The organism is Nonomuraea sp. NPDC004702 (assembly GCF_053601695.1).
In genome coordinates this window covers 1-111186 of record NZ_JBSGCE010000031.1, presented here as the reverse complement: position 1 = coordinate 111186, position 111186 = coordinate 1, and the positions used below count along the sequence as shown (strand labels likewise).

The 111186-nt window shown below is 71.8% G+C and carries 107 protein-coding genes, 2 tRNA genes and 1 riboswitch (1 of these 110 only partly in view); of the genes, 64 read left to right on the top strand and 45 right to left on the bottom strand.

The genetic code is table 11. The features are described from left to right. The 3 genes in view from ACWEJ6_RS32350 to ACWEJ6_RS32340 are tightly spaced (each overlapping or abutting the next) and all read left to right on the top strand, a layout consistent with a single transcriptional unit that may run on beyond the window. Window positions 1-596 carry the 3' portion of a (Fe-S)-binding protein gene (locus ACWEJ6_RS32350; RefSeq protein ID WP_352322455.1) on the top strand. The gene continues 136 nt to the left of window position 1, outside the view, so 596 of the gene's 732 nt are visible here — the last part of the coding sequence; the start codon falls outside the window, past its left edge; its stop codon occupies window positions 594-596. Further along, window positions 593-1990 (top strand): lactate utilization protein B, encoded by a 1398-nt coding sequence (locus tag ACWEJ6_RS32345; protein ID WP_452428715.1) that lies wholly within the window; start codon window positions 593-595, stop codon window positions 1988-1990. The genes ACWEJ6_RS32350 and ACWEJ6_RS32345 overlap by 4 nt, the downstream gene beginning before the upstream one ends. Beyond that, complete coding sequence (locus tag ACWEJ6_RS32340) at window positions 1977-2564, top strand: LutC/YkgG family protein (protein WP_449925111.1); 588 nt, start codon at window positions 1977-1979, stop codon at window positions 2562-2564. Before ACWEJ6_RS32345 ends, ACWEJ6_RS32340 begins: the two co-directional genes overlap by 14 nt. A 58-nt stretch (window positions 2565-2622) precedes the next feature. Here the strand turns inward: ACWEJ6_RS32340 and ACWEJ6_RS32335 are convergent, their stop codons facing one another. Both ACWEJ6_RS32335 and ACWEJ6_RS32330 read right to left on the bottom strand, forming a co-directional pair. After that, complete coding sequence (locus ACWEJ6_RS32335; protein WP_387678927.1) at window positions 2623-3633, bottom strand: baeRF2 domain-containing protein; 1011 nt, start codon at window positions 3631-3633, stop codon at window positions 2623-2625. Between the two features lie 3 nt (window positions 3634-3636). After that, window positions 3637-4044, bottom strand: a complete 408-nt coding sequence (locus ACWEJ6_RS32330; RefSeq protein ID WP_358294801.1) for a DUF2795 domain-containing protein — start codon at window positions 4042-4044, stop codon at window positions 3637-3639. Between the two features lie 76 nt (window positions 4045-4120). On the opposite strand from ACWEJ6_RS32330, the gene ACWEJ6_RS32325 reads away from it, so the two are divergent. The 10 genes from ACWEJ6_RS32325 to ACWEJ6_RS32280 all read left to right on the top strand — a co-directional run bounded on the left by ACWEJ6_RS32325 (window position 4121) and on the right by ACWEJ6_RS32280 (window position 19123). Continuing rightward, complete coding sequence (locus ACWEJ6_RS32325; protein WP_452428712.1) at window positions 4121-5209, top strand: GNAT family N-acetyltransferase; 1089 nt, start codon at window positions 4121-4123, stop codon at window positions 5207-5209. Between the two features lie 81 nt (window positions 5210-5290). Then, window positions 5291-6466 carry a bifunctional cobalt-precorrin-7 (C(5))-methyltransferase/cobalt-precorrin-6B (C(15))-methyltransferase gene (locus tag ACWEJ6_RS32320; RefSeq protein ID WP_452428710.1) on the top strand — a complete coding sequence of 392 codons (1176 nt, stop codon included), beginning with the start codon at window positions 5291-5293 and terminating at the stop codon, window positions 6464-6466. Between the two features lie 66 nt (window positions 6467-6532). Beyond that, the gene (locus ACWEJ6_RS32315) at window positions 6533-7378 is read left to right on the top strand and encodes a sirohydrochlorin chelatase (RefSeq protein ID WP_452428708.1); all 846 of its coding nucleotides are present in this window, start codon (window positions 6533-6535) and stop codon (window positions 7376-7378) included. A gap of 42 nt (window positions 7379-7420) precedes the next feature. Further along, window positions 7421-8488 (top strand): nicotinate-nucleotide--dimethylbenzimidazole phosphoribosyltransferase, encoded by a 1068-nt coding sequence (cobT, locus tag ACWEJ6_RS32310; RefSeq protein ID WP_452428706.1) that lies wholly within the window; start codon window positions 7421-7423, stop codon window positions 8486-8488. A 55-nt stretch (window positions 8489-8543) separates the two neighbouring features. After that, window positions 8544-9539 carry an agmatinase gene (gene speB, locus ACWEJ6_RS32305; RefSeq protein ID WP_352360597.1) on the top strand — a complete coding sequence of 332 codons (996 nt, stop codon included), beginning with the start codon at window positions 8544-8546 and terminating at the stop codon, window positions 9537-9539. A gap of 79 nt (window positions 9540-9618) precedes the next feature. Next, window positions 9619-10851, top strand: a complete 1233-nt coding sequence (gene cobA / locus ACWEJ6_RS32300; RefSeq protein WP_387678946.1) for a uroporphyrinogen-III C-methyltransferase — start codon at window positions 9619-9621, stop codon at window positions 10849-10851. Window positions 10852-11735: 884 nt separating this feature from the next. Next, window positions 11736-14207, top strand: a complete 2472-nt coding sequence (locus tag ACWEJ6_RS32295; RefSeq protein ID WP_452428703.1) for a dynamin family protein — start codon at window positions 11736-11738, stop codon at window positions 14205-14207. Then, window positions 14204-15829 (top strand): YfjP family GTPase, encoded by a 1626-nt coding sequence (locus ACWEJ6_RS32290; protein ID WP_358294787.1) that lies wholly within the window; start codon window positions 14204-14206, stop codon window positions 15827-15829. Before ACWEJ6_RS32295 ends, ACWEJ6_RS32290 begins: the two co-directional genes overlap by 4 nt. A gap of 165 nt (window positions 15830-15994) precedes the next feature. After that, window positions 15995-16783, top strand: a complete 789-nt coding sequence (locus ACWEJ6_RS32285) for a single-stranded DNA-binding protein (protein WP_452428701.1) — start codon at window positions 15995-15997, stop codon at window positions 16781-16783. 1047 nt (window positions 16784-17830) lie between these two features. After that, the gene (locus ACWEJ6_RS32280) at window positions 17831-19123 is read left to right on the top strand and encodes a GGDEF domain-containing protein (protein WP_397210377.1); all 1293 of its coding nucleotides are present in this window, start codon (window positions 17831-17833) and stop codon (window positions 19121-19123) included. Window positions 19124-19241: 118 nt separating this feature from the next. Here the strand turns inward: ACWEJ6_RS32280 and ACWEJ6_RS32275 are convergent, their stop codons facing one another. Both ACWEJ6_RS32275 and ACWEJ6_RS32270 read right to left on the bottom strand, forming a co-directional pair. After that, window positions 19242-19454 (bottom strand): hypothetical protein, encoded by a 213-nt coding sequence (locus tag ACWEJ6_RS32275; protein ID WP_397161766.1) that lies wholly within the window; start codon window positions 19452-19454, stop codon window positions 19242-19244. Next, window positions 19451-19969, bottom strand: coding sequence for a carboxymuconolactone decarboxylase family protein (locus tag ACWEJ6_RS32270; protein ID WP_452428698.1), 519 nt, complete (start codon window positions 19967-19969; stop codon window positions 19451-19453). Before ACWEJ6_RS32270 ends, ACWEJ6_RS32275 begins: the two co-directional genes overlap by 4 nt. 90 nt (window positions 19970-20059) lie before the next feature. On the opposite strand from ACWEJ6_RS32270, the gene ACWEJ6_RS32265 reads away from it, so the two are divergent. Beyond that, complete coding sequence (locus tag ACWEJ6_RS32265; protein WP_452428696.1) at window positions 20060-20659, top strand: TetR/AcrR family transcriptional regulator; 600 nt, start codon at window positions 20060-20062, stop codon at window positions 20657-20659. A 403-nt stretch (window positions 20660-21062) separates the two neighbouring features. Continuing rightward, window positions 21063-22727 (top strand): energy-dependent translational throttle protein EttA, encoded by a 1665-nt coding sequence (ettA, locus tag ACWEJ6_RS32260; RefSeq protein ID WP_358294775.1) that lies wholly within the window; start codon window positions 21063-21065, stop codon window positions 22725-22727. A 297-nt stretch (window positions 22728-23024) separates the two neighbouring features. Here the strand turns inward: ettA and ACWEJ6_RS32255 are convergent, their stop codons facing one another. Beyond that, on the bottom strand, window positions 23025-24341 hold the full coding sequence (locus tag ACWEJ6_RS32255) for an MFS transporter (RefSeq protein ID WP_387678967.1): 1317 nt from the start codon (window positions 24339-24341) through the stop codon (window positions 23025-23027). 168 nt (window positions 24342-24509) lie between these two features. Between ACWEJ6_RS32255 and ACWEJ6_RS32250 the strand changes: the two genes are divergently transcribed. The 5 genes from ACWEJ6_RS32250 (at window position 24510) to ACWEJ6_RS32230 (ending at window position 27698) form a co-directional block, all read left to right on the top strand. Then, window positions 24510-25022, top strand: a complete 513-nt coding sequence (locus ACWEJ6_RS32250; RefSeq protein WP_387678970.1) for a VOC family protein — start codon at window positions 24510-24512, stop codon at window positions 25020-25022. A gap of 69 nt (window positions 25023-25091) precedes the next feature. Beyond that, window positions 25092-25499, top strand: a complete 408-nt coding sequence (locus ACWEJ6_RS32245) for a Zn-ribbon domain-containing OB-fold protein (RefSeq protein WP_449918129.1) — start codon at window positions 25092-25094, stop codon at window positions 25497-25499. Continuing rightward, entirely contained in the window at window positions 25496-26623 is a 1128-nt protein-coding gene (locus ACWEJ6_RS32240) for a thiolase C-terminal domain-containing protein (RefSeq protein WP_358294767.1), read from the top strand. The genes ACWEJ6_RS32245 and ACWEJ6_RS32240 overlap by 4 nt, the downstream gene beginning before the upstream one ends. Window positions 26624-26737: 114 nt before the next feature. Next, the gene (locus tag ACWEJ6_RS32235; protein WP_452428693.1) at window positions 26738-26989 is read left to right on the top strand and encodes an SCO4226 family nickel-binding protein; all 252 of its coding nucleotides are present in this window, start codon (window positions 26738-26740) and stop codon (window positions 26987-26989) included. Window positions 26990-27218: 229 nt separating this feature from the next. After that, the gene (locus ACWEJ6_RS32230; protein WP_387678979.1) at window positions 27219-27698 is read left to right on the top strand and encodes a hypothetical protein; all 480 of its coding nucleotides are present in this window, start codon (window positions 27219-27221) and stop codon (window positions 27696-27698) included. 23 nt (window positions 27699-27721) lie between these two features. Here the strand turns inward: ACWEJ6_RS32230 and ACWEJ6_RS32225 are convergent, their stop codons facing one another. After that, a complete protein-coding gene (locus ACWEJ6_RS32225) occupies window positions 27722-29866 on the bottom strand; it encodes an acetate--CoA ligase family protein (RefSeq protein ID WP_452428691.1) in 2145 nt (714 codons plus the stop codon). A gap of 3 nt (window positions 29867-29869) precedes the next feature. Continuing rightward, on the bottom strand, window positions 29870-31051 hold the full coding sequence (locus tag ACWEJ6_RS32220) for an acyl-CoA dehydrogenase family protein (RefSeq protein WP_358294759.1): 1182 nt from the start codon (window positions 31049-31051) through the stop codon (window positions 29870-29872). Between the two features lie 80 nt (window positions 31052-31131). Between ACWEJ6_RS32220 and ACWEJ6_RS32215 the strand changes: the two genes are divergently transcribed. After that, on the top strand, window positions 31132-31743 hold the full coding sequence (locus ACWEJ6_RS32215) for a TetR/AcrR family transcriptional regulator (protein WP_352322431.1): 612 nt from the start codon (window positions 31132-31134) through the stop codon (window positions 31741-31743). Here ACWEJ6_RS32215 and ACWEJ6_RS32210 read toward each other — a convergent pair. Continuing rightward, complete coding sequence (locus ACWEJ6_RS32210) at window positions 31730-32554, bottom strand: MaoC/PaaZ C-terminal domain-containing protein (RefSeq protein WP_452428688.1); 825 nt, start codon at window positions 32552-32554, stop codon at window positions 31730-31732. The genes ACWEJ6_RS32215 and ACWEJ6_RS32210 overlap by 14 nt on opposite strands. 1 nt (window position 32555) lies before the next feature. After that, the gene (locus tag ACWEJ6_RS32205; RefSeq protein ID WP_452428686.1) at window positions 32556-33455 is read right to left on the bottom strand and encodes an SDR family oxidoreductase; all 900 of its coding nucleotides are present in this window, start codon (window positions 33453-33455) and stop codon (window positions 32556-32558) included. A 76-nt stretch (window positions 33456-33531) separates the two neighbouring features. Between ACWEJ6_RS32205 and ACWEJ6_RS32200 the strand changes: the two genes are divergently transcribed. From ACWEJ6_RS32200 to ACWEJ6_RS32190, 3 genes are all read left to right on the top strand, one after another. Beyond that, window positions 33532-34962 carry an MFS transporter gene (locus tag ACWEJ6_RS32200; protein ID WP_452428684.1) on the top strand — a complete coding sequence of 477 codons (1431 nt, stop codon included), beginning with the start codon at window positions 33532-33534 and terminating at the stop codon, window positions 34960-34962. Window positions 34963-35039: 77 nt separating this feature from the next. Next, window positions 35040-35423 carry an acyl-CoA thioesterase gene (locus ACWEJ6_RS32195; RefSeq protein ID WP_452428744.1) on the top strand — a complete coding sequence of 128 codons (384 nt, stop codon included), beginning with the start codon at window positions 35040-35042 and terminating at the stop codon, window positions 35421-35423. Window positions 35424-35473: 50 nt separating this feature from the next. After that, window positions 35474-36628 carry an MFS transporter gene (locus ACWEJ6_RS32190; protein WP_452428682.1) on the top strand — a complete coding sequence of 385 codons (1155 nt, stop codon included), beginning with the start codon at window positions 35474-35476 and terminating at the stop codon, window positions 36626-36628. On the opposite strand, the gene ACWEJ6_RS32185 is transcribed toward ACWEJ6_RS32190, so the two are convergent. The 4 genes from ACWEJ6_RS32185 to ACWEJ6_RS32170 form a co-directional block, all read right to left on the bottom strand. After that, entirely contained in the window at window positions 36623-38131 is a 1509-nt protein-coding gene (locus ACWEJ6_RS32185) for a glycoside hydrolase family 13 protein (protein WP_452428680.1), read from the bottom strand. The two genes, ACWEJ6_RS32190 and ACWEJ6_RS32185, sit on opposite strands and share 6 nt — an antisense overlap. A gap of 16 nt (window positions 38132-38147) precedes the next feature. Beyond that, on the bottom strand, window positions 38148-38528 hold the full coding sequence (locus tag ACWEJ6_RS32180; RefSeq protein WP_387678998.1) for a globin: 381 nt from the start codon (window positions 38526-38528) through the stop codon (window positions 38148-38150). Window positions 38529-38537: 9 nt separating this feature from the next. Then, the gene (locus tag ACWEJ6_RS32175) at window positions 38538-39425 is read right to left on the bottom strand and encodes a mechanosensitive ion channel family protein (RefSeq protein ID WP_452428677.1); all 888 of its coding nucleotides are present in this window, start codon (window positions 39423-39425) and stop codon (window positions 38538-38540) included. Between the two features lie 544 nt (window positions 39426-39969). Beyond that, window positions 39970-40254: a hypothetical protein gene (locus ACWEJ6_RS32170; protein ID WP_352360547.1), complete on the bottom strand. Its 285-nt coding sequence runs from the start codon at window positions 40252-40254 to the stop codon at window positions 39970-39972. Between the two features lie 272 nt (window positions 40255-40526). On the opposite strand from ACWEJ6_RS32170, the gene ACWEJ6_RS32165 reads away from it, so the two are divergent. The 5 genes from ACWEJ6_RS32165 (at window position 40527) to ACWEJ6_RS32145 (ending at window position 46594) form a co-directional block, all read left to right on the top strand. Continuing rightward, window positions 40527-42083: an XRE family transcriptional regulator gene (locus ACWEJ6_RS32165; protein WP_452428675.1), complete on the top strand. Its 1557-nt coding sequence runs from the start codon at window positions 40527-40529 to the stop codon at window positions 42081-42083. Then, window positions 42080-42568 (top strand): GNAT family N-acetyltransferase, encoded by a 489-nt coding sequence (locus ACWEJ6_RS32160; RefSeq protein ID WP_358294741.1) that lies wholly within the window; start codon window positions 42080-42082, stop codon window positions 42566-42568. The genes ACWEJ6_RS32165 and ACWEJ6_RS32160 overlap by 4 nt, the downstream gene beginning before the upstream one ends. 437 nt (window positions 42569-43005) lie before the next feature. Then, window positions 43006-44226: a DMT family transporter gene (locus ACWEJ6_RS32155; protein WP_452428673.1), complete on the top strand. Its 1221-nt coding sequence runs from the start codon at window positions 43006-43008 to the stop codon at window positions 44224-44226. Between the two features lie 196 nt (window positions 44227-44422). Next, window positions 44423-46123, top strand: a complete 1701-nt coding sequence (locus ACWEJ6_RS32150; protein WP_452428671.1) for a tetratricopeptide repeat protein — start codon at window positions 44423-44425, stop codon at window positions 46121-46123. Between the two features lie 18 nt (window positions 46124-46141). Further along, window positions 46142-46594, top strand: a complete 453-nt coding sequence (locus tag ACWEJ6_RS32145) for a hypothetical protein (protein WP_449919767.1) — start codon at window positions 46142-46144, stop codon at window positions 46592-46594. Between the two features lie 28 nt (window positions 46595-46622). Here the strand turns inward: ACWEJ6_RS32145 and ACWEJ6_RS32140 are convergent, their stop codons facing one another. From ACWEJ6_RS32140 to ACWEJ6_RS32125, 4 genes are read right to left on the bottom strand one after another with little or no spacing between them, the layout of a single operon-like run. Then, window positions 46623-47642, bottom strand: coding sequence for an ABC transporter ATP-binding protein (locus ACWEJ6_RS32140; protein WP_452428669.1), 1020 nt, complete (start codon window positions 47640-47642; stop codon window positions 46623-46625). Then, window positions 47639-48463 carry an ABC transporter permease gene (locus tag ACWEJ6_RS32135; RefSeq protein ID WP_357980614.1) on the bottom strand — a complete coding sequence of 275 codons (825 nt, stop codon included), beginning with the start codon at window positions 48461-48463 and terminating at the stop codon, window positions 47639-47641. The genes ACWEJ6_RS32140 and ACWEJ6_RS32135 overlap by 4 nt, the downstream gene beginning before the upstream one ends. Then, window positions 48460-49362, bottom strand: a complete 903-nt coding sequence (locus tag ACWEJ6_RS32130) for an ABC transporter permease (RefSeq protein ID WP_452428666.1) — start codon at window positions 49360-49362, stop codon at window positions 48460-48462. Before ACWEJ6_RS32130 ends, ACWEJ6_RS32135 begins: the two co-directional genes overlap by 4 nt. Then, window positions 49359-50444 carry an ABC transporter substrate-binding protein gene (locus ACWEJ6_RS32125; protein ID WP_452428664.1) on the bottom strand — a complete coding sequence of 362 codons (1086 nt, stop codon included), beginning with the start codon at window positions 50442-50444 and terminating at the stop codon, window positions 49359-49361. The genes ACWEJ6_RS32130 and ACWEJ6_RS32125 overlap by 4 nt, the downstream gene beginning before the upstream one ends. 230 nt (window positions 50445-50674) lie before the next feature. Here ACWEJ6_RS32125 and ACWEJ6_RS32120 point away from each other — a divergent pair, with 230 nt between their 5' ends. The 5 genes from ACWEJ6_RS32120 (at window position 50675) to ACWEJ6_RS32100 (ending at window position 55892) form a co-directional block, all read left to right on the top strand. Next, a complete protein-coding gene (locus ACWEJ6_RS32120) occupies window positions 50675-52132 on the top strand; it encodes an aldehyde dehydrogenase family protein (protein ID WP_452428662.1) in 1458 nt (485 codons plus the stop codon). Next, window positions 52117-53013 (top strand): CoA transferase subunit A, encoded by an 897-nt coding sequence (locus ACWEJ6_RS32115; RefSeq protein WP_452428660.1) that lies wholly within the window; start codon window positions 52117-52119, stop codon window positions 53011-53013. Before ACWEJ6_RS32120 ends, ACWEJ6_RS32115 begins: the two co-directional genes overlap by 16 nt. Further along, window positions 53010-53789, top strand: coding sequence for a CoA-transferase subunit beta (locus ACWEJ6_RS32110; protein ID WP_452428658.1), 780 nt, complete (start codon window positions 53010-53012; stop codon window positions 53787-53789). Before ACWEJ6_RS32115 ends, ACWEJ6_RS32110 begins: the two co-directional genes overlap by 4 nt. Next, the gene (locus tag ACWEJ6_RS32105) at window positions 53786-54604 is read left to right on the top strand and encodes a citrate/2-methylcitrate synthase (protein WP_452428656.1); all 819 of its coding nucleotides are present in this window, start codon (window positions 53786-53788) and stop codon (window positions 54602-54604) included. The genes ACWEJ6_RS32110 and ACWEJ6_RS32105 overlap by 4 nt, the downstream gene beginning before the upstream one ends. Window positions 54605-54740: 136 nt before the next feature. Continuing rightward, complete coding sequence (locus ACWEJ6_RS32100; RefSeq protein WP_397161746.1) at window positions 54741-55892, top strand: pyridoxal phosphate-dependent aminotransferase; 1152 nt, start codon at window positions 54741-54743, stop codon at window positions 55890-55892. A 7-nt stretch (window positions 55893-55899) separates the two neighbouring features. Here ACWEJ6_RS32100 and ACWEJ6_RS32095 read toward each other — a convergent pair whose 3' ends face one another. After that, the gene (locus tag ACWEJ6_RS32095) at window positions 55900-57645 is read right to left on the bottom strand and encodes an NmrA family NAD(P)-binding protein (RefSeq protein WP_452428654.1); all 1746 of its coding nucleotides are present in this window, start codon (window positions 57643-57645) and stop codon (window positions 55900-55902) included. Window positions 57646-57725: 80 nt separating this feature from the next. On the opposite strand from ACWEJ6_RS32095, the gene ACWEJ6_RS32090 reads away from it, so the two are divergent. The 3 genes from ACWEJ6_RS32090 to ACWEJ6_RS32080 are packed head-to-tail and all read left to right on the top strand — an operon-like array spanning window position 57726 to window position 59898. Beyond that, on the top strand, window positions 57726-58352 hold the full coding sequence (locus ACWEJ6_RS32090) for a TetR/AcrR family transcriptional regulator (RefSeq protein ID WP_452428652.1): 627 nt from the start codon (window positions 57726-57728) through the stop codon (window positions 58350-58352). Window positions 58353-58367: 15 nt separating this feature from the next. Then, complete coding sequence (locus ACWEJ6_RS32085) at window positions 58368-59147, top strand: hypothetical protein (RefSeq protein ID WP_387679037.1); 780 nt, start codon at window positions 58368-58370, stop codon at window positions 59145-59147. 10 nt (window positions 59148-59157) lie between these two features. Then, window positions 59158-59898, top strand: coding sequence for an MBL fold metallo-hydrolase (locus ACWEJ6_RS32080; RefSeq protein WP_452428650.1), 741 nt, complete (start codon window positions 59158-59160; stop codon window positions 59896-59898). An 87-nt stretch (window positions 59899-59985) separates the two neighbouring features. On the opposite strand, the gene ACWEJ6_RS32075 is transcribed toward ACWEJ6_RS32080, so the two are convergent. Next, entirely contained in the window at window positions 59986-60429 is a 444-nt protein-coding gene (locus ACWEJ6_RS32075; protein ID WP_452428648.1) for an NUDIX hydrolase, read from the bottom strand. Window positions 60430-60542: 113 nt separating this feature from the next. Between ACWEJ6_RS32075 and ACWEJ6_RS32070 the strand changes: the two genes are divergently transcribed. Beyond that, window positions 60543-62120, top strand: coding sequence for an alkaline phosphatase family protein (locus ACWEJ6_RS32070; RefSeq protein WP_452428646.1), 1578 nt, complete (start codon window positions 60543-60545; stop codon window positions 62118-62120). Window positions 62121-62158: 38 nt separating this feature from the next. Here ACWEJ6_RS32070 and ACWEJ6_RS32065 read toward each other — a convergent pair whose 3' ends face one another. Then, on the bottom strand, window positions 62159-62629 hold the full coding sequence (locus ACWEJ6_RS32065; protein WP_358294706.1) for a TspO/MBR family protein: 471 nt from the start codon (window positions 62627-62629) through the stop codon (window positions 62159-62161). Window positions 62630-62664: 35 nt separating this feature from the next. Next, window positions 62665-63021 (bottom strand): ArsR/SmtB family transcription factor, encoded by a 357-nt coding sequence (locus ACWEJ6_RS32060; protein WP_364414283.1) that lies wholly within the window; start codon window positions 63019-63021, stop codon window positions 62665-62667. Window positions 63022-63053: 32 nt separating this feature from the next. Between ACWEJ6_RS32060 and ACWEJ6_RS32055 the strand changes: the two genes are divergently transcribed. Together ACWEJ6_RS32055 and ACWEJ6_RS32050 are read left to right on the top strand one after the other, a co-directional pair. Beyond that, window positions 63054-63935 (top strand): TIGR03620 family F420-dependent LLM class oxidoreductase, encoded by an 882-nt coding sequence (locus tag ACWEJ6_RS32055; protein WP_452428643.1) that lies wholly within the window; start codon window positions 63054-63056, stop codon window positions 63933-63935. Window positions 63936-63999: 64 nt separating this feature from the next. After that, complete coding sequence (locus ACWEJ6_RS32050; protein WP_452428641.1) at window positions 64000-64962, top strand: SDR family NAD(P)-dependent oxidoreductase; 963 nt, start codon at window positions 64000-64002, stop codon at window positions 64960-64962. Between the two features lie 3 nt (window positions 64963-64965). On the opposite strand, the gene ACWEJ6_RS32045 is transcribed toward ACWEJ6_RS32050, so the two are convergent. Then, the gene (locus tag ACWEJ6_RS32045; RefSeq protein ID WP_352360497.1) at window positions 64966-65598 is read right to left on the bottom strand and encodes a DUF47 domain-containing protein; all 633 of its coding nucleotides are present in this window, start codon (window positions 65596-65598) and stop codon (window positions 64966-64968) included. Then, on the bottom strand, window positions 65595-66545 hold the full coding sequence (locus ACWEJ6_RS32040; protein WP_452428638.1) for an inorganic phosphate transporter: 951 nt from the start codon (window positions 66543-66545) through the stop codon (window positions 65595-65597). The genes ACWEJ6_RS32045 and ACWEJ6_RS32040 overlap by 4 nt, the downstream gene beginning before the upstream one ends. 143 nt (window positions 66546-66688) lie before the next feature. Here ACWEJ6_RS32040 and ACWEJ6_RS32035 point away from each other — a divergent pair, with 143 nt between their 5' ends. The 4 genes from ACWEJ6_RS32035 to purU are packed head-to-tail and all read left to right on the top strand — an operon-like array spanning window position 66689 to window position 71952. Further along, a complete protein-coding gene (locus ACWEJ6_RS32035; RefSeq protein ID WP_452428636.1) occupies window positions 66689-67786 on the top strand; it encodes a pyridoxal-phosphate-dependent aminotransferase family protein in 1098 nt (365 codons plus the stop codon). 7 nt (window positions 67787-67793) lie between these two features. Next, window positions 67794-68717, top strand: coding sequence for a LysR family transcriptional regulator (locus ACWEJ6_RS32030; RefSeq protein WP_452428634.1), 924 nt, complete (start codon window positions 67794-67796; stop codon window positions 68715-68717). Further along, complete coding sequence (locus ACWEJ6_RS32025; protein WP_452428632.1) at window positions 68714-71101, top strand: GcvT family protein; 2388 nt, start codon at window positions 68714-68716, stop codon at window positions 71099-71101. The genes ACWEJ6_RS32030 and ACWEJ6_RS32025 overlap by 4 nt, the downstream gene beginning before the upstream one ends. Beyond that, window positions 71098-71952: a formyltetrahydrofolate deformylase gene (gene purU / locus ACWEJ6_RS32020; protein ID WP_352322831.1), complete on the top strand. Its 855-nt coding sequence runs from the start codon at window positions 71098-71100 to the stop codon at window positions 71950-71952. Before ACWEJ6_RS32025 ends, purU begins: the two co-directional genes overlap by 4 nt. Before the next feature lie 15 nt (window positions 71953-71967). On the opposite strand, the gene ACWEJ6_RS32015 is transcribed toward purU, so the two are convergent. The 3 genes from ACWEJ6_RS32015 to ACWEJ6_RS32005 are packed head-to-tail and all read right to left on the bottom strand — an operon-like array spanning window position 71968 to window position 75183. Next, the gene (locus ACWEJ6_RS32015; RefSeq protein WP_452428630.1) at window positions 71968-72318 is read right to left on the bottom strand and encodes a VOC family protein; all 351 of its coding nucleotides are present in this window, start codon (window positions 72316-72318) and stop codon (window positions 71968-71970) included. Beyond that, window positions 72315-73115: a helix-turn-helix domain-containing protein gene (locus tag ACWEJ6_RS32010; protein ID WP_452428628.1), complete on the bottom strand. Its 801-nt coding sequence runs from the start codon at window positions 73113-73115 to the stop codon at window positions 72315-72317. The genes ACWEJ6_RS32015 and ACWEJ6_RS32010 overlap by 4 nt, the downstream gene beginning before the upstream one ends. A gap of 10 nt (window positions 73116-73125) precedes the next feature. Beyond that, entirely contained in the window at window positions 73126-75183 is a 2058-nt protein-coding gene (locus ACWEJ6_RS32005) for a prolyl oligopeptidase family serine peptidase (RefSeq protein WP_452428626.1), read from the bottom strand. A 280-nt stretch (window positions 75184-75463) separates the two neighbouring features. Between ACWEJ6_RS32005 and ACWEJ6_RS32000 the strand changes: the two genes are divergently transcribed. The 3 genes from ACWEJ6_RS32000 to ACWEJ6_RS31990 are packed head-to-tail and all read left to right on the top strand — an operon-like array spanning window position 75464 to window position 77065. Further along, on the top strand, window positions 75464-75973 hold the full coding sequence (locus ACWEJ6_RS32000) for an HNH endonuclease (RefSeq protein WP_352322827.1): 510 nt from the start codon (window positions 75464-75466) through the stop codon (window positions 75971-75973). Window positions 75974-76018: 45 nt separating this feature from the next. Continuing rightward, window positions 76019-76846, top strand: a complete 828-nt coding sequence (locus tag ACWEJ6_RS31995; protein WP_452428623.1) for a GNAT family N-acetyltransferase — start codon at window positions 76019-76021, stop codon at window positions 76844-76846. Between the two features lie 9 nt (window positions 76847-76855). After that, entirely contained in the window at window positions 76856-77065 is a 210-nt protein-coding gene (locus ACWEJ6_RS31990; RefSeq protein ID WP_452428621.1) for a zinc ribbon domain-containing protein, read from the top strand. 947 nt (window positions 77066-78012) lie between these two features. On the opposite strand, the gene ACWEJ6_RS31985 is transcribed toward ACWEJ6_RS31990, so the two are convergent. From ACWEJ6_RS31985 to ACWEJ6_RS31975, 3 genes are all read right to left on the bottom strand, one after another. Next, complete coding sequence (locus ACWEJ6_RS31985; protein ID WP_357980526.1) at window positions 78013-78510, bottom strand: helix-turn-helix transcriptional regulator; 498 nt, start codon at window positions 78508-78510, stop codon at window positions 78013-78015. 74 nt (window positions 78511-78584) lie between these two features. Then, the gene (ilvD, locus tag ACWEJ6_RS31980; RefSeq protein WP_387679081.1) at window positions 78585-80423 is read right to left on the bottom strand and encodes a dihydroxy-acid dehydratase; all 1839 of its coding nucleotides are present in this window, start codon (window positions 80421-80423) and stop codon (window positions 78585-78587) included. A gap of 85 nt (window positions 80424-80508) precedes the next feature. Further along, window positions 80509-81318 (bottom strand): thioesterase family protein, encoded by an 810-nt coding sequence (locus tag ACWEJ6_RS31975; protein ID WP_452428619.1) that lies wholly within the window; start codon window positions 81316-81318, stop codon window positions 80509-80511. An 81-nt stretch (window positions 81319-81399) separates the two neighbouring features. Between ACWEJ6_RS31975 and ACWEJ6_RS31970 the strand changes: the two genes are divergently transcribed. Then, complete coding sequence (locus ACWEJ6_RS31970) at window positions 81400-82125, top strand: TetR/AcrR family transcriptional regulator (protein ID WP_352360468.1); 726 nt, start codon at window positions 81400-81402, stop codon at window positions 82123-82125. A 23-nt stretch (window positions 82126-82148) separates the two neighbouring features. Here ACWEJ6_RS31970 and ACWEJ6_RS31965 read toward each other — a convergent pair whose 3' ends face one another. Continuing rightward, a complete protein-coding gene (locus ACWEJ6_RS31965) occupies window positions 82149-82976 on the bottom strand; it encodes a nuclease-related domain-containing protein (protein WP_364336232.1) in 828 nt (275 codons plus the stop codon). A 139-nt stretch (window positions 82977-83115) separates the two neighbouring features. Here ACWEJ6_RS31965 and ACWEJ6_RS31960 point away from each other — a divergent pair, with 139 nt between their 5' ends. The 3 genes from ACWEJ6_RS31960 to ACWEJ6_RS31950 all read left to right on the top strand — a co-directional run bounded on the left by ACWEJ6_RS31960 (window position 83116) and on the right by ACWEJ6_RS31950 (window position 85380). Further along, window positions 83116-84522: an amidase gene (locus ACWEJ6_RS31960; protein WP_452428616.1), complete on the top strand. Its 1407-nt coding sequence runs from the start codon at window positions 83116-83118 to the stop codon at window positions 84520-84522. 53 nt (window positions 84523-84575) lie between these two features. Further along, window positions 84576-84866, top strand: a complete 291-nt coding sequence (locus ACWEJ6_RS31955) for a hypothetical protein (RefSeq protein ID WP_452428614.1) — start codon at window positions 84576-84578, stop codon at window positions 84864-84866. Between the two features lie 127 nt (window positions 84867-84993). Next, window positions 84994-85380, top strand: a complete 387-nt coding sequence (locus ACWEJ6_RS31950) for a DUF5130 family protein (RefSeq protein ID WP_452428612.1) — start codon at window positions 84994-84996, stop codon at window positions 85378-85380. 469 nt (window positions 85381-85849) lie between these two features. On the opposite strand, the gene ACWEJ6_RS31945 is transcribed toward ACWEJ6_RS31950, so the two are convergent. From ACWEJ6_RS31945 to pepN, 3 genes are all read right to left on the bottom strand, one after another. Beyond that, window positions 85850-86800 carry a hypothetical protein gene (locus ACWEJ6_RS31945; RefSeq protein WP_452428610.1) on the bottom strand — a complete coding sequence of 317 codons (951 nt, stop codon included), beginning with the start codon at window positions 86798-86800 and terminating at the stop codon, window positions 85850-85852. A 299-nt stretch (window positions 86801-87099) separates the two neighbouring features. After that, entirely contained in the window at window positions 87100-88578 is a 1479-nt protein-coding gene (locus ACWEJ6_RS31940) for a protein kinase domain-containing protein (protein ID WP_452428608.1), read from the bottom strand. A gap of 94 nt (window positions 88579-88672) precedes the next feature. After that, a complete protein-coding gene (gene pepN, locus ACWEJ6_RS31935; protein WP_452428606.1) occupies window positions 88673-91237 on the bottom strand; it encodes an aminopeptidase N in 2565 nt (854 codons plus the stop codon). Window positions 91238-91327: 90 nt separating this feature from the next. Here pepN and ACWEJ6_RS31930 point away from each other — a divergent pair, with 90 nt between their 5' ends. Together ACWEJ6_RS31930 and ACWEJ6_RS31925 are read left to right on the top strand one after the other, a co-directional pair. Then, on the top strand, window positions 91328-91948 hold the full coding sequence (locus ACWEJ6_RS31930; RefSeq protein WP_387679107.1) for a mycothiol-dependent nitroreductase Rv2466c family protein: 621 nt from the start codon (window positions 91328-91330) through the stop codon (window positions 91946-91948). A gap of 130 nt (window positions 91949-92078) precedes the next feature. Next, window positions 92079-93482, top strand: a complete 1404-nt coding sequence (locus ACWEJ6_RS31925) for an aldehyde dehydrogenase family protein (RefSeq protein ID WP_387679110.1) — start codon at window positions 92079-92081, stop codon at window positions 93480-93482. Window positions 93483-93500: 18 nt separating this feature from the next. Here ACWEJ6_RS31925 and def read toward each other — a convergent pair whose 3' ends face one another. Continuing rightward, window positions 93501-93986 carry a peptide deformylase gene (gene def, locus ACWEJ6_RS31920; protein ID WP_352360448.1) on the bottom strand — a complete coding sequence of 162 codons (486 nt, stop codon included), beginning with the start codon at window positions 93984-93986 and terminating at the stop codon, window positions 93501-93503. Window positions 93987-94076: 90 nt separating this feature from the next. On the opposite strand from def, the gene ACWEJ6_RS31915 reads away from it, so the two are divergent. Then, the gene (locus tag ACWEJ6_RS31915; protein WP_352323623.1) at window positions 94077-94544 is read left to right on the top strand and encodes a ribose-5-phosphate isomerase; all 468 of its coding nucleotides are present in this window, start codon (window positions 94077-94079) and stop codon (window positions 94542-94544) included. On the opposite strand, the gene ACWEJ6_RS31910 is transcribed toward ACWEJ6_RS31915, so the two are convergent. Together ACWEJ6_RS31910 and ACWEJ6_RS31905 are read right to left on the bottom strand one after the other, a co-directional pair. Next, window positions 94541-94687 carry a hypothetical protein gene (locus tag ACWEJ6_RS31910; RefSeq protein WP_352360444.1) on the bottom strand — a complete coding sequence of 49 codons (147 nt, stop codon included), beginning with the start codon at window positions 94685-94687 and terminating at the stop codon, window positions 94541-94543. The two genes, ACWEJ6_RS31915 and ACWEJ6_RS31910, sit on opposite strands and share 4 nt — an antisense overlap. Before the next feature lie 24 nt (window positions 94688-94711). Next, window positions 94712-95944, bottom strand: a complete 1233-nt coding sequence (locus ACWEJ6_RS31905) for a GNAT family N-acetyltransferase (RefSeq protein WP_387679117.1) — start codon at window positions 95942-95944, stop codon at window positions 94712-94714. A gap of 118 nt (window positions 95945-96062) precedes the next feature. On the opposite strand from ACWEJ6_RS31905, the gene ACWEJ6_RS31900 reads away from it, so the two are divergent. Beyond that, complete coding sequence (locus ACWEJ6_RS31900; RefSeq protein ID WP_352323620.1) at window positions 96063-97178, top strand: PP2C family protein-serine/threonine phosphatase; 1116 nt, start codon at window positions 96063-96065, stop codon at window positions 97176-97178. Window positions 97179-97333: 155 nt separating this feature from the next. Here the strand turns inward: ACWEJ6_RS31900 and ACWEJ6_RS31895 are convergent, their stop codons facing one another. After that, window positions 97334-97930: a response regulator transcription factor gene (locus tag ACWEJ6_RS31895; protein ID WP_352360440.1), complete on the bottom strand. Its 597-nt coding sequence runs from the start codon at window positions 97928-97930 to the stop codon at window positions 97334-97336. Window positions 97931-98085: 155 nt separating this feature from the next. Here ACWEJ6_RS31895 and ACWEJ6_RS31890 point away from each other — a divergent pair, with 155 nt between their 5' ends. Continuing rightward, window positions 98086-99387, top strand: coding sequence for a M50 family metallopeptidase (locus ACWEJ6_RS31890; protein ID WP_364336208.1), 1302 nt, complete (start codon window positions 98086-98088; stop codon window positions 99385-99387). Between the two features lie 26 nt (window positions 99388-99413). Here the strand turns inward: ACWEJ6_RS31890 and ACWEJ6_RS31885 are convergent, their stop codons facing one another. Further along, the gene (locus ACWEJ6_RS31885; protein WP_452428601.1) at window positions 99414-100559 is read right to left on the bottom strand and encodes an amidohydrolase family protein; all 1146 of its coding nucleotides are present in this window, start codon (window positions 100557-100559) and stop codon (window positions 99414-99416) included. A gap of 151 nt (window positions 100560-100710) precedes the next feature. Between ACWEJ6_RS31885 and sigJ the strand changes: the two genes are divergently transcribed. Further along, window positions 100711-101619, top strand: a complete 909-nt coding sequence (gene sigJ, locus ACWEJ6_RS31880) for an RNA polymerase sigma factor SigJ (protein ID WP_452428599.1) — start codon at window positions 100711-100713, stop codon at window positions 101617-101619. Window positions 101620-101634: 15 nt separating this feature from the next. Here sigJ and ACWEJ6_RS31875 read toward each other — a convergent pair whose 3' ends face one another. From ACWEJ6_RS31875 to ACWEJ6_RS31865, 3 genes are all read right to left on the bottom strand, one after another. Continuing rightward, on the bottom strand, window positions 101635-102612 hold the full coding sequence (locus ACWEJ6_RS31875) for a coiled-coil domain-containing protein (RefSeq protein ID WP_452428597.1): 978 nt from the start codon (window positions 102610-102612) through the stop codon (window positions 101635-101637). A 5-nt stretch (window positions 102613-102617) separates the two neighbouring features. Next, window positions 102618-102756: riboswitch (cyclic di-AMP (ydaO/yuaA leader) on the bottom strand. A gap of 68 nt (window positions 102757-102824) precedes the next feature. Continuing rightward, window positions 102825-103895, bottom strand: a complete 1071-nt coding sequence (galT, locus tag ACWEJ6_RS31870; RefSeq protein WP_364336200.1) for a galactose-1-phosphate uridylyltransferase — start codon at window positions 103893-103895, stop codon at window positions 102825-102827. Continuing rightward, window positions 103892-104671 carry a DeoR/GlpR family DNA-binding transcription regulator gene (locus tag ACWEJ6_RS31865; RefSeq protein WP_387679129.1) on the bottom strand — a complete coding sequence of 260 codons (780 nt, stop codon included), beginning with the start codon at window positions 104669-104671 and terminating at the stop codon, window positions 103892-103894. The genes galT and ACWEJ6_RS31865 overlap by 4 nt, the downstream gene beginning before the upstream one ends. A 137-nt stretch (window positions 104672-104808) precedes the next feature. On the opposite strand from ACWEJ6_RS31865, the gene ACWEJ6_RS31860 reads away from it, so the two are divergent. Further along, window positions 104809-104886 (top strand): 50S ribosomal protein bL37, encoded by a 78-nt coding sequence (locus ACWEJ6_RS31860; RefSeq protein ID WP_387679150.1) that lies wholly within the window; start codon window positions 104809-104811, stop codon window positions 104884-104886. Window positions 104887-104925: 39 nt separating this feature from the next. Here ACWEJ6_RS31860 and ACWEJ6_RS31855 read toward each other — a convergent pair whose 3' ends face one another. Next, a complete protein-coding gene (locus tag ACWEJ6_RS31855) occupies window positions 104926-106257 on the bottom strand; it encodes a TrpB-like pyridoxal phosphate-dependent enzyme (RefSeq protein WP_452428595.1) in 1332 nt (443 codons plus the stop codon). Window positions 106258-106331: 74 nt separating this feature from the next. On the opposite strand from ACWEJ6_RS31855, the gene ACWEJ6_RS31850 reads away from it, so the two are divergent. Then, window positions 106332-106970, top strand: a complete 639-nt coding sequence (locus ACWEJ6_RS31850; RefSeq protein WP_452428593.1) for an HAD family hydrolase — start codon at window positions 106332-106334, stop codon at window positions 106968-106970. On the opposite strand, the gene ACWEJ6_RS31845 is transcribed toward ACWEJ6_RS31850, so the two are convergent. Then, complete coding sequence (locus ACWEJ6_RS31845) at window positions 106924-107553, bottom strand: uridine kinase (RefSeq protein WP_452428591.1); 630 nt, start codon at window positions 107551-107553, stop codon at window positions 106924-106926. The genes ACWEJ6_RS31850 and ACWEJ6_RS31845 overlap by 47 nt on opposite strands. 131 nt (window positions 107554-107684) lie before the next feature. Between ACWEJ6_RS31845 and ACWEJ6_RS31840 the strand changes: the two genes are divergently transcribed. Further along, entirely contained in the window at window positions 107685-108050 is a 366-nt protein-coding gene (locus tag ACWEJ6_RS31840) for a hypothetical protein (protein WP_452428589.1), read from the top strand. Between the two features lie 96 nt (window positions 108051-108146). Here ACWEJ6_RS31840 and ACWEJ6_RS31835 read toward each other — a convergent pair. Next, window positions 108147-108220 (bottom strand) — tRNA-Gly (locus tag ACWEJ6_RS31835). An 89-nt stretch (window positions 108221-108309) separates the two neighbouring features. On the opposite strand from ACWEJ6_RS31835, the gene ACWEJ6_RS31830 reads away from it, so the two are divergent. Together ACWEJ6_RS31830 and ACWEJ6_RS31825 are read left to right on the top strand one after the other, a co-directional pair. Next, window positions 108310-108386: transfer RNA gene (locus ACWEJ6_RS31830), tRNA-Pro, on the top strand. A 76-nt stretch (window positions 108387-108462) separates the two neighbouring features. Continuing rightward, complete coding sequence (locus ACWEJ6_RS31825) at window positions 108463-108963, top strand: DinB family protein (protein ID WP_358294638.1); 501 nt, start codon at window positions 108463-108465, stop codon at window positions 108961-108963. Window positions 108964-108979: 16 nt separating this feature from the next. On the opposite strand, the gene ACWEJ6_RS31820 is transcribed toward ACWEJ6_RS31825, so the two are convergent. Beyond that, window positions 108980-109471, bottom strand: a complete 492-nt coding sequence (locus tag ACWEJ6_RS31820) for an ATP-binding protein (protein ID WP_358294636.1) — start codon at window positions 109469-109471, stop codon at window positions 108980-108982. 232 nt (window positions 109472-109703) lie between these two features. On the opposite strand from ACWEJ6_RS31820, the gene ACWEJ6_RS31815 reads away from it, so the two are divergent. Both ACWEJ6_RS31815 and ACWEJ6_RS31810 read left to right on the top strand, forming a co-directional pair. Next, complete coding sequence (locus ACWEJ6_RS31815; RefSeq protein WP_352360394.1) at window positions 109704-110570, top strand: helix-turn-helix domain-containing protein; 867 nt, start codon at window positions 109704-109706, stop codon at window positions 110568-110570. A gap of 166 nt (window positions 110571-110736) precedes the next feature. Further along, window positions 110737-111186: trigger factor (locus tag ACWEJ6_RS31810; RefSeq protein WP_452428586.1), on the top strand; the 450-nt coding region annotated here is incomplete at its 3' end.

The window sequence follows — 111186 nt, the reverse complement described above, 5'->3', positions numbered from 1 at the left end:
ACGTCAACACCGGTTACCGGGCGGAGGGCGTGCGGCTGGCCAGGAAGTTCACCGAGGTGTTCGCCGGGTACGACGCCGTCGTGGCGCCGTCCGGGTCGTGCGCGGCCATGGTGCGCGAGCAGTACCCGAAGCTGGTGCGGCCGGGCAGCAGGGGCGCGGCGGCCGTGGCCGAGGTCGTGCCCAAGGTGTACGAGCTGAGCGAGTTCCTGCTGGACGTCCTGAAAGTCGACGACGTTGGCGCATATTTCCCGCACCGGGTGACATATCACCCGACGTGCCATTCGCTGCGCGGGCTGCACCTGGGCGACCGGCCCACCCGGCTGCTGCGGAAGGTCCGAGGTCTGGAGCTCGTGCCGCTGCCCGGCGCGGAGGAGTGCTGCGGCTTCGGCGGCACGTTCGCGGTCAAGAACCCGGCGGTGTCGGCCGCCATGGGGGCCGACAAGGTGCGCGGCATCCTCGACACGGGCGCCGAGGTGATCTGCGCGGCCGACAACTCGTGCCTGATGCACATCGGCGGCACCCTGAGCCGGCAGAAGACGGGGGTCAGGACGATGCACCTGGCGGAGATCCTCGCAGCCACGGAGGAGACCCGATGAGCGCGACATTCCTCGGCATGCCCGGAAATTTCCCGAAAAATGCGGCGAAGGCCGTGGAGGACTCGCAACTGCGGTTCAACCTCCGGAAAGCCACGCACACCATTCGCGGCAAGCGCGCCGGCGTCGTCGGCGAGCTGCCCGACTGGGCCGAGCTGCGCGCGGCCGGCAAGGCCGTCAAGGACCACACGCTCCGCCACCTCGACCGCTACCTGCTCCAGCTGGAGGACGCCGTCCGGCGGGCGGGCGGCACCGTCCACTGGGCCAGGGACGCCGAGGAGGCCAACCGCATCGTCGGCGACCTGGTCGCGGCCACCGGCGAGACCGAGGTGGTCAAGGTCAAGTCGATGGCCACCCAGGAGATCGGGCTCAACGAGGCGCTGGCCCGGCGCGGCATCACCGCGTACGAGACGGACCTGGCCGAGCTGATCGTGCAGCTCGGGGACGACTTCCCCAGCCACATCCTGGTCCCCGCGATCCACCGCAACCGCTCGGAGATCCGCGAGATCTTCCTCGACCGCATGCCCGGCGTGCCCGACGGCCTCACCGACGAGCCGCCCGCCCTGGCCGAGGCCGCCCGGCTCCACCTGCGCGAACGTTTTCTCCGGAGCAAGGTCGCCGTCTCCGGGGCGAACTTCATGATCGCCGAGACCGGCACGCTGGTCGTGCTGGAGTCGGAGGGCAACGGCCGCATGTGCCTGACCCTCCCCGAGACGCTCATCAGCGTCGTCGGCATCGAGAAGCTCCTGCCGACCTGGCGGGATCTGGAGGTCTTCCTCCAGCTTCTTCCGCGCAGCTCCACAGGTGAGCGGATGAATCCGTACACCAGCACGTGGACCGGCGCCACCGAGGGCCAGGACTTCCACCTGGTGCTGCTCGACAACGGCCGCACCGACGTGCTCGCCGACGAGGTGGGCCGCCAGGCGCTGCGCTGCATCCGCTGCTCGGCCTGCCTGAACGTGTGCCCGGTCTACGAACGCGCGGGCGGCCACGCGTACGGCTCGGTCTACCCCGGGCCGATCGGGGCCATCCTCACCCCGCAGCTCAGGGGCATGTCCTCGGACCTGGACGCCTCGTTGCCGTTCGCCTCCAGCCTGTGCGGGGCCTGCCTGGAGGTCTGCCCGGTGGCCATCGACATCCCCGAGGTGCTGGTGGACCTGCGGGCCAGGGCGCCGCACGCGGCGGCCGAGCGCGCGGGCATGAAGGCCGCCGGCTGGGTGCTGGACGACCAGGCCCGGCTGGCCAGGGCGCAGCGGCTGGCCGCCCGGCTGCGCAGGCTGGTGCCCAGGCGGCGGTTGCCCGGCCCGCTGGCGGCCTGGACCGACACCCGGGACGTGCCCGACATCCCGGAAGAATCCTTCAGAGACTGGTGGGAGCGGAACGATGGGCGCGCGTGAGGAGATCCTGGCCAAGGTCAGGAAGGCGGTCGCGGACGCGCCCGAGACGGAGGTCGCCCGGCACTACCGCACCCGCCCCGACGTGGACGACGTGGTGGGCCTGTTCGCCGAGCGGGTGCGCGACTACCGGGCCGTCGTGCACGTGCTGCCCGACGCGGACGTGCCCGGCAAGCTGGCCGAGCTGGCCGCCGGCCGCCGCGTGATCGTCCCGGACGGCTTCGCCTGGGCGGCCCCGAGCAGCCCGGACGCCGGGACCGACCGGCGCTGGGACACCCTCGACGCCGCCGACGGCGTGATCACCGCCTGCGCGGTGGCCATAGCCGAGACCGGGACCATCGTCCTCGACCACGGGCCCGGCCAGGGCGCCAGGGCGCAGACACTGATCCCCGACCACCACGTGTGCGTGGTGCGCGCCGACCAGATCGTGGCGGGCGTGCCCGAGGCGGTGGCCAGGCTCGACCCGGCCCGCCCGCTCACCTGGATCAGCGGCCCGTCGGCGACCAGCGACATCGAGCTGAACCGGGTCGAGGGCGTGCACGGCCCCCGGACCCTCGAAGTGATCATCAGCACCTGAGCGCCGGCGCCGCGCGGCGGATCGCCGGCACCCGGCACCGCGGCGACGGCGCGGGTCGTCAGTACCTGAGCACGGCCGCCACGTCCTGCACGTCGTCGGTGAACCACAGTTCGGCGTCCGTCATGGCGGCGGCCCTGACCACGGCCGAGTCCGCGCGCTCCTCGACGGGCTGCTCGACGCCCCAGCGCCGCAGCTCGCCCTGGTCGGTGGAGAGCTGGGTGCCGCCCTCGCCGGTCCACACGGTCCGGTCGAGCTGGGCGGGCATGAGCACCGCGTGCACCCTGCCCTCGCGCAGGGCGTGCGCGACCTGGGACAGGCCGGCCGGGCCCGAGGACTCGCGGTGGCGGTCGAGCAGCTCGGCGCGGCGGCGTTCGAGCCAGTCGTCCAGCGCGCGCTCGACGTCGGCCTCGAACTGGCCGTGGTCGGAGCGGCTGCCGTGCTCGACCATCATCACCCGGTCGGCGGACTTGGTGCTGAGGTGTTGCAGCAGGTAGGAGCGTGACTTCGGCTCGCCGGCCACGATGATCAGCTCGGCGCCGATCCTGCGCACCTGTTCGTCGATCTCGCGGGCGACGGCGACCGCGTTCTTCTCCCACGTCTCCTCGGCGCCCCGCTCGTACCGCTTCTGCGACCAGCCGCCCTGGGCGGTCTTCTGCAGCGGCCAGTCGGCCGCCGCCACGGTGGTCGTGCGCGGCGCGCCGCCGCCGAACACCGACAGCTCGGCCCCGGCGTGGTCCACGATGACGCGCAGGTGCGGCACGTTCTCGCCGCGCTGCCTCAGCATCGGCGTGACGTGCGGCAGCGGCGACACGGTCGCCATCTCGTACGGCGCCCGCGCCAGCGGCTCGGCCAGCACCACCGCGCCGTGCGTGGCGAACAGCGCCTGGCCGGGTGACGGCCGGTTGGCGGCCACCTCCAGGGCGTCGATGGTCTCGGGGTCGGTCCCGTCGAGCTGGTCACGGACGCTGTGCCAGTGCGTCTCCCGCTGCGGCTCGGTGAGCGCGCCCAGATAGACCGACGCGTACGGGCCCCGCCGCTCGTACAGCGGCCTGATGAAGTCGAGACGCACAGGTCACCACCTCCGCTCTTCGATGCCGAGGCCGAGCGCCTTGGCCACGTCGGCGATGTTCACAAAACGGCGGTCGGGAAGGGATCGCACCATGTCGGCCACCTGGTCGGGGGCGTCCACGTCCTCGGCGTGCTGGAGCAGGTCGTCCTTGGAGGCGGGCCAAGGGGTGTCGCTGAGCCATTTGGCCAGGTCGCTGCGGATGTCGACGCCGCGCTGGGTGATGCCTTGGGGGGTGCCGGGCTCGTGTCCCGGGGGGTACGACTGCCCTGACTCCTCGCCGGGCCCGGGCATGGACTCGGTCTCCTTCCACTCCTCGGCGTGCGTGCTGCCGCCGCCGCGGACCATGCCCTCGGTCTCGTGCTTCTGCTGATCGTCCAGGCGCGGACCGTGCTTGTCGCTCCCACGTTCCATAGTTCCCTCACTCCTCTCGAATCGGCCCCTACCCCCGCTTTCGTGGGCAAACATCGTGAGTGTGTAGGGTGCGCACGTGTTCGATCCCGATGCGCGCATCGCCGCCGGACGGCTCCTGCTCCGGCCGTTCGACCCCCGTGACGCCGCCCGCGTGCGGTCGGTGGTGGAGACGGTGGAGCCCGGCGACCGTTTCCTCCCGCCGGGCGCGCCCGTCCACGCCTCCGGCGTCGGCCAGTGGCTCGCGCACGGCGTGCACGAGCTGTACCGCTCGCAGCAGGGCCTGCACCTGGCCATGACCGAGGCCGACGACCGCATCGTGGGCGCCATCAGCCTGTTCAGGACGTCGTGGACGGCAGGCACCACCGAGGTCGGCTACGGCGTCCACCCGACGTACCGGGGCCGCGGCTACGCCACCGAGGCCGTGCGCGCCCTGACCTCCTGGGTGTTCGCCACCACCGCCCTGCGCAGGGTGGACCTCACCGCGAACCTGGACAACCCGGCCTCCCTGCGCGTCGCGCTGAAAGCCGGCTTCACCTGGGAGGGCGTGCTGCGCGCCGCCGTGCTGGAGGAGGACGGCCCGCACGACCTGGTCGTCCTCGGCCTGCTGCGCGAGGACTCCGGCGAGCCCGCGCCCGCCCTGCCGAAGACCGAGCTGCGCACGCCCCGGCTGCTGCTGCGGCAGCCCGTCCCCGCCGACGTGCCCGGCCTGGCCGCCACCGGCGCCGACCCGCTCACCCAGGCCAGGACCGGCGTCCCGCGCGGCTACAGCGAGGAGCACGCCCGCGCGTTCGTCGACCTCTGCGAACGGATGCGGATGCGGGGCGCGGGCATCGCGTTCACCGTGGAGGAGTTCACCACCACCCGTTACGTGGCCAACGTGGACCTCAGGGACCTCGACTGGCGCAACCGTACGGCCGAGGTCGGCTACATGACCGCGCCCTGGGCCCGCGGCCGGGGCTACGCGGGCGAGGCCGTGACCGCGATCGCCCGCTGGCTGTTCGAGCGCCACGGCTTCCGCCGGCTGCAACTGCGGGCCGCGGTGTCGAACCCGGCCTCGCAACGCGTGGCGGAGAAGGCCGGCTTCACCCGCGAGGGCGTGGCCCGCGCCGCGCTCGACGGCGAGGACCTGGTCGTCTACAGCCTGGTCCCGTCCGACCTCGCCTGAGGGCACAGCGGACTGGCCTGGCCGGCCCATGGTGAAACCCGGCCGGAACCGTCACCCTGGGGATGAGGACGGTGAGGCTGAATGATCACGGTTGTCGGCTGGGACGGGATCGAGCTGCCGGCCGGGGCCGCGGGCAGGCTGCGTGAGGCGGAGCTCGTCGTGGGCCCCGCCGCCATTCTCGGCCGGCTCGGGGTCGACGGACGCGCCGCCGACGACGGCGACGTGCTCCAGGCCCTCGACGGCCATCTCGGGCCGGACCGGGGCCCGGCCGTCGTGGTCGCCGAGGGCGATCCCGGCTTCTTCGGAGTCGTCCGCACCTTACGGGCGCACGGCCTGCGGCCGGACGTCCTGCCGGCCACCTCGCTGATCAGCCGCGCCTTCGCCTGCGCCGGGCTCAACTGGGAGGACGCCCTCGTCGTCGCCCCCTCCGGCCCCGGCCGGCTCGCCCGCGTGGTGAACGCCTGCCGCGCCCATCCCAAGGTCGCGCTGCTCGTCGCGCCCGGCGTCGGCCCCGCCGAGATCGCCAGGGAGCTGGCGCCGACCACGCCGCGCGCCCTGATCGTCTGCGAGGACCTGGGCGGCCCGGGACAGCGCGTCACGCACAGCCGCATGGGCGAGGCCACCACCCGGCCGTGGAAGGACCCCGACGTGGTCCTCGTCATCGACCCGCTGCACCGGCCCGGGCAGCCGGGCTGGGTGGCCGGGGCGCAACCCGGCCCGGCGGAGTGGGCGCTGCCGTGGGACAGCGGGCTGCCCGCCGAGGTGCGGGCGTTCGTCCTGGCCAAGCTGGGTCCCCGGCTCGGCGACCTGGTCTGGGACGTCGGCGCGGGGGAGGGTGAGATCGCCGTCGAGTGCGCCAGGCTGGGCGCGGCCGTGGTGGCGGTCGAACGCGACGAGTCCGCCTGCGCGCGGCTGCGTGCCAACGTGCTGGCCCACGGCGTCAAGGTCGCCCTGACCAGGGGGCACGCGCCCGCCGCGCTCGAACCGCTGCCCGACCCCGACGCCGTCTTCGTCGGCGGTGGCGGTGACGACGTGGTCGCGGCGTGCGCCGCCCGCGGCCCCCGCGCGCTGGTGTGCGCGCTCGGCACGGCCGAGCGGGCGGTGGCCGTGCTGGAGCTGCTGCGCGAGCTCGGCTACCGTGGCGAGGGCACGCGGATCCAGGCGTCCGCGCTGACGCCCGGCGCCGGCGGTTCCCACCGTCTGACCGCGGCGGATGCCGTCTTCGTCGTGCACGCCAGGCCCGCGCACGCAGCGTGACCTGTCCCCCACGGGCACGTATCGGTTATCCTCGCGTGACTTTGTCTACGCACCGGAGATCCCTCAATGAAGCCGCCGCTCCTGCTGATCGGGCAGGGCTCGAACGATGACGCCTACGCCGCGGAGTTCGGCAGGTTCGTCCACCGGCTGCGCTGCCGCCTCGACCACACGGCCGTCGACGTCTCCGGCGGCTATCTGGAACGCGCCACGCCGCGCCTGAGCGACTCCGTGGCGTCCCTGATGGCGCGCGGCCACCACCGTCTCGTCGCGCTGCCGCTCAGTCTCAGCAAGGTGGATGCGGAGTTCCCCGCCGCGATGGCGCTCGAACAGCAGCGCCACCCCACCCTCATGTACGACTACGGCCGCCCCCTCGGCCCCGACCCGCGCGTGCTGGCGCTGCTGGCCGACCGGCTCGGCGAGGCCGCCGCCGAGATGGCCAGGCCACGCCCCCTGGAACTGGTCGGCGCCCGGCCCCGGCTGCGCGCCGTCGACACCCCGATCCTCGACGACGTCCCCGGCCAGGTCGAGCCGGGTGAGACGGCGGTCGTGCTGGTCGGCGAGGGCTCGACCGACGCCGCCGCCAACGCCGAGGTCCACCGGGTGTCGCGGCTGTTCTGGGAGACGCACGCCTACGACTACATGACCGTCGAGACCGCGTTCGTCTCGGTGACGCCGCCCGGCGTGCCCGGCGGGCTCGAACGCTGCCGCCGGCTGGGCGCCAAGCGGGTGATCGTGGTGCCGTACCTGCTGTTCGCGGGCGGCCTGCTGGAGCGCGTGTGGGCCCAGGCCCTGGCGTACGGCGCGGGCCACCCCGACCTCGACATCCGCTGCGCCGAGGTGATCGGCGACTGCGAGACGCTGGCCGACGTCGTGATCGACCGGTACGAGGAAGCGCTCCAACTCGTCCACTGACGCTCCAGCTCGTCCATCAAGTGTCATCAAGTGGAGGTGTCCGTGCTCGCCGAGACCCTGGCGGCCATCCGTCCCGCCGACCCCGAGGCGCTCGCCGAGGCCCGCGCCCACCAGGACCGGCTCACCAAGCCGCGCGGCGCGCTCGGGGCCCTGGAGGAGGTGGCCGTACGCCTGGCGGGCGCGTCCGGCGTCTGCCCGCCGCCCATGCCCGCGCCGGCCGCCCTGGCCATCTTCGCGGCCGACCACGGCGTGCACGCGCGCGGCGTCAGCCCGTGGCCGCAGGAGGTCACGACGCAGATGGTCGCCAACTTCCTGGCCGGCGGCGCGGTCGCCAACGCCTTCGCCGCCCAGGTGGGCGCGTCCGTGACGGTGGTGGACGTCGGCGTCGCCACCGACCTGCCCGACGCCCCCGACCTGGTCAAGCGCAAGGTCGCGTACGGCACCGCCGACCTGTCGCGCGGCCCCGCCATGAGCGTCGACCAGGCCGTCAGGGCTCTGGAGGCGGGCATCGCCGTCGCGCAGGAGCTGATCGACGGGGGCGCCCGCTGCCTGATCACCGGCGACATGGGCATCGCCAACACCACCGCCTCGGCCGCGCTGATCTCGGTGTTCACCGGCAAGGACCCGGCCGAGGTGACCGGCAGGGGCACCGGCATCGACGACGCGACCTACGACCACAAGGTCGAGGTCGTCCGTGAGGCGCTGCGGGTGAACGGCCTGCCCGGCGGCACCGGGCCGAGCGACGCCCTGCGCGCGCTGGCCGCCGTGGGCGGCTTCGAGCACGCGGCCATCGCGGGGTTCGTGCTGTGCGGCGCGGCGAACCGGGTGCCGGTGATCCTCGACGGCGTCATCGCCGGCTCGGCCGCCCTGGTCGCCGCCGCCCTCGACCCCCACGTCAGCGGCCACTGCGTGGCCGGCCACCGCTCGGCCGAGCCCGGCCACGCCGCCGCGCTCGACCATCTCGGGCTGCGCCCGCTGGTGGACCTGGAGCTGCGGCTCGGCGAGGGCACCGGCGGCCTGCTCGCTCACCCGCTGGTGTGCGCGGCCGTACGGGTGATGCACGAGGTGGCGACGTTCGACTCGGCGGGGGTCACGGAAAAGCCCGTGTGATGATGGGGGACACTCGAAACAGCACGTGAGGTGAGCAGTGTCCCGGTACGGTCCCATGTTCGGCCCTGACATCACGTTCCTCGGCGTGGACCGCTGCGACGTCGCGGACCCGGCCGGCTACGCCGGCGCCGACGTGGTGATCATCGGTGCGCCCTTCGACGGGGGCACCTCCAACCGGCCGGGCGCCAGGTTCGGGCCGATGGCGCTGCGCCAGACCTGCTACCTGCCGCACAACGGGTCCCGTCCGAGCCTGGCCCTTCGCGTCGACGCCCTGCGCGACCTGCGGGTGCTCGACGCGGGCGACGTCGAGTGCTACTCCGGCGACGTCGAGGGCTCGCTGGCCGCCATCGAGGACGCGGTGCACCGGATCGCCTCCTCAGGGGCGGTGCCGGTGGTGCTCGGCGGCGACCACACCGTCGCGCTGCCGGACGCGCGGGGCACCGCCAGGGCGTACGAGCCGGGCCGCACCTCGATGATCCACTTCGACGCGCACGCCGACACCGGCGACATCGAGTTCGGCCACCTGCACGGGCACGGCCAGCCGATGCGGCGGCTCATCGAGTCCGGCGCCATCCGGGGCGACCGGTTCCTGCAGATCGGGCTGCGCGGCTACTGGCCCGAGCCCGAGACGCTCGACTGGATGGCGGCGCAGCGCATGCGCTCGTACGAGATGACCGAGATCGTGACGCGCGGGCTGGAGGAGTGCCTGACGGAGTCGTTCGGGATCGCGCTCGACGAGTGCGACCAGGTCTTCCTGTCGGTGGACATCGACGTCTGCGACCCCGGGCACGCCCCCGGCACCGGCACGCCCGAGCCCGGCGGCCTGTCGGCCAGGCAGCTCCTCGACGCCGTGCGCCGGATCTGCTACGAACTGCCCGTGGCCGGGATGGAGGTGGTCGAGGTCTCGCCGCCGTACGACCACGCCGACATCACCGCGTTCCTCGGGAACCGCGTTATTCTTGAGGCACTCTCGGCCATGGCCAGACGCCGCAAAGACGCTCAGGGCGGGCCACGCTGGGACCCGTCGCAGCCTCTTCTTGACGGCCGTTGAGCCATGCGCAGCGAACGACGCACGGTGAGCCGGTAGGTTTACCTCCAAACACAACCTTCGCGAACGGGAGATTCCCCCCATGGGTCCCTACCTCCTCGGCCTGCGGCTTTCCGGCCGCCGGGTGCTCGTCGTGGGCGGCGGCCGCGTCGCGCAGCGGCGCGTCCCCGCGCTGCTCGAGGCCGGTGCGGAGGTCACCGTGGTGTCCCCGGCGGTCACCCCGGCCCTCGACGACCTGATCGCCACGGGCCGGGTCACCTGGCACGCACGGCCGTACGAGGTGGGCGACTGCGACGGCGCCTGGCTCGTGCAGGCGTGCACCGACGTCAGGTCCGTCAACGCCGCGGTCGCCGCCGAGGCCGAGGCCAAGCGGGTGTGGTGCGTGCGCGCCGACGACCGCGACGCCTCCGCCGCCTGGACCCCGGCCGCCGGCCGGGTCGACGAGATCAGCGTGGCCGTCACCGCGGGCGGCGACCCGCGCCGGGCCGCGGGCATCCGCGACGCGGTCGTCGGCGCGCTGCGTGACGGCACGGTCGACGCCCGCCGCAACCGCACCAAGCCCGTCGGCGTGGCCCTGGTCGGCGGCGGCCCCGGCGACCCCGGCCTGATCACCGTGCGCGGGCGGCAGCTCCTCGCCCAGGCCGACGTCGTGGTGGCCGACCGGCTCGCGCCCCGGGCGCTGCTCGACGAGCTCGCCCCCGACGTGGAGCTGATCGACGCCGCCAAGGTGCCCTACGGCAGGTCGCTGTCCCAGGAGAAGATCAACGAGCTGCTGGTCGACCGGGCCAGGCAGGGCAAGTTCGTCGTCCGGCTCAAGGGCGGCGACCCGTTCGTGTTCGGGCGCGGCGGCGAGGAGATGATCGCCTGCGCCCAGGCCGGCATCCCCGTGCTCGTCGTCCCCGGCATCACCAGCGCCGTCGCGGTCCCGGCCGCGGCCGGGGTGCCGGTGACGCATCGAGGCGTGAGCCAGGAGTTCCACGTCGTCTCCGTGCACGTCGCGCCCGACCATCCGGCCTCCACCGTCGACTGGCCCGCCCTGGCCCGATCCCAGGGCACGCTGGTGCTCATGATGGCCGTCGAACGGCTGCCGAAGGTGGCCGAGGCGCTGCTTCGAGACGGACGTGCGCCGGAGACTCCCGTAATGGTGGTACAGGACGGTACCCTTCCGACCCAGCGGGCGGTAATCGCACCGCTTTCCACCGTGGCCGACCGCGTGTCCGCGGCTGGGATACGGCCTCCGGCGATCGTCATCGTCGGCGACGTCGTGCGGGTCGGCCAGGAGGTCGAGATGGTTCGAGCGGAGCGCTTGCCGTGAACACCGCCATGGATGACGGGCGGCACGAGTCGCTGGGGGAGCAGACGTTGAGCTTCCGCCCGGTGACGGACGACGACCTGCCCGATTCCCGGCCCCCCGCGCCTTCGCCACCCGCCGCTCCCGCGAGTCCGCCGCCTGCCTCTCCTGCAGGCCCGCCGTCTGCGGCCCCCTCCGGCCCGCCGTCTGCGGCTGCCGCGGGGTCGCCGTCTGTGCCTTCCTCCGGTCCGCCGTCTGTGGCTCCCGCGGGCTCGCCGCCCGCCTCTCCCGCGGGGCCGCCGTCTGTGGCTTCCTCGGGCTCGTCTTCTGCGGCTTCCGGGGGGCCGTCGGCCTCGGGAGAGCCGTCGTCCTCCGCTGCCCGGCCATCGCTCTTCCAGCCGTCGGCGCGCGCCGACGAGCCCGTCCTCCCTCGGCGGCCCATCGCTCCGCGGCTCCCGGCCGCTTCGCAGGAGCCCTCCGCCGGTACGGACGAGCCCGGCCCGTCCACGGGGCCCAGCCTCTTCACGCCGTCCCGTCCGGCCGACCGTCCGAGCCTGTTCACCCCGGCCCGTGCCGCCGACCCGCGTGAGGGGAACGAGACGCGTCCGAGGCCCGCCGCCTTCTGGGAACGAGCCGTCCAGGAACCGGACACCGCCCCGTCCCCGGAGACCGAGCCGACGCCCGCGTCCCCGAACGCCACCGCCGCCGACAGCGGAGAAGCGCCTTCCGACGCAGAACAGGCGCCGCCCCCGGCGGCCGCCACCCCTGACGCCGACGCCGACGCCGACAACTCTGCTCATGCCGATGCCGGCTCGGAGGGCGACGACGTTCCCCGGCCAGATGACGCCCCCGCTCCTGAAGCCGACGCGGCGCCCTCTGCGGAAGGCGACGGCGACCCCAGCGAGGCGATGGACGCTGACGACAACCGCGCCGGCGCCGTCGCCGACGCCGTCGCCGACGCCGACCCCAGCGACACCGCCACCTCCGTGGCCACCGACACCACCACCGGCTTCGACGCCTTCTCACCGGCCTCCGATGTCCCCGCCGGCGCCGATTACCCCACCGACCCGGGAGACCTGGCGGAGGAGGAACTCGACTCCGAGGCCGACGCCGACGACGTCAGGTCCACCGTAGAGACCGATGACGCCGAAGCGGCCGCCGACGACCGCTCCGACGCCGTAGGCAACAGCGGCGAGACCGTCCCCAACACCGACCCGAACACCGACCCGAACACCGACCCGAACACCGAGGCGGACACCGACACGGGTGCCACCGCCCAGATCGACGCCGAATCCGACGACCCCACCGACACCACCCCGGACACCGACGCTGGCCTGGACACCGACGCGGATGCCGTCATCCAGGCGAACGCCGAAACCGACGCCGACGCCGACGACCACTCCGAAGCGGACACCGACACCGCCCCGGACATCCACCCCAACGCGGATGCCCTCGTCCAGGCGAACGCCGAAACCGAAGTCGAAACCGACGACCTCTCCGACGCGGACGCCGACAGCGACGCCGACGCGAACGCCGACGCGAACGCCGACGCGAACGCCGACGCGAACGCCGACGCCGAGGGCGACGCAGACACCGACGGCGACGCTGACGTTGAGGGCGACGCTGACGCTGAGGGCGACGCTGACGTTGAGGGCGACGCTGACGCTGAGGGCGACGCGGAGACCGACGCCGTAGCGGAGCCGGAAGGCGCGCCGGAGGAAGGGCCGCGGGTCGAGGAGTTGCCGGCCGAGGTCGTCGAGGCGATGACGTCGGCGCTGAGCGCGTTGCGCGAAAGCGTGTCCGACCTGCGCTTCAGCCTCGACCTGCCGGGAGCCGAGGAGGCCAGGCAGGCGCGGGCCGACCTGCTGGCCCAGCTGGAGAACTACGTCCTGCCCAGGGTGCGCACCAACACGGCCCCCGCGCTGATCGTGATCGCCGGCTCCACCGGCGCGGGCAAGTCCACCCTGGTCAACTCCCTCGCCGAGCGGAACGTCTCCCGCACCGGAGTGCGCCGCCCGACCACCGGCACCCCCATCCTGGCCTGCCACCCCGACGACAGGAAGTGGTTCGCGGAGGGCGAGCTGCTCAGCGGCCTCGAACGGCTGGACCGGCCCTCGCCCGACAGCGGGACGAGCGGCCTGGTCGTCGTGACGACCGAGAAGCTTCCGCAGGGCGTCGCGCTGCTGGACACCCCCGACATCGACTCGGTCGTCGAGGAGCACCAAGAGATCGCCCACCGCATGCTCGACGCCGCCGACCTGTGGATCTTCGTGACCACCGCCGCCCGCTACGCCGACGCGCCCGCCTGGAGCCTCCTGCGCCTGGCCAAGGAGCGCGGCGCCCGCCTGGCCATCGTGTTGTCGCGGGTGCAGCCCCGGTCGGCCGACGTCGTGCTCAAGCATTTCGTCCGCATGCTGACCGAATACGGTCTGGGCGACATCGACCGGTTCGTGATCCACGAGGCCACGGTGACCGACGGCAGGCTGCCCGACAGCGAGGTCACCGACCTGCGCATGTGGCTGGCCGAGCTCTCGGTCGACGAGGCGCGCCGGGCGCAGGCCGTGCAGGAGACCCTGAACGGCGTGCTCAACAGCTTCCGCACCCGCGTGCCCGCGCTGGCCAGGCATCTGGAGGGTCAGGCGGCGTTCCGTGCCGAGCTGCGCAGCGACGTCGAGGCCGCCTACCTGGGCGCGCTGGCCGAGATCGACAAGGCGTCCAAGAACGGCTCGCTGCTGCACGGCGAGGTGCTGGCCCGCTGGCAGGACTTCGCGGGCTCCGGCGACCTCATGCGCTCGCTGCAGTTCGGCAAGAGCGGCAAGGCGGGCAGGCAGACGCCCGAGCGGGTGACGGCGTTCAAGGCGGCGATCCGGGCCGGGCTGGAGTCGGTGATCGTCGCCGCGGCCAACCGCGCCGCCGAGGAGGTGGTCGCGCGCTGGCGGCACCGTTCGGAGCTGGGCGCCAAGCTCGCCGACGGGCTCGACCGCCCGTCGGACAACCTGCTGCGGCACGCCGGGCGCGCCATCGCGTCCTGGCAGGACCACCTGAACGAGCTCGTACGCACCGAGGGCGTGACCAAGCGCTCGGTGTCCAAGCTCGTCTCGTTCGATCCCGACGCGCTCTCCCTGATCTTCACGGTCGCCATGTTCAGCGGCGGCGACGGGTCGGGCGTGCCGCACCGGCTCGTCAACGCCCTGCTCGGCGCGGAGTCGCTGCGCGGCATCGGCGCCAAGGCGCTCAGTGACCTGCGAGCCAGGATCGGCATGCTGTTCGACGAGGAATCCATGCGTTACGTACACGCTCTCGACTCGGCGGGCATCCCGGACGAGTCCGTCGCGACCCGCCTCTACCAGGCGACGTACAACCTTGAGGTCGCCCGATGACGACGACCACGCCCCCGAGGGCGGGCCTCGCGCCCAGGTTGTCCGCGCTCAACAAGGTGGTGGAGCTCGGTCCCGGGCGGCTCGACCAGAAACTGCTCACCGAGGCCGGCGCGCTGCTGACGCGGGCCGGCGACCGGCTCAAGCTGTCGTCCGAGCACACCGTGGTCGCCCTCGCGGGCGGCACCGGCAGCGGCAAGTCGTCCCTGTTCAACGCCATTTCGGGGCTTGAGCTGTCGCCCACCGGCGTACGCCGTCCGACGACGGCCCGTACCCACGCCTGCGTGTGGGGGCTGGAGGGCTCGGCGCCGCTGCTCGACTGGCTGCAGATCCAGCCGCGCCACCGCTTCTCCCGTACCAGCGCGCTCGACAAGGGCGACAGCCAGCTCCACGGGCTGATCCTGCTCGACCTGCCCGACCACGACTCGATCCGGGCGCTCAGCGACAACGAGGCCGACCGGCTCATCGGGCTGGCCGACCTGGTGGTGTGGGTGCTCGACCCGCAGAAGTACGCCGACGCCTCCACCCACCGGCGCTACGTGACCGAGCTGGCCGGGCACGACGCGGTGACCGTGTTCGCGCTCAACCAGGCCGACAGGCTCTCCGCGGCGGAGCTGGCCGAGCTGGTCATCGACCTCAACGACCTGCTGCGCCGGGAAGGCGTCGAGCATCCCAGCGTCGTACCGACCTCGGCCGTCACCGGGCGCGGCGTCGAGAGCCTCAAGAGCGTGATCGCGACCGCCGTCGGCCGCCGCCGCGCCGCCGTCCAGAAGCTGGAGGCCGACCTCCAGCGGATGGAGCAGCGGCTCGGCGAGGCCATGCCGCTCGGCGACGCGCTGCTCGTGCCGTCGTCGGTCGACGAGGCGCGCAGGATGGGGCTCACCGATGCGCTCTGCGATGCGATCGGCGTCCCCGCCGTCGGCGAGGCCATGGAGAACGTCTACGCCGAGCGTTCCAGCCAGTGGGTCGGCTGGCCCTATCCGCGGTGGTTCGCCAAGTTCCGTCCGGATCCGTTGAAGAGCCTGCGTCTCGAAGACGTCGGCGACGAGATCCGGGGCATCACGACCGGCTCGGTGAGCGCGCATTCCGCCGAGGTGGCCAACGCCGTGCAGGCGCTCACCGACGGGCTGTCGGCCGGGATGGACCCGGTGTGGCGGACCGCGGTGCAACAGGCCGCGCGCTCGCACGCGTCCCGGCTGCCGAAGGCGCTGACCGAGGAGCTCACGGAGGTGGCGCCGCGCCTCGACCGGGTGCCCGGCTGGTGGCGGCTGCTCAAGGTCTGGCAGTACCTGCTGGTGGTGGCGTTCGTGGCCGGGGTGGTGTGGCTGGTGGCCGGGCTCACCGTGCCCGCACAGCTGCCCGCGACCCTGCAACTGGTCGGCGACGGCGCGGCGCTGCCGTGGGTGGCGCTCATGATGGCCTCCGTCCTGGGGCTGGGCGCGTTGTCGGGCATCGCCTCGCGCAACTTCGTGGAGCTGGGGGCCTCGCGGGAGCGGGAACGTCTGGAGCGGGAGATGCGCCGCAGGGTGGCGACGGTGTCGGCGAAGATGGTGGTGGAGCCGGTCGAACGCGAGCTCGGCCGCCACCACGCCTTCTACACGGCCCTGCGCGACCTCTCGGGCTGATCCCCTCTTCTCGTACGCTTCCTGCACGACCGGCCGTCATCCACAGCCGATCCTGCCTCGCCGTCCCTCATCCACAGAACGGCGTTCGCCCCCGCCCCACCCGGCCTGCTTCAGGCACCGTGTTCCCAGGTCGCGGGCAGTCCGCCCGCCGCATGGGAGGCACGGATGAACGACATCTACATCACGCTCACCGGAAACGTCGCAGCAGAGCCACGGCAGTACAGCTTCGACGACGGCACCAGGGTCACGTCGCTGAAGGTGTTCACCTCGCACCGCTACTTCGACAGGAAGACCGGGCAATGGACCGACGGTGAGCGCGTCTGCTTCACGGTCCGCTGCTGGCGTGCGCTGGGCGACAACGTCGCCGACTGCGTACGGGCGGGGCAGCCCGTCGTCGTGTCCGGCAAGCTCCGCATCCGCGAGTTCGGCGCGGAAGGCGACCGCCGGTTCATGCCGGAGATCGAGGCCAGCGCGGTCGGGCACGACCTGCGCTGGGGCACCGGCGTCTTCACCAAGCCGGAGCGCGGGGGCGGCCTGGGCTCGATGACCAAGGAGATGCGCGAACGCCTCGACGAGGAGACCCAGGACTGGGCGATGGGCACCAAGCCCGTCCGTCCGTCTTCCCTCCACCCGTCCGCCGACCCGTCGGTCCCCGCGACCGCCGACGCACCCCGAAGCGCACCCGCGCAGCCTCACGACGACGAGGCCGGGCCGGACGCCGACCTCACGACGCTGGGCATAGCGGCCACCGACCCCCACGCCGCCCGCCCGCAACCGAGCGCACGTCCCGAGCCCCACCCGGACACCGCCGCGGATGACGACACCACTCCTGGCCCGGTCACACCAGAGCAGCCGGGCCGCGGTTCGTCAGCCAAGGCCGCCACGGTCCGCGTCCTGGGCGCGTCCAGCAAGCCCCGGACGAAGACACAGACACCGGAGAAGGCCGCGGCCTGACACCATCGCCACCTGACGGCTGAGCACCTGCACCAGTGGATGCTTCCGCCGTGACGGACACGTGGCCGCTGCCCACGGGGGCGGGTGTCTTCATGCCGACCCACGCAACCGGCCATGAAGACACCCGCCCCAACCCGGCCGGCCCACTCGCCTCGACGCTCCCACAACCACACCCACCAGGCGCGCCCACATCGAGGACGCAGTGGGCGGCCGATCAAGCGAAAAGCCCGCCCCCGGCACAGCGCCCGACCCGCCGGCTGCTCATCCACCTGCACGGACTACTCGCGGGCTGCGACCTCTCTGGACGGGTTGCCCGTTGTCTGTATGGGCTCCTTAACCGCCTGACCGGGGCACCCACGTAACTACCAATCCACCCAAGGGGGCGCGTGCATGCGGAGGCGCACTGGCCCGGTTCGCCTCACGGTGATCCCCCACGGGTAACTACGCCCGGAGGCGCGCTGCCCAGGTGCGGGTTGGTGCCGCTTGCCTCCTGGCGGTGCTCTGGTTCGGGGACGCGCAGGCGTCGAGACGGACGGCATCGCGTGAAGGACATACAGCGTCCTCAGGCGGTGACGCGACGCGCGTGCGGGCAACGGCGGGCAAGCGCGACGTGACGGCAGTCGTATGTGTGATGCACTCCTTGATTGCGTAGGCCCAGACGCGCTGGTCATCGAGTTCCTCGACGGACCGGATGAAGGAGTGGTACGACCGATGGTTCACCGGCCATCGGTCGGGGGGAAAGCGATCGGGGCGGAGGGCAGCAGCCGATGGGTCGGCGCCCGCGCAGGGGACGGCCAAGGGGAGGGGGAGGGGCATCGGCTGATGGCCCCGATGTCACCCCGAAGGGGGTCGATGGGGTGTTTGTCCGTGTCAGATACCTAGAGCATGGGTCATGTCCAGGTCACGCCCCGCACCATGGTTGCTCCTTTCCGGCACTGCCCGCTCGCGGAGTGAGCAGGCGTGGTCGTTTCAACGTAGCGGTTCCCATCGCATAACGCACACTCCGCAATTATTGTGTTACACATCGTTAGTCAGGGAGGAGACGAGATGGCGGCGACCAGTCACGCCACGATCAAGTCTCGCGACGGTGTGTCAAGAATGGCCGGTCGTTGGCCATTGCTCGGGCAACGGCGCCCGCTTGTGGCGTATCTGTGCGCCATTGTCGCCCTAGATGCCGTCGCGATCACCTTGTTCACGAGATCTACCGATTTCCACTGGCCGGATTTGCTGACCTTTGCCGCTCTCATGGCGTGCGGTGCGGTCTGCATCGAGGCCAGCAGGCGTCTGGGCATGCCCGCCGGGGTCTCGCGTGACCTGTTGTCGGCCTGGTGGCTGCCGGTCGCCCTGCTCCTGCCGCCGGTCTACGCCCTCTTTGCGCCGATCGTGCTGCAGATCCTTCTGCAGGTGCGCGTGCGCGCCACAGTTCTCTACCGTCGGGTGTTCAGCTCGGCGGCCATCGGTCTGGCCGGCTGCACGGCGTCGGTCGCCTTCCACTGGGTCGTCCCCGACCCCTGGGTGCTGACGCGGGGGAGTGGGCCGCCGATCGCTTACGCGGTTGCGGCCGCCGTGCTGTTCTCCCTGCTCAACATCGGTCTCATCGCGGTCGCGGCGCACACGTCCGATCCTGAGGGGTCGTGGCAGGAGGTGTTGTGGAACCGGGAGAGCGTCCTGCTGGACGTCGTCGAGCTGTGTCTCGGGGTCACGGTCTCGATCGGGTGCGGGCTCAACCTGGCTCTGCTGGTGCTCGCGTTGCCGCCGGTCGTCCTGCTGCAACGCAGTCTGTTGCATGCGCAGTTGCAGGCCGCCGCCCGTACCGACTCGAAGACCGGGCTGCTCAACGCGGCCGCCTGGCAGCGGGAGGCCGACACCGAGATCCTTCGGGCGCGTCGCAGCGGTGACACCCTGGCGTTGCTGATCATCGACATCGACCACTTCAAGCGGGTGAACGACGCCCACGGGCATCTGGTCGGCGACGAGGTGCTGGCCGGGGTGGCGGCCATGTTGCGCAGGGAGTTGCGGGAGTCCGACGTGGTGGGGCGGTTCGGGGGCGAGGAGTTCGTCGTCCTGCTGCCGGGGGCGGACGTCGACGAGGCGCGGCAGGTCGCCGAGCGACTTCGTACGCACATCGGGCACATGGCCATCCCGGTGGACGATGCTCTGATCCGGATCACGATCTCGGTCGGGGTCGCGTTGATGTGTGTGCACGGCGACGATCTGATCGACCTGCTGGCCGCCGCCGACCTGGCTCTCTATCGGGCCAAGGAGCTGGGCCGGGACCGTGTCTGCATCCCCGTCGTCCAGCCGCCGCAACCGCCGTCGCCCGAGGAACAAGCCGTGTGACGTGTCGTCGCGCACGCCGTGTGGTGCGCGGTGGGATGTGCGGGGAATGCGGGCAGGCGCCTGAGGGACGGATGGGTCAGGGGCCTGCCCTCGGGTTGTGGCCCGTGCGCCTCGGGCGTCAGGGCGTGGTGACGCCGTCGCAGGTGACGAGCCGGACGGCGGGAGCCGAGACGATCTGGATGTGGGGTACGCCGGGGACCTCGACGTTGAGATACCCGCCCTCGATGGCGAACCGCACTCCTTCCACGGCCGACACCCGGCGGCCCTCGGAGTTCGTCAGCGTGTAGCCGTCGAGGAGTTCGACGGTGCCGTTTCTCCAGGTGGGGTTCATGCCTGCACCTCCGGGAAGTCCAGCTCGGGCTGGGCGAGGTGGTTGAAGTAGTTGGACAAGGTGTTCAGGGCGATGTGGCCCACGATCTCGGCGAGCTCCGCGTCCGAGACGCCGGCGGCCCGTGCGGCGTCCAGGTCCGCGTCGCTCACCGTGCCGCCCGTGTGCATGATCGCCTGAGTGATCGCCAGGACGGCGGCCGCGTGCGGCTCGTCGTCCGCGCCCTGGCGGGCCTTGAGCAGTTCCTCGTCGGACATGCCCATACGGCGTCCGCGCATGGTGTGGGCGCTCACGCAGTACGTGCAGTGGTTCTCCTGGGCGACCAGCAGGGCGATCTGCTCCCTCAGTCTCGGGGTGAGGACGCCCGAGCCGAGGTGTTCGCGCATCGCGAGGTAGCCGGCCAGGGCGGCTGGGCCGTTGGCGAGGGCGGCGTACAGGTTGGGGACCTTGCCGAGCTGGCGGCGGGTCTGGTCGAGCAGACCGTCATTGTCTTCTGTCAGTTGTGGAAGGCGGGGCATGAGGTCTCCAAAACGGTACTGATCGGTTCCATCTGGGCAAGACGATACCGAACGGTTCCGTTTTAGGGAAGTTCGGGATAGCTTGGCGGTATGCCCACACGTGCACGTGAACGACTGCTCGACGCCGCCGAGGACCTCTTCTACGCGGAGGGGATCAGAGCGGTGGGCGTCGAGCGGATCCTGAGTGTCTCGGGGGTGGGCCGCGCCTCCTTCTACCGGCACTTCCCGAGCAAGGACGACCTGGTCGTGGCCGTACTGCGGCGACGGGACGAGCGGTGGCGGGCCTGGCTGGCCGAACGCGTGGAGGCTCTGGGCGGCCATCCGCTGGACGTCTTCGACGCCCTGGCCGAACGGTTCGCGCGGGCGGATTTCCGTGGGTGCGCCTTCATCAACACCATGATCGAGACGGCGGATCCGGACAGTGCGGCACATCGGGTGGCGGCCGAGCACAAGGATCGCGTGCGGGCGTACATCTCGGGGTTGATCGAGCGCGACGGTCGTCGCGCCGATGCCGCCGAGCTGGCGCACCTGTTCGTCCTGCTGGTGGACGGTGCCATCGTCACGGCGGTACGTGAGCGCTCGACCCACCCGGCACAACGGGCACGAGCCGCAGCCGCCGCCCTCCTCGCACCGGCGCGGACCATCGCGGGGACCACCGCAGGGGCCGAGACTTCTGGGGCCGCGACCTAGGAAGCCGTGGTGGACGCGGCCGTGGTGAAGGGGGCCGTGGTGAAGGGGGCCGTGGTGAAGGGGGCCGTGGTGAAGGGGCCGTGCTGGAGGCGGCCGTGGTGGAGGGGCCCTGGCAAAGGGGCATGGCGGCGGAGGCCGTGACCAGAGGGCCATGGAGGGGCGTGATGGCGATCCTGGTCGGCTGAGGTCGGGGCGAACGGCGTCCGTCCCCAAGGTGGGCTCGCGGCCTGGGGTGTCATGGGTGATTCAGCGTGCGAGGGCGGCAAGGGGCGGCTCCGGGACGTCACGGCGTTCGGGGGAGGTGGGGTTGGAGGGGTGGGGGTGCAGGGGCGAGCGGGGACGGGCGGAGGTGAAAGGGGCTGGGCGGCGGAAGCCTGCGTGTGCAGCCTCTAAGCTAGGGAGCATGCCGGAGTACATCTACACGCTGCAGCGCGTGCGCAAGGCGCACGGCGACAAGGTTGTCCTTGACGACGTCACGCTGTCGTTCCTGCCCGGAGCCAAGATCGGTGTCCTGGGGCCGAACGGCACCGGGAAGTCGACGCTGCTCCGGATGATGGCCGGCCTGGAGCAGCCGTCCAATGGCGACGCCAAGCTGATGCCGGGCTTCACGGTCGGCATGCTCCAGCAGGAGCCGCCGCTCAACGAGGAAAAGACCGTTCTGGGCAATGTGCAGGAGGGTGTCGCCGAGACGATGGCGATGCTTGAGCGCTACAACCAGATCGCCGAGCAGATGGCCACCGACTACAGCGACGAACTGCTGGAGGAGATGGGCAAGCTCCAGGACCAGCTGGAGCACCGCAACGCGTGGGACCTCGACAGCCAGCTGGAGCAGGCGATGGACGCCCTGCGCTGCCCGCCGCCCGACGCCGAGGTGAGCAAGCTGTCCGGTGGTGAGCGCCGCCGCGTGGCGCTGTGCAAGCTGCTGCTTGAGGCCCCCGACCTGCTGCTGCTCGACGAGCCCACCAACCACCTCGACGCCGAGAGCGTGCAGTGGCTGGAGTCGCACCTGGAGAAGTACGCCGGCACGGTGCTGGCCGTCACCCACGACCGGTACTTCCTGGACAACGTCGCCAACTGGATCCTGGAGCTCGACCGCGGTCGCTGCTACCCCTACGAGGGCAACTACTCCACCTACCTCGACATGAAGGCCCAGCGCCTCAAGGTCGAGGGCCAGAAGGACGCCAAGCGCAAGAAGCGCCTGGAGGACGAGCTGGAGTGGGTGCGCTCCAACCCCAAGGCCCGCCAGACCAAGAGCAAGGCCCGTCTCCAGCGGTACGAGGAGATGGCCGCCGAGGCCGACAAGTTCCGCAAGCTGGACTTCGAGGAGATCCAGATCCCGCCGGGCCCGCGTCTGGGCACCACGGTGATCAAGTCGGACCAGCTCACCAAGGGCTTCGGCGACCGCCTGCTGATGGAGAGCCTGACGTTCGACCTGCCGCGTAACGGCATCGTCGGCGTCATCGGCCCCAACGGCGTCGGCAAGACCACGCTGTTCCGCATGATCACGGGTGGGGAGACGCCGGACGCGGGGTCGATCACGGTCGGCGACACCGTGAAGATCTCCTACGCCGACCAGAGCCGGGGCGGCATCGACCCGAACAAGAACGTCTGGGAGGTCGTCTCCGACGGGCTCGATCACATCAAGGTCGGCAACGTCGAGATGCCGTCGCGGGCCTACATCGCGGCGTTCGGGTTCAAGGGGCCCGACCAGCAGAAGAAGGCGGGGGTGCTGTCGGGCGGCGAGCGTAACCGGCTCAACCTGGCGCTCACCCTCAAGCAGGGCGGCAACGTGCTGCTGCTCGACGAGCCGACCAACGACCTCGACACCGAGACGTTGTCGTCGCTGGAGAACGCGCTGCTCGACTTCCCGGGCTGCGCCGTGATCACCTCGCACGACCGGTGGTTCCTCGACCGCATCGCCACCCACATCCTCGCGTGGGAGGAAGGCTCGAACTGGTTCTGGTTCGAGGGCAACTTCGCCGACTACGAGAAGAACAAGATCGAGCGTCTCGGCGCCGACGCGGCCCGTCCCCACCGGGTGACGTACCGGAAGCTGCACCGGGACTGACGCACACGTCTTGTCCTGGCGCCGGGACGGACGGGCACGTCCCGTCCCGGCACCGGGGCGAGCGTCTCACTCCTGCGACGAGCGGCGGGCCCCTTCGGGGGCGCGCCGCTTTCGCGTGTTCCGACAGGGCTGATCAGTGTTCGGGCTCGGTTGGGACGGTTCGGTGTTCGGGCTGGGTTGGGACGGTTCGGTGTTCGGCCCCGGTTTGGGACGGTTCGGTGTTCGGGCTCGGGCGGGATGGATCGGTGTTCGGCCCCGGTTTGGGACGGTTCAGTGTTCGGGCTCGGGGGGGATGGGTCAGCTTTCGGCCTCGGTGAGGGCGACCTGGACGGGGGTGGGGGCGGGGCGTCGCCAAGGACCGTTGAACAGCAGGATCGCGGGGACGAACAGCACGAGGCAGCCCAGCGCCACGAACAGCCACGTCTGCCAGCTCGTGGCCGCCACGACGTGCGGGATGACCAGCAGCCCGACCACCGCGATCGCCTTGCTCAGGAAGCCGAACAGCCCCCAGGCCGTGCCCTGCAGGCGCGGGTCGGCGTCCTCGGCGTCCTCGGAGTAGTTGGCCATCCAGGGGGCGTAGGCGACGCCGAGTGAGCCGCCGAGCAGGGCGCCGACCACCATGAGCGTGCCGGTGGAGACGCCTTCCTGGCCGAGCGCGACGGCGAGGTAGGCGGTGACCAGCACCGCGGCGATCGTCCCGGCGAGCGAGAAGGGCTTGCGCAGCTGCAGGCGGTCCGACAGGCGGCCGGTGACGATCAGCGTGACCAGGTTCAGGCTCCAGAACGCGGCCATGATCGTGGACGCCTGCGCGCTGCTGATGCCGAGCGCGCCCACCAGCATCGTCTGGCCGAACAGCGACAGCGTGATGTAGAGGACCAGCCAGAGCGAGATGCCGACGACGTGGGCCCAGATGTTGCGCCGAGCGAACAACGACCGGACGGTGGGCGGACGCCGCAGGTCGACGACCTCCTCGGCGGCCCGTTCGGTGTGCTGGATCCTGGCCCGCAGCTCGGGGGACAGGTCGGCGATGTTGAACGCGATGACCGCGGAGATCACCAGCGAGAAGCAGCCCATGATGACGAACTGGGACCGCCACGACTCGTCGAAGATCGGCAGTGTCCAGCCGGCGACGGCGGCGGCCAGGAAGTTCGCGCCCACCGGGCCCCACGTCCAGAACCCGAACGCCTGCGCCCGTCCGAGCCGTGGCGAGAAGTCGCGGATCAGCGGCGCGGTGGAGGCCATGGCGACGCCGTCCACGAAGGCCAGCAGGATGCGGGCGATCAGCAGGTCGCGCGGGCTGTGCACGAGCGTCATGGCGAAGCAGCACACGGCGGTGAGGGCCATGAGCGGGATGAGCAGGCGGACCCGGCCGACCCGGTCGGTGAGCCGCCCGCCCAGGATGGAGGCCACGGCACCGGCCACCGCGGCCGCCCCCGACACCGCGCCGTACGTGGCCAGGGACATGTTCAGATCTTTGAGCAGCAGGGGTACGACGGGCGCGATCTGCCCTTCGTAGGAGCCGATGAGGATGGCCAGGACGGCCATGGTGAGGATCTTCATCCGGCGGGCGCCGGTCGGGTACTCGTCGAGCTCGCGGACGTAGGACAGCCTCATGACAAGCCTTTCTGTCGAGCCTAGGCCCCCCGCCATGAGTTCTAGAAGCTAGCTCTAGAATCCATTTCTGAGATGCTGCTCCTCGCATCGGCCGGCGTCAAGAGTGCGTGCCCGGTATCAGATGATTAGAATCAAATTCTAGGATTCGTTCGTAGTGAGGAGCCGGGCGTGGACCTGGAACTTGACGGCCTCGACGTGACCTTCGACCACACGGCCGTGGCCGCTCCCCGGATCAGGGACCTGCTGCCGATCTACCGCGACCTGCTCGGCGGTCGCCATCTGGGCGGCGGCGGGGACAACCGGATCAGCGGGTACCGCACGCTGCAGCTCACCTACTCCAACGGGAGCAAGATCGAGCTCATGGAGCCGCTGACCGGGTCCACGTTCTTCGACAGCTTCTTCGAGCTGACGCGGGGGCGGGGCGGCGTCCATCATCTGAACTTCCACGTCGGGGACATGGACGCGGCCGTCGCCCGGCTCACCGGGCGCGGCTACCGGCTGCACGGGCTCAACAGGGCCGACGTGCGCTGGCAGGAGGTGTTCCTGCACCCCAAGGAGGCGCACGGCGTGCTCATCCAGCTCGCCTGCCCGGGGTTCCGTGATCCGGACGAGGCCCGCCCGACGCTGGAGGAGGTGCTGGCGGGACGCGGCCGCAACGGCGACGGCATCCCCAGCCCCTGAGCCACGGAGGCTTCCCCGGAACCGAACTCAGCTCTAGAGTGCGATTCTAGAACTAGAGTAGGGAGGCCCATGAAACCGGCACCGAAGCCAACGCCCGAGACCCAGCCGTTCTGGGACGGCACGGCCGCGGGAGAGCTCAGGATCCAGCGCTGCCAGACGTGCGCGCGGCACTACTTCTACCCCCGGCCGAGCTGCCCCCACTGCGGCGGCGGCGACGTGGAGTGGGTGCGCGCGACGGGCCGCGCGACCCTGTACTCGTACGTGATCAACCATCGTCCCGCGCCCGGTTTCGAGGACGGCGGGCCCTACGCCATCGCCGTCGTGGAGCTGGAGGAGGGCGTGCGGATGATGACCAACATCGTCGGCGTGCCCAACACCCCTGAGAACCTGCCGCTGGACATGGAGCTGCGGGTGGTGTTCGAGCGGCGCGGCGACGTGCACGTGCCGCTCTTCGAGCCCGCGGAGGGCGCCCGATGAACATCGTGATCGCCGGGGCGGCCGAGACCGACGAGATCGGCCGCCTGCCGGACCGCTCCACCTTCCAGCTCCACCTGGAGGCCGCGCGCAACGCCCTCGCCGACGCGGGCATGACGAAACACGACATCGACGGCATCGCCACGGTCGGCACGCCCGGCCCGATCCAGGTGGCCCACGCCCTCGGCATCACGCCCTCCTGGCTCGACGGCACGGGCGTGGGCGGGTCGTCGTTCCTGTTCCACGTACGGCACGCGGCCGCCGCCATCCGGGCCGGGCTGTGCCGTACCGTGCTGATCACGCACGGCGAGTCGGGACGGTCGCGCGTCGGCGCCGGCCGGTGGGGGCTGGGCGCGGACTCGCTGCTCGGGCAGTTCGAGCTGCCGTACGGGGTGGTCGGGCCGCCGACGTCGTTCACCGTCACGGCGCTGCGCCACATGAAGGAGACCGGCCTCACCCACGAGCAGCTGGCCGAGGTGGCGGTCGCGCAGCGCCGCTGGGCCTCCAGGAACCCGCGGGCCATGTACCGCGACCTGATCACGGTCGAGGACGTGCTCGCGTCGAAGCTCGTCGCCTACCCCTTCCACCTGCTGGAATGCTGCCTGGTGACGGACGGCGGCGGCGCGCTGGTCGTCACCTCCGAGGAGTTGTCGCGCCGCCCGCCGGTGTACCTGCTCGGCTCCGGCGAGGCCATGGACGCGCCGATGGTCTCGCAGATGGAGGACTTCACCACCTCCAAGGGCTTCCGCCTGTCCGGCCGGGCCGCCTTCGCCGAGGCCGGGATCTCCCACGACGACGTCGACCACCTGATGGTGTACGACGCCTTCGCCCACGTGCCCGTCTACGGCCTGGAGGACCTGGGCTTCGTCGGGCGGGGCGAGGCGGGGGCGTTCATCGCCGAGGGGCACACCTCGCCCGGCGGCCGGCTGCCGATGAACACCAACGGCGGCGGCCTGTCCTACACGCACACCGGCATGTACGGCATGTTCGCCATCCAGGAGTCGGTGCGGCAGCTCCGGGGCGAGGCCGCGGCCCAGGTGCCGGACGTGGAGGTGAGCGTGGTGCTGGGCAACGGCGGCATGTTCGCCTCCGCCGCCACCCTCGTCCTGGCCTCCCGGTTGCCCTAGGTTCCGCGCACGGCCGTCCGGGCAGGCGAGCCCGGACGGGCCGATGGAACGGGATGGAACGGAATGGAACGCCTCTCCATCGGAAGCGGAAGATCCTGAGAAGAGGAGACGGCGATGCCGAAGTTCATGGACGTGCACAGTGGTTTCGTCGGTGTCACCGAGGAGCAGTTGCGCGAGGCCCACGAGCGGGACCTGGCGGTCGAGGGGGCCGAGGGTGTGCACTTCGAGCGGGCCTGGCTCGACCCGGACTCGGGCAAGGTGTTCTGCCTGTCGTCGGGGCCGTCGAAGGAGGCGGTGATGCGGGTGCACGAGAAGGCCGGCCATCCCACGACGGAGATCTACGAGCTGCCCGTCGAGGTCGAGTAGCCACGACCCGGCCACCGGACCGGTGACGGCCGCCCGCGCTGCTGCGGACGCGGGCGGCCGCCACCGAGACGCCCCGACCCACGACGCCCCGGTGGCGCGAGGTCGCGAAAAAACCGCCCAGACGGGCGAGGTCGCAAAAGACCGCCCAGGCGGGCGAGGGCGGGAAAAACCGTCCGGGCGGGCGCGTCGGGCGGCGGGCCGCGCGCGAGGGCCGTACTAGATTCGTCGGGTGAGCACGGGAGCCGCGCGCGGGGTGGGGCGGTTCGTCAACGGCGAGTCGGTCTACGGGACCATCCTGACGGCCGGCGTCGTCTCCGGGCTCTCGCACTGGATCGCCGACCCGGCCGAGCTGCTGGCGACCGCGATCGGCACGGTCATCGTGTTCTGGATCGCGCACGCGTTCGCCGAGATCGTCGGCGACCGGTCGCCGGACGTGCGCAAGGCGGTGCGGGGCGCGGTGACGCGGTCCACGGGCATGTTGTGGGGGCTGGTCCCGCTCACGGTGATCCTGTGCGTGGCGATGACCGGCGTGATGTCCGTGGACGCGTCGGTGTACCTGGAGATCGGCGTGTCGGTCGTCCTGCTCACCGTGCTCGGCTTCTTCGCGGCGGCGCCCAAGACCGACCGGCTCTGGATCCGGCTGCTCTGCGGAGCCGGCTCGGGCGCCCTGGGAGCCGTGATGATCCTGCTGAAGAGCCTTGACCATTGAGCAAGGGCGCCCGAGCCGCCAGGTCAGGAGGGCGGCGGGCGCCAGGTGATGAGCGCGTCCAGGGCCTCGACGCGGGAGCCGGTGACCAGGAGCGGGTTGATCTCCAGGGACTCCAGGTCGTCGCCCAGGCTCTCGGCGAACGCGGCGATCCCGGCCACCACGTCGGCCACCGCGTCCAGGTCGGCGGGCTCGGTGCCCCTGGCGCCGTCCAGCAGGGCCGCGCCGCGCAGCTCGGACAGGGCCCGGCGGACCTCGCCGGCGTCCACCGGCAGCACGCGCAGGGCCGCGTCCCGCAGCACCTCCACCCAGACGCCGCCGAGCCCGACCGCCAGGGTGAGCCCCCAGGCCGGGTCGCGCACCACGCCCGCCAGCAGCTCGATGCCGCCGCCGCGCTGCGGCTGGACCAGGACGCCCGCGTCGGGGGCGTGCGCCCGCGCCGCGGCCACCACCTCCCGGTACGCCTGCCGCACCTCCTCCGGGCCGGACAACCCGAGCCGCACCCCGCCGATGTCGCTCTTGTGCCCGAGCCCTTCGGCGGCGGCCTTGAGCACCACGGGGTAGCCGAACCGCTCGGCCGCGGCCACCGCCGCCGCCTCGTCCGCCGCGGTCTCGGACGGCACCACAGGCAGCCCCGCGGCGGCGAGCAGGGCGGCGGCCCGGTGCTCGGCCCACACGCCGTGCGCACCCTCGGGCGCGCCTCCGAATGCTTCCCCGAATGCGTCCCCGGATGCGCCGGTGACCGCCGCCCGCCCGGCCGGGCCGCCGCCGGTCAGGGCCCTGCGGTGGGCCTCCGACCAGCGCACCGCCGCGCCGAGCGCGGTCAGGCCGTGCTCGATCCCGCCCATGACGTACGGGAACCCGGTCTCCCGCTGCACCTGCCGCCCGAACTCCGTGACGTCGGTCAGCACGTTGCTCACCACCACGACCGGCACCGGCGACTCGGCGATGCGCCGCGCGCTGGCCTCGTACATGGCCAGGACGGGCGCGGGGTCCGCGGGGGCGATCCTGGGCGGTTCGGACAGCAGCATGACCAGGTCGATGCCGGGATCGGCGGTCACCGTCTCCAGGGCGCGGCCGAGCAGGGTGCGGTCGACGAGGACGTAGCCGGTGACGTCGAGCGGGTTCTGCACGGTGCCGAACGACGGCACGATCCCGGCCAGCTTCTCGACCGTCGCCGCGGAGAAGGGCGGCAGCTCCAGGCTCTCGTCCTCGGCCCGGTCCGCGATGATCTCGGACGCGCCGCCGGACGGGGTGACGACGCCCACCCGGCGGCCGGGCAGCGGGCCGGTGGCGGCCAGCAGCCCGGAGGTGATGATGAGGTCCTCCAGCGAGCGCACCCTGATCACGCCGAGCTGGCGCATGGCGGCGTCGATGACGTCGTCGTCGCCCACGAGCGCGCCCGTGTGGGCCTGCGCGGTGTGCGAGGCGAGCCGGCTGCGGCCGATCTTGAGCGCGACGATCGGCTTGCCCGCCTCCAGTGCCCGGCGGGCGACCCGGGAGAACTCGGCCGGGTTCCTGATCGTCTCCAGGAACAGGGCGATGACCCGGGTCGCCGGGTCGTCCACGAGGTAGTCGACGACGTCGGTGACCGTGACGACCGACTCGTTGCCCATCGAGGTCAGCAGGCTGACGCCGACGTTGCGGGCCTGGGCGAAGCCGAGCACCGAGCTGGCCAGCGCGCCGCTCTGCAGCACCACGCCGACCGACCCGCGCAGCAGCGGCTCGGGGATGGGCAGCCCGTACGGGGTCACGTCGGCGGCGGCGTTGATGTAGCCGTTGCCGTTCGGCCCGAGGATGGTCAGGCCGTTCTCGCGGGCGAACCCGGCGATCTCCGCCTCCAGCCGCGCGCCCTCCGCGCCGGCCTCCCCGAACCCCGCCGTGAGGATGACGTAGCAGCCGATCCCCAGCTTGGCGCCCTCCTTCAGCACGCCGAGCACGGCGGCCGTCGGCACCATGACGTAGGCCAGGTCGACGGGGGAGGGGAGCTCGGTCAGGCTGCGGAAGGCCGGCGATCCGTGCACCACCCCGCCCCTGGGGTTGACCAGGTGGACGGGCCCGGAGAAGCCGTGGGTGCGCAGGTTCAGCAGCGTGCTGACCGACCAGCCCGACTTGTCCGTGGCCCCCACCAGGGCGATCGAGCGCGGGTTGAACAGTGCCTCGACCGACATGGACTACTCTCCGATCAGGCCGAGCCTGGCGTGGCCCTTGATGAGGTTGCGGGCGATCGTGCGGCGCTGGATCTCGTCGGTGCCCTCGAAGATGCGCAGCAGGCGCAGCTCCCGGTACCACCGCTCGACCGGCAGCTCCTTGGTGTATCCCATGCCGCCGTGGATCTGCAGCACCCGGTCCACGACCTGGTTGGCCATCACGGCGCCGTTGAGCTTGGCGATGGAGGAGGCGTGCCGGGCGTCCATGCCCTGCTGCACCTGCCAGGCCGCGTGGAGGGTGAGCCACTTGGCCGCCTCGATCTCCACCTGGGAGTCGGCGATCATCCACTGGATGGCCTGGTACTCCGAGATCGTCTGCCCCATCGACTTGCGGATCTTGGCGTAGTCGATGGCCATCTGGAGCATGCGCTCGGCGGAGCCGATGGCACGGGCCGGGATCATGTACCGTCCTTGCCCGATCCACTGCATGGCAAGCTCGAAGCCCTTGCCGAGCTCGCCCAGGATGTTCTCCTCGGGCACCCGCACGTCCTGGAACACCAGCGCGGCCGGCCCCCACTCGCCCATGGTCGGGATGGGCTCGGACGTCCAGCCCATGTCCCGGTCGACCAGGAAGCACGTCACGCCGTGGCCCTCGGCCACCGCGAACACCATGACGAAGTCGGCCTCGCTGCCGCCGGTGATGAACGTCTTCTCGCCGTTGATCACCCACTCGGCGCCGTCGCGGGTGGCGCGGGTGCGGATGTTGCGGGCGTCGGAGCCGGCGCCCGGCTCGGTGATCGCGAAGCAGGACCGCCGTTCGCCCTCGATGGTGGGGACGAGGTAGCGCTGCTTCTGCTCGTCGGTGCCGGCGTAGAGGATGTTGTCGGCGCTGCCGCCGAAGGAGAAGGGCACGAACGTGCGGCCCATCTCCATGGCGATGATCGCGGACATGATCGGGCCGAGCGCCGCGCCGCCGTACTCCTCGGGGGTGTTGATGCCCCAGAAGCCCGACTTCCTGGCCTTGGCGCGCAGGTCGCGCACGACCTCGGGATCGAGCCCCGGACGCCCTTCGCGCTCGTTGCGCAGGACCTCCGGCTCCAGCGGCATGATCTCTTTCTCGATGAAGGCACGCACGGTGTCGCGGATCTGCCGTTCCTCCGGGCTGAGCGAGAAGTCCACGGCCGCCTCCTGAATTTCTAGAATCATTCTCTAGTACGTGATTCTAACCCCCGCGCGGCACTGGTCAAGAATCAGATTCTAGAATTCGGCGGGATAGAATGCCTGGCATGGCACGCAAGTCCTCGTGGGAGTGGAGCCGTACGGCTCAGACGCGCAAGAGCATGTTGCAGGCGGCCCGTGAGGTCTTCAGCGAGCACGGCTTCGCCGACTCCAACGTCTCTGAGGTCGTGGCCCGCGCCGGCTCCAGCGTCGGCAGCCTCTACCACCACTTCGGCGGCAAGACCGAGCTGTTCCTCGCCCTCTACGAGGACCACCAGGCGGCCCACGAGCAGGCGTCGGCCGCCAGCGTCGCCAAGGCCAAGAAGGAGGGCGTCAGCGACCCCGTCGAGCTGCTGATCGCCGGGGCCCGCGCCTACCTCGACGGCGCCTGGGACCGGCGCGACCTGGTCAGGCTCTTCATCGACGGCGACGGCCCGCCCGGCTTCGAGCTGATCCGCCGCACCCGCGGGCGCGAGTGGGTGCGCCAGAACGCCGTCCTGCTCGGCGCCGGGGGAGACCCGCTCGACCGGTTCACGGTCGCGGTGCTGACCAGCATCATCGGCGAGGCCGCCCGCGAGGTGGCCACGTCCGACACCGAGGAGGAGGCCAGGGAGATCATCGAGGCGGCGATGAAGCTCATCCACCGCCTCGATCCCCTCAGGGGGCTCAGCGACGACTGATCGTCGCCCGGCCGCGGTCGATCACCACCGTCCCGTCGTCCTTGGCGGTGCGGAACAGCACGTCGTCGCCGTCGGCCCAGATGGAGACGGTCAGCGGTTCGCCGGGGAACACCGGGCTGCTGAACCGGCCGGACATCGCCCTGAACCGTGACGGGTCCGACCCGGCGAGTGTGTGCAGCAACGCCCGCCCGGTCACCCCGTACGTGCACAGCCCGTGCAGGATCGGCCGGTCGAACCCGGCCCTGGCGGCGAACTCCGGATCGCTGTGCAGCGGGTTGCGGTCGCCGGACAGCCGGTAGAGCAGCGCCTGGTCCGGCCGGGTCGGGTAGGTCACCTTGTGGTCGGGCGCCCGGTCCGGGACCGCCCACTCGTCGCGGGGCCCCCGGTCGCCGCCGAAGCCGCCCTCTCCCCGGATGAACACCGAGCTGCGCGAGGCGATCACCAGCTCGCCGGTCTCCACATCCACGGCCCTGGCCTCGGTGGTCACCAGCGCGCCCGAGCCCTTGTCGTAGATGCCGGTCACCTTCGACGTCGTCCGTACGCCGCCCGCGGGCGGCAGCTCGCGGTGCAGCTCGAAGCCCTGCTCGGCGTGGACCAGCAGGGCCGGGTCGAAGTCGCCCAGCCGCCGCCCCGGCGACTGCGCCGCCAGCACCGCGAACGTCGGCAGCACCCGCTGCCCCTTCTCGGTGGCGAACTCCAGCTCGTCCAGGCCCGAGCCGACGCCGAGCGCGTACAGCATGGTGTCCTCGGCGGTCCAGGAGCGCTCGTGGGCCGGGCCCTCGACGCCGATCAGCGAGTGGTCGAGCGGCATGTCAGTCCTCCCGCCCGGGGACGCGGCCGTTGGTCAGGGCGTTGGGGGCGGCCTTGTCCACCAGGGCGGGGATGACCGCGCCCAGCTCGGCCGGGTCCCAGCGGCCGCCCTTGTCCACCCCGGGGCCGGCGTGCCAGCCCTCGGCCACGCTGATCATGCCGCCGCGCACGTTGAACACCCGTCCGGTGACGCCGCGCGCCTCGGCGCTGGCCAGCCAGACCACCAGCGGCGCGATGTCGTCGGGGTCGGCGCCGGTCGCCCCGGCCGGGATCAGGTTCTCCGTCATGCGGGTGAGCGCGGCGGGCGCGATGGCGTTGACCGTCACGCCGTAGCGCTCCAGCTCCCTGGCGGCGATCACGGTCAGCCCGGCGATGCCAGCCTTGGCCGCGCCGTAGTTCCCCTGGCCCGGATTGCCGTAGATGCCGGAGGACGACGTCGTGTTGATGATCCGGGCGTCGACCCGCTCGCCGGACTTGGCCTTGGACCGCCAGTAGGCGGCGGCGTGCCGCAGGGGCGCGAACGTGCCGCGCAGGTGCACCCTGATCACCGCGTCCCACTCGTCGGCGGTCATGTTGACCAGCATGCGGTCGCGCAGGATCCCGGCGTTGTTGACCAGCACGTGCAGGTCGCCGAAATGCTCGACGGCCGCTCCGATCAGGCGCTCGGCGCCGTCGAAGTCGGAGACGTCCTCGCCGTTGACGATCGCCTGGCCGCCCATGGCCTCGATCTCGGCCACCACCTCGGCGGCGGCCCCGGACGAGCCGGTTCCGTCCACCTCCGCGCCCAGGTCGTTGACCACCACCTTCGCGCCCTGTCTGGCGAACTCCAGGGCGTGCCCACGCCCGATGCCCCTGGCCGCACCCGTGACGATCACCACGCGACCTTCGACGATCCCGCTCATCCGACACCTCGATCCTTGACCGGCCGATGACTTGAACTGGATTCTAGTATCAAAATCTAGAAAGGACAGGCCCTTGGTGACGACGACCACCGCTCCCGTCGGCCACGCCTGGCGCACGCTCTCGGTCGTGAGCCTGGCCAGCGTGCTGACCGGGCTGGGCGGCAGCGCGATCAACGTCGCGCTGCCCGAGATCGCCCGGCACACCGGGGCCGACGCCACGGCCGCGGGCTGGATCCTGCTGGGCTTCCAGTTGACCACGACCGTCCTGATGGTGGTGTTCGGCCGGTTGGCGGACATGTTCGGCAGGCGCAGGATGTACCTGATCGGGCTGGCCGTCTACACCGGGGCCGCCCTGCTCGCCGGGTTCGCTCCCGGCGCGTGGGTGATCGTGGCCATGCGGGTCGTGCAGGCCGCCGGCGCGGCGATGTTGCTCACCAACAGCGCCGCCCTGGTCAGCGACGCCTTCCCGCGCGAGCGGCTGGGCGAGGGCATGGGCGTCTACGTGGCCTCCTTCTCCATCGCCGGGCTGATCGGCCCGACGCTCGGCGGCGTGCTCGCCTCGAACCTGGGCTGGCGCTGGGTGTTCTGGTTCAACGTGCCCATCGGGGTGGTCTGCCTGGTGTGGGGCGCGCTCACGCTGCGGCGGGTCGAACCGGCCGGGCGCGAACGCGGGCTCGACCTGCCGGGCAGCGTGCTCGTGCTGGTCACGCTCGGCGGGCTGCTGCTGGCGTTGTCGGAGTTCGGCAGGCTGGGGTGGGGGCATCCGGTGGTGGCCGCCGGGCTCGCCGCGTTCGCCGTGGGGTTACCGCTGTTCGTGGCCAGGGAGCGGCGGGCCGCCCATCCCGTGGTGGACCTGCGGCTGTTCCACGACCGGGCCTTCGCCTTCGGCACGCTCGCCTCCTTCCTCAACGCCGTCGCGCGGATGGGCATGGTCTTCCTCGTCGCGCTCTACTTCCAGGCCGTGCGAGGGGACGATCCCGTACAGGCCGGGCTGAAGGTGCTGCCGCTGGCGGTGGCGGCCATGGTCGCGTCGGTGACGTCGGGCTTCCTTCAGCGGCTGACCAGCGCGCGCACCCTCGCGGTGGCCGGGGCCGCCACCACGACCTGCGGCCTGCTGGCGCTGCTCGGCACGATGTCGGCGACCACCCCGTACCCGGCGGTGGCCGCCGGGCTCGTGCTCATCGGGCTCGGCTCGGGGGTCTTCCTGCCCTCCAACACCACCGCCATCCTGGACGGCCTGCCCTCCGAACGCCTCGGCATCGTCAACGCCATGCGCCTCATGCTCCAGAACACCGGCAACGTGGTCGGCACCGGCCTGGTGCTGTCGATCATCACCGCGCCGCTGCCCGCCGCGCTGCACCGGCGCGTCTTCGCCGGGACGCTGTCGCAGCTCTCCGGCGACGCGGTCGGCCTGCTCGTGACCGGTTACCGCTGGGCGCTCACCTGCATGGCCGCGATCTCGGTGCTGACCGTGCTGGCCTGCCTGGCCCGCCGCAAGGCCCGGTGACCAGCGGGCCGGACGGTACGGGTACCGTGGCGGACGTGGCAGAACCCTCCCCGGCGCACCGGCACGTCTTCCTCCGCATGGTCAGATTCGCCGACATCGACTCCCAGGGGCATGTGAACAACGTGCGCTTCCTCGACTACCTGGAGGACGCCCGCTTCGGCATGTTCGCGATCGATCCGGTCCGGGCGGGCGAGGCGCCCTTCGGAGGGCTCGTGGTCACCCGCCACGAGATCGACTACCGCCGCCCGCTGGGCCTGCGCCCCGACCCGGTCAGGGTCGAGACCTGGGTCACCCAGCTCAGGCCGGTCCGCTTCACCCTGGCCTACGAGATCCGCGACGACGACGAGGTCTACGCGACCGCCACCTCGGTGATCGTGGCCTACGACGTCGAGCGGGCCGCGCCGCGCCGGCTCAGCGAGGACGAGCTCGTCCTGCTCAAGCGTTACTCGGCCCAGGGCTGACCGCCCTGGAACCGCAGCCGCCCTCCGGTCCGGGCAGGAAGCGCTGGCTGATGCTCGCACTGGGGGTCAACGCCCATGCGAGCGTCACCTTAGGACTGTTCGGCCTGCCTCTCGTCATGCCAGAAATTGAGCGACATTTCGGTGTTCCGCTGGCAGTGGCCGGAGTCATTGGAAATGCCCCGGGAATCGGTGTTCTGGTGGCGCTCGTCGCCTGGGGCGCGCTGGCCGACCGGCACGGCGAGCGCCTGGTGCTCGGCATCGGCGTGAGCCTGGCGGCCGTGCTGCTCGCCGCCGTCGCCTTCGCCGGGCCCGCCTGGGCGGTCATCGCGCTGCTCGCGCTGGCGGGCGCGGCCGGGTCGGCGGCCATGGTCGGCGGCGGCCGCATCGTCCTGCGCTGGTTCCAGCCGCCCGAGCGCGGGGTCGCCATGGGCCTGCGCCAGGTGTCCTACACCCTCGGCATGGCCGTCGCGGCGTTCGTGCTGCCGCCGGTCGCGCGGGCGCACGGGCTGCCCGGCGTGCTGCTGGTCTGCTCCGCCGTGAGCCTGCTGGCCGCCGTCCTGGCCGCGCTGTTCCTGGCCGAGCCGCCGCACTCGATCGCCGGGGGGAGCGCGGGGCCGGCGCGGTCGCCGTACCGGCAGCCGGCGCTGTGGCGGGTGCACGCGACCAGCGGGCTGCACGCGATGCCGCAGATCGTGGTCAGCACGTACGGCGTCACCTGCCTGGTCGGCCTGTACGGCTGGGACGCCGTGGCCGCCGGCCAGCTCTTCGGCCTGTCGGCCGTCGCCGGGGCCGTGGTCCGGGTGGCCGTCGGCCGCTGGTCCGACCGGGTCGGCCTGCGGATGCGTCCCCTGCTGCTGCTCACCTGCGCCTGCCTGGCCGTGCTCGCCCTGCTGGTCGTGGGCACGGCGACGGACAGCCTGCTCGGCCCGGTGGCGCTCGCCACGGCCTCGGTGCTCACCGTGTCCGGCAACGGGCTGGCCTACCTGAGGGCGGGCGAGCTGGCCGGCCCCGCCTGGGCGGGCAAGGTGCTCGGCACCCACAACACCGTCCAGAACGTCGTCGCCCTGGGCGTGACGCCGCTGGCCGGAGCGCTGATCACCGGGACGGGGTACTGGGCGGCGTACGCGGCCGGCCTGGCTTGCGCGCTGGTGTCGCTGCCCGTCATCCCCGTCCGCGGCGAGCAGCGGGCCGGTTCTCGGTCATGACTCCCGGCGCAGCCACACGGCGGTGTCCGGCGGCAGCGTCCCGGCCTGGACGGTCCCGCTGGACAGCAGCACCGCGTCGTGCGCCGGCAGCCGTACGGGCTCCATCCCGCAGTTGATCGCGCAGATCAGCGGACCCCGGGAGAAGAAAAGCGCTCCGCCGGGGGAGTCCAGCCACTCCAGGGTGTAAGGAATCACACCCGCCAGCTCGCGGCGGCAGGCCAGGGCCCGGCGGTAGAACTCCAGCGTCGAGTCCGCGTCGCCCTCCTGCTTCTCGGCCGTCAGCTCGGCGAAGGCGGCCGGCTGCGGCAGCCAGGGCCGCACGCCGGGCGGCGAGAACCCGTAGGAGGGCGACTCCGCCGACCACGGCAACGGCACCCGGCAACCGTCGCGGCCCGGCAGCTTGCCCTGCGACTGGAAGAACACCGGGTCCTGCCTGGCCTCGGCCGGCAGGTCGGTCACCTCCGGCAGGCCCAGCTCCTCGCCCTGGTAGAGGTAGGCCGAGCCGGGCAGCGCCAGCATGGTGAGCAGCGCCGCCCTGGCCCGCGCCAGGCCCGTGCCGGGATCGGCGGTCTCATAGCGGGTGCGATGGCGTACGACGTCGTGGTTGGACAGCACCCAGGTGGCGTACGGGACCGAGGCCAGGGTGTCGTCGATCACCTTCTTGAACGCGGTCGGCGACCACGGCGCCTGCAACCAGGCGAAGTTGAAGCTCTGGTGCAGCTCGTCCGGGCGTACGTAGAGGGCGAGGTCCTCGGCGCTGTCGGTCCAGACCTCGCCGACGGCCATGCGCTCACCGGGGTAGGCGTCCAGCACCTTGCGCCAGTCGCGGTAGACGCCGTGCACCTCCGGCTGCCCCCAGACCGGCGAGACCGACGTGAACGACTGGTCGCCGACGTCGGGCAGCCCCTCGGCCTTGTACAGGCCCATCGCCACGTCGATGCGGAACCCGTCCACGCCCTTGTCCAGCCAGAAGCGCAGGACGTCGAGGAACTCCGCGTGCACCTCGGGGTTGCGCCAGTTGAAGTCGGGCTGTTCGGGGGCGAACAGGTGCAGGTACCACTGCCCGTCGGGGACCTGGGTCCAGGCCGGGCCGCTGAACGTGGACTGCCAGTTGTTGGTCGTGTCGCGGAAGATGTACCGGTCGCGTTTCTCACCCCGCAGCGCGGCCTGGAACCAGGGGTGCTGGGCGGAGCTGTGGTTGGGGACGATGTCCACCAGCACCTTCAGCCCGTGCTCGTGGGCCTCGGCCACCAGCGCGTCGAAGTCGGCCAGCGTGCCGAACAGCGGGTCGACGCCGCGGTAGTCCGCCACGTCGTAACCGCCGTCGGCCATCGGAGAGGGATAGAACGGCGTCAGCCAGATGGCGTCGACCCCCAGCCTCCTCAGGTACGGAATCCGCTCCCGCACCCCGGCCAGGTCGCCGACGCCGTCTCCGGAGGCGTCGGCGAAGCTGCGAACGTAGATCTCGTAGACGACGGCATCACGCCACCAGGGGATATCCATGTGGGCGTCATGCCCGTTATGTCGGCGAGTTCACCAAGCTGTGGGCCGCATAGACCAGATAGTCCCAGAGCTTGCTCGCCTGATCGTCGGGCAGGCCGAGCGAGTCGACCGCGTCACGCATGTGCCGCAGCCAGGCGTCGCGCTCGGCCTCCCCGATCACGAACGGCACGTGCCGCATGCGCAGCCGGGGATGGCCGCGCTCCTGGCTGTAGGTGTTGGGGCCGCCCCAGTACTGGATCAGGAATCCGCGCAGCCGGTCCTCGGCGCCCGTCAGGTCGGGCTCGGGGTAGAGCGGCCGCAGCAGGGGGTCTTCCGCGACACCTTCGTAGAAACGGTGGACGAGGCGGCGGAAGGTCTCCTCGCCGCCTACGGCGTCGTAGAAGGAGGTCTCTGTCACGTTCTCACCTTATGCAATGGCGACCATGGGGATTCCGGCGGAGTCCAGGGCGGCCTTCACCCTGAGCCGGATCTCCCGGGCGACCTCGGCCTGGCGGGAGGGCAGCGTCTTGGCGGTGATGCGGAACACCAGCGCGCTGTCGGACAGCTGCTCCACGCCGTACACCTGGGGCTCCTCCACGATCACGCTCTCGCGGAACTCGGGATCGGCCCAGATCTCCTCGGCCACGATCTCCAGCGCCGCGCGCACGGCGGTGATGTCGGCGTCGTAGGCCACCGGGACGTCGAAGTAGGCCCGCGACCAGCCCTGCGACTCGTTGCCGACGCGGGTGATCGTGCCGTTGCGCACGTACCAGACGCGGCCGTCGGCGTCGCGCAGCCGGGTGACCCGCAGGGTGACCGCCTCGACGGTGCCGACGGCGGCGCCCGCGTCGATCACGTCGCCCACGCCGTACTGGTCCTCCAGCAGCATGAACATGCCGGCGATGAAGTCCTTCACCAGTTCCTGCGCGCCGAAGCCGATCGCGACGCCCAGGATGCCGACGCTGGTCAGCAGGGGGGCGATGGGGATCGTCAGCCGGTCGAGCACGGTGAGGATGGCGGTGCCGAGGACGACGATGGAGGCGATGTGCTTGAGCACCGACCCCATGGTCTCGGCCCGCTGCTTGCGGCGCTCGTGCAGCAGCGCGTCGATGCCGTCGGTGGCCGCGTTGCGGCGGAACCTGTTGGTGAGCGAGCCGCCGGTGGCCGCCCGGTTCACCACCTTGGTGATCACCCGGTGCGAGATGTTCCGCACGACGAACCCGAGCACCAGGATCAGGACGATGGTGATGAAGCTGGCCAGCAACGGCGCCCAGGAGGCGTTGTCGAGCCAGTCGACCAGGGGACCACAGAACACCGTGTCACCTTGACAGGCTTGCGCCATCTGCGAGCTCACTTTGTCCAAGTCCTGCACGAGCGACGAATCTGCCGGCGTGGGCGTAGGCGATGGCCCTGGTGTCACCAACAGGAACACTGGGTGGATTCCCCCTCAGGAAGCGGTTCGGTCAGCGGCAAATCAGTCCAATTGGATCTAAAAATACCGCTGACCGAACCGGCCGCCGTCACATCACGCCGGGGAAGACGGGGTCGCCCGGTCTCTGGGCCGCGGAGGGAGAGACCGGACGCTCCGATGACGGTCGGCTCGGACGGGCCACACACCCGGAAGCATGGCCCGTTCCGGTTCCAAGGGGGGAGGTGATCCCCCCGGCACCCGGCGGGCGCACCCGCCGGGCTGATCTGCGCGCACGGGCGTACGCCCGCGCGAAGGGGCCGGAACCGGCGGGACGATCAGGGGCCCGGCAACCCGGACGCCCTCCGCACCGATCGTCCCGCCGGCCCCGCGGGGCCGCCGTGGGGGCGGTGACCCGTGGTGGCTGCGCTCCACCCGGATCACCGCGTGGTCACTCTCCCACCGCGGCGAGCACGCGTGCGACCTTGGTCGCGGCACCGGCCGGGTCGTCGGCCGTGTGCATGGGTTCGCCCCAGGACCAGCAGTACCACCAGTCGGGAAGGTCCGAGGCGTTCGCCGGCCGGCAGGTGACGTTCTCGGACAGGCTCGTCGCCTTCGGGTTGATGACGCGTACGAACTGCCGGCCGCTCTGGGTCTGGACCACTCGTGCGAGCAGACCGCGAGCGCCGAGCTCGGATACGAGGCGCTGCAGATGTCCGATCTTGTCGTCCGTCACCTTCTCGTCCTCCTTGGGAATCGTTGCTGGTGGGCCAAACATGGCTCAAGTCAACAGCACACGCAACGCCACTCTGCTGATCACAGGGAGTGGCTATTCCCTCATGGGTTGTAAGAAACAGTCCCTCGGAGGACGATCCTTAACCGTAGGCTTGATGAGCACGTTTCCAAACAGCCCTCACTGCTTCATAGTCATCTCTAGGCGAAGAGCTACCTGAGGGCTACGCTGAGTCACCAGTCTTGACGGGTCGAGACATCGGGAGAGGGGCCGGGATGTCCGGCAGGCAGCACAGGGAAACGGAGATCGCCCGGCGGATCAGGGCCAAGGGCCTTGCCACCGGGCGCACCTCCGCCCAGATAGCTGAAGAGATCCACGAGGCGTGCTCGCCGCAGTTCAGCACGACCCGCATCAAAGCGCACCGCCTGTCCTACGGCATCGCGCTGGCGGACGTGATCGAGCAGGTGCGCGCGTTGTTCGAGCGCGACGCCAAGGCGCCGCCGGGCATCGGCGAGACGTTGCTGTCGGCGTACGAGAGCGGGCTCAAGCGGCCGGGCCCTGAATACCTCCACTACCTGTGCTCGGTCTACCGGGTCGAGCCCATCGAGCTCGGCTTCGACGGGCCCTGCATCTGCGGCCACGGCCACCGGATGCCCGGCGTGCTCAGCGAGCCCACTGGTCGTTTGCAGGGGTCGGCGTCGCTCCCGCGCGACCTGGTGATCCATCCGATGACCGTCGAGGCCGACGCCCAGGAGGACGAGAACATCCTGCGGCGCACGTTGTTAAACCTGCTCGACACCGACGTCTCGTTCAAGCAGCAGTTCGACGGGCCGGTGCTGGGGGCGTGCGAGGGCATCCGGCGGCGGATGGACGAGACGCTGGTCTCGGCCACCGTGTCGGGCGGCATGCTCGACCAGTGGGAGGAGGCGACGCTGGCCTTCGGCCGCCAGTACACCACGACGCCCCCGCTGCGGCTGTTGTGCGACGTGCTGCTGGAGCTGAGCGCGGTCCGCACGGCGTTGTCCAGGCGTCAGCCGATCGACCTCCAGGACCGGTTGTGCCGCATGGCCGCGCAGCTGGCCGGCCTGAGCGGCATGGTGATGATCAACCTGGGCGACCACCGGCTGGCCCGGTCGTTCTTCCGCACCGGCCGCATCGCCGCCGACGAGACCGGCGACCGCGCGCTGCGGGCCTGGATCACGGCCAGGGAGTCGCTCGTCCCCCTCTACTACGGCGACGCCCGCGAGGCGCTCAACCTGGCCAAGAAGAGCCGCGACCTGGCGGGCGCCACGCCGTGCGTGGCCCAGGCCATGGCGCCGGTCGTCGAGGCGCGGGCCCTGGCCATGCTCTCGGGCACCGACAGCAAGAAGGAGGTCGTCGACCAGGCCAAGCGCGCGCTGGCCCGGGCCAGGAGCGCCTTCTCCCGCATGAGGAGCGAGGAGCAGGAGGACATGGCCTTCGGTTACACCGAGAAGCAGCTCTATTTTTACCAGGGTGACGTGCTCACCAAGCTCGGCCAGACCATCGAGGCCGAGGTTGTGCTCGACCAGGCGCTCGGCAAGTACGAGGACCACGTCCTCGACCAGACTCTGATCAGGTTCGACCAAGCCCAGTGTCGTCTCCTGGAGGGTGACCTCGACGAAGCCCTGAGAATTAGTACGAAGGCCTTGCGCATTTTGGGGGATGAATACCTCACGGACCTCATTATCCGCCCGGGACTCGCTCTGGAGCAGGCGATCATGAAGAAGGACGACAAACATCCAATGCTGGCCGAATTTAGCGCCGAACTGAGGCGTCGGAGGTCGGTCCAGAAGGAAGGGAGCGGTGGATGACGTTGAAGATCCGGCGGTACCGCTGGTCCGATCTCGACACCATCCTCGCGCTGCACCGGATCTGCCTCGCCGAGGTGGGTCTCCAACCCGGCGACGGCGTCTACTACGACGACGACTTCCCCCGCATCCAGGAGATCTACCTGGCCTGCGGCGGTGACTTCATCGTGGGCGAGACCGGCTCGCGGGTGGTCGCCATGGGCGGCCTGAAGCCCGTCGACCGGGAGACCGCCGAGGTGTGCAGGCTCAGGGTCCATCCCGAGTTCCAGCGGCGCGGCTACGGCGGCGTCATGCTCTCGGCCCTCGAAGACCGCGCACTGGAGCTCGGCTTCAGCAGCCTGCGCGGTGACACCACGCTCAACCAGGGCGCGGCCCTCGCGCTGTACGCCCGTCAGGGCTGGCGTGAGCTGTCGCGCCGCCAGGTGGGCGACCTCGTCGTCATCTACGGCGAGAAACGGCTGGCGCGCACGCCGGCCATGGAGCTCTAGCTCCGGCGACGACGCCGCGGTCCGACGCTTCCGGATCCGGCGGCCACGCCCCATCCCCTCCTGGGGCCATGGCTTGTTTCCCCTTTCCGCCCCCGTGGCGTTCCTGCGACCTCTACGCTCAGGCGTGACCACACCGCCTCGCGATGATCGCAGAGAGTGACGGTCTCCGGGGCGAGGCATCGGCCCGTTCGCACGGTACGCGCACGCGTCCGTACACAGTGCGAATGTGGAGAGCTCGGCCGTACCGGGCAGTAACCGCAGGAAAGAGCTGTTTTCGCCGCCGCCGGTATGGATGTTTCGGGCCTGGAGTGAGGGTCTTAACTCCAAGTGGAACAGTAACCTCACCGGCTTCGCCGCGTGCTCTGGCGAATGCATTTAGTAGTGGCATGCTCTGCTCCATGGCAGGCATGCCCGCTCCCCGACCCCTCCTGGGAGCCGTGCTTCTGTTGTTCGTCAGCGCCGCTTGGGGGTCGGCGTTCCCGCTGATGAAGGATCTCATTCTCCGGTTACCGGTCGAGGATCTGCTCGCCGAGCGGTATCTCATCGCCGCGGTGACGCTGCTCGTCATCCGGCCGGGCTCGCTGCGGGGGCTGTCGCGCCGGACGTGGGTCAACGGGCTCGTGCTGGGGCTGCTGTTCGGCGTCGGGCAGACCGCCCAGGCGCTGGCGCTGCACAGCCTGCCCTCGGCGGTGTCGGGGTTCGCCGTCGGGTGCAGCGTGGTGATCACTCCGGTCCTGGCCCTGGTGATGTTCAGGAGCCGGGCGCCGCGGCGGGTGTGGGCCGGGGTGGTGCTCGCCATGGCGGGGATGACCGTGTTCACGCTGCTGCGCGGGGTCGAGGACCACGAGGTCTCGCTGCTCGCGCTCGGCGTCACGCTCACGGCCGCGGCGCTCTACTCGGCCCACACGCTCATGCTCGCCGAGCTGTCCAAGAAGGGCGAACGCTTCCACGCGTACGCGCTGACCACGATCCAGCTGTTCACGATCGGCATCCTCACCGGGGGCTTCGCGCTGCGCGGCGGGATCACGCTGCCGTCCAGCCTGCCCGACTGGGCGATCCTGGCGCACCTGGCCGTGGTGTCGTGCGCGCTGGGGTTCCTGGCCCGCTCGTACGGGCAGAAACACGTGCCGGCCGTGCCCAGCGCGATCATGATGTCCTCGCAGCCCCTCTGGGTGGCCGCCATCGCGGTGATCTGGTTCCACGAGCAGGTGGGCTGGAGCATGGTGATGGGCGGCGGGCTGATGGCCGCGGCGATGCTGCTGGCCCTGCCCGAACGGGCGGCCGGGGGAAAAGAGAGCCGGCCGGGCAGGCGCGACCTGCTGGAGGTCTCCCGCCGTGCCGCGCTGGTGCTGGCCGACCTGCGGATCAAGCGTGAGGACCGGCTGCGGTTCGAGCCGGGGCCGGCGCCGTTCATCGCCAAGAGCGCGTGCAAGGACGTCGAGGCGTGCCCGTGGAACGCCCACGCGCTCAAGGGCGGCGGGGAGCCGAGCCTGGAGCGGCTGATCGAGCGGGCGACCGCGATCGTGCGCGCCAAGAAACTGCCCGGGCCGGGCTGCTGCCAGTCCGTCACGCTGGTCGGGCGGTGCCTGTGCACGTTGATGGAGGAATCGGAACAGGCGCGGGTCGCGGCGGTCGATCATTGGTTTCGGTCTCAATAGGCTGCGGGACGCACCCAAATGCCAGGTGCTTCTTATTCGTTAAACCGCCACTTATTCACCATAAATCTTGATATCCGGTTGGGTGTCCGAATAATGGATAGTCACACCCATCGGAGAGGCACGTCATGAAGCGCATCGTCGTCCGTAAGCCAGGCACCGCGAGGCTCGCAGGGACCGCAGGCGTCATTCACAAGGGGTGACCGAGGACAGGTCCCACCTCAGCGTCCAGGGCGGCCCACCCGCCCGATGGGGGGCCGTGCGGCTGCTGATGCCGGTCATCGACGCGCATCGCCGGCCGCGCGGCCCCTACACCGTGGGCGCCGCGCTGCTGCGGCACCTGGTGCCGGACGCCACGCGCGAGCTGGTCGCGGCCCACGACATCGAGATCCGGGCGGTCGCGCCCGAGCTGGCCGGGCAGGTCCCCGTCCGGCGGACGACCATCGACGCCGGGCTGCCGGACGAGGAGCGCATCCTGGTGCCGGCGCCGCGCCGTACGCTGAGGCTGGCCAACGGGATCGCCGAGTTCGTCCGCGCGGCCGTGCGGCCGGGCGCGACGCTCGCGGTGTGCAACGGCGCGCACGCCGATGCCACCGACACCGAGCTTCTCGACGTCCTGACCCGGCGGGTCCCGGCCGGCACGCTGGCCGTCACGGTCTACGCCGAGGGCCCCGAGCCGCCTGCCGACGAGCGCGGCGCCGACGAGCTGTGGGCCCTGGTGGACCGCTGCATGCGCGAGGGCTTCCTGCACGCCGCGGCCGAGCTGGGGCAGCTCGGCCTGGCCCGGACGGAACCGGGGGACCCTGCGTGGTGGCGCTTCGCCCAGCGCACCGCCACCGCGCTCGGCGGGCTCGGCCGCGTCCAGGAGGCGCGGGAGCTGTGGGATTGGGCCCGCGCGGCCAGCCAGGACCCGGTCGTGCACGCCGCCGCCGCGTACGGGACGGCCATGCTCGACGCCCGCCACCCCGACCCGGCGCAGCGCGACCTGGGCCGGGCCCGCCGCTGGCTCAACGAGGCCATCGCCATCTCCGGGCTGCTGCCCGACCCCCTGGAACGGGCCTTCAAGCTCGGCTTCGACCGCAACGGCCTGGCCCTGGTCGAGCTGCGGCACGGACGGCTGGAAGCCGCGCTGTCGCTGGTGGAGTCGGCCGTCGAGCTGGCCGGCGAGCTGGGCGACCGGCACCCGCTGCACCGGATGGTGCTGCTGACCAACCGCGCCCAGCTGCTCGGGGCGCTCGGCCACACCAAGGAGGCCCTGGAGGACTACACCGCCGCCATCGCCCTCGACCCCGGCTTCCCCGACACCTACCTGGAACGCGGCAACCTGCTGTTCCGCCTGGGGCAGCCGGAGGAGGCGCTGGCCGACTACGAACGGGCCATGCGGGCCGGGCCGCCGCTGCCCGAGGCGTACTACAACCGGGCGGAGCTGCGTACCGTGCGGGGCGACGTGGAGGGGGCGCTCGCCGACCTCGGCACGGTGATCGAGCTGGACCCCGGCTACCTGGACGCCTACGTCAACCGCGCCGGGCTGCTGGCGGCGGCGGAGCGGGACGAGGAGGCCAGGGCCGACGTCACGGCCGGGCTCGCCCGCGCGCCGGAGAACCCGCACCTGCTCACCGTGCTCGGCCAGCTGGAGACGGCGGCGGGCCGCTTCGACGAGGCCGCGGCGGCCCTCGACCTGGCCCTGGAGCACGCCCCCGAGCTGGCCGCCGCCTGGGGCAACCGGGGCGTGCTGCGTCACGCCACGGGCGACGCCGAAGGCGCGCTCGCCGACCTGACCCGGGCCGTCGAGCTGGACCCGCAGCCCGACCTGTACGCCAACCGCGCCGTCGCCCTGCGCGCCCTGGGCAGGACCGCCGAGGCGGAGGCCGACGAGCTCCGCGCGGCCGCCTCCTCCTGACAGTGGGACGATTAATGCATGACGGGGCGTATTGGGCGAGCCGCGGGGGTGTGCGGGGCACTGGGGGTCTTGTGGTGGGCCACCGCCCGGCTGGCGTGGGCGGGCGTCGGCTGCGCCGACTGGGACTGCCTGGCCCCGGCCCTCGGCACGCTCCTGGCGATCAGCCTGGTCATGCTCGCCGGAGCCGCGTACGTGCTGGAGCGCGTGGACGTGCGGCCCGCGCGGGGCGCCGCCCTGGTGGCCGCCGGGGCGGCGGTGGCGTTCTGGGCGGCCGGGAAGCTGCTGCCGTCGGTGCCGTACACCGCCGCGCAGGCCGTGGGCGCCGCGGTCGTGTTCGCCGGGGCGGGGGCCGTCGCGGCGTTCGTGACCGGGCCGGGGCTCGCGTTGCGGTGGCGGGTGCTGATCGCGCTGGCGCTGGCCGGCGTGCCGTGCGGGGTGTTCGCCGTGCTCTGGTTCGGGCTCGGCGGCTGACGCCCGGGACCGGCGGCCCCGGGCCGGGTCAGGCGGGGAACACCTGGACGTGGTCGGCGGCGACCCGCAGGCGCACCTCGTCTCCTGGCGACAGGCCGGCGGCGGCCCTGGACGGCACGTCGGCGAAGATCACCGAGGGGCCCGCCTGGGCGTACACGCGGGTGGTGGCGCCCAGGAACACCGTCACGTCGACGACCGCCCGCGCGCCGGGGCCGTCCGCGGCCAGCTCGACGTCCTCGGGGCGGAACATGCACAGGACGCGCGGCGCGGGCGCCTCGACGTCGAACGCGCCGCCCGCGGTGACCCGGCCGCCGACCGCGTCGAGTTCGAGGGTGTTGCGGTTGCCGACGAAGCCGGCGGCGAAGCGGGTGGAGGGCGCGGTGTAGATCTCCGCGGGCGGCCCGCACTGCTCGATGTCGCCGGCGTTCATCACCGCGACCCGGTCGGAGATGGCCAGGGCCTCGGCCTGGTCGTGGGTGACGAAGACGGTGGTGATGCCGACCTGGTGCTGGATGCGGCGCACCTCGTCGCGCAGGCGGTGGCGTACCTGGGCGTCCAGGGCGGACAGGGGCTCGTCCAGCAGCAGCACCTCCGGGCGGGGGGAGAGCGCGCGGGCCAGGGCGACGCGCTGCTGCTGGCCGCCGGAGAGCTGGTTCGGCAGGCGGTCGGCGAGGTGGTCGAGGCCGACGAGGTCGAGCATCTCGGCCACGCGGTCCCTGACCTCCTCCTTCGGCCGCTTCCTGACGGTCAGCGGGAAGCCGACGTTGCCGCCCACGGTGAGGTTCGGGAACAGCGCGTAGGACTGGAAGACCATGCCGATGGGCCGCTTGCGCACCGGCACGCCGGCCATGTCGGCGCCGCCGATCGTCAGCCGCCCGCCGTCGAACCCGGTCAGGCCCGCGATGCAGCGCAGCAGCGTGGTCTTGCCGCAGCCCGACGGGCCGAGCAGGGCCAGCAGCTCACCCTGCTCGACGCTGACGCTCACGCCGTTCAGCGCGGTGTGCCCGGCGTAGCGCTTGGTGATGCGGTCGAGTACGACGTGGCTCATGGAGTGGTGCCCTTCTGGACCGGAGCGGTGGCCATGGACGCGCTCACCCGGCCGCGGCCGAGCCAGACGACCAGCGCGGACAGCGCGAACAGCAGGCCGAAGGTGAAGATGGTGACGACGGCCAGCGCGTTGGGGTCGCCGAGCGTCCGGGAGACGAACTGCCTGGCCGACCAGAGCGGCAGCGTCTCGTAGCTGACGCCGGTGAGGATCTTGGCGAGCGCGAACTCGTTCATGGCGGTCGCGATGACCAGCAGCGCGCCGGAGACGACGCCGCCGCGGATCGCCGGCAGGATCACGCTGACCAGCGTGCGGGCGGGCCCGGCGCCGCACGTGGCGGCGGCCTCGCTGAGCTGGACGGCCCCCGCCGCCAGCAGCGAGCTCTCCACCGCCCGGTACATGAACGGGAACGCGATCGCCGCGGTGGCCGCGGCCAGCAGCCAGAACGTGCCGAACAGCTCGGGCGCGACCGACTTGGTGACGAGCTGGAGCCCCGCCCCGACGACCACCCACGGGACGGCGAACGGGATCACCGCGATCGTCTGGACGATCGACCCGATGCGCGGGTTGTGCACGACCGACCAGTACGCGGCCGGCACCACCAGCACGATCTCGATCACCACGACGACCGCCGAGAGCACGAGCGAGCGGCCGAGCGCGGCCATGACGTCCGGCTCGGCGAACACGCCGGCCCAGTGGGCCAGGGTGTAGCCGTCGGGCAGCGGGGTGTCGGTCCAGCGGGTGGCCACCGAGTACAGCAGGGCGGCCAGCAGCGGCAGCCCGAAGTAGACCGCCAGCAGGCCGAGGAAGACGCGCCGTCTCACAGCCACCTCGCAGCGCGCCTGAGCGAGAGCCGGTAGAGCAGCGTCGCCCCGATGGCCAGGATCATCAGCAGCACCGACAGCACGGCGGCCCGGCCGAGGCCGAACACCGAGGACTCCAGCGTGCTGCCGATCTGCAGGGTGATGAGCTTGGTCGCGCTGGGGGAGGAGCCGATGGCGTACGCGACGGCGTAGACGCCGATCGTCCAGGTGAAGACCAGCAGCCAGCCCGCGATGACGAACGGCGCGAGCACCGGCAGGCCGACGTACCGCCAGAACTGCCACCGGGTGGCGTGGCAGACCGCGGCGGCCTCCTGCCAGTCGTCCTTGAGCACGCTGAGCGCGGGCAGCGTGAGCAGCACGAACATCGGGACGTTGAAGTACAGGTAGACGACGTTCATGCCGTTGAAGGAGCCGAGCGAGGGGAACGGGTTGTCCTCGATCCCGAACAGGCCCTTGAGCACGAGCGTCAGCATGCCGGTCGAGCCGATCAGCGCGACGAAGCCGAACGCCAGGCCGATGCCGGCGAAGTTCGAGGCGACGTTCATCAGCGACAGCCAGAAGGCCCGGCCGCCGAGGCGCATCCGGGTGATCAGCCAGGCGGCGGGCGAGCCGAGCGCGGTGGCCAGGGTGGCCTGGGTCAGGCCGAGCGCGAGCGAGCCGCCGATCGCCTGGCGGTCCACCGGGTTCCGCGCCACCTTGACGATGTGGTCGAAGCCGTAGCCGCCGTCCGGCAGGGCGAAGGTGTCGTGCAGCAGCCGCAGCGCCGGCAGCACCAGCGTGGCCAGCGTGAACAGCAGCAGCGGCAGGGCCGGGCCCCAGGCGGTGAACAGCCTGCCCGGGGCCCTGCGGCGCGCGGCGGCCGGGGGAGCCGCCACGGACTCCGTGATGTGGGACGTCACGCGAGGACCTTCGCCTCCCAGTCGGCGACGATCTGCTCGGGATTGACCTTCGTGATCTCGATCTCCTTGACCGGCGCGTACGACTCCTCGGGCAGCCAGTTGGCCTTGGCGTCGGCCGGGAGTTGCAGGTCGCCGTTGAGCGCGCGGACCGGCCGGGCGCCGAACTTGGCGAACAGCGTCTGGGCCTCGTCGGAGAGCACGTAGTCGAGCAGGCCCTTGAGGAAGTCGCCCTTGGCCGTGTTGTACTTGTTGATCATCATTCCGGACGGCGACCAGACCGAGCCGTCGGAGGGGATGATCACCTCCACGTTGACGTTCTTGGCCTTCAGCGCGGCCTTCTGGGCCAGGCCGTTGAAGTCGTAGTTGATCTGGATCGGGGCCTCGCCCTTCTCCAGAGTCTCCTCGCTCATCTTGACGTCGCTGAGGTTGCCGGCGTCCTTGAGCTTCTTGAAGTAGGTGTAGGCGGGGGTCAGGTCGTCCACCGAGCCGCCGCCCGCGACCGCGGCGGCGACGACCATGGCCTGGCCGGTGCCGGAGGAGGCCGGGTTCTTGATGGCGATCTGGCCCTTGTACTCGGGCTTGAGCAGGTCCTGCCAGCTCTTGGGCGGGTTGCTCACCTTGTCGGTGTTGACGACGAACGCGGGCGCGCCGACGAACGTGGCGACCCAGCCGCCCTTGCCCTTCTGCCAGTCCTTCAGCTTGGCCGCCGACGGCGGCAGGTACGCCGGCACCACGCCCTTGGCCTCGGCCACCGGCCCCCACATGAGGCCGATGTCGCTGGCCGTGCCGATCGGGTTGTCCTTCTCGGCGTCGAACTTGACGATCTCCTCCGAGGAGGACATGTCGGTGTCCTTGTGGGCGCAGGTGCCCTGGTACTTGGCGCAGAACGTCTTGACGACCTCGCCGTAGTTGGCCCAGTCGGGGGCCAGGCCGTAGGTCGGCAGATCCTTGCCCTGGGCGGCGATCTTGCCGGTGTCCGGGGCGGCGGACCAGTCGTATTCACCGGCGCCGGCCGAACTGCCGCACGCGGTGAGGGCGAAAAGGGATGAGGCGGCAATTACCGCCCATGTGGGATGCTTCATATGGACCCTCGGTTAATTCCGGGTGAATTCGACAAGTGCCGTGAGCAGGTCTTTTCCCCGGCATGTCTAGTGCAGCGGACCGGTCCGGCCAATGCGTGATTTGCCTATCGCCGCTATAGGCGGAGCCATATAACGGCTGCCTATCGGGGGCATCGGTCTAATCCCCCTTGTCCGGAACATCCAAGGCCGTGAGGCTTTGCGGTATCAGAAGTTGACCGGAAAGGAACCCGATGGCGACGATCCCGAGTCGCTACCTGCTCAACCACATCGGCGGCGAATGGCGTGCCCCCGAGAGCGGGCAGACCCGGCCGAACATCAACCCCGGCGACCTCTCCGACCACATCGGGGACTTCGCCGAGTCCGGTGGCGCGGACGTCGAGCTGGCCGTGGAGGCCGCCGCGGCGGCGATGCCGGAGTGGAAGGGACTCGGGCCGATCAAGCGCGCCGAGTACCTGCGCGCCGCCGAACGCCTGATCGAGGAGCGGGCCGAGGACTTCGCCCAGGCGATCACGCGTGAGCAGGGCAAGCTCATCAAGGAGGCGCGCGGCGAGGTCAGGCGGGCCCTGGCCATCCTCGACTTCACCGCGGGCGAGGGGCGCAGGCTGAAGGGCGAGACGCTGCCCGCCGAGGAGCCGCGCACGTTCTCCTACACCTTCCGCGCGCCCATCGGCGTGGTCGGCCTGGTGACGCCGTGGAACTTCCCGCTCGCCATCCCCATGTGGAAGGTCGCCCCGGCGCTGCTGGCCGGGTGCGGGGCGGTGCTCAAGCCGTCGCCGTTCACGCCGCTGACCTCCGCGCTGCTGGTGGAGGCGTTCGTGGACGCGGGCGTCCCGGCCGGGGTGCTCAACCTCGTGCAGGGCGACATCGCGGCGGGCGAGGCACTGGTGACGCACCCGCGCGTGGCCGGGATCAGCTTCACCGGCTCGCTGCCCGTGGGCCTGGCCATCCACCAGGCCGGCGCGCCGCGGCTGCTGCGCACCCAGCTCGAACTGGGCGGCAAGAACGCGGTCCTGGTGCTCGCGGACGCGGATCTGGACAAGGCGGTCAAGGCCACCGTGTTCGGCGCGTTCGGGCAGTCGGGGCAGCGGTGCAGCGCCACCTCCCGGGTGATCGTCGACCGGGCCGTCAAGGAGGAGTTCCTGTCGCGGCTGGTCGCCGAGGTGGCCCGGCTCAAGGTGGGGCCGGGCCTGTCGGAGGAGGCCACGATCGGCCCGGTCGTGAACGAGACCCGCATGCGCGCCTGCCTGGACGCGGTCAAGGCCGCGCAGGAGGCCGGGGCCAAGATCGCCGTCGGCGGCGAGCGGCACACCGAGGGCGTCCCTGAGGGCTGCTACGTGCAGCCGACCGTGCTGCGCGACGTGCCCTGGGACAGCGAGATCGCCCAGGAGGAGATCTTCGGCCCGGTGTTGTCCGTGGTGGACTGCGACGGCTTCGACGACGCCATGCGCATCTCCAACTCGGTCAGGTACGGCATGAGCGGCACGATCTTCACCCAGGACCCGGCGACCATCTTCGAGGCCCTGGACCGCTTCGAGGCGGGCATGCTGCACGTCAACCGGCCCGGCGTCGGCGCGTACGCGCACCTGCCGCACATGGGCGCCAAGCTGTCGCAGTTCGGCCCGCCCGAGTGCTCGCCGCAGGTCTGGGACTTCTACACCGAGTGGCGGTCGGCGTGCATAAGTTACTGACGGCCGCCGAGGCCGTCGCCCGGCACGTCCCCGCCGGGGCCGTGGTCGGGATGGGCGGCCAGAACATCAACCGGTGCCCGATGGCGCTGGTGCACGAGGTGATCAGGCAGGGGATCGGCGGGCTGACCGTGGTCGGCTGCAACCTGTCGCTGCCGCTCGACATGCTGGTGGCCGCGGGCCTGGTTGCCCGCACCGAGCAGGGCACCGGCAACCTGGAACGTTACGGCACGCTGTTCGCCTGGCGTCGGGCCGTCGAGCGCGGCGAGGTCGGCGTCGGCGACCACTCGCACCTGGCGATGGCCACCCGCTTCGCGGCCGGGGCCGTCGGGGTGCCCTTCCTGCCGACGCGCAGCCTGCTCGGCACCGACCTGCTGGCCGACCTGGTCTCGGACGGGGTGGCGGTGGAGTCGGCCGATCCGTGGACGGGGCAGCCGGTCGTGCTGCTGCGGGCGATGACGCCGGACGTGGCCATCATCCACGCGAACCGCGCCGACCTGGCCGGGAACGTCGTGATCGAGGGGGTCACCTCCCACGAGGTGGACATGGTCAGGGCCGCCCGCGCCACGATCGTGTCGGCCGAGGAGGTGCTGCCCGCCGGGGCGTTCGCCGACCGGCCCGAGCGGGTCACCATCCCGGAGGCGTACGTGACGGCGGTCGTCCACCAGCCCTTCGGCGCCTTCCCGACCTCCGTCTACCGCGCGTACGACTTCGCCGAGCCGGAGATCAAGGAGTACCAGGCGCTGGGCCGGGCCGGGGACGACGGGCTGCGCGAGTGGATCGGGGCCAACCTGGGCGCGTCCTTCGACGACTACCTCAGGGCCCGCGACCCGGCGGGCACGCTCAGGGCCGGGCTGACCGAGCAGATGGGGAGGCTGGTGTGAGCGCGGAGTGGACCGCCCTGCCGAGGGAACTGCTGGTCGTCGAGGGCGCCCGGCAGATCCGCGACGGGGACCTGGTGATCGTCGGCACCGGCCTGCCGCTGCTGGCCGCCACGCTCGCCCAGCGCACCCACGCGCCGGAGGCCAAGCTCGTCATCGAGTCGGGGGTGATGTTCCCGAAGGTCGTGCCGACGCCGGTGTCGGTGGTCGATCCGCGGCTGATGCGCGGCGCCGCGCGGCACGGGTCGCTGTTCGAGGCGCTGGGCGGGCTGGTGCAGCGCGGGCTGGTCCGTACGGGGTTCCTCGGCGGGGCCCAGGTGGACGAGTACGCCAACATCAACTCCACCTGGGTCCCCAGACCGGACGGCTCGCGGGTGCGGCTGCCCGGCAGCGGCGGCGCCAACGACATCGCCAGCCACTGCCGGCAGGTGGTGATCCTGACCGACCACGAGAAGCGGCGCTTCCCCGCCCGCTGTGACTACGTCACCAGCCCGGGATTCCTGGGCGGGCCGGGGGAGCGGGCCAAGGCCGGGCTCGGGCCGTTGCGCGTCAAGGTCGTCACCGACCTGTGCGTGATGGAGGCCGAGGACTCGGCGCTGACCGTGACGGCGCTCATGCCGGGGGCGAGCGTCACGGACGTACTGGACAACACCGGCTTTACCCCGAAATTTCGGGATTCGTTGGAAATTGTGGTGCCGCCGGACCCCGAGGACCTCCGCCTGCTGCGCGAGGAGATCGACCCGGCGTGCGTGTACTTCCCTGAAAGGAAAGCCCGTTGACCGACAAGAAGCCGTTCGCCTGGGAGACGGCGATCGCCTGGAAGAACAAGGACCGGATCGTCGTGCGCGGGTACGACGTGAACGAGCTGACCGGCAACATCTCCTTCGCCGAGCACTTCCACCTGGTGCTGCGCGGCGAGCTGCCGACCCCCGAGGTGGGCCGGATGACCGAGGCGATCCTGGTGAACATGGCCGAGCACGCCATGTCGCCCTCCTCGGCCACCGTGCGCTTCGCCACCTCCGGCGGCGCCGAGCTGAACGCGGCCGTCGCGGCGGGCGTCGCCGGCATCGGCCGCCTGCACGGCACCGCCGACCGGCCCGCCGAGATGTTCCTCGCGGTCGGTGAGCGGGCCGAGCGCGACGGGCTGAGCGACGAGGAGGCCGCCGCCAAGGTCGTCGCCGAGATGCGCGAACGCCGCGAGCGCATGCCCGGGTTCCACCACGCCCAGCACATCCGCGACCCGCGCACGGTCCGCCTGCTGGGGCTCTCGGACGAACTGGGCGTCACCGGCCGGTACGTCCGCATCGCCCGCGCGATGGAGGACGCCACCGAGGGCGTCTTCGGCCGCCGCATCTGGCTCAACGGCCCCGGTTCGATGGGCTGTGTCGGCCTCGACATGGGGTACGAGCCGCTGCAGCTCAAGGCCATGTTCATCGTGTGCCGGTCGTTGTCGCTGTGCGCGCACTCGATCGAGGAGATGACCAGGGAGAAGGGCTGGCGGGCCTCCGCCAACTCCGACATGGTCCAGCCGCTGGACCTGTCGATGCAGGGGCCGGACCACTACGACGGCCCGGCCGACCGCACCCTGACCTGACCCGGCCTGGGCCGCCACCGGCCGACCCGGTCGGCGACGGCGCCTCCGTGCCGCCCCTTGACACCCGCGTCCCCACTGGAGGAGCGTGGGTGCCCCAAGGTGTTCCATATACGGAACGATGCATGGAGGTGCGGTCATGCGGCCCAATTCCCGGTTCGCGCAGGTGCAGCCGTTCGACATCGACAAGGTGGCCGCGGCCGCCGGGGCGGACGCCGACGTCCTGCGCCTGGAGAACCTCGACACCGACGTCCCGCCCCCGCCGTCCGCCGTGGCCGCGACCAGGCGGTCACTGGAGGAGGGGACGGGCAACAGCTGGCTGCCGTTCACCGGGCTGCCGGTGTTGTGCCAGGCGGTCGCCGCCGAGCTGCGGGCGCGTACCGGGCTCGACTACGACCCTCTGCGGCAGGTGTGCATCACCTCCGGCGGGACGTCGGCGGTGATGCCCGTGCTGCTGGCCACGACCGAGCCGGGCGAGCCCGTGCTGCTCACCGACCCCACCTACGCCGGCCTGCTGCAGCGGGTGCGGCTGTCGGGCGCGCGCCCGCACCTGGTGCCGCTGCTGGTGCAGGACGGGCGCTGGCGGCTGGACCGCGAGGCGCTCGCCCGGGTGCCCGCCGCGGCGGCGCTGCTGCTGATGAGCCCGTCGATGCCGTCGGGCGTGGTCTTCGACCGGGAGGACTGGCAGGCGGTCGCGCGGGTGTGCGAGCGCACGGGCGCGTACCTGATCTACGACGCCGCCATGGAGCGCATCGTCTTCGACGGACACCCGCGGATCAACCCCTGCCAGGTGGACGGCCTGGCCGAGCGCACGATCATCATCGGCTCGATGTCCAAGGAGTACCGGATGATCGGCTGGCGGATCGGCTGGGTCGCCGGCCCGGCCGACATCATGTCCCGGATCATGGTCGCGACCATCTACAACACCACCGTGGCCAGCGGATACCACCAGTACGGCGCCGCCGCCGCGCTCACCGACCCGGCGGGCGCGGGGGTGGCGGAGGCGGCGGCCGAGTACCAGGCCCGCCACGACACCGTGCTCGCCCAGCTCGACGGGCTGCCGGTGGTCCGGGCCGGCGGCGGCTGGTCCGTCCTGGTGGACGCCGAAGCCATGGGGCTGACCGCCGAGGACCTGTCGGCCCGCCTGCTGGACCGCGGACGCGTGGCGGCCACCCCCATGACGGCTTGGGGCGAGAGCGTGGCCCCCCGGTACGTCCGCCTCGTCTACAGCGCCGAGCCGGTCGGCCGCCTGGCGGAGCTGCGGGCCCGCTTCGAGGCGGCGCTGTCCTGACCCGGGGTCAGCGGGGGAGCCGGTCGCGCAGGAAGGACTCGAACGTGCGCAGGCCGGGGTGGCGGGCGCGGAGCGCGGCGATGTCGGCCTGGTAGCCGCTCTCCAGGAACCACTCGTACATGCGCTCCCCGCCGGGCGCGGTCTGCTCGAACCGGGTGGGCGTGCCGGTGACCCGCTGGTAGACCTCGGCGATCTCGGCGCCGGTGAGCTCGTCGCTCGCGATCTCCAGCGCCCGGCCCGCGTACTCCGCCGGACGCTCGAACGCCTCCGCCGCGAAGTGGGCGATGTCCTCGGGCGCGACGAGCTGCATGCGCCGGAATGGCAGCGCGATGACCCGCTCGTCCCCGGCGGGCTCGGCGTAGTACAGCAGGTTCGTCATGAAGAACGCCGGGCGCAGCACCGTCGCCCGCAGGCCCAGCTCGGCGACGTGCCGCTCGATCGCCCACTTGCTCGCGAAGTGCTCGATGCCGGTGTCGCGTTCGGCGCCGCCGACCGAGCTGTAGACCAGGTGCGCCACGCCCAGCCCGGCGGCCAGGTTGGCGACCGCGACGCCCTGGCGCACCTCGCGGGCCAGCTCCTCCTCCGTCACGGCCAGGGCCTGCACGCTGAACACGCCGTGCACGCCGGTCATGGCCGTCCGGAGCGAGGCGGGGTCGTCCAGGTCGCCCTTGGCCAGGGTGGCGCCGAGCGCGGCCAGGGCCTGGGCGGCGTCCGAGGCGGGGTCCCTGACCAGGGCGCGGACCGTCCAGCCGCGGGCCAGCAGGGTCCGGGCCACCGCGCCCCCCTGGTTGCCGGTGGCGCCGGTGACCAGGACCGTCCTGGCCCGCGCGGGCAGCAGCAGGGTCTTCCCGGTGACCGCGCGGGCCTCGACGGCGGCGTGCGCCTCGGCCGCCGACTCCAGGGGCAGCACGTTGCCGACCGCGGGACTCAGGCGGCCGGCCGCGGCCAGCTCCAGGGCCTCGCGGGCCAGCTCGCGCGGGTCGGCCGCGGGCCAGGCGACGGCGGTCACCCGGGGGTCGGGGGTGGTCATGGGGCCGCCGGCCATGCCGTACACGCTGAGCCGGCCGCCGTCCTTCAGCAGGTCCTGCGCCTGGGCGCCGATCTCGCCGCCCACGCCGTCGAAGACGACGTCCAGGCCGCCGGTCGCGGCGCGCACCTCCTCGGCCCAGCCCGGGGCGGTGTAGTCGACCGTCAGCTCGGCGCCGAGGCGCGCGGCCAGGTCGCGCTTGGCGGCGCTGCCGGCCGCGCCGACCACGCGCGCCCCCGCGGCGCGGGCGAGCTGCACCAGCAGGCTGCCCACCCCGCCGCCGGCCGCCTCCACCAGCACCCACTCGCCGGGCCGCGGCGCGGCGGCGCGGACCAGCCCCACGGCGGTGCGCCCGTCGGCCAGCAACGCCACGGCCTCGCGCGGCGACAGCCCGGCGGGCACCGGGATCAGGTCCTCGGCGGCGGCCACCGCCAGCTCGGCGTAGCCGCCGTACCCGCCGAGCGTGGTGACCACCAGGGAGCCCGTCAGCGCCGCGGGCACGCCCTCGCCCACCGCCAGGACGGTGCCCGCCACCCCGTTGCCCAGGACCGCTGGCAGCTCGGCCGCGCGCGGCCCCCGTCCGGCGCGCACCTGCGTCTCGACGAACGTGACACCCGCGACCGCCACCTCGACCAGCACCTGACCCGGCCCCGGGACGGGGTCGGGCACCTCCTCCACCACGAGCGATCCCGGGCCGCCGAGCTCCCGCAACACCACCGCACGCATGACAGACCTCCTTAATCGGAGCGCTTCGCTCCGGAAGAACCGTATATCGGAGCGCAACGCTCCGCAATATCCTGTACGGCATGGCAGGACGCGGCAGGCAGGCCGAGGCGGCGCGGAACGATCTGCGGCTGCTCCAGGCGGCCCACGAGGTGTTCACGACCCAGGGGTTCGACGCGCCGGTCTCGGCCATCGCCAGGCAGGCGGGCGTCGGCATGGGCAGCCTCTACCGGCGCTACCGCACCAAGGAGGAGCTGCTCCAGAGGCTGTGCCTGATCGCCATGGAACGCGTGGTCGACGCCTTGGAGTCGGCCCTGGCCGAGCCCGACCCGTGGACCGGGCTGGAGGCGTACGTGCGCGCCTGCGTCGCCGGCCGCTCCGGCGCGCTGGCCCCGGTGGCCGGCACGATCGAGGTCACCGACGAGATGTGGCGCACCTCCCGCCGGGCCACCGAGCTGGCCGGCACCCTCGTCGCCAGGGCCCGCGAGGCCGGCGCGCTGCGGCCCGACGCGACCACGCTCGACGTCTCGCTGCTCATCGAGCAGTTCAGCAGGCCCGCGCCCGGCCCGCCCAGCGAGGAGCACCAGCGCGTCAAGGAGCGCCTGCTGGCCATCGCGCTCGACGGCCTGCGCGCCCCCGGCGCGACCCCGCTGCCCGGCGAGCCACCGAGCGCCGAGTGGTACGAAGGACGCTGGCGGACCGCCCCGTAGGTCTACGGTGGGACGGTGGCCTTCAATGACCTGCTGAAAGACCTCCAAGACAGCGCCGGAGCACAGGCCGCGGGCATCAGGCGCGGCTACGGCGGCCCGCCCGCCCGGACGATGAGCGTGCGCTCCGGCCCGGCCCGGTTGCGCTGCGCCTCGCTGCTCAAGCCGCTCTACGCCTGGGTGGCCGCCGACCACATCGACGACGCCGAGCGCTGGCGCCGCCACGCCGAGCCCGCCGTGGTCGTCTCCTCCAACGCCGACACGCTCAGTCTCTGGCTGTCCATCGGCCCCCGCGTGCTGCTGGACGACCTCTACCGGCGCACCGGCGTCCGGTGGGCCCAGCCGGGCGGCGACCCGTCGCGCTTCGGCTCGGTGGAGGTCTCGGCCGAGGAGGTCGCCGCCGCCTACGCCGTGTTCGCGCAGGCCGCGGCGGCGGGCGACCCGGTGGCGGCCACCGTCCTGGCGTGGATGCGGCAGGTGGCGGGCGAGCAGACGTTCGGCGCCCGCGAGGCGCTCGGCTCGCCCGAGGCCGGCGTCAAGTGCGGCTGGTACGGCGCCCCCGACGAGACCTGCCTGCGCACCCACGCCGTCGCCGTCCTGCCGCGCGGCGGCACCCGGGCCACCGTGGTCGTGGCGATGACCGCGCTGCCCTACACCGGCGAGCGCGACCGCGAGTCCTACCACGCCCGCATCGCCCAGGGGCTGCCGGTCGAGTCCGTGCACGAGGGCCTGGCCGGGCCGCTGCTGCGGGGCCTGATGTCCACCACGCTGGCCGAGCTGGGGCACAAGCCCCGATAAGGTCGTGATCGTGCTGATCACAGTGCTGGGCGGATGCGGGGCTTGGCCGGCGGCGGGCCAGGCGTGCAGCGGTTATCTCATCGAGCACGACGGGTTCCGGGTGCTCGTCGATCCCGGCTACGCCACGCTGCCGCGGCTGCTCGAAACGACGCCGGCCGAGCGGATCGACGCCGTCCTGGTCAGCCACGGCCATCCCGACCACTGCTCCGACCTCAACCCGCTGCTGCGCGCCCGCGCCCTGGGCGACGCCCCGCCGGCCGCGCTGCCCGTGCACGCGCCGCCCGGCGCGCTCGACGCCGTGCTCGCGCTCGACCGGCGCGGCATGCTGGCAGGCAGCTTCGAGCTGCACGACCTGGAGCCGGGCACGCCGCGCGAGATCGGCCCCTTCCGGCTCGACGCCTTCTCGCTGCCGCACCACGTGCCCAACGCCGGGCTGCGGCTGAGCGCGGGCGGCCGGGTGATCGCCTACACCGGCGACACCGGCCCGTCCGCCGACCTCGTCACGCTGGCCGCGGGCGCCGACCTGCTGGTGGCCGAGGCGACCTATCCCGAGCAGGTGCCCGGCGAGGACGCCCCCTACCTGTCCAGCGCCGCCGACGCGGGCCGCACCGCCGCGGCGGCCGGGGCCGCCCGGCTGCTGCTCACCCACCTGTGGCCCGGCACCTTGCCCGAGCCGGCGCTGGCGGCGGCGGCCAGGTCCTACCAGGGCGACCTCGCGGTGGCCACGGCGGGCCGCACGATCGAGGTGTAGCGGCGGGTTCAGCGGCGCGCGGCGGCGGCTCAGCGGCGGTTCAGCGGCGGTTCAGCGGCGGGTTCAGCGGCGGGTTCAGCGGCGGGTTCAGCGGCGGGCGGCGGCGCGCAGGGCGGCCACCACGTCGGCCAGCTCCGGCGGCTCGACGCCGTACGGCATCTCCTCCGCCCAGGTGTGACCGCGGTAGACGCCGAGCTCCTCCTCGGTGAGCGCGGCGGGGGTCACCCGCGGCCGCGCCTCGTCGAAGGTGGCCAGGAAGAACGGCTCGGTCTTCACGTAGCGCACGCCCAGCCAGGAGAAGTCGCGCTCGACGTCCACCCGGTGCTCGCCGACGGCCGAGCCGGGCAGCCCGGTCTCCTCGGCCAGCTCGCGCCGGGCCGCTTCCAGCGGCGTCTCGCCCGGATCGAGGCCGCCGCCCGGCGGTTCCCACACGTCCCTGCCGCTGACCGGGTCGTACCAGTGCATGAGCAGGACGCGCCCGTCGCGGTCGAGGCAGACGACGCGGGCGGCGGGACGTTGGCTACTGCCCATTTGGGCCCCCTTTTCCCTCTATGGCGTCCATCGGAAAGACGCTATTCACGCACCCGCCTGACGCTGGAGATCCTTCAGCCGGATCACCCCAGCACTCAGCGAGGAGTACGTCCATGCAACGATGGCGCATCCTGCCTGCTCTCGTGGCCGCGGCCGTGTCGGTCCCCGCGCCGGCGGCCCTGGCGCATCAGGCGGCCGATCCCGCACCCGCTCCCGAGGGCAAGGTCCTCAACGGCGCGACCGCCCTGGCCGCGCCCGTGCCCGTGCCCGACGTCCCGAACGGCATCAGCAGCGACAAGGTCCTGGTCATCGGCCTCGACGGGTTACGCCACGACCGCATCGCCCCCGCCGACGCCCCCAACCTCGACGCCCTGATCAGCGGCGGCACGTTCGGCACGAGCCTGCTCTACACCAGCCCGATGGCCGCCACCTCCAGCGGCCCCGGCTGGTCCACGATCGCCACCGGCGTCTGGCCCGACCTGCACGGCGTCAAGGACAACACCTTCGCCGGCAAGCACTACGACCGCTACCCCGACTTCCTGACCCGGCTGGAGAACACCGGCGCCGGCCACTCCACCTACGCCGCCCTCGACTGGAAGCCGCTCGCCGACCAGGGCACGTTCGGCCCCCGGATCGACGCCAGGGTGGTCCTGGACGGCGACGCCGCCGGCTACCCGGCCGAGGACGAGCGCCTCACCCAGGTCAGCGAGACCGTCCTGCGCACGAAGAACCCGGACGCCGCCTTCGTCTACCTGGGCGCGATCGACATCGCCGGGCACGGCAGCGGCGCCGCCTCGGCCGCCTATCTGACCGCGATCCACGACGCCGACGCCCGGATCGGCCGGCTGCTGGCCGCGGTCAGGGCCAGGCCGACGTACGGGAGCGAGCGCTGGACGGTGATCGTGGCCACCGACCACGGGCACACCGACGCGGGCGGGCACGGCGGGTCCTCGATCGAGGAGCGCCGCACGTTCGTCCTGGCGTCCGGGCCGGGCATCGCCGCCGGGGCGCGGCCGGCCGACACACGCCTGGTGGACGTGACGGCCGCGGTCTTCACCGGGCTGGGGCTGGCCGTGCCGGGCGGTATCGACGGCCGCCGCGTCGACACCAGGACCGGCGACCCGTTCGAGGGCGTCGCGCTGTCCGGCAGGACCGACGAGACCGGCATCCCGGCCGGCGTGCTCGGCTACTCGCACACGCCGCCCGCGGGCTGGTCGGCGGACGCGTCCAGGATGCCGTCAGGGGGCGTTCAGGAGTGGCGCGGCTGGGCGTTCACCACCGACGAGTTCTGGTCGCGGGCGGCCCGTGACCAGCAGCGGGAGCTGAACGTCCGGTCCAGGGGCACCTTCTCGGTGGCCGACTCCGACGAGTGGGACGACAAGGCGCACGGGACCGGGACGTTCGACTCGACGCTCGTCTCGCCCGCCTACACCGTGACCGGCCAGACGTCCGTCACCCTCGCCTACGCCACCCACTACCGCGTGGACGGCGCGCAGAAGGCGCAGGTGCTCGTGTCGTTCGACGGCGGCGCGGACACGCTGGTGAAGAACTACACGGCCGACGCGGTCGCCAGGAACGAGTCGCTCGCGGTGGCCGTGCCGGCCGGGGCCAGGTCGATGAGGGTCAAGTTCCACTACTTCGACGCGACCAACAACTGGTACTGGGCGGTGGACGACCTGCGCGTCTCCTGACCGCGCGGGCGGGGCCCCGCCTTCGGGCGGGGTTCCGGTCAGGGGTTGCGGGCGGCGATGGAGGCGTTGAGTGCGGTGGCGAAGGCCGTCCAGCCGACGTAGGGCAGCAGGGCCAGCCCGGCGCGGCGGTCGGCGCGCAGGAAGCGGCGCAGCAGCACGAGGTTGGCCGCGTCGAGCGCGACGATGTCGGCCAGCGCCAGGCGCGGGGAGCGGGCGCCGAAGAACAGCGGGGTCCAGGCGGCGTTGAGCGCGAGGTTGGCGCCCAGGGCGCGGGCCAGGCCGGCCCGGTCGTCGCCGCTGGTCAGGGCGCGCGCGCCGGCGTAGGCGATCAGGGCGTAGACCGGCGTCCAGACCAGGCCGAACGCCTGGCTGGGCGGCTGCCAGCGGGGCTTGCGCAGCCGGCGGTACCAGGCCGAGCCGGAGGAGGTGGCCAGGCTGCCGAGCGTGGCCGTGACGGTGACCGCGGCCGTGGTGGCGAGGAGGTTACGGGCGAACGGGCGCATCTGCATGGGCCTGCCCCTACCCGCCCGGGCCGCCGCATGCCCTAGGCGCCCTCCGGCTCCTCGACGACGAGGGCGAGCAGGCCGGGGAAACGTTCGTCGAACTCCGCGCGGCGCAGCCGGTTGAGCCGGCGGGCGCCTTCGTCGCGCTGCTCCAGCAGGCCGACCTGGCGCAGCACCCCGAAGTGGTGGCTGAGCGTGGACTTGGCCACCGGCAGGTGGGCGAACGTGCCGCAGGCGCGCGCCCAGTCGGGCTCCCCGGCCAGCTCGCGGACGATGCGGCGGCGGACCGGGTCGCCGAGCGCGTCGAGGGCGGCCTGCAGCGACACCTCGACGGGCGAGGTGTGGGTCAGGCCGCGCGTTCTGTTCGATGGCGGTCGAACATTGGTGTAGTGTTCCATCTCGATCGAACATTCTAGTCGAGGGAGCGGCCATGGAGACCGGGCACTTCGGGGTGTGGCATCCGCTGATCGGCAAGGCCCCCGCCGAGCAGGCGCGGCGCGCGGCGGCCGAGATCGAGCGGCTGGGCTACGGCTCCGTGTGGATCAACGAGGGCCGGCAGAGCAAGGAGCCGCTCACCACCGCGGCCGTCCTGCTGGCCGCCACCACCCGCGTCGCGGTCGCGACCGGCATCGCCAGCATCTGGGGCCGCGACGCGACGGGCATGACGGCGGGCGCGAAGACGCTGGCCGACGCCTTCCCCGGCCGTTTCGTGCTGGGCATCGGGGTCAGCCACGGCCCGCTGGTCGGCAGCCGCGGCCACGCCTACGACAAGCCGCTGAGCGCGATGCGCGCCTACCTCGACGGCATGGACGCCGCCGAGGAGGGCCTGCCCGCGGCGAGGGCGCCCCGGCTGCTGGCGGCGCTGCGGCCCCGGATGCTGGAGCTGTCCAGAGACCGGGCCGACGGCGCCCACACCTACTTCGTGCCGCCCGAGCACACCGAGCAGGCCCGCCGCGTCCTCGGCGCGAACCGGCTGCTGGTGCCCGAGCAGGCCGTGATGCTGGAGACCGACCCGGCAAGGGCCCGCGAGATCGCCCGCGCCCACCTGGCCTACTACCTGACCCTGCCCAACTACCTGGGCAACCTGCGCGCCCTGGGCTTCACCGACGCCGACTTCGCGGGCGGCGGCAGCGACCGGCTGGCCGACGCCATCGTGGCCTGGGGCGACGAAGGGCAGGTCGCCGCGCGGCTGCGGGCCCACCTCGACGCCGGGGCCGACCACGTGGCCGTCCAGCCGCTGTCGCCGGGCGTCCCCGACCTCGACGACGCCTTGGGCCAGCTCCAGCGCCTGGCCCCGGCCCTCGGTCTCTGATCCGGGGGGCGGCCCGGCGGGTCGGTTTGACTTAGAGCGCACTTCAATTCGTAACGTCGGTCCCATGACAACGCCTCAGCACAGGATCGGTTCGGGTTTCGGCGCGAGAAGCACCGCGGACGAGGTGCTCAAGGGCATCGACCTCACCGGCAGGGTCGCGCTCGTCACCGGCGGCTACTCCGGCCTCGGCCTGCAGACCACCCGCGCGCTCAGCGACGCCGGAGCCCAGGTCGTCGTCCCGGCCCGGCGGCGCGGCGCGGCCGAGGAGGCCCTGGCCGGCATCGACCGCGTCGAGGTGGGCGAGCTCGACCTGGGCGACCTCGACAGCGTGCGGCGCTTCGCCGAGGAGTTCCTGGCCTCCGGCCGCGACCTGCACCTCGTGATCAACAACGCCGGGATCATGGCCTGTCCCGAGACGCGGGTCGGCCCCGGCTGGGAGGCCCAGTTCGCCACCAACCACCTCGGCCACTACGCGCTGGTCAACCGCCTGTGGCCGGCCGTCGAGCGCGGCGGCGGCCGGGTCGTGGCCGTCTCCTCCGCCGGCCACCGGCGCTCCGGCATGCGCTGGGACGACGTGATGTTCGAACGCGGCTACGACAAGTGGCAGGCCTACGGCCAGGCGAAGACGGCCAACGTGCTGTTCGCCGTGCACCTCGACGCCCTGGCCAAGGACGCGGGCGTGCGGGCGTTCGCGGTGCACCCCGGCGGCATCCTGACCCCGCTCCAGCGCCACCTGACCAAGCAGGAGATGGTCGAGGCGGGCTGGATCGACGAGCAGGGCAACCTGCTCAATCCCGGCTTCAAGAGCCCTGAGCAGGGCGCGGCCACCCAGCTGTGGGCGGCCACCTCCCCGCAGCTCGACGGCATGGGCGGCGTCTACTGCGAAGACTGCGACATCGCCGAGCCGGCCGACGGCTCCGGCGGCGGGGTCCATCCCCATGCCACCGACCCCGAGCAGGCCGCCCGCCTGTGGCGGTTGTCGGCCGAGCTGACCGGCGTTGACGCCTTCGCCGGGCGCGCGGCCTGACGGTCAGCGTTTCATGGCGCCGTCGGCGATGGCGTCCGCCGCCTCGCCGATGGCCATGCCCACGATCTCCAGGCGGCGCACCAGCTCGCGCTGCTTGAGCGCGTCCGAGGTGACCTCGCCGGAGAAGATCCGGGAGATCTCGTACTGGTACATCCGCCGGATCGCGCCGCCGGCCTTCTTGGCCTCCAGGGCGTCCTGCACCACCGCCGAGGGCCGGGCGGCCAGGCCCCGCACGGCGCTCTCCAGGGCGTCGATGCCCACGATGACCTGGTCGAGCAGCGGCGTGAAGCGGATCTGGTCGGGCACCCGGTACAGGTGCGACTCGCGCACGAAGTCCCGCAGCGAGTCCAGCACGTCGTCGATCGAGCGCGACAGGCGGAACAGGTCCTCGGGGTCGATGGGCGTGACCAGCGCGGTCTTGAGCTCCTCGACCAGGCGGGCGCGCTCCTCGTCGCCGAGGTGCTCGATCGCGCGCATCCGCTCGTGCGCGCCGGTCCTGCCCACCTCGCCGCCGATCATGGCCATCGCCAGCCACGCGCCCTGCTTGGTGGCCTTGAGCTGGCCGAGCAGGGCGCCGGTCAGCGCGCCGTCCATGCGGCCGGTCATGAGGTCACGGATCCGGCGCCATCGCTTCACCACGTCCCCCTCAGCCCCTTCAGGACGAACGCCGCCGTCGCGGCCAGCAGGCCGCTCAGCGGGAGCGTCAGCAGCCAGGCCACGACGATCTTGACGGCGGCGTACCAGCGGACCCGGCCGCCGCCCTGCGCCACCCCGGCGCCGACCAGCCCGCCGGCCACGGCCTGGGTCATGCTCACGGGCATACCCAGCCCGGCGCAGGCGAGCACGGCGGTGCCCGCGGCCAGTTCGGCCGCGACGCCGTGCGCGGGCCGGGAGACGATGATCTCGCGGCTCAGCGTACGGCCCGCCCTGGGCAGCCCGTAGAGCGCGCCGAGCCCGAACAGCACCGCCACCAGCGCGGTGCAGGCCAGGGGCGCGCCCTGGAAGCCGAGCGCGATCATGAAGACGGCCAGCATCTTCTGCCCGTCGTTGGCCGCGTAGGCGAGCGTCTGGAGCAGGAACCCGGCCCAGTGCCAGCGGGCCAGGCCGGGCGCGTCGGTCACCCGGACGAGCAGCCGGATGAGCAGCCACGACAGCAGCGCCCCCACGAACGGCGCGGCCAGCCCGAAGACCAGCACGAGCGCCACCGAGCCGCCCGACACCGGCAGCCCCCACCCCAGCCCGGCCCCGGTGAGCCCGCCCACCACGGCCAGCGTGAGGCTGGTCGGCCGGCCCTTCGCGCTGAGCGTGAACACCACCGCCAGCGCGCAGAGCACGGCCACGGTCATCGCGGCCTGGCCGCCGGGGGCGTGGAAGCCCGCCAGCCGGTTCACGAACGTCAGCGCCACCTGGTGGGTGACCAGCGGCACCACCGTCACGAGCAGCACCAGCGCGAGGATGCCGACGGCCGGCCTGATCACCGGCAGCTTGAGCCCGGTCGCCAGCAGCGCCCCGCCGTCGTTGATCCCGGACACGACGGCGAACAGCCCCGCGACCCCGATCAGTACGACGGTCTCCAACGGCACGTGTCCCATCCCAGTCGGCGCTGCTCGGCACGGACAAGCCCGATTCCCTTATGGCCCTCATAGGGGAAAGGCGGCTGTCCCGTGCGGCGCCACCCCGGATAGCGTCCGTAATGCCCGATAACTACCCAAGATCGAGTGGATTGATGGACGAAGAACTCATTCTGTTGAATCCCGGGCCCGCATGTACGTCGAAGCGGGTCAAGGACGCCCTGCTTCGCGGCGACCTCTGCCACCGCGAGCCCGAGTTCACGGAGTTGCTGTTCAGGATCCGCGAGGCCCTGCCCCGGTGCCTGAACCTCGGCGGCACGCACGAGGCGCTGCTGGTCACCGGGTCGGGAACCGCGGCCATGGAGATGGCGGTCATCAGCTCCGTCCGCGCGGGACGCGGCGTGCTCGTCGTGAACAACGGCGTCTACGGCGACCGCATGATCAAGATCGCGAAGGCGCACGGCATCCCGTTCCACGAGGTCAGGAGCGACTGGACGGTCCCAGCCGACCCCGAGGCCGTCCGGGCGGCGCTCGCCGGGCGCGACGACGTGGACGCCGTGGTCTGCGTGCACCACGAGACCACGACCGGCCTGATCAACCCGATCAAGGAGATCGGCGAGGTCGTGGCCGAGCACGGCGCGCTGTTCGTGATCGACGCGATCAGCGGCACCGCGATCGAGGACCAGGACCTGGCGCAGGTCAGGGCGGACGTCGTCTGCGGCACCGCCAACAAGGGCCTGCACGGGCTGCCCGGCATGTCGTTCATCCTGTGCAGCGAGGCCGCGATCGAGCGGATCCAGGAGGCGCCCGCGCGCAGCCTCTACCTCAACGCCGCCAGCTACCTGGCCGGCCAGCGCAAGGGTGACGTGCCGTTCACCCCGGCCGTGCAGGTCTGCTACTCCCTCGACGAGGCGATCAAGGAGTACGAGGAGGCGGGCGGCTTCGCGGCGCGGACCCGGCTGTACCGCGAGCGGGCGGCCCTCGTCCGCGGCCAGTTCGCGCGACTCGGCCTGGAAATCCTCGTTGATGAACAATTCAGGTCAAACACCGTAACAATGCTTCATCTCCCCGAAAACGTAACTTATACGGCGCTTCATGATGAGCTCAAAAAGCGCGGTTACGTTATCTACGCCGGTCAGGGGCAACTTTCCGCGGACTTCTTCAGGATCTGCACGATGGGCGAGATCCCCTGGCACCGGCTGGAACAGCTCGAGGACGCGCTCCGAGAGTCGATCGAGGCAGCTAGGGGTTAACGACGACATGCAGCTCAACCTGCACCGGCTCTGGATCTTCATGACGGTCGTGGAGTGCGGCGGCTTCTCGGCCGCCGCGCAGAAGCTCTACCTCAGCCAGCCGTCCGTCTCACACCAGGTCAGGCAGCTTGAGCAGGCGCTGCGCGCCACACTGATCGACCGCAGCGGCGCCCGCATCAGGCTCACCCCCGAGGGCGAGGTGATGCTGGAGTACGCCAGGCGGGTGTTCCTGCTGGCCGACGAGGCCGTGGCCGCCATCCGGCAGGTCTCCGGGCTGCAGACCGGCAAGCTGGTCGCGGGAGGCACCACCACCGTCGGCACGTACCTCCTGCCGCCGTTGCTGGCCGCCTTCCGCGACCGTCATCCGGGCATCGAGCTCGGCATCCAGGTCGGCAACGGCCAGCGGGTCGAGCGCGGCCTGGTGGACGGCGAGATCGGCGTCGCGGTGCTGGCCGGCGAGCCCGGCGCGGCGCAGCTCGTCAGCGAGCCGATCCTGGAGGACCGGCTCGTCGTCATCACCCAGCCGGGCCACCGGCTGTCCAGCAAGGGCCGCGCCGAGCCGGCCGACCTGACGGGCGAGTTCTTCCTCATCCGCGAGCCCGGCTCCTCCACCCGCGAGCTGCAGGAGCAGGCGCTGGAGACGTGGGGGCTCGAAGAGGCCGGCCGCAGCGAGATCTGGGGCCCGGAGACGATCAAGCAGGCGGTCGCCGCGGGGCTCGGCGTCTCGCTGGTGTCCGAGCACTGCGTCGAGCAGGAGCTCGCCGACGGGCGGCTGGCGGCCCTGGAGGTGCTGCCCGCGCCCAAGCCCCGCCCCATCGTGCTGGCCCACCGCCGCGACCGGCTGCTGGGGCCCGCGGAGCAGGCGTTCATCGCCATGCTGCGCAACGTCCGCAGCTGGCCGGGGATCACTCGCTTGAGGAGCATCTCTTGACATCCCTGCCCTCCCGGGCACAGGTCGTGATCATCGGCGGCGGCATCGCGGGCTGCAGCGTGGCCTACCACCTGGCCCAGCTGGGCTGGACCGACGTCGTGCTGCTCGAACAGGGGCAGCTCTCCTGCGGCACCACGTGGCACGCCGCCGGGCTCGTCGGCCAGCTCCGCAGCACCGAGAGCATGACCAGGCTGATCAAGTACAGCACCGACCTGTACGCCCGCCTGGAGGCCGAGACCGGCTTCGGCACCGGCTGGAGGCAGTGCGGCAGCGTCAGCGTGGCCCGCACCCCCGAGCGCATGACCCAGTTGCGGCGCACCGCGGCCGCCGCCCGGAACTACGGCATCCAGGCCGAGGTCGTCAGCGCGCGCGAGGCGGGCGAGCTGTGGCCGGTCATGCGCACCGACGACCTGGTGGGCGGCGTCTGGCTGCCCGGCGACGGCAAGGCCAACCCGTCGGACCTCACGCAGGCGCTGGCCAGGGGCGCGCAGCGGCACGGCGTCCAGGTGATCGAGCGGGTCCGGGTCACCGGCGTCACCGTGCGCGACGGCGCCGTGCGCGGCGTGCACACCTCCGAGGGCCACATCGAGACCGAGGTGCTGGTCAACTGCGCCGGGCAGTGGGCCAAGGAGGTCGGCAGGATGGCCGGCGCGACCGTCCCGCTGCACTCGGCCGAGCACTACTACGTGGTCACCGAACGCATCCCCGGCGTGCGCCCCGACCTGCCCGTGCTGCGCGACCCCGACGGCTACGCCTACCTCAAGGAGGAGGTCGGCGGCCTGGTCGTGGGCGGCTTCGAGCCGGACGCCAAGCCCTGGGGCATGGACGGCATCCCCCACCCCTTCGAGTTCCAGCTCCTGGAGGCGGACTGGGACCAGTTCGCGATCATCATGGAGAACGCGATCCAGCGCGTCCCGGCGTTGGAGAGCGCCGGGATCAGGATGTTCTACAACGGGCCGGAGAGCTTCACGCCCGACAACATGTTCCTGCTGGGCGAGACCCCCGAGGTGCGCGGCCTGTTCGTCGGCGCGGGGTTCAACTCGGCCGGCATCGCCTCGGCGGGCGGCGCCGGCCGCGCGCTGGCCGAGTGGATCGTGAACGGCGAGCCGACCGGCGACCTGTGGCCCGCCGACATCCGGCGCTTCGCCCGCTGGGCCGGCAACGACACCTGGCTGCGCGACCGGGTCACCGAGACGCTGGGGCTGCACTACGCGATGTCCTGGCCGGACCGTGAGCTGGAGACCGCCCGGCCGCTGCGCCGCTCGCCGGTGCACCACCTGCTGGCGCAGGCCGGGGCGCGCTTCGGGTCGAAGATGGGCTGGGAGCGGGTCAACTACTTCGGGCCCGCCACGCCGTCCACGTTCGGGCGGCCGGGATGGCAGCCGTACGTGGACGCCGAGGTGGCGGCCTGCCGGAACGCGGCGGCGCTGTTCGACCAGACGGCCTTCTCCAAGTTCGTCCTCAAGGGCCCGGAGGCCATGGAGGCGTTGCAGTGGCTGTGCACCGCCGACGTGGACGTCGAGCCCGGCCGGGTCGTCTACACCGGCCTGCTCAACGACCGGGGCGGCTACGAGTCGGACCTGACGGTGACGCGCGTGGCCCGCGAGGAGTACCTGATCGTGACCGGCTCGGCCCAGACCACCAGGGACTTCGACCACATCTCCAAGGGCCTCGGCGACCGGCGGGCGGTCCTGGTGGACGTCACCGGCGCGTACGCCGTCTTCGGCGTGATGGGCCCCTCGTCCAGGACGATCCTGCAGTCGGTGTCGAAGTCCGACTTCTCCGCCTTCGACTTCGGCACGTCCCGGCTGGTCGACCTCGGCCACGCCACCGTGCGCGCCACCCGCGTCACGTACGTGGGCGAGCTGGGCTGGGAGTTGTACGTGCCCGCCGAGTTCGCCGTCACCGTGCACGAGACGCTCATGGGCGCCGGCGGGCTGACCCAGGCCGGTCACTACGCCATCGAGGCCATGCGCATCGAGAAGGGCTACCGCGCCTGGGGCCGCGAGCTGGGCCCCGAGATCACCCCCGCCGCCGCCGGACTGCGTTTCACCTGCAAGAAGAGCGGCGGCTATCGGGGAGCGCGGCACGCTCTGGAGACGCCGTCGCGCAGGGTAGTCTCGATCGTGCTGGACGACCCCGCCGCACACCTGTGGGGCGGCGAGTCCCTGCTGTCCGACGGCGTCCCGGTGGGCTACGTCACCTCGGCGGCCCACAGCCCCACGCTCGGCAGGTCCGTGGCGCTGGGCTTCGTCACCGAGGTCTCGCAGGAAGGCGGCGTCACGCTGGAGAAGGTGGAGGTCGACGTGGCCGGCGACCTGTACTCTGCCCAGATCAGCCTCAAGGCGCCCTACGATCCCACGTCCGCGAGAGTGAAGGCATGAGCAGCCACGCCGAGTACATCCTGACCCTGTCCTGCCCCGACCGCCCCGGCGTGGTGGCCGCCGTCTCCGGCCTGCTGGCGGCGCACGGGTGCAACATCATCGAGAGCCAGCAGTTCGGCGACCGGGTCGCCCAGCGGTTCTTCATGCGCGTGCAGTTCTCCGGCCCGCTCGGCGAGGACGAGCTGGGCGCCGCCTTCGCGGCCCTGGCCCCCGACTTCGCCATGGAGTTCAGGCTGCGCGACGTGGCCAGGAAGCCGCGCGTGCTGATCATGGTCAGCCGGTTCGACCACTGCCTCAACGACCTGCTCTACCGGGTCAGGTCGAAGACGCTCGGCATCGAGGTCGTCGCGGTCGCCTCCAACCACCCCGACCTGCGCCCGCTCACCCAGTCGTACGGCATCGACTACCACCACCTGCCGATCACGCCCGAGACCAAGCCGAGGCAGGAGGCCGAGGTGCTGGCGCTGGTCGAGCACTACCAGGTCGACCTGGTGGTGCTGGCCCGCTACATGCAGGTGCTGTCGGAGGACCTGTGCGAGAAGCTGGCCGGGCGGGCGATCAACATCCACCACTCGTTCCTGCCGTCGTTCAAGGGCGCCAAGCCCTACCACCAGGCCCACAACCGGGGCGTCAAGCTCATCGGCGCCACGGCCCACTACGTGACCTCCGACCTCGACGAGGGGCCGATCATCGAGCAGGAGGTCGCCCGGGTCAACCACAGCCACTCGCCGGACGACCTCGTGCGCATCGGGCGCGACGTGGAGTGCGTGGCGCTGGCCCGCGCGGTCCAGTGGCACGCCGAGCAGCGCGTCCTGCTCGACGGCCACAAGACCGTCGTCTTCCCCCGCTGACCGCTCTTCGCGGCTTTACGGGCGGTACGTCCCGAAGAACCAGGAGTTGCCTTCGGGGTCCTCGCAGGCGTACTCGCGCGAGCCGTACGGCTGGTCGGTGAGCTCCATGGTGATCACGGCCCCCGCGGCCCTGGCGCGATCGTGGTGGGCGTCGACGTCGTCGACCGCGATGTAGACGCCGGGCCCGCCCGGCTTCCCCCGGCCGATCATGATCAGGTCGTCCTCGACGAACAGCTCGGCGTGCTCGACGACCCCGGACCCGTCCTTCGACGACTCGTGCACCCGGAACCCGAACGCCCCGGTCAGGAAGTCGAGCGCCGCCTGCGGGTGCTCGTAGCGGGCCAGTGCGTAGACAGTGCGTTTCATGGCTCCAGCATGTCCGCCGGCCCGCCCGCGGGTCTTGGACGAATCTGACCGGGCGTGGTGCCGCCGAGCGCCCGGAACTCCCGGTTGAGATGGGCCTGGTCGTAGAAGCCGCACTCGGCCGCGACCGCGGCGATCGGCCTGCCGGAGCGCAGCAGCCGCGCCGCCCGGCCGAACCTGATCACCCGGGCCGCCGTCTTGGGGGCCAGCCCGACCTGGTCGTGGAAGCGGGCCACCAGATGCCGATGGCTCCAGCCCAGCGACGCGGCCAGCGACGACACGCCGAGCCGCCCGCCCGACTCCAGCAGCCGCGCCCACGCCCACGGCAGCTCGGGGCCCACCTGCGGCCCGGCCAGGATGCGCGCGGTCAGCAGCCGGTCGGTCAGGGCCAGCCGCTCCCGCCACGACGGCGTCGCGGCCAGCCGGTCGAGCAGCTCCCCGGCCCACGGCCCGAGCACCGCCTCCACCGGGACCACCCGGCTCGTCAGGTGGCGCATCGGCAGCCCGTACAGCCGCCGCGCCCCGAACGGCGTGAGCACCACCTCCACGCCCTCGCAGGGCCCCTCGACGCGGGTGACCGCGAACCGGTCGGCGAGCCCGCCCGCGAACGCACTGACCCGCTCCCCGTACGCCTCCATCGGCGCGCCGACGCCCAGGATGAGCACCGCCCCGGGAAGGGCGGCCTCGGCGCGCGTGACGGGCGCGGGATAGTGCTCGCTGTAGGCGCAGAGCCGGGTGACGTACGGCCGCAGCGCAGCGCTGGGGACGGCCTCGACGACGGCCGGCCCCAGGCTGCTCATGCCTGCGACACTACAGACCGGTGTGCTGGGCGAGGAAGGTCAGCGTGTCGGCCGACAGATCGACCGTCCGGCTCACCGAGCGGGCGCCGTGGCCCACCTCGGCCTCGTTGCGCAGCAGCACCGGCCGCCCGGCCGTGGAGGCGTGCTGCAACGCCGCGCACATCTTCCAGGCGTGCAGCGGGTGCACCCGCGTGTCGGACTGGAAGACGGTGAACAACGTCGCCGGGTAGGCCACCGACTCCTCGACCCGGTGGTAGGGCGAATACCCCCACAACCAGCCGAACTGCTCGGGGTCGTCGGCACTGCCGTACTCGACGTTCCAGGTCGCGCCGAGGCCGAACTTCTCGTACCTGATCATGTCGAGCAGCGGCGCCGAGCAGACCACGGCCGCGTACAGGTCGGGACGCTGCGTCAGCGCGGCGCCCACCAGCAGGCCGCCGTTGGAGCCGCCGGAGATGCCGAGCTGCTCGCGGGTGGTGACGCCGGTCTCGATGAGGTGCTCGGCCGCGGCGTGGAAGTCGTCGAACACGTTCTGCTTGTTGGCCAGCATGCCCGCGCGGTGCCAGTCCTCGCCCTCCTCGCCGCCGCCGCGCAGGTTGGCGATGGCGTAGACGCCGCCCGCCTCGACCCAGGCCAGGATCGAGGCCGAGTAGCCGGGGGTCATGGACAGGCCGAAGCCGCCGTAGCCGTACAGGATCGTGGGCCGGGGGCCGGGCCGCTCGTCGGCGGGGGAGATGATCAGCATCCGGACGTCGGTGCCGTCCTTGGACCGGTACACCACCTGCGAGGTGCGCACCGGCGGCACCTCGACCGCGCCCGGCGAGGCGGCCCACAGCGTGGTCTCGCCCGTGCGGGCGTCGTAGCGCTGGATCGTCGGCGGCGTGGTGTTGTCGGTGTAGCCGAACCACGCCTCGAAGCCGCCCTCGGGACGCTCGGAGATGCCGCCGATCGTGCCCAGCCCCGGCGTCGGCACCGAGCCGACGCGTTCGCCGGTCGCCAGGTCGTGGACGGTGATCTCGCTGATCGCGTGGCGGGTCCAGCCCACCAGCATGACCGGGCGCTCCAGGTCGTCGAGGATCGCGAAGTCGGACAGCACCGCCTCGGGGTCCTCGGGGATCAGGTCGCGCCAGGTCTCGTAGCCGGGGTCGGCCGGGTCGGTCACGCACACGCGGCCGCGGGAGGCGTCCCTGTCGGTGTGGACGTAGAGCCGGCCGTCGCGGCCGAACACCAGGGCGGTCTGCGCGTCGACGCCCTCCTGCACGACCTTCAGGTCGGGGGAGTCGGCGGGCGAGGCGGTCAGGTCGGCCACCCACAGGTCGTTGCGCGGCGCGGTGCCCTCGTGCGCCGAGACCTGGAGCCAGTGGCCGTCGCGCGAGACGGAGACGCCGTAGTAGTTGGTCATCTTCAGCCCCTGGCCGAAGATCATCACGTCGTCCTCGGTCGAGGTGCCGACGCGGTGGAGGTAGACGCGGCGGTGGAACTGCGCCTCGTTCTCCGGCACCTCGGTGCGCGGCAGCCTGCGCACGTAGTAGAACGCCTCGCCGCCGGGCAGCCAGGCGATGGGGGAGTAGCGGCAGCGGTCGATCGGGCCCTCGACGCGCGTCCCGGTGGCGACGTCCATGACGTAGAGGACCGACTCCTCGTCGCCGCCCACCGAGATCTGGTACGCCAGCAGCCGCCCTTCCTTGTCGGGCTGCACGGCGTCGAGCGTGGTGAGACCGGACGGGTCGATCTCCATCGGGTCGATCAGCGCCCGCTCGGTGCCGTCGGCCTCGACCACGTAGTAGACCGCGTGCTCCTGGTCGGGCGTGCGGCGGGAGAAGAACCGGCGCTCCCCGCGCCAGGCCGGAACCCCCACCGAGCCGGACCGCAGCAGCTCGGCGATGCGGTCCTTGAACCGCTGCTCGCCACGGCTGGCGTTGAACAGCTCGGCCTGCGCGAGCAGCCACTCCTTGGTGTCCGGGCTGTCAGGGTCCTCCAGCCACCGGTACGGGTCGGGGACGGGCGTTTCGTGCAGGATGTCGACGACGTCTTCGCGGCGTGCCGTCGGATAAGGCTCTCGCGTCATGCCAGGAACCCTACTGCCAAGGTGGGGGCGTAAAGCGCTGGTGAAGCGGGCATAAAACGTAACGTGTGTCCCTCTGGTCATTCCGGCTTGAAGATTATGGGGTGGCGGGGACGCTACGGCTAACGCCAGACTTGGTGACAGGACGGTGCCGTGGTGACCATCCGCTGGACCGTCCGGCGGAGGTCCATGTGACGGAAGCATCAGTGCCCCAGGAGGGGCCGACAGGCGGGACATGCCACGGCATGTCCCCTTTGATACGCGCGCGGCAGGGAGAGGCCCGATGACGCGCCAGGTCCTGCTGCTCAACGCCACCTACGAGCCGCTCACCACGCTCTCGCTCCACCGGGCCATCGTCCTGGTGCTGCGGGAGAAGGCCGACGTCGTGCACCGCGACGGGCGGGGCGCCCAGCTCCGCTCGGCGAGCTGCACCCTCGACGTGCCTTCGGTGATCAGGCTCCGCAGATACGTCCGCATCCCCTACCGGTCCCGAATCCCGCTGACCAGGGCCGCCCTCATGCGGCGCGACGACTACCGCTGCGCCTACTGCGGGCAGCGGGCCGAGACCATCGACCACGTGATCCCGAGATCGCGCGGCGGCACCCACACGTGGGAGAACTGCGTCGCCTCGTGCACGACCTGCAACCACCGCAAGGCCGACAAATACCTGGAGGAGCTGGGATGGACGCTGCGCGTCCTCCCGGCGGTGCCGAGGGGCGCCCACTGGCGGCTCATCGGCGCCTCGCTCGTCGGCGATCCACAATGGGCGCCCTACCTGGAGGCGGCGGCCTAGCAATCCCTTTGAAGCCGGAGGCCACCGCCTGCCACCATGACGGGCATGTGGACCTTCACCTCCGATCCGGAGGAATTCGCCGCGGTCGCCGAGCCGTTCCTGCTCGGCGACCCGGTCGGCAACACGGTTCCGCTGACCGTCCTGGCCAACCTGCGCGCCGGCCATCCCGCCGACGCCGCCTTCTTCGCCTGGTGGACCGCCGGGGGCCAGGTGCGCGCCGCCGCCTTCCGCACGCCGCCCGCCCCCCTGAGCCTCACGCGCATGCCCGCCGAGGCCGTCGCCCCGCTGGTCGAGGCGCTCGGCGGCGACGTGCCCATGGTCGTGGGGCCGGTCGAGGTGACGGCCGAGGTCGTCCGGCTGCTCGGCGAGCCCGACCGGACGGTGTCCGAACGGCTCTACCGGCTCGGCGCGCTCGCCGTCCCGTCCGTGGCCGGCCGCGGCCGGCTCGCCGGGCCCGGCGACTTCCCGCTGATGGTGAGCTGGTACCAGGCGTTCGGCGCCGAGGTCGGGCTCGGCGAGGCGCACGACGTCGCCGAGCGGGTCGCCCAGCGGGTGGCCGGGCGCGAGCTGTTCGTGTGGGAGGCCGAGGGCGTGCCGGTCTCGGTGGCCGGGCTCGGCCGGGCGGCCGGCGGCGTGTGCCGCGTCGGACCGGTCTACACGCCGCCGTCGTGCCGCAGGAAGGGCTACGGGGCCGCGGTCACCGCGTACGCCAGCGAAGTGGCGCTGGCCGAACGGTGCGAGCAGGTCGTGCTCTTCACCGACCTGGACAACCCGACCAGCAACGCGATCTACCGGTCGATCGGCTACGAGCCCGTCTCCGACCATGCGCACCTGACCTACGCCGGCTCCCGCTCACCGGCCACAGCGGGTTAGGCTTACCGCATGCCGCGTTACGACTTCCGCTGCCGCGCCTGCGGCTCCACGTTCGAGGTCTCCCGTCCCATGTCGGCCTCAGACGAGCCGGCGACCTGCCCGGAGGGCCACGGCGACACGGTCAAGCTGCTGTCCACCGTCTCCATGACCGGTGGCGCCGCCGCTCCCCGTCCGGCCGGCGGTGGCGGCTGCTGCGGCGGAGGCTGCTGCTCCTCCTGACCGGCGGGCCCGGGTGAACGCCTCCACGGCGAGCCGGGCCGCCCGTTCCACGGTCGCCACGCCCGTCGCCATGTCCGGGCTGCGCTCCGACAGCACGGCGATGAGCAGTTCGTGCCCGTTCAGCACGATCCGGCCCACGCTGTTGACCGTCCACCGCCCGTCGTGCGCGTCCACCGGCAGCCAGCCGTTCTTGAGCGCCACCTCGCCGCCGGCGGCGCTGACGCCCCACGCCTGCGACCGGTCCACCGACGACATGAGCCCCAGCGCCCAGCGGCGGCTCGCGGCCGTCACCGGCCCGGCGGGGTCGGTGAGCTGCTCCAGCACCCGCACCTGGTCCGACGGGTGGCTGAGGGTCATGCCCCACGACAGGCCCGCGCCCGGCCTGGTGTCGCGCACCTCCAGCGCGCCCAGGACCCGGCTGAGCCCCTCCTGGCCGCCGACCGTCATGTACAGCTCGTGCGCGCTCTCGTTGTGGCTCTGGCGGATCATCCGGGAGGCGAGCCTGCGTTCGTACGCGCCGAGCCGCCGGTGCTCGCTCTGCCTGAGCAGCAGCAGGGCGAGCAGGATGTCCACCTTGGCCACGCTGGCCAGCACGAACGGCCTGCCCTCGGCGTAGGAGTACCGCACGCCCGTCGCACGGTCGTACACCGACAGCGCCACCCGCCCCGGACGGCCCCGCAGCTGACGTTCCAGCGCCCGGTCGAGCGCCCGCCGCGTGGCCGGCGGCAGCAGGCGCTCCACGGCCACCGCCTGGCGGTGCGCCACGATCGGGAGCGGGGCCGGACGCGGGCCCGCCGCGCAGGCGGACACGGCGACGGGCAGCAGGGCGGCGATGAGCGAGATCCCCCGGACGCGCATGTGCGCGAGCCTGTCACGCCCCGCACCAACGCCCGGGGGCCCGAGGGTCAAGCTTGCGGCAGGTTACGCCGCAGTGCTCTGCTCGCGGCTCATGCCGCGGTGGTGCGCCGGCGGCGGCGCTGGAAGGGCAGGAACCGGTCGGCCAGGTGCGGCCGCGACGGGGTCAGGGTGGGCTCGACCGCGATGATGCGGTCGAACCGGAACGCCCTGATGGCCCGCCGCATCCGGCACACGCCGACCAGGTACCAGTATTCGCGGTGGACCAGGCAGGTCACCGGCTCGACGTCGCGGGAGGTGACGGCCCCCGAGGCGTCGCGGTAGTGGAGGCGGATCATGAGGCGGCTGGTGATGGCGTCGGCGATGAGCCTGGCCCGGGAGGCGGTCTCCACGGGCAGCGGCTCGGTCAGGGTCGCGAGCGTGGTCGCGATGACGTCGTCGTCGAGCTCCAGGTGTTCGAGCGCGTGTTGCAGGCCGCGCCGTGCGGCGACGGCCTGCGGGCCCGCTCCGAGGTGAGCGAGGGAGAGGGCGATGGCGGCGATCTCGGCGGTCGTCAGCGGGCGAGTCTCGTCCTTCACGACTGTCGTCATACCCCAAGAATAGGGACGACCACCGACAATTTTCGAAAATCTGTGCGGTGGACCGGGGGTCCACCGCACCCTAACTATCGGGACAGCTGCGTCAGATCACGCGAGGCGCCGGTCGAGGCGGACGTGGTCATCGCCGCGTACGCCTGCAGCGCCACGCTCACCGGACGGTTGCGGTCGCGCGGCCGGTAGCCGCCCAGGTCGGCCAGCAGCCGCTCGCGCCGCGCGGCCAGCTCGGCCTCGGGCACCCGCAGCTCCATCGACCGGCCGGGGATGTCGATGTCGATGATGTCGCCGTCCTCGACCAGCGCGATCGCGCCGCCCTCGGCCGCCTCCGGCGAGGCGTGCCCGATCGACAGCCCGGACGTGCCGCCGGAGAAGCGGCCGTCGGTGACCAGCGCGCACGCCTTGCCCAGGCCCTTGCCCTTGAGGAAGGAGGTCGGGTAGAGCATCTCCTGCATGCCGGGGCCGCCCTTGGGGCCCTCGTAGCGGATGACCACCACGTCGCCCTCCTTGACCCGCCCGCCGAGGATGCCCTCGACGGCCTGCTCCTGCGACTCGAACACCACCGCGGGCCCGCTGAACTTCCAGATCGACTCGTCGACCCCCGCGGTCTTCACCACCGCGCCGTCGAGCGAGATGTTGCCGTAGAGCACGGCCAGGCCGCCGTCGGCGCTGTAGGCGTGCTCAAGGTCGCGGATGCAGCCCTGCGCCCGGTCGAGGTCGAGGGAGTCCCAGCGGTTGTCCTGCGAGTACGCCTTCACCGTGCGCACGTTGCCCGGCGCCGCGTGCCACAGCTCGACGGCCTCGGGCAGCACGGTCGGCGACTTGACGTCCCAGGCGGCCAGCGTGTCGGCCAGCGTGCCCCCGTTGACCGTGGGCACGTCGCTGTGCAGCAGCCCCGCCCGGTCGAGCTCGCCCAGGATGGCCGGGATGCCGCCGGCGCGGTGGACGTCCTCGACGTGGTACTTGCTGGTGGCCGGGGCGACCTTGCACAGGCACGGCACCCGCAGCGAGATCTCGTTGATCTCCTTGAGGCCGAAGTCGACCTCGGCCTCGCGGGCCGCGGCCAGGATGTGCAGGATCGTGTTGGTGGAGCCGCCCATCGCCACGTCGAGCGCCATGGCGTTCTCGAACGCCGCGCGGCTGGCGACCGAGCGCGGCAGCACCGACTCGTCGCCGTCCTCGTAGTAGCGGCGGGTGATCTCGACGAGCTGGCGGCCGGCGTCCTCGAAGAGCTGCTTGCGCCGCTTGTGGGTGGCCAGGATCGTGCCGTTGCCGGGCAGGGCCAGGCCCATGGCCTCGGTCAGGCAGTTCATGGAGTTGGCGGTGAACATGCCCGAGCAGGAGCCGCAGGTGGGGCAGGCGTTCTCCTCCATCTCCAGCAGCTCGGCGTCGGTCACCGACTCGTCGGCGGCGGCGACCATCGGGTCGACGAGGTCGAGCTTGCGACCCGGCGTCTTGCCGGCCTCCATGGGGCCGCCGGAGACGAAGATCGTGGGGATGTTCAGCCGGAACGCGGCCAGCAGCATGCCCGGCGTGATCTTGTCGCAGTTGGAGACGCAGATCAGCGCGTCGGCGCAGTGGGCGTTGACCATGTACTCGACGGCGTCGGCGATCAGCTCGCGGGACGGCAGCGAGTAGAGCATGCCGCCGTGGCCCATCGCGATGCCGTCGTCGACGGCGATCGTGTTGAACTCGCGCGGGATCGCCCCCGCCTCGCGGATCGCGGCCGAGACGACGTCGCCGACCTCGCGCAGGTGCACGTGGCCCGGGACGAACTGGGTGAAGCTGTTGGCCACCGCGATGATGGGTTTGCCGAAGTCGCTCCCGGCTACGCCGGTCGCCCGGAGCAGGGCCCGGGCGCCGACCATGTTCCTGCCGTGGGTGACCGTACGTGACCTGAGGGCCGGCATTGTGCTTCTCCCATCATGAGGCGAGTCTTCACATGTTACGGCCACCCGCCCGGCACCTGAGACGCGTGTCCACTACCCGGACGGCTCAGTCCGGCAACCGTACGGCCGCGAGCTGGGTCGCCTGGGCCACCAGCCGGCCCTTGGAGTCCCAGACGTGGGCCACCTCGTCCATGCGGTCGCCGCCGACGTCCGTGGCCGACAGGCGGACCCTGATCGGGCCGGGGGCGGGCAGCCGGCGGATGTAGGCCGAGAGCTGAATCGTCGGCACCCAGCCGGACAGCCCGAGGTCGAACGAGACCGGCGGCACCGGGTCGAGCGCCACCAGCAGGCTCAGCGGGTCCCAGTCGGAGCCGTCGGCCAGGCGCTGCCAGCTCGCGATCTCGCCCTTCCTGGTCGGCGCCCCGAACGCGAACGCCAGATGCGCCGGATCGACGCGCTCCTCGACCACGGCCATCAGCGGCACGGCGAAGTCCGCGCCGGGCGGGTCGGTGGGCGCGAGGAAGCAGTCCTCCTCGGCCGGCAGCTCGACCGGGGGGAGCGAGGTCCACCAGGGGTCGCCGTCGTCCAGGACGCCGAGCGTGACGTGCGACTCGACGCGCACCCTGCCCTCCTGGGCCAGCGAGACCCGTACCTGGGCCACGCTCCGGCCGATCCGCAGCGGCTCCACGCGCACGTCCGCCGGGCCGGGCGCGGGCGGCTCGACGAAGGCGCCGCTCACGGCGGTCACGTGCGGGTGCCGCTCGCCGGCGCCGCTCTGGCAGGCGGCGCGGGCCAGCACCGCCAGCAGGTAGCCGCCGTGCAACTTGGTGCCCACGCTCCACTGGGCGTCCAGCGTGGCGCCGAACTCGTCCGCGCCGCGGGCGACCAGCGCGGTCGCCTCCCCGAAAGTCCCCATTTTTCGCGATATCCCTTCAGATATCCGTTCAGCAGAAGGTCAGATTGACACCGTCAACCTGACGGCGTCAATCTGAGATCCATGACCGCTGCGAGACGTGTGCGCGCCCGGCGCGGAGAAGGCGGCCTGCTGCGGGAGGAGATCCTGCGCGCGGCCGAGGACCTGCTGACCGAGTCCGGCAGCGAGGACGCCCTCACCCTGCGCGCCGTCGCCCAGCGCGCCGGGGTGTCCACGCCCTCGGTCTACCTGCACTTCGCCGACAGGGAGGCGCTGCTGGAGGCCGTCTGCCTGCGCGTGTGGGACGAGTTCGGCCGGATGTTCAGCGAGAACCTGACGGGCGACCCGTTCCTCGCGCTCGGCCGCTGCGGACGGGCCTACGCCCGCTTCGCCCTCGACCATCCCGTGCAGTACCGGGTGCTGATGATGCGTCCCTCGGCCGTGCAGGGCGTGCCGCCGGCCGCCGCCGCCTGCTTCCGCCACATGGTGGACGCCGTCGCCGCCTGCGTGGCGGCCCGCGTGCTCGAAGGCGATCCCGAGGAGCTGGCGCTCGGCCTCTGGTCGGCCGTGCACGGCTGCGTCTCGCTGCTCATCGCCCAGCCGTCCTTCCCCTGGCCCGAGGACCGGGAGGCGCTGATCGACCACATCGTCCGCATCGCCGGGGTGGGCACGGCCCTGCTGTCCCGCCTGCCGGACGCGCTGCCGCCCAGCGGCGTGCTGGCCGCCGAGCTGGACGACTTCGGCGCCCGGCTGTCGGCGGGCACGTCGGCGGGCACGTCGGCGGGCGTGAAAAAACCCCGCGGAGCGTGACTCCGCGGGGTCGGCGGGCCGTCCTAGCCCTCGCCGTACCGGGCGGGCAGGACCTGGGCGGCGATGTCGTAGAGCCGGTCGATCTCGGCCGGGGTCAGCGCCCGCTCGCGCTTGGTGATCCACTTGCGCGCCCGGTCGCCCTGGTAGACGTCCACGCCGCGGATGGTCATGATCTTCCACGGCACGGGCGGTCCGTAGATGGCCAGGGACGGCACGACGACGACCTCGCGGCCGAACGCCTTGCTGATCAGCTCGCTGGCCTGGGACGCCTCCCATTTGGCCTCGGTCAGCCTCGGCTTCATGTCGAAGGGGCCGTGGAAGAGCTTCTTGCCCGACTGGACGCGGACGGGAAGCCGTTTGTCCCACTTCTCGGAGTCCACGGCGTAGACGCCGGTCGGCCCCACCACGAGGTGGTCGATCTGGGCCTCGCTGCCGGGGATCGCCCTGGCGTGCAGGGTGCGGTAGCCGCTGCGCTCCAGCCTGCGGAGCTGCCCCTCGGTACGCCGCTCGGCCACGGACGCGCGCCGCCACGCCGGCACCGTGGAGTGGGACCGCGCGCGGTAGACCGCTTCGAAAATGGCCGCGACCACCCCGGCGGTAACGCCCAGACGCCAGTCGCGCAGCAGGAAACCCACCACGATCGCCACGCCGATCGCCACGAGCGCGCGATTGCGCATGCGGCGGAACCGCGGCTCCTGGAGCAGGTCACGCACGGACGCGCGTTCCACGGGCGCGTAGGTGGTGGTGGGCGCCGATGGTGTCGCGGCGGCGGTGCGCTCGCCCTCTGGCCGGTCGCTCACCCAGATGGGTGACGCGTTGTGACCGTCTTCTCGCTGGTTGTCGGAGTCCACGTAACTCACCGTAGCTCGGAGATCGGAATGATTCCTAGTGTTGACCTGTCCATAGTTTTATGGCCCAGCTCATCGTGTTCCACTCATGTTTTCGGGGTATGTCTTACGTTCTTCTCTAGAGATGCCTAGTGTGCCGATCGTGCGAGAAATACACGAGCTTTCCGCGCTCGAGCAGGCCCGGGCCGTCCGCGACCGTGACGTCTCACCGGTCGAGCTCGCCCAGCACTATCTCGACCGGATCGAGCGGATCGATCCCTCGGTCGGCGCGTACGTCACCGTGACCGCCGAACAGGCGCTCGACCAGGCGCGCCGCCTGGAGAAGGACCTGCCTGACGGGCCGCTGGCCGGGGTGCCGATCCCGGTCAAGGACCTCAATCTGGTCAAGGACGTGCCGATCACCTTCGGCTCGGCGGTCTACCGGGGGTTCGTCGCGCCGGTGGACGACACGGTCGTGACGCGGCTGCGCGAGGCCGGCACGGTCATGCTCGGCAAGACCGCCACCCCCGAGTTCGGGCTGCCCTGCTACACCGAGACCGACGTCTCGCCGCCCGCCCGCTCGCCCTGGGACCTCGGCACGTCGGCCGGCGGGTCCAGCGGGGGAGCGGCCGCCGCCGTGGCCGCCGGGCTGGCGCCGGCCGCCCAGGGCAGCGACGGCGCGGGCTCGATCCGCATCCCGGCCTCCGCATGCGGCCTGTACGGCATCAAGCCCACCCGCGGCCGGATCAGCTTCGCCCCGATCATCCCCGACCTGGCCGGCATGTCCACGAACGGCCCGATCGCCCGTACCGTCGCCGACGCCGCGGCCCTGCTCGACGTCATGGCGCACAACGAGCCCGGCGACCTCTACCTCGCGCCCCGGCACGAGGGCACGTACCTCGCCTGCGCCAGCCGCGACCCCGGACGGCTGCGCATCGCCCGCTACGCCGACCCCGTCGTGCCGGGGGCCGAGGTCGATCCCGAGGTGCTGGCCGCGTACGAGGGCGCCGCCGCGATCCTCGCCGGCCTCGGTCACGAGGTCGTGGAGATCCCCAGGCCGTTCGGCGCGGACCTCGTGCCGCAGTTCGTCACCCTCTGGTACACCTTCGCCTGCATGCACCCGGTCGCCGACGATCAGGGGCACCTGCTCAGGCCGCTCACCCGGTGGCTGCGCGAGCGCGGCCTGGCCACCACCGCCCCCGCGTTCCTCCAGGCCCAGGCCGCCCTCCAGCTCGCCACCCGGGGCGCGCTCACGATCACGAACGCCTACGACGCGGTGCTCACCCCGACCCTCACCCAGCCGCCCAGGCCGGTCGGCTGGTTCGAGGACGTGGACGACGTCGAGGAGACCTTCGAACGCATGAAGCGCTTCGCCGCCTTCCCGGCGATCTACAACGTCAGTGGCCAGCCCGCGGTCAACCTGCCGCTGCACTGGAGCGCCGAGGGCCTGCCGATCGGCGTCATGCTGGCCGGGCGGATCGGCGGCGAGGGCACCCTGATCTCGCTGTCGGCCCAGGTCGAGGCGGCTGTGGGCGGGTTCTGGGGCGAGCGGCGGCCGTCCGTCTGGTAGGAGGGTCCCGTACGGGTCTGGCCGGGCACCCGCCGGAGGATTACGTTCGTCGTGTGAACAGCGCGGCGGAAAGTCTGCTCTTTCTCATCGGGGTGTCCTTGGGGCTGTTCGTACTGATCAGCCTGCTGGTCATGGTGCCGGGGCGGGGCTCGTCCCGGGTGGCGGAGCCGGGCCCGGTGTGGCTGGGCGGGCCGTCCGGGAGCGAGCACGGCGTGAGCACGTCGGCCCGGGTGCTGGCCGACGGCGCCGCCCCCTGGGCGCGGACGCCCGAACCCGACTGGACGGCCGCGGCCATGGCCGTCGAGCCGGACGAACACCTCGGCGGCGCCTCGGCAGGCTGGTGACACAACGATGCCCCCCTCAGAACACCCCTCGAACCAGCCCTCTGAGCAGGTACCGACACAGGCGCCGGAGCACCTCTTGGAGCGGCCCTCGGAGGGGCCTCCGACACAGGCTTCGGCGCAGACACCGATGCGGACGCGGACCCGTGCGCCCAGGCGGGCGCTGACGACGGCTCAGGTCGACGATCTCAGGAGGGCCGTCCAGAGGGCCGAGCGGCGCAGCGGGTTACGCTTCGGGGTGTTCCTGGGCGAGCCGGTCGGCGCGCGACGGCACTTCGCCGAGCGCCTGCACGCCGCCCTGGGCGCCGAGTCGGCCGACGCCGTGGTCGTGTTCGTCGATCCGGCGGGACACGCCCTGGAGATCGTCACCGGCGCGAACGCGAGGCGGCGGCTGAGCGACGGCGCCTGCCGGCTCACCGCCCTGTCGATGGCCACCGCCTTCAGCGCGGGCGACCTGATCGGCGGCCTCCTGTACGGCATCACCGCCCTCGCCGACCAAGCCACCCCCCACCACTGACCCCTCCGCCGACCCCGGCGTGCCAACCTGGCGGGCGCGGCCACGCAGGTGCCCTCCAGGTGCAGGCACGGCACCCATCGCTCCAAGGAGCACCGCACCCTTCGGCTCGATCACGCCTCGCACGGGCACCCCTCGGTCCGAAGACACCGCACCCTGCGGGCCAGGCCACGCTGCCGCGCGGCCCCTTCGGCCCAGTCACGCTGTCGTGAGGCCCCTTTCGGGCCAGTCACGCCGTCGCGAGGCACCTTTCGGGTCGGCCACGCTCTCACGCGCCCCCCTTCCGTGCCGGGCACACCACCGCCGTCGGCTCAGGTGTGCTGTGTCCTGCGGCAGCTCAGGCGTGCGGCCCTTTCGGGGCTGGATGTGCCTCGGCCTGGGTGCGCTGTGCCTGGCGGCGGGCCAGGCGTGCCGTCCCCCCGCACCCCGGGGGGGACGTGCCCGTCGGCTCAGGTGTGTTCGGGGGGTGTGGTCAGGCGCGTTGCAGCAGGGTGACGACGTGGTCGCTGACGCCGGCGAGCAGGCTGGACGGTTCGATCGGCGCTCCGGCCACGGCCGAGAACAGGGCGGGCAGCCCCGGCAGCGGGAAACCGTCGTCCTTGGCGGCCGCGGCGCCCACCGCGTTCTTGTCCAGCGCCGTCCGGCTGCGCTCCCAGGCGTCGAGCACCTCCTCCGGCGACGGCACCCCGAACCCGTGCCCGACGGGCGCCGCGTGCCGCAGCCGGACGAGCGGCGTCTCGGCGAAGGTCAGCGCGGTACGGGCGCGTACCTGCAGGTCGGCGCGGGGCTCGGGGGCGATCCAGTCCATGGCGGTGCAGGGGTTGCGGCAGGTCGCGACGCAGACCGCGAGCGCGCCCGCCAACTGGCTGTGCTGCCGGTCGAAGTAGGCCCGCCAGCCTTCCCCGGGTTCGACCGACACCCGCAGCGTGCGGTTCGTGGCCGACTGCTCGGACTTGGTGTGGTCGCACTCACGGTCGCCGATCACGCCGAACCTGCTCCCGGGCGCGCTCAGCCCGGCGGGCCAGCGGGCAGGATCGCCGGCGTGGCCGAGCTGCGGCTCGAACGCCAGCAGCGGCAGGTACTCGCTGGCGATGTGCACAGCCGCGATCATGGGGCTCAGCTCCCGCCGGTGCCAGCGGACGGCGATCACCTCGAGCAGCAGGCCGTAGGCGGGCTTGAGCGACTCCAGGGCTCCGCGCGGCTGCTCCCGCGGCGTCTGCGGCATGTGGCAGGCGCGGGCGAGCCGGCGCAGGTCTGCCGGTACGGACCTGGCCTCGGCGGCGAAGTCCTCGGCGTCGAGCGAGAGCAGCCGCTGCCCGAACTCGCACACGTCGGAGATCTCGGCCGTGGGGGCGAGCGCTCCCAGATCGGCGAAGGCGTACCGGCGGGCGAGGGCGATCAGCAGCTCACGAGTCGAATCCACGCGAAGACTTTCTCACGATCTTGCAGCAGTCACGGACATGGGGCACGTCCGCACCAGACGTCCCGAAGCGGTCACCGGCTCGGGGCGCGTACGCCCTGAGCGCCCTGAAGCAGCCACGGGCTCGGAACGCGTGGGCGCCGGGCGTCCTGGAGTGGTCACGGACGTGGGGTGCGCACGCACAGGACGCACAGGACGCACAGGAAGCTTCGGATTGGTCACGGACACGGGGTGCGCACACGTCAGACGTTCCGGAGCGGTTACGGCTACGGCCCGCCCACGCACCGGACGGCCCGAGGTGGTTACGGGCATGGGGCGCGTACGCATTGCACGTCTTCGGGCGGGCTGGTGACCGTGGGCTCGTCCGTGGGCTCCTCAGGGGGCTGGGTAGGCTCCTGTGTCGGCTCGGGCTCCGAGGTGGTCACGGTCGGCGTGGGCTTCGGCGAGACGGTGGGCGTGGCGCTCGGCGTGGTGGGGGCCACGGTCGGGCCGGGGGTCGCGCTGGTGGTGCCGCTCGGCTTGGCGCTCGGCACGGCCTTGGTCGGCGGCGCGGGCTCCTTGGTGGTGTGCTCGGGGCTGCTCGGGCTGTGGACCTGCGTGGTCTCGTCGGCAGGCGGGAGCACCTGGCCCGTGCTGGCGGGCTCGGCCGGACGCAGCCACACCGACCCCGCCACCGCGGCCGACACCACGACGGCGGCCGCCATCGTGGCCAGGGCCGTCAGCGTGCGACGCCGGCGGGAGCTGCCGCCGGCGGGGGCCGACGGCATGGTGAGCGGCGAGCCGGGGTCGGCCGCGGGCATGACGCCCGTCGGCTGAAAACCCGGATGGGACCCCGTAGGAAGGCCCGAGTGGGGGTCCGTGGGAAGACCTGTGTAGGAGCCGGTGGGGAGGCCCGTGTGGGAGCCCGTCGTGGGCGGGGTCGCCGGAGCGGCGGTGAGCGGCGGGCCGGGCAGGGCCGCGCCGGTGACCGACGCGCGGGCCGCCCGCGCCATGTCGGACGCCGACGACCAGCGCTGCGCCGGGTCCTTCTGCAGCGCCCGCGTCACCACCTGGCGCACGGCCGGCGGCAGGTCGGCCGGCGGCTCGGGCACGGGCGCGTTGAGATGCTTGAAGATGATCTGCACAGGGGTGTCCCCCTGGTACGGCAGCCGCCCGGTCAGGCACTCGTAGGCCACCACGCCCAGCGCGTAGACGTCGACCGCGGGGGTGACCTCGTTGCCCGCGGCCATCTCCGGTGCGCAGTAGGCGGCCGAGCCGAGCATGGTGCCCGTGGCAGTGAGATGGCCGGCCGAAGCGGAGTGGGCGACACCGAAATCGGTCAGCGCGACCTGCCCGTCGGGCCGGACCATGAGGTTGGCCGGCTTGACGTCGCGGTGGACGATGCCCTGGGCGTGGGCCGCGGCCAGCGCGTCGCCCACCTCGGCGACCAGGCGCATGGCCTCCTGCGCGCCGAGCGGGCCGCGCCGCAGCACCCGGTCGAGCGACTCGCCCCGGACGTATTCCATCACCAGGTAGCTGACCCGGCGCCCGTCGGCCTCGTGGACGCCGTAGTCGTAGACGCCGACCACGCCGCGGTGCCTGAGCGTGGCCATGGCCCTGGCCTCGTTCTGGAAGCGCTGGGTGAAGGTGGGGTTCTCCGACAGGGCGGGCATCATCACCTTGACCGCGACGGCCCGGCCCAGCACGAGGTCGTCGGCACGCCAGACCTCGCCCATGCCGCCACCGCCGAGGCGGTCGGCCAGCATGTAGCGGTCGTTGAGCGTGGTACCGGCGCCTAGCACGTACTTGAGGCTAACACCCGGTCTCCGTGCTCAGGCCGTATTCGCCGCAGCGCGAAGCCAGGTCCCCGCCGGGTGTGGCGGGGACCCGGACGGATCAGGCCGACGCGGCGTCGGTCTCGCGGTTGCGCAGGGCGCGGCTGACGCCGTCGGCGCCCTCCAGGATCAGCCTACGCAGGGCCTGCGGCGGCTGCTCGGCGGCCAGGAAGTCCTGGGCCGCCTTGACCGTGGCGGGCTCGATGAGCAGCGCGGGGAAGCAGTTCATGGCGAACGTCGAGGCCTTCTCGAACGTCCACTCGCGGTAGACGCGTCCGACCTCGGCGAAGTACTTCTCCCGGTACGGCTCCAGCAGCTCGGCGTGGTGGGCGTCCTGGAAGCCGGCGATGGTGTTGCGGGCGATGTGGTTGGCCAGGTCGCCGCCCACGATCCGGTCCCAGGCCGCCGCCTTGGCCTCGGCCGTCGGGATCGCGGCCCGGCACAGCGCGGCCGACCGCTCACCCGTCGCCGTAGGGTCGCGCTCCAGCTCGGCGGCGATGTCGGGCTCGCCCAGCCGGCCGCCGGAGACCAGCGCGGCCACCAGCGTCCAGCGCAGGTCGGCGTCGACGGTCAGGCCCTCGGGCACGCCGGTGCCGTCGAGGATGGCCTGCAGCAGGTCGAGGTCGGCGCCGGCGACCGCCACCGGGGCGAACGCCTGGAGGAAGGCGAGCTGGTGGTCGGAGCCGGGCGCGGCCGAGCCGAGCAGCGAGCGCAGCTCGGCGGCCAGCAGCGCCTCGCCCTCGGCCCGCCAGGCCGGGGCGGCGTACTGCTGGACGGCCTGGCGCGCCTGGCGCAGCACCGCCTGCAGGACCGTGATGTCGGAGACCGTGCCCGCGCCGGAGATGACCAGCCTGACGTAGTCGCGGGTGGACATCTCGCCGTCGCGGGTCATGTCCCAGGCCGCCGACCAGCACAGGGCGCGCGGCAGCGACTCGGTGAAGGCCGCGATGCCGCCCTCGACGAGCGTGCGCAGGGAACGCTCGTCCAGCCTGATCTTGGCGTAGGTCAGGTCGTCGTCGTTGAGCAGCACCAGGTCGGGCTGCTCGGCGCCGACCAGCTCGGCCACGCTGGTACGGGCGCCCACCACGTCGAGCTCGACCCGCTTGGTGCGGGTGAGCACGCCGTCGGCCAGCGAGTACAGGCCGATGGCGATGCGGTGCGAGCGCAGCGTCGGGTAGTCGGCCGGGGCCTCCTGGAGCACCTCGAAGGAGGTGAAGCGGCCGTCGGACACCTCGAAGGAGGGCCGCAGCGTGTTGACCCACGCGGTCTCCAGCCACTCCTTCGACCACGACGACAGGTCGCGGCCCGAGGTGCGCTCAAGGGCGGCGAGCAGGTCCTTCAGCTCGGTGTTGCCCCAGGCGTGCTCGGCGAAGTAGTCGCGCACGCCGGCCAGGAAGTTGTCCAGGCCGACGTAGGCGACGAGCTGCTTGAGCACCGAGGCGCCCTTGGCGTACGTGATGCCGTCGAAGTTGACCTCGACCGCCTGCATGTCGGGGATGTCGGCGGCGATCGGGTGGGTGGAGGGAAGCTGGTCCTGGCGGTAGGCCCAGGACTTCTCCACGTTGGCGAACGTGGTCCACGCGCCGTTGCCCCAGCGGGTGGCCTCGGCCTGGGCCAGCACGGACACGTACGTGGCGAAGGACTCGTTCAGCCACAGGTCGTCCCACCAGCGCATGGTGACCAGGTCGCCGAACCACATGTGGGCCATCTCGTGCAGGATCGTCTCGGCGCGCCGCTCGACGACCGCGTCGGTCACGCGGGAGCGGAAGACGTAGTCCTCCAGGAACGTCACGCAACCGGCGTTCTCCATCGCCCCGGCGTTGAACTCGGGCACGAAGAGCTGGTCGTACTTGGTGAAGGGGTAGCGGACGCCGAACACCCGGTGGAAGAAGTCGAAGCCCTGCCTGGTGACCTCGAAGAGGTTGTCGGCGTCGAGGTGCTCGCCGAGCGAGGCGCGGCAGTAGAGCCCGAGGGGGATGCCGTCGTGCTCGGAGGTGACCTTGTAGTACGGCCCGGCCACCAGCGCGGTGATGTACGTCGAGATCACCGGCGTCGGCTCGAACTCCCAGCGCCTGGCCGCCTGGACGCCACCGTGGCGCCCGGACTGGCCTTCGAGGTCCTCGACCTTGGCCGCGGCGCCGTTGGAGACGACCTCCCAGTCGGCGGGGGCCAGCACGGTGAGCTGGAAGACGGCCTTGAGGTCGGGCTGGTCGAAGCAGGCGTACATGCGGTGGGCGTCGGCCGTCTCGAACTGGCTGTGCAGGTAGACCTTCTGGTCGACCGGGTCCACGAAGCGGTGGAGACCCTCGCCCGTGCGCATGTAGCTGCAGTCGGCGTCGACCAGCAGCTCGTTGGACTCCGCCAGCGAGGGGAGCGGGAAGCGGCCCTTTTCGGCGTCGTAGGAGGAGACGTCGAGGTCGGCGCCGTTGAGGGTGACCTTGCGCACGTTGGCGCCGTGCAGGTCGATGAAGGTGGAGGCGCCCGGGCTGGTGCTGGTGAAGCGCACCGTCGTGACGCTCTCGAAGCGCTCGTCCCCCTCCGTCAGGTCGAGTGCGACCTCGTACGACTCGACCTTCAACAGCCGGGCGCGCTCGCGAGCCTCGTCCCGGGTCAGGTTGCCTGCCAAGTTGCGCTCCTTTTCACCACTTCGTTGTAGTTTGTCGGTATCCTGCCACGCCGGGAATAGGACCTCGACACCCTCAGGTTATGGCCCCACGTGACTGAGAAGATTCCCGTGGACCTGTGGTTCGATCCTTTCTGCCCTTTTGCCTGGGCGACGTCACGATGGCTTCTCGAAGTGGAGAAGGTACGCGCCATCGAGCCGCGCTGGCACGTCATGAGCCTCAACGTCCTCAACGAGGGCAAGGACGTGCCCGACTCCTACCGTGAGGCCATCGTCAGGGCCATCGAACCCGTCCGCGTGGTGGCCGCCGCGCGGGCCGCGCACGGCGACGAGGTCGTCGGCCCGCTCTACACCGAGCTCGGCACGCGCCTGCACAACGAGCGCGGGATGAAGGACCTCAGCCGCCTCGGCGAGCTGATCGAGGACTCCCTGGAGGCGATCGGCCTCAGCCGCGACCTCGCCGCCGCCGCCCACTCCACCGAGTGGGACGACGCCGTACGCGCCTCCCACCAGGAGGGCATCACGCTGGTCGGCCAGGACGTCGGCACCCCGGTCATCCGCGTCGGCGCCAACGCCTTCTTCGGCCCCGTGATCACGTCCATCCCGAAGGGCGAGGACGCGGGCAGGCTGTGGGACGGCGTGCTTCTCGTCACCGAGTTCGAGGACTTCTTCGAGCTCAAGCGCACTCGTACCAGACAGCCCACCTTCGACTAGATATGTCGTCCCTGCCGGGGTAAGACTCATACCCCGGCGGTAGGTTCTCGGGCGCGCGGAGGATGAGGAATCCCCCTCTGCTCGATCCGTGGTCTCGCCAGCCCCACGACGTGCACGCGAGGATGGCCCCATGCGCCAGCTGTATATCGGCGGTTCCTGGAACGCCTCTACGTCAGACGAGTCCATCGAGGTCGCCAACCCGGCCACGGAGGAGATCATCGACCGGGTGCCCGCGGGCACCCCCGACGACGTCGAGGCGGCGGTGACGGCGGCGCGTGAGGCGTTCCCGGCCTGGTCCGACACCTCGGCGGCCCAGCGCGGGAAGCTCCTCGGCCACGCGGCCGAGCTGCTCAAACAGCGTGCCGAGAGCGTCGCGGCGACGATCGCCACCGACATGGGCGCGCCCCTCGGCTTCGCGCTCAAGGTGCAGACGCTGATGCCCGCCGCCGTCCTGTCCTCCTACGCACAGCTGGCCGAGAGCTACCCGCGCGAGTCACGCATCGGCAACTCGCTGCTGGTCAAGGAGCCGATCGGGGTCGTCGCGGCCATCACGCCCTGGAACTACCCGCTGCACCAGATCATCTGCAAGGTCGGCCCCGCGCTGGCCGCCGGCTGCACGGTGGTGCTCAAGCCCAGCGAGGTGGCACCGCTGGCGGCGTACGCGCTGGCCGAGATCCTCGACGAGGTGGGCCTGCCGCCCGGGGTGTTCAACCTGGTCAGCGGGCGCGGCCCGGTCGTCGGCGAGGCGATGGCCGCCCACCCCGACGTGGACATGGTCTCCTTCACCGGCTCCACCGTGGCCGGCCGCCGGGTCGCCGCGCTCGCCGCCGAGACCGTCAAGCGGGTGGCGCTGGAGCTCGGCGGCAAGTCGGCCAACATCATCCTGCCCGACGCCGACCTGGCCACGGCCGTCAAGGTCGGCGTGGCCAACTGCTTCATCAACGCCGGCCAGACCTGCTCGGCCTGGACCCGCATGATCGTCCACCGCGACCAGTACGACGACGCCGTCCGCCTGGCCGTCGAGGCGACCCGCAAGTACACCGTCGGCGACCCCTTCGACGAGGGCACCCGGGTGGGGCCCCTGGTGTCGGCGGCCCAGCGCGACCGGGTGGTCCGCTACATCAACCGGGGCCAGGAGGAGGGCGCCAGGCTCGTCGCCGGCGGCACCGAGCGCCCCCGCGAGCGCGGCTTCTACGTCGAGCCCACGGTCTTCGCCGCAGTCGAGCCGGGCATGACGATCGAGCAGGAGGAGATCTTCGGGCCCGTGCTGGCGCTGATCCCGTACACGAGCGAGGGCCAGGCCGTGGAGATCGCCAACGACACGAGGTACGGCCTGGCCGGCGCGGTGTGGTCGGGCAGCCAGGAGCGCGCGGTCGCCGTCGCCCGCAGGCTGCGCACCGGCCAGGTCGTCGTCAACGGCGGCCAGTTCAACCCGCTGGCCCCCTTCGGCGGCTACAAGCAGTCGGGCGTGGGCCGCGAGATGGGCGAGTTCGGCCTGGAGGAGTACCTGGAGATCAAGTCGATGCAGCTGTAGACCCCGGCCCGCCGCGGCCTACGCGCGCAGCATGATCCTGCGGGCCTCGTCCTTCGGCAGGCGGTCGACGTACAGCCTGCCGTCGAGGTGCTCGGTCTCGTGCTGGAAGCAGCGCGCCAGCGACCCGCGGGCCTTGATGCGCACGGGCCGCTGCAGCCGGTCGACGCCCTCGACGGTGACGCCCGCGGCCCGCGCGACGGGGGCGTAGATCGGCGTGCGGGTGCGGCGGTCGGGCACCGACAGGCAGCCCTCCTCGTCGGAGACCTCCTCGGCGTCGTCGACGGTCAGCACGGGGTTGGCGACATGGCCCTTGCGCCCGGCGATGTCGTAGACGAACAGCCGCCGCGACACGCCGATCTGCGGACCGGCCAGGCCCACGCCGTTGACCGCGTACATCGCCTGGAACATCTCCTCGATCAGGCGGCGCAGCTCGCGGTCGAAGTCGGTGACGGGCTCGGCGGGCGTGCGCAGCACCGGATCGCCGATGACGCGGATCTCACGCATGCGTCTCCACTTTCGTAAGGACTGGGGAACGGTAGGGGTCCTTACTCTAGCCAGCGAGTGGGATCGGCGGGGCTGTGGAAGACTGGACGGGTGCGTGTCTACATCGGTGCCGACCATGCCGGCTATGAGCTCAAGAACCACCTCGTGTCCTGGCTCAAGGACCACGGCCACGAGGTGACCGACTGCGGTCCCTTCGTCTACGACGCCGAGGACGACTATCCGGCGTTCGTCCTGCGCGCCGCCGAGGGCGTCGGCGGCGACCCCGGCAGCCTGGGGGTGGTGATCGGCGGCTCGGGCAACGGCGAGCAGATCGCGGCCAACAAGGTGCGCGGCATCCGCGCGGCCCTGGCCTGGAGCGAGGAGACCGCCTCGCTGGCCCGCGAGCACAACAACGCGAACGTCGTCAGCATCGGCGCGCGCATGCACACGACCGAGGAGGCGACCAGGTTCGTCGAGGTCTTCCTGACCACCTCCTTCTCCGGCAGCGAGCGCCACAGCAGGCGCATCGCGCAGCTGACCACCTACGAGACGATCGGCCAGCTGCCCTCGCTGCCCTAGGTCTTGCGCCTGGCCTCGCGCCGGGGCGTCTCGTCGCGCAGGGGCCGCCGGTCGGCGGCCTCCTGCTGCTCCTTCGACGGCCTGGACACGTCGCGGGCCCGCATGGCGATGGTCGCGGTGATCTGCAGACTTTGCAGGGCCATGCTCAAGAGCCTACGTCGTGTGTCTCAGAACACCAGCCCGGCCAGCGGCTTGGGGCTCCACGCCATGGCCGCGGCCAGCGCCCGCACCGCGCCCGGCGTGTGCTCGCGCAGCAGGCCCGCGCCGAGCTGCGCGCCGAGCAGGCCGTCGCCCAGGTACGCCGAGCCGAGCGCGGACACCGGCACCGTCAGGTGCGGCTCGTCGTCCACCGGCTTGCACTCCGCGCCGGTGGTGTCGGCGGTGAGCCGCCGGCGGCCGGCGTTCCACGGGCACACGTCGTCCTCGATCTCGATCACCAGGTCCACGGGGGCCGCGTAGGCGCGGGCGGTCAGGGCCCGGTCGACGTCCACCAGGCGTACCCACAGCTCGTCGGACCAGGTCGCGCGCAGCTGGCGGGAGTCGGCGAGCAGCGCGATCAGGGCGTCGTCCACCGGCCGGGCTTCCGCCTCCAGCCTGGTGATCAGGTCACGGTCCAGCATGTCGCGCCACAGCAGGGCGTAGGCCGCCGGATCGGTCGCCTCCAGCTCGAACACCCGCAGCTCGCCGCTGGGCACGCCGTTGGCGTCCCACGCCGACTTGGTGCGGAACAGCGCGTAACCGCGCACCTCCTGGTCGTCCTCGGCGAGCACCGCGCGCAGCGAGCCCCAGCCGCCCCTGTCGTGCTCCTCGTCGGCCAGGAAGGCGTCCCAGACGTGCCGGGTGCGCTCGTACCGGCCCGGACGCCGGGTCACGACGGCGGCGAACACCTTCTCGAAATCGGCCCTGGCCTCGGTGGGGGAGACCACCCTGAGCCGGAGCGCCGGGTCGGTGGGGGCGTCCCGCACGAACGCCGAGCGGTGCTTGTCAATCTTGTACGACAGTTCGCTGGCCGCTCGTCCGTACCCGAACCTGCCGTAGATCAGTGACTCGGAGGCGTAGAGGGCGGCCACCGACTCGCCGCGGTCGCGGATGTCGGACAGCTGCCGGCGCATCAGCGCGGACAGCACGCCGCGGCGGCGGTGCGAGGGAAGCACGCTGACCGCGGTCACCCCGCCCACGGGGATCTGGCGTCCGCCGGGGACGGTCATCGTGAGGCTGAAGACGGACGTGACGCCCGCCATGGTGGTGCCGTCGAAGGCGACCAGGGTGCGGTCGAACTCCGTTGCCGCCTTGTACCGCTCGTCCTGGGTGGGATGCGGCGTCCAGCCGAACCCCTCTGCGAGCACGCCGGCGAAGCCCGGCCACTCGGATTCGTCAATGGGACGGATCGGATAGGTCATCCGTCCACGGTAGGAGCGGGCAAAGGGGGACGGCCACCCAATATCCGTGCTTAATGATCAAGGCCTTGGTCAAGTGGGCTGCCCAAACAGGGGTCAGACCGATACAGTCACACGCATCATGAGTTCCCGTCCGGCGCCGTTGATTCCGCCACGGGTCCGTGCGGTCCTGGTGCGGGTGCCGTTCCTGGTGTCCGCCGTCCGGTTCGTCCGGAGAGGGCCGCTGGCCCGTGACCGCAACCTGCTCATCACCTTGACCGTGCTCTCGCTCGTCATCGGGCTGCTGGCGGCGAAGGTGTCCACCGAGTGGTTCTCGCCGTCGCTGCTCATCCTGGTCACCCTGATCGGCGGGCTGCAGCTGCGGCTGCGCAGCCTGGTCAAGCTGCTGGTGGCGGTGGGCGTCGCGCTGACCTACGTCGCGGCCACGCTCGGGGTGGCGCGGGTGGGGCTGGGGCTCACGGTGACGATCGTGTTCACCACCGTGCTCGCCGTGCTCATGGCCCGTACCCGGGGCAAGCTCGGCGTGCAGGGGCTGCGCGGCGACGCGATGCTGCTGGAGCTGCGCGACCGGCTCAGGAGCCAGGGCGAGCTGCCCCCGCTGCCGAAGGACTGGGGCGGCAAGGTGGTGCTCAAACAGGCCGGGGGCTCGTCGTTCGGCGGCGACTTCCTGGTCTCCATGCGCGACGGCGACTCCGTGGAGATCGCCCTGGTCGACGTCTCCGGCAAGGGCGTCGACGCCGGCACCCGCGCGCTGCTGCTGTCGGGCACGTTCGGCGGGCTGCTCGGCTCGGTCGACGACTTCCTGCCCGCGTGCAACGCCTACCTCCACCGCCAGCGCGGCGACGAGGGCTTCGTGACGGCCGTGCACGTACGCCTCGACCTCGCCACCGGCGACTACACGATCACCTCGGCCGGCCATCCGCCGGTCGTGAAGCTCGACTCGGGCACCGGCAACTGGCAGGTCGCCTCGGCCAAGGGCGTGGTGCTCGGCGTGGTGCCCGACCTCCACTGCGAGCCCGACAGCGGCACCCTGCGCAAGGGCGACGCGCTGCTGCTCTACACCGACGGCCTGATCGAGCAGCCGGGGCGTGACATCGACGCCGGCCTCGACCGGCTGCTCGGCGAGGCGGAGCGGCTGCTGCCCTCCGGTTTCCGGGACGGCGCGAGGGCGCTGGTCAACGCGATGTCCTCGGGCCACAACGACGACTGCGCGCTGGTGTTGATCTGGCGTCCGTAGTGACGTTTCACACGGGTCAGGTCGTGATGGCGGTCACTGGCAACGGGTTCGGCGGGCTGAGATCATTCGACTGTTCGGGTCCCGGCGGAGCGGCGCGGCTCCACCGGGCCCGTCATCTCGTCCGGTCCCGCACAACGAGCCGCTACAACGAGCCGCTACAACCAGCCGCTGTCGCTGGCGATGCGCACGGCGTCCAGCCGGTTGCGGGCGCCCGTCTTGCACATGATCCGCGACAGATGGTTGCGCACGGTGCCGACCGACAGGAACAACTGGTCGGCGATCTCGGTCGATCTCGCCCCGCCCGCCGCGATGCGCAGCACGTCGAGCTCCCGCCGGGTGAGCGGGTTGGCGGCCGACTGCAGGGCCGCCACCGCCAGCTCCGCCTCCACCGCCCGCCCGCCCGCGGCGACCTGGCGCACCCCCTCGGCCAGCCGCTCGGGCGCCACCCGCAGGCTCATGAACCCCAGAACGCTGCCGTTGAACGCCCTGCGCACCTGGCCGGGGCTCGGCCGGGCGGAGAGGATCAGCACCGAGCAGCGGGGGACCTGCTCGGTCAGCTGCGTGGCGACCGGCAGGCCCGGCAGGTCGAGATCGACGATCGCGACGTCGGGCGCGCTCGACCGCGCGGCCGGCAGCACACCGTCGGGGCTGCCCGTCTCGGCGACCACCCGCAGGTCGGGCTCGGCTTCGAGCGTGGCCTGCAGACCGCGTCGCACCAAGGGCAGGTGTTCGGCGATGAGTATGCGGATCAAGACGTCCCCCTCCATCGTCTCCCAGGGTGATCGGCTGATCGCTTACTGTCAATGCGGTCCGTTGGTTCACCAAAGTGCGGGCAAGCCCGAGGGATGTGCTGAGTTCGACTAGTCTGGGAACGTCGAGACCGTCTGTCTGCCTGGAGCGCGCGTAGATGAACTGGCTCTTTGTCGCCGGGATCCTTCTGTTCCTGGTGGGGTTGATGGTCTCCGTCGGCCTGCACGAGGTGGGCCATCTCGTGCCGGCCAAGATCTTCGGCGTCCGGGTCACCCAGTACATGGTCGGCTTCGGCTCGACGGCCTGGTCCATCCGCAGGGGCGAGACCGAGTACGGCATCAAGTGGCTGCCGCTCGGCGGCTACATCCGCATGATCGGCATGCTGCCGCCGCGTCCCGGTGACGCCCCCGGCAGGCTGCGCAGCGCGTCGACCGGGCCGTGGCAGGGCCTGATCGAGACCGCCCGCGAGGCCGCCATGGAGGAGGTGCGGCCCGGCGACGAGGACCGCGTCTTCTACCGCAAGAAGTGGTGGCAGAAGATCATCATCATGTCGGGCGGCCCGGCGATGAACTTCGTGCTCGCCTTCATCTTCTTCAGCATCCTGCTGGTCGGCATCGGCCTGCCCAAGACCGCCCCGATCGTGTCGCCCGACACCAACACGTGCGTGATCCCCACCACCGAGGTGCGCAAGACGTGCGCGCCCACCGACGAGCGCACCCCGGCCGCCAAGGCGGGCGTCAAGGTCGGTGACCACATCGTCTCCCTCGACGGCCAGAAGATCGCGACCTGGCAGGACGCCACCCGCCTGATCCGCGGCCACGGCGCCGGCCCCGTCAAGCTGGGCATCGTCCGCGATGGCAGGCCGATGACGCTCGACGTCACCCTCATCGCCCGCGACATGGCGAACCCCACCGACGAGACCAAGATCGACAAGGGCGTCGGGTTCCTCGGCGTCGTGCCCTCCCAGGTCTTCGAGCAGCAGAGCATCGGGCAGGTGCCGGGCTACATGAGCGACCTGACCGGCCGCGTCGTGGGCTCGATGGTCAACCTGCCGGCGAAGATGGTCGGCGTCTGGAACGCCGCCTTCTCCGGCGACAAGCGCGACCCCGAGGGCCCGGTCGGCGTGGTGGGCGCGGGCCGGCTCGGCGGCGAGATCCTGGCCTCCGACATGTCCAACAAGAGCAAGCTGTTCACCTTCGTCAGCCTGCTGGCCGGGTTCAACCTGGCGATCGGCCTGTTCAACCTGATCCCGCTGCTGCCCCTCGACGGCGGCCACATCGCGGGCGGCCTGTGGGAGGGGATCAAGCGCGGCTACGCCAAGATCCTGCGCCGCCCCGAGCCCCGCTACGTCGACATCGCCAAGGTGCTGCCGCTCACGTACGCGATGGCGTTCGTGCTGATCATCATGGCCGGTCTGCTGGTCTACGCCGACCTGGTCAACCCCCTCACGCTCGGCTGACCCGGCCGGCGCGGCACGGGCGGGCGTTACCGCGCCTGGCGCACCCCGCGACGCCAGACCTCGGCGATGTCGCCGACGGCGGTGACGTCCCGGGTGGCGTCGCCCTCGACCAGCACCAGGTCCGCGCGCAGACCGGGGGCGATCCGGCCGCGGTCGGCCAGCCCGAAGTGCCGGGCGGGCACGCTGGTCGCGGCGGCCAGCGCCTCCTCGGCGCCGAGCCCGGCCTCGGTGAGCAACCGCAGCTCGCGGTGCAGCCCGGCGCCGTGGGCGGGCACGAACGGCGTGGCGTCCGTCCCGGCGAGCAGCGGCACGCCCGCGCGGCGCAGGGCCCGCAGCGCGCCGACGGCGTTGGCGGAGCTGCCCGGACGGGCGCAGTCGGCGGTCTCGACGTGCTGAGCCGTGATCGCCTCGAAGTAGGCCAGCGTGGTCACCACGAAGACCCCCTGGTCGCGCACCCGCCCGGCCAGGCGCGGCGAGGCCGGGTCGTCCGGCGTCAGGTCGGTCCACACGTGAGCCAGGCCGTCGACGCCGGCGTCGAGCGCGATCCCCACCTCGGCGGCGGTGATCGCGTGCGCGATGACCAGCAGGCCCGCCTCGTGCGCCGCCGCGGCCAGGGCGGCGGCGACCTCCGCCGTCATGACGGGGAGGTCGGCCCCGTGCACGGCGCCGTCGTCAATGACGATCTTGAGGTAGTCGGCCCCCTCGGCCAGCCTGGCCTGGACGAACGCCGGCGCCTGCGCCGGGTCGGAGACGAAGTCGAGCGCCGTGACGTCGAGCCCGTCCAGGACGGTGCCCGCCAGGGCCGCCAGCAACTGGGTCGGGTGCCCGCCAGGAGCGGTGGCCAGCGTGCCGGCGCTGCGCAGGTCGGCCACGTCGTCGTTCTCGGCGGCCAGCCGCCGCTGCCCGGCGAGGATCTGCGGCAGGCAGAACATGTCGAGCTCGGTGGTGACCCCGTACCGCAGGGCCTGGGCCAGGCTGCCGTCGAACACGTGGGTGTGCGCATCGATCAGGCCGGGCAGCAGCGTCCTGCCCGTGCCGTCCACCTCGGCGTCGGCCGGGCGGCCGGCCCCGCTGCCGACCGCGGCGATCAGGCCGTCCTCGATCACCACGTCGGCCGTCGCGATGGTGTGCTCGCCGTCGAACACCCTGACGTCGCGGATCACTGTACGCATTCCAAGCTCTCCCTTGTGAGTCGTGACGCCACCACAGAGGGGCAACCGGCCGGGAACTGTGACATGAGTGGCATAGATCACGCTTGATGCCTTCATGTCACAATCGCCACGCGTCAGGACTCTTCGGTTGCGACAGACGAGGAGGCGCGCCATGACACCGACCCCGCGGCACCCCGCCGACGCCGCCACCGAGCAGTTTCTCGGCTACCGGGAACTGCTGTTCTCGGTGGTCTACAACATGCTCGGCAGCGTCGCCGACACAGAGGACGTGCTTCAGGAGGTATGGCTGGCCTGGTCCGCCCGGCACCGCAGGCCGGACGCCGGACCGGTGGAGAACGTCCGGGCCTACCTGGTGCGGATCGCGGTGAACCAGGCGCTCGCCCGGCGGGCGGACCTGAGCCGCCGGCAGGAGACCTACGTCGGCCCCTGGCTGCCGGAACCGCTGGTCACGGCCCCCGACAACGCCGGAGGCGCCGCCGAGGGCGGGGAGTCGTTGTCGATGGCGGTTCTGGTCGTGCTGGAGACCCTGTCACCGCTGGAACGAGCGGTCTTCGTGCTGCACGAGGTGTTCGGTTTCAGCCACCCGGAGACGGCCGGCATCCTCGGGCGCACGCCCGCGGCGGTCCGGCAGCTCGCGGCCCGCGCGCGCCGCCACGTCCACGCGCGCCGTCCTCGTCACCGGACCCAGCCCGACGTCCACGCCGAGGTGACCGAGCGGTTCGCCGCGGCCGCCCTCGGCGGTGACCTGCGGGCCCTGCTGGAGGTGCTGGCGCCGGAGGTGACCCTGTGGACCGACGGCGGCGGCAAGGGACCGGCCACCAGCCTGCACCCGGTCCACGGCCGGGACCAGGTCGCGGCGGTGTTCATGTCCGTCGCCGCGACGCTGACCCCGGGCGCGGTGGACCTGCGCTACCGGCGGGTGGCCGGCGACCCGTGCGCGCTCGTCTTCTCCGGTGACGGGCCGCTGGCCGTGGTCGTCGTCGATCTCACGCCCGAGGGCGACCGGATCGCCGCCGTCTACTCCGTCACCAACCCCGACAAGCTCACCGGCATCCGCTGAGCCGCCGGTCCGCGGCTAGTTCATCGAGATGTGCACGTGGTCGTAGTGGTTCTCGGTGATGCTGCCGCGGTCGGACATCGCGCGCCAGCCCGAGCCCTGGTTGATGCGCTGCTTCCAGATCACGTACTTGACGCCCAGCTTGGCCTTGTTCTTCAGCGCCCAGTCGGCCAGCCGGTCGCCGAGGGCGTTGTTGACGGCGCTCGGCATGGTGCCGCCCGTGCTCATCATGAAGTCGCAGGCCCGGCCGAGCGGGTGCTCGCCGCTGGAGCCGGACCGGAAGCAGCCCACCTCGTACGGCAGCGAGAAGTTCTTCTGCACCTGCGCGCGCATCAGCCGGGTGCGCGGCGTGATGTTGTCCGAGCCGGCCGGCAGCTCGGGCGCCCAGCTCCCGTCGGACTTCTTGCCCGGCCCGAACGGCACCAGGTCCTGGAGCTTCTTCTTGATGTCGTCGATGACGTCCTGGGCGTCGTCGCGCTGCTCGGCCACCTCCGCCGTGCCCGCCTTCAGCTCCGTCGCGAGCGCGGCGGCGGCCGTGGCGGCCTTCTTCTGGTCGTCGCGGGCCTTGGCCACGCTGTCCACGACCGCCTGCTGCTCGGCGGTGAGCTGTTCGAGCACGGCCGCGCCGCCGCCGTCCGGGGTCATCATGAACGCCGGCAGGGAGGTGTCGCCGTTCTGGTAGCGCAGCCGGGCGATCTCGGCGACCCGCTGCTCGGCCGTGGCCAGCGCCTGCTCGGCGGCGGCGAGCCGCTGCTGGGCCGCGGTGGCGGCCTGCTGGGCCTTGGCCAGCTCGACCCGCTTGAGGTTGTACGCCTCGATGAGCTTGTCGACCTTGCGGTTGAGCTCCTTGAGCTGGGCCCGCAGCTGCGCCTCGGACGGCTTGGGCGCGGCCGCCACGGCGGCTGCCCCGGAGACCGAGGCCGCGGCCGGATGGACGAGCAGGGCGGTGGCGGTGATGAGACCGACGGCAAGACTCGCGGGGGACGAAGCCGCCACGTGGTTGTTCCTCTCCCTCTGCCGGCCGGGTTAGCTGACGGGTTCGGGCACGGGAGCAGTCCCTACCACTTGCGCGGATTCACCCCGGATGCGATGGGTCCCCGGCTCCCGGGCAACACGCCCGGGATTAGGCGTACAACGACCGTTATGGCCGATGTCTAACGGGATATTAGTGGTAGATCACGAGTCATGCGACTTTAATGAGAAACCAATTAGTGATCAATTCGTGATCGCAACATGCGTGCCGCCTCCTCCGGCAGCACGTCGTTGACGAAGGCCCCCATGGCCGACTCCGAGCCCGCCAGGTACTTCAGCTTCCCGGGCGCCCGCCTGATGCTGAACAGCTCCAGGTGCAGGTAGGCCAGCTCACGGCCGTACCGCACCGGCGCCTGGTGCCAGGCCGAGATGTACGGCATCGCGACCCCGAACAGCGCGTCGAGCGCCCGCAGCACCGAGGTGTACAGCGGCGCGAACGCGGCCCGCTCCTCCTCCGACAGCGCCGCCAGGTCGGGCACCTGCCGGTGCGGATACACGTGCACCTCGAACGGCCAGCGCGCGGCGGCCGGCACGAACGCCGTCCAGAGCTCGTTGGCGGCCACCACCCGCGTGCCGGCGGCCTGCTCGGCGGCCAGCACGTCGGCGAACAGGTTGCCACCCGTGTGCCGAGAGGCGGCCCCCAGCTGGAGCTTGGTGCGCGGGGTCACGTAGGGATAGGCGTAGATCTGCCCGTGCGGGTGGGGGAGCGTGATGCCGATCTCCTCGCCCCGGTTCTCGAAGCAGAACACCTGCTCGACGCCCTCGATGCCGGACAGCTCGGCCGTGCGGTCGGCCCACGCCTCCATGACCAGCCTGACCTGGGCGTTGGAGAGCCTGGAGAAGGAGGAGGAGTGGTCGGAGGTGAAGCACACCACCTCACACCGCCCGACACCCGGCCGCACCTCACTCAGGCCGCCGACATCCCCGTAAGTCCCAAAATTTCCGGAGAAAGAGGGGAAGCGGTTCTCGAACACCACCACGTCATAGTCATGGGCCGGGATCTCCGACGCCCGCGTGGCGGACGACGGGCACAACGGGCACTCGTCGGCCGGCGGCAGGAACGTCCGCGTCTGCCGGTGGCCGGCGATCGCGATCCACTCCTCGGTCAGCGGGTCGTAGCGCAGCTCGGAGGCCACCGGCCGCGGATCGAGCGGCCGCCGGTCGATCGCGCTCCGGTCGGCGTCGTCGCGCCGGTCGAAGTAGATCAGCTCTCGGCCGTCTGCCAGGTGGGTGATGGTGCGCTTCAAGGCGTGCCCTCCGCGATGATCAGTTCTCCGGCCCGTTCGGCCAGCTCGGTGCGTGCTTCCTCGGGCAGCCCCGCGTCGCTGATGACCACGTCGGCCTCGGTCAGCTCGGCGATCGTGCTGATGCCGACCGTGTTCCACTTGGTGTGGTCGGCGGGGACCACCAGGCGGTGCGCCGCGGCCACCAGCTCCCTGTCGGTCTCGGACTCCAGCAGGTTGGGCGTGGTGAACCCGGCGCGCAGGCTCATGCCGTGCACCCCGAGGAAGAGCGTGTCCACGTGCAGGCGGCGGATGGCCGCCACCGCCACGGGGCCGACGAGCGCGTCGGAGGGCGTGCGCACGCCGCCGGTCAGCACGACCGTGCGGTCGGCGCGCGGGTTGCGGTGGAAGACGTCGGCGACGGGGATCGAGTTGGTGATCACGGTCAGCTCGGGCACCGCGACGAGGTGGTGGGCCAGCGCCCATGTGGTGGTGCCGGCGGAGAGGGCCACGGCGGTTCCCGGCCGGACGAGGGTGGCCGCGTGCCGCGCGATGGCCTCCTTCTCCTGCTGCTGGCGGGCGGACTTGGCGGTGAAGCCGGGCTCCTCGGTCGAGCCGGGGCCGAGGGCCGTCGCGCCGCCGTGGACCTTCTCCAGCAGCCCGCGCTCGGCCAGCACCTCAAGGTCGCGGCGTATCGTCATGTCGGAGACGCCGAGCTCGCGCACGAGGTCGGCCACCCGGACGCCGCCGCTGCTGCGTACGCGTTCGAGGATCGTCTGCTGACGCTGCTGTGCGAGCACGCCCACCCCTTCCAACAGATTCCACCAAATTATGACACGAGATTGTTGAGGAATGTTAGGTCACGGCGTATCGCTTGTGCGGCCCGCGGGCAGGGGAGACCTTGAAGGTCACGATCCCGACCGCTGGAGGTGAGCCCATGGCGAAGCGTGCACGCAAGGGCAGGGGGCGCAAGAAGAAGAAGGCGAACCACAGGAAGCGCCCGAACGCGAACTGAACACGGGTGGCCGCGGATCTCGCGGCCACCCGTGTCATCTCAGCCGGGCAGCTCGGTGAGCGCCTGGTCGAGGCGCTCCTGCGGAAGCGAGTAGTCCTCCAGTTCGCCGGCCAGATGGCGGTCGTAGGCGGCCAGGTCGAAGTGGCCGTGCCCGCACAGCGCGGTGAGGATCACCTTCTCCTCGCCGCTCTCCTTGCAGCGCAGCGCCTCGGCGATGGTCTCGGCCAGCGCGTGCGTGGGCTCGGGGGCCGGGACGATGCCCTCGGTCCGCGCGAAGCGCACACCCGCCTCGAAGCACTCGCTCTGGGTACGGGTCACCGCCTCGAACAGCCCCAGCTCGTACATGTGGGACAGCAGCGGCGCCATGCCGTGATAGCGCAGCCCGCCGGCGTGGATCGGGTCGGGGACGAAGGAGTGCCCGAGGGTGTGCATCTTCAGCAGCGGCGTCAGCCCGGCGGTGTCGCCGAAGTCGTAGGCGTACACGCCGCGGGTGAACGACGGGCAGGCGGCCGGCTCGACCGCCCTGAATCGGGTGCCGATCCGTCCGGCCAGCTTCTCCCGCAGGAAGGGGAAGGCCAGGCCGGCGAAGTTGGAGCCGCCGCCGGTGCAGCCGATGACCAGGTCCGGCAGCTCGGGCAGCTGGGCCAGGGCCTCCTCGCCGATCACCGTCTGATGCATGAGGACGTGGTTGAGCACCGAGCCGAGCGCGTACCGGGCCTCGGGGTTCGCGGCGGCCACCTCGACCGCCTCGCTGATCGCCAGCCCCAGGCTGCCGGGGGAGGCGGGGTCGTCCGCCAGGGCCTTGCTGCCCGCGCCGGTGAGGGGGGAGGGGCTGGGGTGGACGGTGGCGCCGTACACGCGCATGAGCGAGCGCCGGTACGGCTTCTGGTCGTAGGACGCCCGAACCATCCAGATCCGGCATTCGACGTCGAACTGGGCGCAGGCGAACGCCAGAGCCGACCCCCACTGTCCCGCGCCGGTCTCCGTGGTCAGCAGCCGCACGCCCTCCTTGGCGTTGTAGTACGCCTGCGGCACGGCGGTGTTCGCCTTGTGCGACCCGGCCGGTGAGACGCCCTCGTACTTGTAGTAGATGCGGGCCGGCGTGTCGAGGGCCTTCTCCAGCCGGTGCGCCCTGATCAGCGGTGTGGGTCGCCACAGCCGGTAGACGTCGATGACCTCCTTGGGGATGGGCACGTAGCGGTCGCCGCTGACCTCCTGCGCGATGAGCTCCATGGGGAACAGCGGCGCGAGGTCGTCCGGCCCGACGGGACGGCGGGTGCCGGGATGCAGCGGCGGCGGAGGCGGCACGGGAAGATCGGGAACGATGTTGTACCAGTTGCCAGGGATCACCGTTTCAGTTTGAGCCGCCACTGTGGGCCGTCAAGGGTCTGGACACGGACACGTTCCTTCTTTACCTTGGTTGAATCAGTTCACAGGAGGAGCATATGAAAATCGATGCGGTCGTGTGCGACATCGGCGGGGTGCTGGAGCTGACGCCGTCCCTGGGCGTGACGGCCAGGTGGGAGGAGAAGCTCGGCCTGCCCGCCGGGCACATCGACGCCCGGCTGGAGCCGACCTGGCTGGCCGGGGCGGTCGGCGAGATGACGGAGGAGCAGGCCGGCGCCGAGGTGACCAAGGTGCTCGGCGCGCACGCCGGGGCGTTCATGGACGACGTCTGGACGGAGTACCTCGGCACGCCCAACACCGAGCTCATGGCGTACCTGGGCGCCCTGCGTCCGCGCTACCGCACAGGCCTGGTGAGCAACAGCTTCGTCGGCGCCAGGGAACGCGAGCAGGCCGCGTACGGCTACGCCGGCCTGGTGGACCACATCGTCTACTCGCACGAGGCGGGAGTGCGCAAACCGGATCCGCGCATCTACCTGACGGCCTGCGACGCCCTCGGCGCCGACCCCGCCGCCACGGTGTTCCTCGACGACCACGAGCCGTACGTCGAGGGCGCCCGCGCGGCCGGCCTGCACGCCGTGCGCTTCACCTCCAACGCCCAGGCGATCGCCGAGCTGGACGCGCTGCTCGGGCTCAGCCGTCCGTCAGCACCGCCGGCCGGTCCGGATGGTCGGCCCTGACCACCACGTCGGCGGCCCGCTGCGGGCGCGCCTCGCGTTCGTACCGCTCGTAGGCCGTCAGCCGCCACCGCTCGTCCTGCGGCGTGCGCCGCGCCAGCGCCCCCGCCGACAGCCACACGTGCACGCTCACTTCGAACGGCAGCCCCCGTCCCAGCAGCAGCGTGCCGTCCACGAGCACCACCCCGCCAGGCGCCAGCTCCCGGTACGGCAGCCGGTACGCGCGATCGATCCCGCTGTCCCACAACGCCGGCAGCACCCGCCCCGAGCCGCCCGGCTCCAGGGGTTCGAGCACCTCGCGCAGCAGGCCCTTGACGTCGAGCCAGTCCTCGTAGAAGACGTCGGGATCGGTCCGGCCGTGCTCCAGCCGGAGCGAGGCCGGCCGCAGGAAGTCACCCGCCGACACCCGCAGCACGGGCCTGCCGCGCAACCGCAGCGGCGCGACCAGCTTGTCGGCCAGCGCGCCGGGCCCCGCCGCGGGCGCCCCGTCGACCGCCACCCGCACCCAGGCGTCCTTGGGCCGCGCGGCGACGAGCTCGGCCAGCTCCTCGACGAGCGCCTCCCGGGAGATCGGACGTGCACGCATCGACGCCAGCCTACGCCCCCGAAGATCACAAAAGGCCAGGCCCCCGCCGCCCCCGCGCGGGTGCGGCGACGCAGCCGCAAGCTCCCCGGTTGTGCCCGTGCCAGGATGGCCGCATGGACCACTGTGGGCCTGTGCCGGACGAAGGCATCTCACTCCTCGTCGGTCGTGAAGTGTCAGCAGTCTGTTTCGTGCGGGATCACGTTGAGCTGCATTTCGACGATGTGATCCTCCGGGCCCTCGCCGATCCGTTCGGTTTGTACGGATGCCGGGGCTGGCGTTTCCCGCACGGCGACGCACCTGTGGTCATGCGCCACTACATCGGTCACGTGATCGACGGCTACGAGATGATGCCGGCCAAGCTCCTGGCGGTTGATTCCGGCGAGCATCGGTTCGCGATCCCGCTGGGCGAAGATGCCCGTGTCGGTCAGGAGGCCGCACATCTCGTCGTCCCCGAGAACGCGGCCCGCGACGGGCGGCACGGCATGTGGATCTGGTGAGGGCACCGCCCTGAGTCTCGTCATCGCAGAAGGACAAGATCGGATAACAGTGCGGCCCAGGCTCGGGATCATCTCCCGGACCTGGGCCTTCGTGCTTGGAGCGGACGACGGGAATCGAACCCGCGTAGCTAGTTTGGAAGACTAGGGCTCTACCATTGAGCTACGTCCGCGCGAACCGGTCGAACTCTGGTCTAGACTTCATCCGGTCGTCAGGGCGTAAGCGTACCGGAGTCACGGACCGCATGCGCACCCGGCGAGGCGGGGCGTGGCGCAGCTTGGCAGCGCGCTTGCTTTGGGAGCAAGAAGTCGCAGGTTCAAATCCTGTCGCCCCGACCAGGTCATCGGCCCCCTCCGACGCGGAGGGGGCTTCTTGGTTCGCGGACCCGGACGAAGCGCCCCTTAAGGTCGAGGCGTGACAGACAATCGTGTGCCCCCACCCCTCACCGGCGACGAACGGACCGTGCTCGGCAACTGGCTCGAATGGCATCGCGGCACGCTGGCCGTCAAATGCGCCGGTCTGACCGACGAGCAGCTCAGGCTCCGCTCCGCCGAGCCGTCCGCCATGTCGCTGCTCGGCCTGGTCCGGCACCTGGCGCACGTGGAGCGCGTCTGGTTCCGCCGTGTGCTGAACGGCGAGGACATCCCCCGCCTGTGGAACAAGGACGTCGACAACGACGCCGACTTCAACGACGTGGACGACGCCTCGGTGGAGGAGGCGTTCGCCACCTGGCAGGACGAGATCGAGCGCGCCCGTGCCATCTCGGCCGCCAAGCCCCTCGACGCCGTGGGCGACCGGAACGGCCAGGACTGCACCCACCGCTGGATCCTCGTCCACATGATCGAGGAGTACGCGCGCCACAACGGCCACGCCGACCTGCTGCGTGAGCGCATCGACGGCGCCACCGGCGAGTAGCGGCCAGGCCGGGGGCTCAGCCCTCTTCGGAGCCCTCTTCGGCGCGGAACAACGCCCACACGGCCTTGCCGCCGCGGTCGAGCGGGTCCCAGCCCCAGCACTGGCTGTAGGTCTCGACGATGTAGAGGCCGCGCCCGTTCTCGGAGATGAAGTCCGGCTCCTTGCGGCGCGGCACCTCGTCGCTCGGGTCCGCCACCGCCAGCAGCACGTGCGGCGACACGCGCATCAGCAAGAGCTCGATCTCCCGCCGGCCGGCCGCGTACATCGCGTACCTCACGGCGTTCGTCACCAGCTCGGACACCACGAGCGCGGCGTCGTCGCTCAGCTCGTGCAGGCCCCATCCCCGCAGCGTGGAGCGGGTCACGTCCCTGGCGGTCTTCACCGAGTCGGCCTGGAAGGGCAGCGGGCACGCGGTCGTGTTCGGCTTCCCGCCCTTGAGCAGGTGGTCGAACCCCACCTCACGGGTGATCTGCAGGCAATCGGCAGTGGCCAGAGGATCCTCCACCATGCCGCCGATACCTCCCCGTAGCCCTCGGTTTAGTGCATGTTTGGCCCACAATGCACTAAGCCATCATGGGTCACGAACGCGGCGGCTGCAAGACCCAAATGCACGTGCAGCTGCAATGTGCAACAGCATGCGCCTTTTGGGGCAAATCTCTCCTAATCGGACACGAGGTTGAGACCTTGTCATACCCGGCAATGTGGTGTCACTGTGTGTGCGGACCTTGATAGGAGGCAAAGTGACGCAGAACCAGCCGGGTTCCGGGCCGACGGCGCTGCGCATCCTCCTGGGCTCCCAGCTGCGAAAGCTCAGGGAGGCGAAGAACGTCACCCGCGAGGAGGCGGGGCACCTCATCAGGGGCTCCGAATCCAAGATCAGCCGCATGGAGCTGGGCCGGGTGGGGTTCAAGGAACGTGACGTCTCCGACCTGCTCACCCTGTACGGCGTCGTGGACCCGCAGGCGCGAGCCGCCGTCCTCGACCTGGTGGCCACCGCGAACGAACCCGGCTGGTGGCACCGGTTCAACGACGTCCTGCCCACGTGGTTCCAGGCGTACGTCGGCCTTGAGGAGGCCGCCGCCCGGATCAGGACCTACGAGGTCCAGTTCGTGCCGGGACTGCTGCAGACCAAGGAGTACGCCCGGGCGGTCGTCACTGCCGGAGCGGCGGGCATCGCGGCGGAGGAGATCGCCAGGAGGGTCGACCTCAGGCTCGAACGCCAGCGCATCTTCGACCGGCCGGACGGTCCCGTCTTCTGGGCCGTGATCGACGAGGCGGCGCTGCGCCGGCCCATCGGCGGCGTCGAGGTCATGCGCGCCCAGCTCGAACACCTCATCGACCTCATGCGGCAGCCCAGCATCACCATCCAGATCATGCCGTTCAGCTTCGGCGGCCACAGCGCCGAGGGCGGCGCCTTCAGCATCCTGCGCTTCCCTGACCGCGACCTGCCCGACGTCGTCTACGTCGAGCAACTGGCCAGCGCCCTGTACCTGGACAAGCGTGAGGACGTGGACCGATACACGGAGGTCATGGAGCGGCTGTGCGCCGTGAGCACCACTCCTGATGAGACGATCGATCTGCTGCGGACGATCGCCGAGGAGTTCTGACGGCGACGGCGTCGTTGTTCGGTACGCATCTGCCCTAGACTGGCCATCGGCGTTGGATCCCGCCGTGGCGGAGCATGCCCAACGCCGCTCATGTGGGCGCGGCGCGTGAGCCGTACCGAATGGACGCGCCCGCGATCACTCGTAGCTTGATCAAGGAGACCATTCCGTGAAGACCGCTGTCGAGGAGCTCAGCCCGACCCGGGTCAAGCTCACCGTCGAGGTGCCGTTCGAAGAGCTGCGCCCGAGCATGGATGCGGCGTACAAGAAGGTCGCGCAGCAGGTGCGCGTCCCCGGGTTCCGGCCTGGCAAGGTTCCGGCCCGCATCATCGAGCAGCGCTTCGGCCGGGCGGTAGTGCTGGAGGAGACCCTCAACGACGCGGTGCCCAAGCTCTACGGCCAGGCCGTCGACGAGGTCGACGTGTTCCCGGTGAGCCAGCCCGACATCGAGGTCACGAAGATCGACGACGGTGAGCAGATCGAGTTCACCGCCGAGGTCGACATCCGGCCCAACTTCGAGGTGCCCGACTACCAGGGCGCCGAGATCACCGTCGACTCCGCCGAGGTCTCCGACGAAGACGTCGACGCCCAGCTCGACTCGCTGCGCCAGCGCTTCGCG

Coding starts and splice junctions, on each gene's coding strand:
- ACWEJ6_RS31985 (WP_357980526.1), bottom strand. CDS start 78,510: ATGACGACAGTCGTGAAGGACGAGACTCGCCCGCTGACGACCGCCGAG.
- ACWEJ6_RS32060 (WP_364414283.1), bottom strand. CDS start 63,021: ATGGAACACTACACCAATGTTCGACCGCCATCGAACAGAACGCGCGGC.
- ACWEJ6_RS32165 (WP_452428675.1), top strand. CDS start 40,527: ATGTCCGGCAGGCAGCACAGGGAAACGGAGATCGCCCGGCGGATCAGG.
- ACWEJ6_RS32005 (WP_452428626.1), bottom strand. CDS start 75,183: ATGACGCGAGAGCCTTATCCGACGGCACGCCGCGAAGACGTCGTCGAC.
- ACWEJ6_RS32245 (WP_449918129.1), top strand. CDS start 25,092: ATGAAACCGGCACCGAAGCCAACGCCCGAGACCCAGCCGTTCTGGGAC.
- ACWEJ6_RS32270 (WP_452428698.1), bottom strand. CDS start 19,969: ATGCCCCGCCTTCCACAACTGACAGAAGACAATGACGGTCTGCTCGAC.
- ACWEJ6_RS32050 (WP_452428641.1), top strand. CDS start 64,000: ATGACAACGCCTCAGCACAGGATCGGTTCGGGTTTCGGCGCGAGAAGC.
- ACWEJ6_RS32145 (WP_449919767.1), top strand. CDS start 46,142: ATGACGGGGCGTATTGGGCGAGCCGCGGGGGTGTGCGGGGCACTGGGG.
- ACWEJ6_RS32015 (WP_452428630.1), bottom strand. CDS start 72,318: ATGAAACGCACTGTCTACGCACTGGCCCGCTACGAGCACCCGCAGGCG.
- ACWEJ6_RS32225 (WP_452428691.1), bottom strand. CDS start 29,866: ATGTCGGTCGAGGCACTGTTCAACCCGCGCTCGATCGCCCTGGTGGGG.
- ACWEJ6_RS32000 (WP_352322827.1), top strand. CDS start 75,464: ATGACGCGCCAGGTCCTGCTGCTCAACGCCACCTACGAGCCGCTCACC.
- ACWEJ6_RS31845 (WP_452428591.1), bottom strand. CDS start 107,553: ATGCGTGCACGTCCGATCTCCCGGGAGGCGCTCGTCGAGGAGCTGGCC.
- ACWEJ6_RS32220 (WP_358294759.1), bottom strand. CDS start 31,051: ATGATTCTAGAAATTCAGGAGGCGGCCGTGGACTTCTCGCTCAGCCCG.
- ACWEJ6_RS32090 (WP_452428652.1), top strand. CDS start 57,726: ATGGCAGGACGCGGCAGGCAGGCCGAGGCGGCGCGGAACGATCTGCGG.
- ACWEJ6_RS32210 (WP_452428688.1), bottom strand. CDS start 32,554: ATGCCGCTCGACCACTCGCTGATCGGCGTCGAGGGCCCGGCCCACGAG.
- ACWEJ6_RS32075 (WP_452428648.1), bottom strand. CDS start 60,429: ATGGGCAGTAGCCAACGTCCCGCCGCCCGCGTCGTCTGCCTCGACCGC.
- ACWEJ6_RS32065 (WP_358294706.1), bottom strand. CDS start 62,629: ATGCAGATGCGCCCGTTCGCCCGTAACCTCCTCGCCACCACGGCCGCG.
- ACWEJ6_RS31925 (WP_387679110.1), top strand. CDS start 92,079: ATGCGCCAGCTGTATATCGGCGGTTCCTGGAACGCCTCTACGTCAGAC.
- ACWEJ6_RS32160 (WP_358294741.1), top strand. CDS start 42,080: ATGACGTTGAAGATCCGGCGGTACCGCTGGTCCGATCTCGACACCATC.
- ACWEJ6_RS32240 (WP_358294767.1), top strand. CDS start 25,496: ATGAACATCGTGATCGCCGGGGCGGCCGAGACCGACGAGATCGGCCGC.
- ACWEJ6_RS31950 (WP_452428612.1), top strand. CDS start 84,994: ATGCGGACGCGGACCCGTGCGCCCAGGCGGGCGCTGACGACGGCTCAG.
- cobA (WP_387678946.1), top strand. CDS start 9,619: ATGGGTCCCTACCTCCTCGGCCTGCGGCTTTCCGGCCGCCGGGTGCTC.
- ACWEJ6_RS31990 (WP_452428621.1), top strand. CDS start 76,856: ATGCCGCGTTACGACTTCCGCTGCCGCGCCTGCGGCTCCACGTTCGAG.
- ACWEJ6_RS32265 (WP_452428696.1), top strand. CDS start 20,060: ATGCCCACACGTGCACGTGAACGACTGCTCGACGCCGCCGAGGACCTC.
- ACWEJ6_RS32070 (WP_452428646.1), top strand. CDS start 60,543: ATGCAACGATGGCGCATCCTGCCTGCTCTCGTGGCCGCGGCCGTGTCG.
- ACWEJ6_RS32190 (WP_452428682.1), top strand. CDS start 35,474: ATGCTCGCACTGGGGGTCAACGCCCATGCGAGCGTCACCTTAGGACTG.
- ACWEJ6_RS32120 (WP_452428662.1), top strand. CDS start 50,675: ATGGCGACGATCCCGAGTCGCTACCTGCTCAACCACATCGGCGGCGAA.
- purU (WP_352322831.1), top strand. CDS start 71,098: ATGAGCAGCCACGCCGAGTACATCCTGACCCTGTCCTGCCCCGACCGC.
- sigJ (WP_452428599.1), top strand. CDS start 100,711: ATGACACCGACCCCGCGGCACCCCGCCGACGCCGCCACCGAGCAGTTT.
- ettA (WP_358294775.1), top strand. CDS start 21,063: ATGCCGGAGTACATCTACACGCTGCAGCGCGTGCGCAAGGCGCACGGC.
- ACWEJ6_RS32290 (WP_358294787.1), top strand. CDS start 14,204: ATGACGACGACCACGCCCCCGAGGGCGGGCCTCGCGCCCAGGTTGTCC.
- ACWEJ6_RS32125 (WP_452428664.1), bottom strand. CDS start 50,444: ATGAAGCATCCCACATGGGCGGTAATTGCCGCCTCATCCCTTTTCGCC.
- ACWEJ6_RS31885 (WP_452428601.1), bottom strand. CDS start 100,559: ATGCGTACAGTGATCCGCGACGTCAGGGTGTTCGACGGCGAGCACACC.
- ACWEJ6_RS32195 (WP_452428744.1), top strand. CDS start 35,040: ATGGTCAGATTCGCCGACATCGACTCCCAGGGGCATGTGAACAACGTG.
- ACWEJ6_RS32140 (WP_452428669.1), bottom strand. CDS start 47,642: ATGAGCCACGTCGTACTCGACCGCATCACCAAGCGCTACGCCGGGCAC.
- ACWEJ6_RS32035 (WP_452428636.1), top strand. CDS start 66,689: ATGGACGAAGAACTCATTCTGTTGAATCCCGGGCCCGCATGTACGTCG.
- ACWEJ6_RS31820 (WP_358294636.1), bottom strand. CDS start 109,471: ATGGTGGAGGATCCTCTGGCCACTGCCGATTGCCTGCAGATCACCCGT.
- ACWEJ6_RS32340 (WP_449925111.1), top strand. CDS start 1,977: ATGGGCGCGCGTGAGGAGATCCTGGCCAAGGTCAGGAAGGCGGTCGCG.
- ACWEJ6_RS32185 (WP_452428680.1), bottom strand. CDS start 38,131: ATGGATATCCCCTGGTGGCGTGATGCCGTCGTCTACGAGATCTACGTT.
- ACWEJ6_RS32205 (WP_452428686.1), bottom strand. CDS start 33,455: ATGAGCGGGATCGTCGAAGGTCGCGTGGTGATCGTCACGGGTGCGGCC.
- def (WP_352360448.1), bottom strand. CDS start 93,986: ATGCGTGAGATCCGCGTCATCGGCGATCCGGTGCTGCGCACGCCCGCC.
- ACWEJ6_RS32095 (WP_452428654.1), bottom strand. CDS start 57,645: ATGCGTGCGGTGGTGTTGCGGGAGCTCGGCGGCCCGGGATCGCTCGTG.
- ACWEJ6_RS31890 (WP_364336208.1), top strand. CDS start 98,086: ATGAACTGGCTCTTTGTCGCCGGGATCCTTCTGTTCCTGGTGGGGTTG.
- speB (WP_352360597.1), top strand. CDS start 8,544: ATGTTCGGCCCTGACATCACGTTCCTCGGCGTGGACCGCTGCGACGTC.
- ACWEJ6_RS32275 (WP_397161766.1), bottom strand. CDS start 19,454: ATGAACCCCACCTGGAGAAACGGCACCGTCGAACTCCTCGACGGCTAC.
- ACWEJ6_RS31850 (WP_452428593.1), top strand. CDS start 106,332: ATGAAAATCGATGCGGTCGTGTGCGACATCGGCGGGGTGCTGGAGCTG.
- ACWEJ6_RS31975 (WP_452428619.1), bottom strand. CDS start 81,318: ATGGGGACTTTCGGGGAGGCGACCGCGCTGGTCGCCCGCGGCGCGGAC.
- ACWEJ6_RS32285 (WP_452428701.1), top strand. CDS start 15,995: ATGAACGACATCTACATCACGCTCACCGGAAACGTCGCAGCAGAGCCA.
- ACWEJ6_RS31860 (WP_387679150.1), top strand. CDS start 104,809: ATGGCGAAGCGTGCACGCAAGGGCAGGGGGCGCAAGAAGAAGAAGGCG.
- ACWEJ6_RS32315 (WP_452428708.1), top strand. CDS start 6,533: ATGAAGCCGCCGCTCCTGCTGATCGGGCAGGGCTCGAACGATGACGCC.
- ACWEJ6_RS31905 (WP_387679117.1), bottom strand. CDS start 95,944: ATGACCTATCCGATCCGTCCCATTGACGAATCCGAGTGGCCGGGCTTC.
- ilvD (WP_387679081.1), bottom strand. CDS start 80,423: ATGCCGGCCCTCAGGTCACGTACGGTCACCCACGGCAGGAACATGGTC.
- ACWEJ6_RS31995 (WP_452428623.1), top strand. CDS start 76,019: ATGTGGACCTTCACCTCCGATCCGGAGGAATTCGCCGCGGTCGCCGAG.
- ACWEJ6_RS32255 (WP_387678967.1), bottom strand. CDS start 24,341: ATGAGGCTGTCCTACGTCCGCGAGCTCGACGAGTACCCGACCGGCGCC.
- ACWEJ6_RS31910 (WP_352360444.1), bottom strand. CDS start 94,687: ATGGCCCTGCAAAGTCTGCAGATCACCGCGACCATCGCCATGCGGGCC.
- ACWEJ6_RS31970 (WP_352360468.1), top strand. CDS start 81,400: ATGACCGCTGCGAGACGTGTGCGCGCCCGGCGCGGAGAAGGCGGCCTG.
- ACWEJ6_RS32345 (WP_452428715.1), top strand. CDS start 593: ATGAGCGCGACATTCCTCGGCATGCCCGGAAATTTCCCGAAAAATGCG.
- ACWEJ6_RS32235 (WP_452428693.1), top strand. CDS start 26,738: ATGCCGAAGTTCATGGACGTGCACAGTGGTTTCGTCGGTGTCACCGAG.
- ACWEJ6_RS32280 (WP_397210377.1), top strand. CDS start 17,831: ATGGCGGCGACCAGTCACGCCACGATCAAGTCTCGCGACGGTGTGTCA.
- ACWEJ6_RS31900 (WP_352323620.1), top strand. CDS start 96,063: ATGAGTTCCCGTCCGGCGCCGTTGATTCCGCCACGGGTCCGTGCGGTC.
- ACWEJ6_RS32215 (WP_352322431.1), top strand. CDS start 31,132: ATGGCACGCAAGTCCTCGTGGGAGTGGAGCCGTACGGCTCAGACGCGC.
- ACWEJ6_RS32055 (WP_452428643.1), top strand. CDS start 63,054: ATGGAGACCGGGCACTTCGGGGTGTGGCATCCGCTGATCGGCAAGGCC.
- ACWEJ6_RS32320 (WP_452428710.1), top strand. CDS start 5,291: ATGATCACGGTTGTCGGCTGGGACGGGATCGAGCTGCCGGCCGGGGCC.
- ACWEJ6_RS32030 (WP_452428634.1), top strand. CDS start 67,794: ATGCAGCTCAACCTGCACCGGCTCTGGATCTTCATGACGGTCGTGGAG.
- ACWEJ6_RS32330 (WP_358294801.1), bottom strand. CDS start 4,044: ATGGAACGTGGGAGCGACAAGCACGGTCCGCGCCTGGACGATCAGCAG.
- ACWEJ6_RS32295 (WP_452428703.1), top strand. CDS start 11,736: ATGGACGCTGACGACAACCGCGCCGGCGCCGTCGCCGACGCCGTCGCC.
- ACWEJ6_RS32100 (WP_397161746.1), top strand. CDS start 54,741: ATGCGGCCCAATTCCCGGTTCGCGCAGGTGCAGCCGTTCGACATCGAC.
- ACWEJ6_RS32010 (WP_452428628.1), bottom strand. CDS start 73,115: ATGAGCAGCCTGGGGCCGGCCGTCGTCGAGGCCGTCCCCAGCGCTGCG.